108 protein-coding genes and 3 tRNA genes (2 of these 111 cut by a window edge) are annotated in these 113,196 nt (G+C 57.2%); 53 read left to right on the top strand and 58 right to left on the bottom strand.

The window, feature by feature from the left end; all coding sequences use genetic code 11:
- The 4 genes from ACR0ID_RS01690 to ACR0ID_RS01705 form a co-directional block, all read right to left on the bottom strand.
- Positions 1 to 1,265: the 5' portion of a DEAD/DEAH box helicase gene (locus ACR0ID_RS01690; protein WP_480603394.1), read on the bottom strand. It extends 82 nt beyond the left edge of the window; only the first 1,265 of its 1,347 coding nucleotides appear in the window; the start codon lies at positions 1,263 to 1,265; its stop codon lies off the left edge, out of view.
- A gap of 186 nt (positions 1,266 to 1,451) precedes the next feature.
- Positions 1,452 to 2,381 carry a glycosyltransferase family 2 protein gene (locus tag ACR0ID_RS01695; protein WP_480603396.1) on the bottom strand — a complete coding sequence of 310 codons (930 nt, stop codon included), beginning with the start codon at positions 2,379 to 2,381 and terminating at the stop codon, positions 1,452 to 1,454.
- A complete protein-coding gene (locus ACR0ID_RS01700; protein WP_480603398.1) occupies positions 2,378 to 3,121 on the bottom strand; it encodes a hypothetical protein in 744 nt (247 codons plus the stop codon). The genes ACR0ID_RS01695 and ACR0ID_RS01700 overlap by 4 nt, the downstream gene beginning before the upstream one ends.
- 49 nt (positions 3,122 to 3,170) lie before the next feature.
- Positions 3,171 to 4,775, bottom strand: a complete 1,605-nt coding sequence (locus ACR0ID_RS01705) for a peptide chain release factor 3 (RefSeq protein ID WP_480603400.1) — start codon at positions 4,773 to 4,775, stop codon at positions 3,171 to 3,173.
- A gap of 109 nt (positions 4,776 to 4,884) precedes the next feature.
- Here ACR0ID_RS01705 and ACR0ID_RS01710 point away from each other — a divergent pair, with 109 nt between their 5' ends.
- From ACR0ID_RS01710 to ACR0ID_RS01745, 8 genes are all read left to right on the top strand, one after another.
- Positions 4,885 to 5,247, top strand: coding sequence for a nuclear transport factor 2 family protein (locus ACR0ID_RS01710; protein ID WP_480603402.1), 363 nt, complete (start codon positions 4,885 to 4,887; stop codon positions 5,245 to 5,247).
- A gap of 72 nt (positions 5,248 to 5,319) precedes the next feature.
- Positions 5,320 to 6,099 (top strand): SDR family oxidoreductase, encoded by a 780-nt coding sequence (locus ACR0ID_RS01715; RefSeq protein WP_267366518.1) that lies wholly within the window; start codon positions 5,320 to 5,322, stop codon positions 6,097 to 6,099.
- Positions 6,100 to 6,101: 2 nt separating this feature from the next.
- Entirely contained in the window at positions 6,102 to 7,214 is a 1,113-nt protein-coding gene (locus ACR0ID_RS01720) for a hypothetical protein (protein ID WP_480603404.1), read from the top strand.
- A gap of 106 nt (positions 7,215 to 7,320) precedes the next feature.
- A complete protein-coding gene (locus tag ACR0ID_RS01725) occupies positions 7,321 to 8,370 on the top strand; it encodes a methyltransferase domain-containing protein (RefSeq protein WP_480603406.1) in 1,050 nt (349 codons plus the stop codon).
- A gap of 107 nt (positions 8,371 to 8,477) precedes the next feature.
- Complete coding sequence (locus ACR0ID_RS01730) at positions 8,478 to 9,545, top strand: ABC transporter ATP-binding protein (protein ID WP_480476757.1); 1,068 nt, start codon at positions 8,478 to 8,480, stop codon at positions 9,543 to 9,545.
- A 114-nt stretch (positions 9,546 to 9,659) separates the two neighbouring features.
- Positions 9,660 to 10,442: a 5'/3'-nucleotidase SurE gene (gene surE / locus ACR0ID_RS01735; protein ID WP_480473150.1), complete on the top strand. Its 783-nt coding sequence runs from the start codon at positions 9,660 to 9,662 to the stop codon at positions 10,440 to 10,442.
- Complete coding sequence (locus tag ACR0ID_RS01740; protein ID WP_480473148.1) at positions 10,439 to 11,089, top strand: protein-L-isoaspartate(D-aspartate) O-methyltransferase; 651 nt, start codon at positions 10,439 to 10,441, stop codon at positions 11,087 to 11,089. The genes surE and ACR0ID_RS01740 overlap by 4 nt, the downstream gene beginning before the upstream one ends.
- A 62-nt stretch (positions 11,090 to 11,151) precedes the next feature.
- Positions 11,152 to 12,324 (top strand): peptidoglycan DD-metalloendopeptidase family protein, encoded by a 1,173-nt coding sequence (locus ACR0ID_RS01745; RefSeq protein WP_480603408.1) that lies wholly within the window; start codon positions 11,152 to 11,154, stop codon positions 12,322 to 12,324.
- Positions 12,325 to 12,385: 61 nt separating this feature from the next.
- On the opposite strand, the gene ACR0ID_RS01750 is transcribed toward ACR0ID_RS01745, so the two are convergent.
- Positions 12,386 to 13,057: a helix-turn-helix transcriptional regulator gene (locus ACR0ID_RS01750; RefSeq protein WP_480473144.1), complete on the bottom strand. Its 672-nt coding sequence runs from the start codon at positions 13,055 to 13,057 to the stop codon at positions 12,386 to 12,388.
- 21 nt (positions 13,058 to 13,078) lie between these two features.
- On the bottom strand, positions 13,079 to 13,384 hold the full coding sequence (locus ACR0ID_RS01755) for a hypothetical protein (RefSeq protein WP_209503726.1): 306 nt from the start codon (positions 13,382 to 13,384) through the stop codon (positions 13,079 to 13,081).
- A gap of 222 nt (positions 13,385 to 13,606) precedes the next feature.
- Here ACR0ID_RS01755 and ACR0ID_RS01760 point away from each other — a divergent pair, with 222 nt between their 5' ends.
- The 4 genes from ACR0ID_RS01760 (at position 13,607) to ACR0ID_RS01775 (ending at position 16,122) form a co-directional block, all read left to right on the top strand.
- A complete protein-coding gene (locus ACR0ID_RS01760) occupies positions 13,607 to 13,822 on the top strand; it encodes a twin-arginine translocase TatA/TatE family subunit (protein WP_480473142.1) in 216 nt (71 codons plus the stop codon).
- A 6-nt stretch (positions 13,823 to 13,828) separates the two neighbouring features.
- Positions 13,829 to 14,287, top strand: a complete 459-nt coding sequence (tatB, locus tag ACR0ID_RS01765; protein WP_267364187.1) for a Sec-independent protein translocase protein TatB — start codon at positions 13,829 to 13,831, stop codon at positions 14,285 to 14,287.
- Positions 14,284 to 15,162 (top strand): twin-arginine translocase subunit TatC, encoded by an 879-nt coding sequence (tatC, locus tag ACR0ID_RS01770; protein ID WP_480473140.1) that lies wholly within the window; start codon positions 14,284 to 14,286, stop codon positions 15,160 to 15,162. Before tatB ends, tatC begins: the two co-directional genes overlap by 4 nt.
- Positions 15,163 to 15,279: 117 nt before the next feature.
- The gene (locus ACR0ID_RS01775; RefSeq protein WP_480553704.1) at positions 15,280 to 16,122 is read left to right on the top strand and encodes an ATP-binding protein; all 843 of its coding nucleotides are present in this window, start codon (positions 15,280 to 15,282) and stop codon (positions 16,120 to 16,122) included.
- A 60-nt stretch (positions 16,123 to 16,182) separates the two neighbouring features.
- Here ACR0ID_RS01775 and ACR0ID_RS01780 read toward each other — a convergent pair whose 3' ends face one another.
- From ACR0ID_RS01780 to alr, 10 genes are all read right to left on the bottom strand, one after another.
- The gene (locus ACR0ID_RS01780) at positions 16,183 to 16,827 is read right to left on the bottom strand and encodes an SDR family NAD(P)-dependent oxidoreductase (RefSeq protein WP_267364183.1); all 645 of its coding nucleotides are present in this window, start codon (positions 16,825 to 16,827) and stop codon (positions 16,183 to 16,185) included.
- Between the two features lie 42 nt (positions 16,828 to 16,869).
- Positions 16,870 to 17,118: a hypothetical protein gene (locus ACR0ID_RS01785; protein WP_480473134.1), complete on the bottom strand. Its 249-nt coding sequence runs from the start codon at positions 17,116 to 17,118 to the stop codon at positions 16,870 to 16,872.
- A 297-nt stretch (positions 17,119 to 17,415) separates the two neighbouring features.
- On the bottom strand, positions 17,416 to 18,939 hold the full coding sequence (purF, locus tag ACR0ID_RS01790) for an amidophosphoribosyltransferase (protein ID WP_480603412.1): 1,524 nt from the start codon (positions 18,937 to 18,939) through the stop codon (positions 17,416 to 17,418).
- A 650-nt stretch (positions 18,940 to 19,589) separates the two neighbouring features.
- Complete coding sequence (locus ACR0ID_RS01795) at positions 19,590 to 20,183, bottom strand: CvpA family protein (protein WP_267364181.1); 594 nt, start codon at positions 20,181 to 20,183, stop codon at positions 19,590 to 19,592.
- Positions 20,184 to 20,223: 40 nt separating this feature from the next.
- Entirely contained in the window at positions 20,224 to 21,585 is a 1,362-nt protein-coding gene (radA, locus tag ACR0ID_RS01800) for a DNA repair protein RadA (protein ID WP_480473130.1), read from the bottom strand.
- Positions 21,586 to 21,652: 67 nt separating this feature from the next.
- Positions 21,653 to 22,102, bottom strand: a complete 450-nt coding sequence (locus ACR0ID_RS01805) for a paraquat-inducible protein A (RefSeq protein ID WP_480603414.1) — start codon at positions 22,100 to 22,102, stop codon at positions 21,653 to 21,655.
- Positions 22,103 to 22,104: 2 nt separating this feature from the next.
- Positions 22,105 to 22,557, bottom strand: coding sequence for a hypothetical protein (locus tag ACR0ID_RS01810; RefSeq protein ID WP_480603416.1), 453 nt, complete (start codon positions 22,555 to 22,557; stop codon positions 22,105 to 22,107).
- A complete protein-coding gene (locus ACR0ID_RS01815) occupies positions 22,554 to 23,300 on the bottom strand; it encodes an ABC transporter ATP-binding protein (protein WP_480603418.1) in 747 nt (248 codons plus the stop codon). Before ACR0ID_RS01815 ends, ACR0ID_RS01810 begins: the two co-directional genes overlap by 4 nt.
- The gene (locus ACR0ID_RS01820; protein ID WP_480473122.1) at positions 23,297 to 24,079 is read right to left on the bottom strand and encodes an MlaE family ABC transporter permease; all 783 of its coding nucleotides are present in this window, start codon (positions 24,077 to 24,079) and stop codon (positions 23,297 to 23,299) included. Before ACR0ID_RS01820 ends, ACR0ID_RS01815 begins: the two co-directional genes overlap by 4 nt.
- Positions 24,076 to 25,110 carry an alanine racemase gene (alr, locus tag ACR0ID_RS01825; RefSeq protein WP_480603420.1) on the bottom strand — a complete coding sequence of 345 codons (1,035 nt, stop codon included), beginning with the start codon at positions 25,108 to 25,110 and terminating at the stop codon, positions 24,076 to 24,078. Before alr ends, ACR0ID_RS01820 begins: the two co-directional genes overlap by 4 nt.
- A gap of 240 nt (positions 25,111 to 25,350) precedes the next feature.
- Between alr and ACR0ID_RS01830 the strand changes: the two genes are divergently transcribed.
- On the top strand, positions 25,351 to 25,890 hold the full coding sequence (locus tag ACR0ID_RS01830; RefSeq protein ID WP_480603422.1) for a GNAT family N-acetyltransferase: 540 nt from the start codon (positions 25,351 to 25,353) through the stop codon (positions 25,888 to 25,890).
- A 154-nt stretch (positions 25,891 to 26,044) separates the two neighbouring features.
- On the opposite strand, the gene ACR0ID_RS01835 is transcribed toward ACR0ID_RS01830, so the two are convergent.
- The 11 genes from ACR0ID_RS01835 to ACR0ID_RS01885 form a co-directional block, all read right to left on the bottom strand.
- A complete protein-coding gene (locus ACR0ID_RS01835) occupies positions 26,045 to 27,535 on the bottom strand; it encodes a replicative DNA helicase (protein ID WP_480473116.1) in 1,491 nt (496 codons plus the stop codon).
- Between the two features lie 199 nt (positions 27,536 to 27,734).
- Positions 27,735 to 28,412, bottom strand: coding sequence for an orotate phosphoribosyltransferase (locus ACR0ID_RS01840; protein WP_480603424.1), 678 nt, complete (start codon positions 28,410 to 28,412; stop codon positions 27,735 to 27,737).
- A 149-nt stretch (positions 28,413 to 28,561) separates the two neighbouring features.
- Entirely contained in the window at positions 28,562 to 29,554 is a 993-nt protein-coding gene (locus ACR0ID_RS01845; protein ID WP_480603426.1) for a type II secretion system F family protein, read from the bottom strand.
- A gap of 13 nt (positions 29,555 to 29,567) precedes the next feature.
- Entirely contained in the window at positions 29,568 to 30,536 is a 969-nt protein-coding gene (locus tag ACR0ID_RS01850; protein ID WP_480603428.1) for a type II secretion system F family protein, read from the bottom strand.
- Positions 30,533 to 31,921: a TadA family conjugal transfer-associated ATPase gene (locus tag ACR0ID_RS01855; RefSeq protein ID WP_480473108.1), complete on the bottom strand. Its 1,389-nt coding sequence runs from the start codon at positions 31,919 to 31,921 to the stop codon at positions 30,533 to 30,535. Before ACR0ID_RS01855 ends, ACR0ID_RS01850 begins: the two co-directional genes overlap by 4 nt.
- A 12-nt stretch (positions 31,922 to 31,933) precedes the next feature.
- Positions 31,934 to 33,160, bottom strand: a complete 1,227-nt coding sequence (locus ACR0ID_RS01860; protein ID WP_480603430.1) for a CpaE/TadZ family protein — start codon at positions 33,158 to 33,160, stop codon at positions 31,934 to 31,936.
- Positions 33,160 to 33,807 (bottom strand): TadE/TadG family type IV pilus assembly protein, encoded by a 648-nt coding sequence (locus ACR0ID_RS01865; RefSeq protein ID WP_480603432.1) that lies wholly within the window; start codon positions 33,805 to 33,807, stop codon positions 33,160 to 33,162. The genes ACR0ID_RS01860 and ACR0ID_RS01865 overlap by 1 nt, the downstream gene beginning before the upstream one ends.
- Complete coding sequence (locus ACR0ID_RS01870; protein ID WP_480603434.1) at positions 33,804 to 34,301, bottom strand: TadE/TadG family type IV pilus assembly protein; 498 nt, start codon at positions 34,299 to 34,301, stop codon at positions 33,804 to 33,806. The genes ACR0ID_RS01865 and ACR0ID_RS01870 overlap by 4 nt, the downstream gene beginning before the upstream one ends.
- Positions 34,302 to 34,314: 13 nt before the next feature.
- Positions 34,315 to 35,853 carry a pilus assembly protein TadG-related protein gene (locus tag ACR0ID_RS01875; protein WP_480493051.1) on the bottom strand — a complete coding sequence of 513 codons (1,539 nt, stop codon included), beginning with the start codon at positions 35,851 to 35,853 and terminating at the stop codon, positions 34,315 to 34,317.
- An 8-nt stretch (positions 35,854 to 35,861) separates the two neighbouring features.
- Positions 35,862 to 36,821 (bottom strand): Flp pilus assembly protein CpaB, encoded by a 960-nt coding sequence (gene cpaB, locus ACR0ID_RS01880; protein WP_480553697.1) that lies wholly within the window; start codon positions 36,819 to 36,821, stop codon positions 35,862 to 35,864.
- A 135-nt stretch (positions 36,822 to 36,956) separates the two neighbouring features.
- A complete protein-coding gene (locus ACR0ID_RS01885; RefSeq protein WP_480493053.1) occupies positions 36,957 to 37,121 on the bottom strand; it encodes a hypothetical protein in 165 nt (54 codons plus the stop codon).
- A 511-nt stretch (positions 37,122 to 37,632) separates the two neighbouring features.
- Between ACR0ID_RS01885 and ACR0ID_RS01890 the strand changes: the two genes are divergently transcribed.
- Together ACR0ID_RS01890 and ACR0ID_RS01895 are read left to right on the top strand one after the other, a co-directional pair.
- Entirely contained in the window at positions 37,633 to 38,484 is an 852-nt protein-coding gene (locus ACR0ID_RS01890; RefSeq protein WP_480603436.1) for a helix-turn-helix transcriptional regulator, read from the top strand.
- A gap of 476 nt (positions 38,485 to 38,960) precedes the next feature.
- Positions 38,961 to 39,146 (top strand): hypothetical protein, encoded by a 186-nt coding sequence (locus ACR0ID_RS01895; RefSeq protein ID WP_480473092.1) that lies wholly within the window; start codon positions 38,961 to 38,963, stop codon positions 39,144 to 39,146.
- A gap of 236 nt (positions 39,147 to 39,382) precedes the next feature.
- Here the strand turns inward: ACR0ID_RS01895 and ACR0ID_RS01900 are convergent, their stop codons facing one another.
- Positions 39,383 to 40,636: a hypothetical protein gene (locus tag ACR0ID_RS01900; RefSeq protein WP_480603438.1), complete on the bottom strand. Its 1,254-nt coding sequence runs from the start codon at positions 40,634 to 40,636 to the stop codon at positions 39,383 to 39,385.
- Here ACR0ID_RS01900 and ACR0ID_RS01905 point away from each other — a divergent pair.
- Genes ACR0ID_RS01905 through ACR0ID_RS01915 form a run of 3 tightly spaced genes read left to right on the top strand, consistent with a single transcriptional unit; the run spans position 40,617 to position 43,257 of the window.
- A complete protein-coding gene (locus tag ACR0ID_RS01905) occupies positions 40,617 to 41,204 on the top strand; it encodes a PepSY domain-containing protein (protein WP_480473088.1) in 588 nt (195 codons plus the stop codon). The two genes, ACR0ID_RS01900 and ACR0ID_RS01905, sit on opposite strands and share 20 nt — an antisense overlap.
- Positions 41,205 to 41,242: 38 nt before the next feature.
- Positions 41,243 to 41,902 carry a response regulator transcription factor gene (locus ACR0ID_RS01910; RefSeq protein ID WP_480603441.1) on the top strand — a complete coding sequence of 220 codons (660 nt, stop codon included), beginning with the start codon at positions 41,243 to 41,245 and terminating at the stop codon, positions 41,900 to 41,902.
- Positions 41,902 to 43,257 carry an ATP-binding protein gene (locus ACR0ID_RS01915; RefSeq protein WP_480603443.1) on the top strand — a complete coding sequence of 452 codons (1,356 nt, stop codon included), beginning with the start codon at positions 41,902 to 41,904 and terminating at the stop codon, positions 43,255 to 43,257. The genes ACR0ID_RS01910 and ACR0ID_RS01915 overlap by 1 nt, the downstream gene beginning before the upstream one ends.
- 125 nt (positions 43,258 to 43,382) lie before the next feature.
- Here the strand turns inward: ACR0ID_RS01915 and ACR0ID_RS01920 are convergent, their stop codons facing one another.
- The 4 genes from ACR0ID_RS01920 to ACR0ID_RS01935 all read right to left on the bottom strand — a co-directional run bounded on the left by ACR0ID_RS01920 (position 43,383) and on the right by ACR0ID_RS01935 (position 46,863).
- On the bottom strand, positions 43,383 to 44,564 hold the full coding sequence (locus ACR0ID_RS01920; protein ID WP_480603445.1) for an ammonium transporter: 1,182 nt from the start codon (positions 44,562 to 44,564) through the stop codon (positions 43,383 to 43,385).
- Between the two features lie 210 nt (positions 44,565 to 44,774).
- Positions 44,775 to 45,242 (bottom strand): CinA family protein, encoded by a 468-nt coding sequence (locus tag ACR0ID_RS01925; RefSeq protein ID WP_480603446.1) that lies wholly within the window; start codon positions 45,240 to 45,242, stop codon positions 44,775 to 44,777.
- Entirely contained in the window at positions 45,239 to 45,736 is a 498-nt protein-coding gene (locus ACR0ID_RS01930; RefSeq protein WP_480603448.1) for a phosphatidylglycerophosphatase A family protein, read from the bottom strand. Before ACR0ID_RS01930 ends, ACR0ID_RS01925 begins: the two co-directional genes overlap by 4 nt.
- On the bottom strand, positions 45,733 to 46,863 hold the full coding sequence (locus tag ACR0ID_RS01935; RefSeq protein WP_480603450.1) for a bifunctional 2-C-methyl-D-erythritol 4-phosphate cytidylyltransferase/2-C-methyl-D-erythritol 2,4-cyclodiphosphate synthase: 1,131 nt from the start codon (positions 46,861 to 46,863) through the stop codon (positions 45,733 to 45,735). The genes ACR0ID_RS01930 and ACR0ID_RS01935 overlap by 4 nt, the downstream gene beginning before the upstream one ends.
- Before the next feature lie 181 nt (positions 46,864 to 47,044).
- Between ACR0ID_RS01935 and dusB the strand changes: the two genes are divergently transcribed.
- The 7 genes from dusB to ACR0ID_RS01970 all read left to right on the top strand — a co-directional run bounded on the left by dusB (position 47,045) and on the right by ACR0ID_RS01970 (position 56,135).
- Positions 47,045 to 48,028 carry a tRNA dihydrouridine synthase DusB gene (gene dusB / locus ACR0ID_RS01940; protein WP_480603452.1) on the top strand — a complete coding sequence of 328 codons (984 nt, stop codon included), beginning with the start codon at positions 47,045 to 47,047 and terminating at the stop codon, positions 48,026 to 48,028.
- The gene (locus ACR0ID_RS01945) at positions 48,025 to 49,113 is read left to right on the top strand and encodes a two-component system sensor histidine kinase NtrB (RefSeq protein WP_480603454.1); all 1,089 of its coding nucleotides are present in this window, start codon (positions 48,025 to 48,027) and stop codon (positions 49,111 to 49,113) included. Before dusB ends, ACR0ID_RS01945 begins: the two co-directional genes overlap by 4 nt.
- Positions 49,113 to 50,480 carry a response regulator gene (locus tag ACR0ID_RS01950; RefSeq protein WP_480473072.1) on the top strand — a complete coding sequence of 456 codons (1,368 nt, stop codon included), beginning with the start codon at positions 49,113 to 49,115 and terminating at the stop codon, positions 50,478 to 50,480. The genes ACR0ID_RS01945 and ACR0ID_RS01950 overlap by 1 nt, the downstream gene beginning before the upstream one ends.
- Positions 50,481 to 50,603: 123 nt before the next feature.
- Positions 50,604 to 52,868: a sensor histidine kinase NtrY-like gene (locus tag ACR0ID_RS01955; RefSeq protein ID WP_480517237.1), complete on the top strand. Its 2,265-nt coding sequence runs from the start codon at positions 50,604 to 50,606 to the stop codon at positions 52,866 to 52,868.
- Positions 52,865 to 54,274: a nitrogen assimilation response regulator NtrX gene (gene ntrX, locus ACR0ID_RS01960; protein ID WP_480473070.1), complete on the top strand. Its 1,410-nt coding sequence runs from the start codon at positions 52,865 to 52,867 to the stop codon at positions 54,272 to 54,274. Before ACR0ID_RS01955 ends, ntrX begins: the two co-directional genes overlap by 4 nt.
- 54 nt (positions 54,275 to 54,328) lie before the next feature.
- On the top strand, positions 54,329 to 54,910 hold the full coding sequence (locus tag ACR0ID_RS01965; protein WP_480603457.1) for a helix-turn-helix transcriptional regulator: 582 nt from the start codon (positions 54,329 to 54,331) through the stop codon (positions 54,908 to 54,910).
- Between the two features lie 43 nt (positions 54,911 to 54,953).
- Positions 54,954 to 56,135 carry an MFS transporter gene (locus ACR0ID_RS01970; protein ID WP_480603459.1) on the top strand — a complete coding sequence of 394 codons (1,182 nt, stop codon included), beginning with the start codon at positions 54,954 to 54,956 and terminating at the stop codon, positions 56,133 to 56,135.
- 26 nt (positions 56,136 to 56,161) lie between these two features.
- Here ACR0ID_RS01970 and ACR0ID_RS01975 read toward each other — a convergent pair whose 3' ends face one another.
- A complete protein-coding gene (locus ACR0ID_RS01975; RefSeq protein ID WP_480473064.1) occupies positions 56,162 to 56,641 on the bottom strand; it encodes a hypothetical protein in 480 nt (159 codons plus the stop codon).
- A gap of 96 nt (positions 56,642 to 56,737) precedes the next feature.
- Between ACR0ID_RS01975 and trkA the strand changes: the two genes are divergently transcribed.
- The 5 genes from trkA (at position 56,738) to ACR0ID_RS02000 (ending at position 61,624) form a co-directional block, all read left to right on the top strand.
- Positions 56,738 to 58,114: a Trk system potassium transporter TrkA gene (trkA, locus tag ACR0ID_RS01980; RefSeq protein WP_480603461.1), complete on the top strand. Its 1,377-nt coding sequence runs from the start codon at positions 56,738 to 56,740 to the stop codon at positions 58,112 to 58,114.
- A complete protein-coding gene (locus ACR0ID_RS01985; protein ID WP_480473060.1) occupies positions 58,114 to 59,652 on the top strand; it encodes a TrkH family potassium uptake protein in 1,539 nt (512 codons plus the stop codon). The genes trkA and ACR0ID_RS01985 overlap by 1 nt, the downstream gene beginning before the upstream one ends.
- Before the next feature lie 132 nt (positions 59,653 to 59,784).
- Positions 59,785 to 60,024, top strand: a complete 240-nt coding sequence (hfq, locus tag ACR0ID_RS01990; protein ID WP_005982826.1) for an RNA chaperone Hfq — start codon at positions 59,785 to 59,787, stop codon at positions 60,022 to 60,024.
- A complete protein-coding gene (gene hflX, locus ACR0ID_RS01995; protein WP_480473058.1) occupies positions 60,024 to 61,295 on the top strand; it encodes a GTPase HflX in 1,272 nt (423 codons plus the stop codon). Before hfq ends, hflX begins: the two co-directional genes overlap by 1 nt.
- A 20-nt stretch (positions 61,296 to 61,315) precedes the next feature.
- Complete coding sequence (locus ACR0ID_RS02000) at positions 61,316 to 61,624, top strand: putative quinol monooxygenase (protein WP_480603463.1); 309 nt, start codon at positions 61,316 to 61,318, stop codon at positions 61,622 to 61,624.
- A gap of 1 nt (position 61,625) precedes the next feature.
- Here the strand turns inward: ACR0ID_RS02000 and ACR0ID_RS02005 are convergent, their stop codons facing one another.
- The 4 genes from ACR0ID_RS02005 to hemB form a co-directional block, all read right to left on the bottom strand.
- Positions 61,626 to 62,021, bottom strand: a complete 396-nt coding sequence (locus ACR0ID_RS02005) for a nuclear transport factor 2 family protein (protein ID WP_480553673.1) — start codon at positions 62,019 to 62,021, stop codon at positions 61,626 to 61,628.
- A 107-nt stretch (positions 62,022 to 62,128) separates the two neighbouring features.
- On the bottom strand, positions 62,129 to 64,591 hold the full coding sequence (locus tag ACR0ID_RS02010) for a penicillin acylase family protein (RefSeq protein ID WP_480603465.1): 2,463 nt from the start codon (positions 64,589 to 64,591) through the stop codon (positions 62,129 to 62,131).
- Positions 64,592 to 64,756: 165 nt separating this feature from the next.
- A complete protein-coding gene (locus ACR0ID_RS02015) occupies positions 64,757 to 65,329 on the bottom strand; it encodes a lipid-binding SYLF domain-containing protein (protein WP_480603467.1) in 573 nt (190 codons plus the stop codon).
- A 143-nt stretch (positions 65,330 to 65,472) separates the two neighbouring features.
- Positions 65,473 to 66,471, bottom strand: coding sequence for a porphobilinogen synthase (gene hemB, locus ACR0ID_RS02020; protein WP_480603469.1), 999 nt, complete (start codon positions 66,469 to 66,471; stop codon positions 65,473 to 65,475).
- A gap of 119 nt (positions 66,472 to 66,590) precedes the next feature.
- Between hemB and ACR0ID_RS02025 the strand changes: the two genes are divergently transcribed.
- Complete coding sequence (locus ACR0ID_RS02025; RefSeq protein WP_480603867.1) at positions 66,591 to 67,115, top strand: component of SufBCD complex; 525 nt, start codon at positions 66,591 to 66,593, stop codon at positions 67,113 to 67,115.
- 21 nt (positions 67,116 to 67,136) lie between these two features.
- Positions 67,137 to 70,595 carry a transcription-repair coupling factor gene (mfd, locus tag ACR0ID_RS02030; RefSeq protein WP_480603470.1) on the top strand — a complete coding sequence of 1,153 codons (3,459 nt, stop codon included), beginning with the start codon at positions 67,137 to 67,139 and terminating at the stop codon, positions 70,593 to 70,595.
- A 145-nt stretch (positions 70,596 to 70,740) separates the two neighbouring features.
- On the opposite strand, the gene ACR0ID_RS02035 is transcribed toward mfd, so the two are convergent.
- The 4 genes from ACR0ID_RS02035 to ACR0ID_RS02050 form a co-directional block, all read right to left on the bottom strand.
- Positions 70,741 to 72,399, bottom strand: coding sequence for a hypothetical protein (locus ACR0ID_RS02035; protein ID WP_480603472.1), 1,659 nt, complete (start codon positions 72,397 to 72,399; stop codon positions 70,741 to 70,743).
- A 58-nt stretch (positions 72,400 to 72,457) separates the two neighbouring features.
- Positions 72,458 to 73,666: a multidrug effflux MFS transporter gene (locus ACR0ID_RS02040; RefSeq protein ID WP_480517219.1), complete on the bottom strand. Its 1,209-nt coding sequence runs from the start codon at positions 73,664 to 73,666 to the stop codon at positions 72,458 to 72,460.
- 76 nt (positions 73,667 to 73,742) lie between these two features.
- Positions 73,743 to 74,402, bottom strand: coding sequence for a DsbA family oxidoreductase (locus ACR0ID_RS02045; protein WP_480603474.1), 660 nt, complete (start codon positions 74,400 to 74,402; stop codon positions 73,743 to 73,745).
- Positions 74,399 to 75,916, bottom strand: coding sequence for a class I adenylate-forming enzyme family protein (locus ACR0ID_RS02050; protein WP_480603869.1), 1,518 nt, complete (start codon positions 75,914 to 75,916; stop codon positions 74,399 to 74,401). Before ACR0ID_RS02050 ends, ACR0ID_RS02045 begins: the two co-directional genes overlap by 4 nt.
- 65 nt (positions 75,917 to 75,981) lie before the next feature.
- Here ACR0ID_RS02050 and ACR0ID_RS02055 point away from each other — a divergent pair, with 65 nt between their 5' ends.
- Complete coding sequence (locus ACR0ID_RS02055) at positions 75,982 to 76,605, top strand: helix-turn-helix domain-containing protein (protein WP_209503779.1); 624 nt, start codon at positions 75,982 to 75,984, stop codon at positions 76,603 to 76,605.
- On the opposite strand, the gene ACR0ID_RS02060 is transcribed toward ACR0ID_RS02055, so the two are convergent.
- Positions 76,594 to 76,833: a hypothetical protein gene (locus tag ACR0ID_RS02060; RefSeq protein WP_480473034.1), complete on the bottom strand. Its 240-nt coding sequence runs from the start codon at positions 76,831 to 76,833 to the stop codon at positions 76,594 to 76,596. The two genes, ACR0ID_RS02055 and ACR0ID_RS02060, sit on opposite strands and share 12 nt — an antisense overlap.
- Before the next feature lie 554 nt (positions 76,834 to 77,387).
- Positions 77,388 to 79,205 (bottom strand): extracellular solute-binding protein, encoded by a 1,818-nt coding sequence (locus tag ACR0ID_RS02065; RefSeq protein ID WP_480603476.1) that lies wholly within the window; start codon positions 79,203 to 79,205, stop codon positions 77,388 to 77,390.
- Here ACR0ID_RS02065 and ACR0ID_RS02070 point away from each other — a divergent pair.
- The 3 genes from ACR0ID_RS02070 (at position 79,144) to ACR0ID_RS02080 (ending at position 81,369) form a co-directional block, all read left to right on the top strand.
- On the top strand, positions 79,144 to 79,368 hold the full coding sequence (locus ACR0ID_RS02070; protein ID WP_480493162.1) for a hypothetical protein: 225 nt from the start codon (positions 79,144 to 79,146) through the stop codon (positions 79,366 to 79,368). The genes ACR0ID_RS02065 and ACR0ID_RS02070 overlap by 62 nt on opposite strands.
- A gap of 137 nt (positions 79,369 to 79,505) precedes the next feature.
- A complete protein-coding gene (locus tag ACR0ID_RS02075) occupies positions 79,506 to 80,279 on the top strand; it encodes a 3-hydroxybutyrate dehydrogenase (RefSeq protein ID WP_480603478.1) in 774 nt (257 codons plus the stop codon).
- Between the two features lie 64 nt (positions 80,280 to 80,343).
- Complete coding sequence (locus tag ACR0ID_RS02080; protein ID WP_480603479.1) at positions 80,344 to 81,369, top strand: patatin-like phospholipase family protein; 1,026 nt, start codon at positions 80,344 to 80,346, stop codon at positions 81,367 to 81,369.
- Here ACR0ID_RS02080 and ACR0ID_RS02085 read toward each other — a convergent pair whose 3' ends face one another.
- From ACR0ID_RS02085 to ACR0ID_RS02095, 3 genes are all read right to left on the bottom strand, one after another.
- Entirely contained in the window at positions 81,370 to 82,050 is a 681-nt protein-coding gene (locus ACR0ID_RS02085) for a DUF502 domain-containing protein (RefSeq protein ID WP_480553649.1), read from the bottom strand.
- 65 nt (positions 82,051 to 82,115) lie between these two features.
- A complete protein-coding gene (locus tag ACR0ID_RS02090; protein ID WP_480603481.1) occupies positions 82,116 to 83,027 on the bottom strand; it encodes a pseudouridine-5'-phosphate glycosidase in 912 nt (303 codons plus the stop codon).
- Entirely contained in the window at positions 83,024 to 83,917 is an 894-nt protein-coding gene (locus tag ACR0ID_RS02095) for a PfkB family carbohydrate kinase (RefSeq protein WP_480603482.1), read from the bottom strand. The genes ACR0ID_RS02090 and ACR0ID_RS02095 overlap by 4 nt, the downstream gene beginning before the upstream one ends.
- A gap of 170 nt (positions 83,918 to 84,087) precedes the next feature.
- On the opposite strand from ACR0ID_RS02095, the gene ACR0ID_RS02100 reads away from it, so the two are divergent.
- Positions 84,088 to 85,230 carry a hypothetical protein gene (locus ACR0ID_RS02100; RefSeq protein WP_480603484.1) on the top strand — a complete coding sequence of 381 codons (1,143 nt, stop codon included), beginning with the start codon at positions 84,088 to 84,090 and terminating at the stop codon, positions 85,228 to 85,230.
- Here ACR0ID_RS02100 and ACR0ID_RS02105 read toward each other — a convergent pair.
- Positions 85,227 to 85,847 (bottom strand): thiamine phosphate synthase, encoded by a 621-nt coding sequence (locus ACR0ID_RS02105; protein ID WP_480603486.1) that lies wholly within the window; start codon positions 85,845 to 85,847, stop codon positions 85,227 to 85,229. The two genes, ACR0ID_RS02100 and ACR0ID_RS02105, sit on opposite strands and share 4 nt — an antisense overlap.
- Before the next feature lie 154 nt (positions 85,848 to 86,001).
- Here ACR0ID_RS02105 and ACR0ID_RS02110 point away from each other — a divergent pair, with 154 nt between their 5' ends.
- The 4 genes from ACR0ID_RS02110 (at position 86,002) to yghX (ending at position 90,384) form a co-directional block, all read left to right on the top strand.
- Positions 86,002 to 86,745 (top strand): RNA methyltransferase, encoded by a 744-nt coding sequence (locus ACR0ID_RS02110; protein WP_480473016.1) that lies wholly within the window; start codon positions 86,002 to 86,004, stop codon positions 86,743 to 86,745.
- A 59-nt stretch (positions 86,746 to 86,804) separates the two neighbouring features.
- A complete protein-coding gene (ctaA, locus tag ACR0ID_RS02115) occupies positions 86,805 to 87,950 on the top strand; it encodes a heme A synthase (protein WP_480603488.1) in 1,146 nt (381 codons plus the stop codon).
- 4 nt (positions 87,951 to 87,954) lie between these two features.
- Entirely contained in the window at positions 87,955 to 89,424 is a 1,470-nt protein-coding gene (locus ACR0ID_RS02120) for a carboxypeptidase M32 (RefSeq protein WP_480603490.1), read from the top strand.
- A gap of 63 nt (positions 89,425 to 89,487) precedes the next feature.
- Positions 89,488 to 90,384: a YghX family hydrolase gene (gene yghX, locus ACR0ID_RS02125; protein ID WP_480603492.1), complete on the top strand. Its 897-nt coding sequence runs from the start codon at positions 89,488 to 89,490 to the stop codon at positions 90,382 to 90,384.
- 42 nt (positions 90,385 to 90,426) lie between these two features.
- On the opposite strand, the gene gyrA is transcribed toward yghX, so the two are convergent.
- Entirely contained in the window at positions 90,427 to 93,117 is a 2,691-nt protein-coding gene (gene gyrA, locus ACR0ID_RS02130) for a DNA gyrase subunit A (RefSeq protein ID WP_480553885.1), read from the bottom strand.
- A 222-nt stretch (positions 93,118 to 93,339) separates the two neighbouring features.
- On the opposite strand from gyrA, the gene ACR0ID_RS02135 reads away from it, so the two are divergent.
- Positions 93,340 to 93,609: an usg protein gene (locus ACR0ID_RS02135; protein ID WP_267366492.1), complete on the top strand. Its 270-nt coding sequence runs from the start codon at positions 93,340 to 93,342 to the stop codon at positions 93,607 to 93,609.
- A gap of 111 nt (positions 93,610 to 93,720) precedes the next feature.
- Here the strand turns inward: ACR0ID_RS02135 and ACR0ID_RS02140 are convergent, their stop codons facing one another.
- A complete protein-coding gene (locus ACR0ID_RS02140; RefSeq protein ID WP_480603494.1) occupies positions 93,721 to 94,674 on the bottom strand; it encodes a radical SAM protein in 954 nt (317 codons plus the stop codon).
- A gap of 163 nt (positions 94,675 to 94,837) precedes the next feature.
- Here ACR0ID_RS02140 and zwf point away from each other — a divergent pair, with 163 nt between their 5' ends.
- From zwf to ACR0ID_RS02160, 4 genes are all read left to right on the top strand, one after another.
- Positions 94,838 to 96,292 carry a glucose-6-phosphate dehydrogenase gene (zwf, locus tag ACR0ID_RS02145; RefSeq protein WP_480603496.1) on the top strand — a complete coding sequence of 485 codons (1,455 nt, stop codon included), beginning with the start codon at positions 94,838 to 94,840 and terminating at the stop codon, positions 96,290 to 96,292.
- Complete coding sequence (gene pgl / locus ACR0ID_RS02150; RefSeq protein WP_480473002.1) at positions 96,289 to 96,960, top strand: 6-phosphogluconolactonase; 672 nt, start codon at positions 96,289 to 96,291, stop codon at positions 96,958 to 96,960. The genes zwf and pgl overlap by 4 nt, the downstream gene beginning before the upstream one ends.
- 4 nt (positions 96,961 to 96,964) lie before the next feature.
- Positions 96,965 to 98,575, top strand: coding sequence for a glucose-6-phosphate isomerase (gene pgi, locus ACR0ID_RS02155; RefSeq protein ID WP_480603498.1), 1,611 nt, complete (start codon positions 96,965 to 96,967; stop codon positions 98,573 to 98,575).
- A 185-nt stretch (positions 98,576 to 98,760) separates the two neighbouring features.
- A complete protein-coding gene (locus ACR0ID_RS02160; RefSeq protein ID WP_480603500.1) occupies positions 98,761 to 100,380 on the top strand; it encodes a long-chain-fatty-acid--CoA ligase in 1,620 nt (539 codons plus the stop codon).
- Between the two features lie 22 nt (positions 100,381 to 100,402).
- Here the strand turns inward: ACR0ID_RS02160 and ACR0ID_RS02165 are convergent.
- Positions 100,403 to 100,477 (bottom strand) — tRNA-Asn (locus ACR0ID_RS02165).
- Positions 100,478 to 100,812: 335 nt separating this feature from the next.
- On the opposite strand from ACR0ID_RS02165, the gene ACR0ID_RS02170 reads away from it, so the two are divergent.
- Complete coding sequence (locus ACR0ID_RS02170) at positions 100,813 to 101,412, top strand: hypothetical protein (protein WP_480603502.1); 600 nt, start codon at positions 100,813 to 100,815, stop codon at positions 101,410 to 101,412.
- Positions 101,413 to 101,607: 195 nt separating this feature from the next.
- Here ACR0ID_RS02170 and ACR0ID_RS02175 read toward each other — a convergent pair.
- Positions 101,608 to 101,682, bottom strand: a tRNA-Asn gene (locus ACR0ID_RS02175).
- A gap of 76 nt (positions 101,683 to 101,758) precedes the next feature.
- A complete protein-coding gene (locus ACR0ID_RS02180) occupies positions 101,759 to 102,673 on the bottom strand; it encodes an MBL fold metallo-hydrolase (protein WP_480603504.1) in 915 nt (304 codons plus the stop codon).
- 44 nt (positions 102,674 to 102,717) lie between these two features.
- Here ACR0ID_RS02180 and ACR0ID_RS02185 point away from each other — a divergent pair, with 44 nt between their 5' ends.
- Entirely contained in the window at positions 102,718 to 104,037 is a 1,320-nt protein-coding gene (locus ACR0ID_RS02185; RefSeq protein ID WP_480603506.1) for an ATP-binding protein, read from the top strand.
- Positions 104,038 to 104,299: 262 nt separating this feature from the next.
- Here the strand turns inward: ACR0ID_RS02185 and ACR0ID_RS02190 are convergent.
- A tRNA-Ile gene (locus tag ACR0ID_RS02190) sits at positions 104,300 to 104,376 on the bottom strand.
- A gap of 107 nt (positions 104,377 to 104,483) precedes the next feature.
- Between ACR0ID_RS02190 and purM the strand changes: the two genes are divergently transcribed.
- The 3 genes from purM to rnd all read left to right on the top strand — a co-directional run bounded on the left by purM (position 104,484) and on the right by rnd (position 107,395).
- Entirely contained in the window at positions 104,484 to 105,530 is a 1,047-nt protein-coding gene (gene purM, locus ACR0ID_RS02195) for a phosphoribosylformylglycinamidine cyclo-ligase (protein ID WP_480603508.1), read from the top strand.
- On the top strand, positions 105,527 to 106,123 hold the full coding sequence (purN, locus tag ACR0ID_RS02200; protein WP_480553627.1) for a phosphoribosylglycinamide formyltransferase: 597 nt from the start codon (positions 105,527 to 105,529) through the stop codon (positions 106,121 to 106,123). Before purM ends, purN begins: the two co-directional genes overlap by 4 nt.
- A gap of 114 nt (positions 106,124 to 106,237) precedes the next feature.
- Positions 106,238 to 107,395 (top strand): ribonuclease D, encoded by a 1,158-nt coding sequence (gene rnd / locus ACR0ID_RS02205; RefSeq protein ID WP_480603510.1) that lies wholly within the window; start codon positions 106,238 to 106,240, stop codon positions 107,393 to 107,395.
- Positions 107,396 to 107,401: 6 nt separating this feature from the next.
- Here the strand turns inward: rnd and ACR0ID_RS02210 are convergent, their stop codons facing one another.
- Entirely contained in the window at positions 107,402 to 107,932 is a 531-nt protein-coding gene (locus ACR0ID_RS02210) for a hypothetical protein (RefSeq protein ID WP_480517175.1), read from the bottom strand.
- A 138-nt stretch (positions 107,933 to 108,070) separates the two neighbouring features.
- On the opposite strand from ACR0ID_RS02210, the gene ACR0ID_RS02215 reads away from it, so the two are divergent.
- Entirely contained in the window at positions 108,071 to 108,481 is a 411-nt protein-coding gene (locus ACR0ID_RS02215) for a SufE family protein (protein ID WP_480472984.1), read from the top strand.
- A 2-nt stretch (positions 108,482 to 108,483) separates the two neighbouring features.
- On the opposite strand, the gene ACR0ID_RS02220 is transcribed toward ACR0ID_RS02215, so the two are convergent.
- The 3 genes from ACR0ID_RS02220 to ACR0ID_RS02230 form a co-directional block, all read right to left on the bottom strand.
- Positions 108,484 to 109,143, bottom strand: a complete 660-nt coding sequence (locus ACR0ID_RS02220; RefSeq protein WP_480517173.1) for a DUF1638 domain-containing protein — start codon at positions 109,141 to 109,143, stop codon at positions 108,484 to 108,486.
- Positions 109,144 to 109,220: 77 nt separating this feature from the next.
- Entirely contained in the window at positions 109,221 to 110,258 is a 1,038-nt protein-coding gene (locus tag ACR0ID_RS02225; RefSeq protein ID WP_480603512.1) for a Hint domain-containing protein, read from the bottom strand.
- A gap of 146 nt (positions 110,259 to 110,404) precedes the next feature.
- A complete protein-coding gene (locus tag ACR0ID_RS02230; protein ID WP_209503809.1) occupies positions 110,405 to 111,103 on the bottom strand; it encodes a corrinoid protein in 699 nt (232 codons plus the stop codon).
- Between the two features lie 270 nt (positions 111,104 to 111,373).
- Here ACR0ID_RS02230 and ACR0ID_RS02235 point away from each other — a divergent pair, with 270 nt between their 5' ends.
- A complete protein-coding gene (locus ACR0ID_RS02235; protein WP_480603514.1) occupies positions 111,374 to 112,441 on the top strand; it encodes a PA0069 family radical SAM protein in 1,068 nt (355 codons plus the stop codon).
- A 93-nt stretch (positions 112,442 to 112,534) separates the two neighbouring features.
- Here ACR0ID_RS02235 and gltA read toward each other — a convergent pair whose 3' ends face one another.
- A protein-coding gene (gene gltA, locus ACR0ID_RS02240) for a citrate synthase (protein ID WP_480472976.1) crosses the window boundary here: on the bottom strand, positions 112,535 to 113,196 show its 3' portion. Its footprint extends 634 nt past the window's final position; only the last 662 of its 1,296 coding nucleotides appear in the window; its start codon lies beyond the right edge, outside the window — the gene reads right to left on this strand; it ends in the stop codon at positions 112,535 to 112,537.

A 113,196-nucleotide genomic window follows, 5' to 3' on the forward strand; every position in this document is an offset into this window, starting at 1 on the left:
CCTTCCTTGCGCCCACGACTGTGCCCCTTCGGCTCACGCTCTTTCCTGATGTCTTTTTTTACTTCGGTGTCTCGGGCTTTTTTCTCGGGCTTCGGCTTTTCTGGTATGGGGTCTTCGTTGACCGGATTTTCGAGGCGCGGGATTTCTTTCTGGATCAGCTTCTGGATCGCATCCAGCGCCTTTTCATCGCGTCCCGAACAGATTGTGATGGCTTTACCTTCACGGCCGGCGCGGCCGGTGCGGCCAATGCGGTGGACATAGTCCTCGGGGTGGCCGGGGACGTCGAAATTGAACACATGGCTGACGGCTGGCACATCCAGGCCGCGTGCCGCCACGTCTGAGGCGACCAGCAGGCGCAAGGACCCGTCACGGAATCCATCCAATGTTTTCATCCGCTGCGACTGGTCCAGATCGCCATGGATGGCGGCGGCGTCGTAACCGTATTTCTTCAGCGACTTGGCGCAGATATCCACATCTGTCTTGCGGTTGCAGAAGATGATCGCGTTGGTGCATTTGTCACCTTCGGCATCGATCAGCGCGCGCAGAAGGCCGCGCTTGTTGCTGGCCTCGCGGTCACGGCGCCCACCTTTGAACATGACGACGCTCTGTTCGATGGTTTCGGATGCGGTGGCCTGGCGGGCCACTTCGATCCGGGCAGGGGCCGACAGGAACGTATCGGTGATCCGCTCGATCTCGGATGCCATTGTCGCTGAGAAGAACAAGGTCTGCCGGGTGAATGGTGTCAGTGAGAAGATGCGCTCGATATCGGGGATGAACCCCATATCCAGCATCCGGTCCGCCTCATCCACCACCATGATCTGAACACCGGTCAGCAACAGTTTGCCGCGCTCGAAATGATCCAGAAGACGGCCCGGCGTGGCGATCAGAACGTCGACGCCCCGGTCGATCAGGGCATCCTGTTCCTTGAAGCTGACGCCGCCGATCAACAGTGCTTTGGTCAGTTTCAGGTGCTTGGTGTATGTGTCGAAGTTCTCCGCTACCTGCGCTGCCAGCTCACGCGTGGGGCATAAAACCAACGAACGTGGCATACGTGCACGTGCGCGACCGCGGGCCAACAGTGTGATCATCGGCAGAACAAAGCTGGCGGTTTTGCCAGTACCAGTCTGGGCAATGCCCAAAACATCGCGCCCTTCCAATGCGGGTGGAATCGCACCTGCCTGGATCGGAGTTGGGGTTTCGTATCCGGCTTCCTCAATGGCTTTGAGGACCTTCGGGTTCAGGTTCAGTTCGTTAAATTTTGTCATGTAAGTCCGGTTTAATGCGGACACTTGACCTGGCCCGCGCGTATAAGATGTGCCGGGCCCGGATGGCCATGCCCGTGATGCGGCATATCGGCTTGGACGCGGACATAACAAATACGTGGGTCGGGGTCAAATGAAGACCGCAGCATCTTGGTTCGATTGAAACAGGTTCGAGTTTTGCGCAACAATTCAGCAGCTTCCGGGAAAGTGTTTCGCCAGTTTCCCGCCCAGATTCAATGCGCGGTGGCGGATCAGCCCATTCTGCTCCAGCCGGGCGCGGACTTCTGGGTCAGCGCCGCTCATCTCGTTGAAGAACGCGCGCAGCCCATCCTCGCCGTGTTCGCTTTCAATCCAGCTGAGCAATTCATTCTTGTTCAGCCCGCCCATCTCGCGCGGGGCATTCGGAGCCATACCAGCCTGATACGAGCCGCGATCCATGCGGAACGGATAATGTGCGATCCAGTGATCCCAGTCCGGCGCGTGGCGGTGGCATAGATCGACCTGTGCAAGCTCGTAATTGCACGGCCGCAATTTCCCGTTCTGAAACAGGTTGTGGATACGAAAACTCAGACGTTTCAATCCCGTGCGCACAAACAACTTGCCCTGTACATGGCTGAGGAACCCGCCAAGGACGAAAGCCCCATAGTTGGGATAAAGCATCTCAATCAACTCTGTACGGGCCGGGCTTTGTGGCACATGAGCCTTGTACAGGTCTTCACCGCCTGCCAGCGCCTCGATTGGGCGGACACGGGCGGCGTGAACCTTGTCCGGGATATCGCGCAACACATCCGAGATTGGGGTCGGCGACCACAGAAACTCGTCAACATCGATATGGGCCAGCCAATCTAGGTGCGTGTCGCGATAGGTGTATGTTGCGTTGACCGATTGGCGAACCTGGTGCTTTTCCGGTCGCGTGCGGTTTAGCTTTTGCCAATAGGCGTCATCGCAAACCTGTACGCAAACACCGGGATGTGTCTTCAGCGCCTCGAACGTGCGCTGGTTCGGCTCATCCAGATAGATATAGATGGTCTCGGCGCCCAGATCGAGGTGATGGGCCACGAACCGAAGGACATCTTCGGTCGGGCCCCTGACCATCGACACGACACCCCATGTGGTCATGTGCGCTGCGCGCGCACTTCGCGCATGCGTTTCAGGCGCCGAAAGATACCGCCGGGATCTCTGTTGAGCTCGGTCATCAAGTGATCGACCAACGGCGCGATGGTGGTATCGCTTAGGGCCTTGGTCCAGACCGGAGCAATCAGATTGACATCCAGTCCGCCACTTCCAAGGGAAAACCCTTTCATCTGAAAGGGCAGCGGGACACTTCTCAAATTCTGGTGTTGAAACGGTGTTTCCGGGGTCAGCCCCGAAAAGCGCCTTTCGAACTCATATAGCTTCATCATGCCGAACAACATGCGCAAAGCGTGACCAACCTCGCGCTGAGTTGCAGTTTGACCGTGGTCCGCAAAGGTCTGAACCGACGAGACCAGCCATCGCAAATCAAGCGTGGACAGAAGGTGGTCCGACTGTTCGTCCCAAAGGCGACAAAACAGAAGCGGGGCGTGACGCGGGAAGGACCGCTTTCGCAAGTTCGAGATCAGCTGGGCATTCAGGAAGGCAAGTTCCGAGTTTCCGACAAATTCCCGCGCAATCTGAGCACGCTTGCGATCCCAACTTGTACTGGGCTTCGGCGGGGGCACAGTCGCACTTTCGGGCAATGTTCGACCGGCCAGTTCAATAAGGTCAATGTCAAGGTCAGGCAAAGAGGTGGTGCCGAACTGAAACGGGCTGCGCCGGTTCTCATACCTGTCCAGCATGTCTGGAAGACCGCCGGGGAAAGTCAGTTCATCCTTGTTCATGCGCGCAGAATTGCACAGGCTGACTCGGCTGTGCAATCAGTCAGTTGGATCACACCATCATCTCTTTGGTGGCGGTCAGATTCAGGGCGGGATAGTCCCGAACCACCCGGTCGATGTCCCATTGCAGCCGGGTCAGATAGACAATGTCGCCGTCATGGTCGTGCGCGATGTGCTGCTTGTTTGCATTCACAAACTTTTCGACCTCAGCCTTGTCACCGCTGACCCAGCGGGCCGAGGTGAACTGAGACGCCTCGAAACGCACAGGCAAGCCGTATTCCATCTCGATCCGGCTGGCGAGCACCTCGAATTGCAGCGCGCCGACGACACCCACGATAAAGCCTGACCCAATTGAAGGTTTGAACACCTTTGCCGCGCCTTCTTCGGCAAACTGCATTAGGGCCTTTTCCAGATGCTTGGCCTTCATCGGATCACCCGCACGGACGCCTTGCAGCAGTTCCGGCGCGAAAGAGGGGATGCCGGTGACGCGCAGCGCCTCACCTTCGGTCAGCGTGTCACCGATGCGCAGCTGGCCGTGGTTGGGAATGCCGATGATGTCTCCGGCCCAGGCCTCTTCAGCCAGTTCCCGGTCAGATGCCAGAAACAGCACCGGGTTTGAAATCGCCATCGGTTTTTTCGACCGCACATGGGTCAGTTTCATACCGCGTTTGAAATGGCCTGATGCCATGCGGACAAATGCCACCCGGTCGCGATGCTTGGGGTCCATATTGGCCTGAACTTTGAAAACAAAGCCCGCAACCTTCTTTTCATCCGGAGAGATCTGGCGGGGTTCGGCTGATTGCACCTGCGGCTGTGGTCCATATGCGCCGATGCCTTCCATCAGTTCCTTGACGCCGAACGAGTTGATGGCCGAGCCGAACCAGATCGGGGTCATATGCCCTTCAAGCACCGCCTGCGGGTTCAGCGCGGGCAGCAACTCGCGCGCCATCTCAACCTCTTCCAGCAGCTTTTCCAGCAGGTGTGCAGGAACATGTTCCGACAGTTTCGGGTCATCAAGCCCGTTAATTTCGATGCTCTCGGCCACCTTGTTGCGGTCGGCGCGGTCCATCAGCTCCAGCCGGTCACGCAGCATGTCGTAACAGCCGATAAAATCGCGACCCACGCCAATCGGCCACGCGGCGGGGGTGACGTCGATGGCCAGCATCTCTTGAATTTCGTCGATGATCTCGAACGTATCGCGGCTTTCTCGGTCCATCTTGTTGCAAAAGGTCAGAATCGGCAGATCGCGCAGGCGGCAGACCTCGAACAATTTTTGCGTCTGGCTTTCGACACCCTTCGCGCCGTCGATCACCATCACGGCCGCATCCACGGCCGTCAGCGTGCGGTAGGTATCTTCCGAGAAATCGCTGTGGCCGGGCGTGTCAACAAGGTTGAACCGGAAATTGCCATAGTCGAACGACATGGCCGATGCGGAAACCGAGATTCCGCGATCCTTCTCCATCTGCATGAAGTCCGAGCGTGTCCGCCGGGCCTCGCCCTTGGCGCGCACCTGACCAGCCATCTGAATGGCGCCCCCGTAAAGCAGGAACTTTTCAGTCAGCGTCGTCTTGCCGGCATCCGGGTGCGAGATGATGGCGAATGTCCGGCGACGGGCAATCTCGGGCGGCAGGGCAGGTTGGTTCGAGGTATCAAGCATGACCGCGCGTATAGGCGGGGAATCCTGCCGAAGCAAGACAAAGGGGGTGGTTCGAATCACAGGCTTGTGGTTATAAGAACATATAGTGAACAAATTGTGGAGAAGACCAATGGATTTGAAAGAGATTGCCAATGAATTGGTGGCTGGCTGCCGTGAGGACCGCGCCAAGGAAAATCTTGAGAAATTGTATGCGCCGGACGCAGTTTCTGTTGAAGCGGTCGATTACTCAGGCATGGGGCGTGAAGTACAAGGGCGTGACGCGATCCGTGGCAAACATGAATGGTGGGAAGGAGCCCACGAGGTTTCTGGCGCTTCGGTCAGCGACCCGTTTGTGCACGGCGAAGACCGCTTTGCGGTGATTTTCGAAGTGCAGGGTAAGGTAAAGGAAACCGGCGAAGCCTTTGATATGCGTGAAGTGGGTATCTATCACGTCGCAGATGGCAAGATCGTGCGCGAAGAGTTCTTCTACTGATCCCAAGCCATTTCTGGTCTTCCCTGTCTGGCCGATGCTAGACATGCGGCAATGACTGACAGGGAGGATCCGATGGACCTTGGAATAAAAGGAAAGCGCGCGCTGGTCTGTGCCAGCAGCAAAGGGCTGGGTTTGGGCTGTGCCGAGGCTTTGGCTGAGGCCGGCGTAAATCTTGTGATGAATGCGCGTGGTTCGGACGCTTTGGAGAGCGAGGCGGCACGCCTCAGGTCAGAGCATGGCGTCGAGGTACAAACAGTCGCGTGTGACGTGACGACTGCGGAAGGGCAGGCGCGGGTGATCGAAGCGGCGCAGGGCGTTGATATTCTTGTGACAAATGCTGGTGGACCGCCGCCGGGGTTATGGTCGGACTGGGAGCGTGATGATTTCATCAAGGCGCTAGATGCCAATATGTTGACCCCCATTGCGTTCATGAAAGCGCTGCTTCCCGGAATGATGGACAAAGGTTGGGGGCGGGTGGTGAACGTCACCTCACAATCCGTGCGCGCGCCAATTGCGGTGCTGGGGCTTTCGAATGCAGCCCGCACGGGTTTGACCGGATATGTCGCGGGAACTTCACGCCAGGTTGCACCGCATGGCGTGACCATCAACAACCTGCTGCCTGGCATTCACGCAACGGATCGCGCGGATGCGCTGGACAGCGGCGTGGCTTCCCAGCAAGGCATCTCGATCGAAGACGCCCGCGCAAACCGTTCGGCGACCATTCCTGCACGACGCTATGGAACGCGGCAGGAATTCGGGGCTGCCTGCGCGTTCCTGTGCTCTCAACATGCGGGGTTCATCGTTGGTCAGAACATTCTGCTGGATGGCGGCGCAACCAATTTGACGATGTGACCATGGCGCAAGGGTTTTCGTTGAAAGATCAGATGTTCAACGCTGAGAAAGTCAATTATCTCAGTGGTTTGTTTTCCGACTCTCATGCAGAATTTGATGCTCTGGCATTCCGATCTGCGGTCATGTCGCGATTGCTGGAGTTAGAGCTGAAGGATCGGATCATCTGGATCGCCACATGCCTGCAACAGGCGGTACCCGGTGATTTGCCTGCTGTTGCCCCGACGATCCTGCGTGCCTTGCCTGCACCTTTGGACCCAACGAAGACTGATGACGACTTTGGCGATTTCATCTTTGCGCCGGTCGGTGAGTGGGTGGCGACCATAGGACTTGAGCATACCGATTTGGCATTGGACATGATGGAGGAACTGACACAGAGGTTTTCCATGGAATGGGCAATCCGACCGTTCCTAAATCACGACCCGGACCGGGTATTGCGGCGGATGCAGGACTGGTGCTCTCATGACAGTTACCATGTGCGCAGATTGGTCAGCGAAGGCACGCGCCCCCGATTGCCATGGGGGCAGGCGGTTGTATTGGGTTTGCAGGACCCGCTGCCGTTGCTGGACAATTTGCACATAGATGCGACGCGATATGTCACCCGGTCCGTATCCAATCACCTGAATGACATCACCAAGAAAGACCCGGATCTGGTATTGGATCGTCTGAAGGCGTGGCGCAACCAGGGTCATCAGACTCAGGACGAACTGGACTGGATGACGTCACACACCCTGCGCGGGCTTGTGAAAGCGGGGCATCCCGAAGCAATGAAGATGTTAGGCTATGACCCGGACGCGGACATCGAGGTCGCGGTCAACCTTAATTCGGAAGCTCAGATTGGTGACGCTCTGGCCTTTTCCGTCGCTTTGAAAGGGGTCGGAGAGCTGCCAGTTCTGGTTGACTATATCATTCATTTTCAAAGACCTGGCGGGAAAATCTCAGCCAAGGTGCACAAGTTGAAGCAGGCGGCTTTGAAGAACGGGAAACTGACGCTGGAAAAACGCCACAAGTTGAAGAGTGATGCCACAACGTTCAAGTTGGTTCCCGGCGCGCACCGACTGGAGGTTCAGGTAAATGGCAAAATTCGTGCAGGCGTGGACTTCGACCTGCTTGGGTAAAACCGCGCGGGACCGCTCACGCTTTCGTCAAAAACGCCTTCCCCGGATTGCGAACCCCCGGCGGCTGCATTAGCTCGTACATGACCATTTGCGAGGGAAAAGCGCGATGAAACATGAATCGGTGCAGAACTATTATGGTGAAGTCCTGCAAAGCAGTGCTGACTTGCAGACCAATGCGTGCTGCACGCCTGACGACATGCCCGACCATATCAAAAAGATCCTTTCAAAGATTCATGACGACGTTCTGACTCGCTACTATGGCTGCGGTCTGATTGCCCCACTTGACCTTGAAGGCATGTCGATCCTAGATCTGGGGTGTGGGGCCGGGCGGGATGTATATGCCTTGTCCGTCATGGTCGGTAAGACGGGCCGGGTAGTGGGTGTCGACATGACGCCCGAACAACTGGACGTCGCCCGCGCGCATCAGGATTATCACGCCGAGGCATTTGGATATGCCCGCAGCAATGTGGAATTCCATCACGGCTATATAGAAAAACTGGATGAGCTTGATCTGGAACCCGGATCGTTCGATATCATCGTCTCGAACTGTGTCATCAACCTGGCCACGGATAAGAATGCGGTTCTGCGCGGCGCACATAGGTTGTTGAAAGAGGGCGGCGAGATGTATTTCTCGGATGTCTATGCAGACCGCCGTATTCCGCAGGCGATGGCCGAAGACGAAGTTCTTTATGGCGAGTGCCTGTCCGGCGCGCTTTATTGGAATGATTTCCTGTCAATGGCTCGAACGGCCGGTTTCGGCGACCCGCGCCGCGTGACACATCGTCCGCTGACGATCGAAAATCCCGTACTGGAAGAGCGTGTTGCGCCGTTGAAGTTCCTGTCCGCGACATACCGTCTGTTCAAACTACCTGCATTGGAACCGGCTTGTGAAGATTATGGGCAAGCCGTGATCTATAAGGGAACCGTGCCAAACGCACCGCATGAATTTGGTCTGGATGACCACCACGTTATAGAAGCCGGCAAGGTGTTTCCGGTTTGCGGCAATACCTGGATGATGCTGAAAGAAACGCGATTTGCCCGTCATTTTGACTTTATCGGCGATTTTTCGACCCATTATGGTATTTTCGAAGGCTGTGGTGGCGAAAGCCCGTTTGAAGCCATGGGTGCATCTGTCGCTTCTGGCGGGTGTTGCTGATCCCTTGCACCTGAGGGGCGGGGTTGCTATCCCCGCTCAAGCCCGATGGATTTGATCGGGAAAGGTAACGGGGTCCATCGGTGACAGGTAACGCAATTCCACCGCGTCTGGAAATTCGCAACATTATCCGTCGGTTTGAAGGCCGGGTTGTTGTGGATGATGTTTCACTGACCGTTCAGGCAGGCAAGGTGACCTGTCTGCTGGGGCCGTCGGGCTGCGGGAAATCCACTACGTTGCGCATGATCGCCGGGGTCGAAATGCAGGACTCGGGTGAGATTTATGTTGATGGCAAGCTGATCTGCGACACCGTCTTCCGGGTGCCTCCGGAACGGCGCGAGATCGGTCTGATGTTTCAGGACTTTGCGCTGTTCCCGCATCTGAGTGTGGCTAAAAATGTGGCCTTTGGTCTGAAGGGCAGCAAGGACGAAAAACGCGCCCGGGTCGAGGAGTTGTTGCAGAAGGTCGACCTGATGCGATTCATCGATGGTTTTCCGCATCAACTATCGGGTGGCGAGCAACAACGCGTGGCGTTGGCGCGTGCCCTGGCGCCGCGCCCGCGCATCATGCTGATGGACGAGCCCTTTTCGGGCCTCGATAACCGTTTACGTGATGGTATCCGTGACGAAACGCTGGCCATTCTCAAGGAAGAAGATGCCGCTGTACTGCTGGTCACGCACGAGCCGGAAGAAGCGATGCGCATGGCCGACGAGATCGCCCTGATGCGGCGTGGCAAGATCGTGCAACAGGGCGCGCCCTATAACGTCTATACGCGTCCCGCGGATAAGGCGGCGGTGGCATTTTTCAGTGATGTCAACGTTTTGCGGGCGCAAGTGAATGGCGCATTGGCGGATACGCCCTTTGGTCAGTTCCTGGCACCGGGCATTCCGAATGGTACGGATGTCGAGATCGTTTTTCGCCCTCAGCACATCAAGCTGGACTTTGACCGCAACGGCAAGGGGCCATTGCCGACACCAACAGACGGTGTTGCGGCCCGTGGCGTCGTCGAACGCGCGCGATTTCTGGGAAATGAAAGCCTGGTAGAGTTTCGCATGGACTATGATGGCTCGATCCTCAGGGCTACGGTTCCAAACGTGTTTGTGCCCAGTCCGGGCCGGGTGATGTGGCTGACCATCCGCCGCGACAAGTGCTTCGTTTTCCCCGAAACAAGGCGCTGATCCATCGATTTCCACCCGAGTGGTGCGCGAAAACCTCAGATTGCGGGGCCACGTCGCTTGCCGCAACGCAGGCCCGGGTCTATCAAGAGCCAAACGCGGGGGTAAATCGGGCACATGCGAATTCTTCTGACCAATGACGACGGGATCAATGCCCCGGGCTTGATCACGCTTGAGGCGATTGCAGCTGAACTGGCCGGACCGGATGGAGAGGTCTGGGTGGTCGCACCCGCGTTTGAACAGTCCGGGGTCGGACATTGCATCAGCTATACCCACCCGATGATGGTCGCCAAGCTGGGCGAGCGGCGCTTTGCAGCCGAAGGTTCACCTGCGGATTGTGTTTTGGCAGGGCTTCACGACGTTATGTTGGATACCCCTCCCGATCTGGTTCTATCGGGCGTGAACAGGGGCAATAACTCGGCTGAAAACACGTTGTATTCCGGTACGATCGGCGGCGCGATGGAAGCGGCATTGCAGGGCGTCCCAGCGATTGCCCTGTCGCAATATTTTGGCCCCAGAAACTTGGGCCTTGACGACCCGTTTGAGGCAGCCGCCCGGTATGGTGCAGATCTGGTGCGCCGGATTCTGGACGCAACTCCGGCAGAACAAGATGATTACCGGCTGTTCTACAACGTGAATTTCCCACCGGTTCCGGCAGACGATGTTCTGGGCACGCGGATTGCGGCGCAGGGGTTTCGGCGCGACACGCGTTTTTCGGTCGAACCGCACAGTTCACCTTCGGGGCGGCGGTTCCTGTGGATCAAGGGTGGCTATCAGCACAATCCGACCGCACCCGGAACGGATGCGGCCGTCAATCTGGAAGGCTATATCTCGGTCACGCCGATGCGCGCTGACCTGACTGCGCATGACATGCTGGAGGCATTGAAGGCGGTCGAATGAGCGGACTGGACCCTGAAACCGTAATGCAATTCCTGTTTGCCCTGCGCAAACGGGGGGTCACGGATGCGCGCGTGCTGGCTGCGATGGAGCAGGTGGACCGCGGTCGCTTTGTCACCGGCCTGTTCGCAGGGCGCGCTTACGAGGACATGCCGTTGCCGATTTCCTGCGGTCAGACGATCAGTCAACCCTCGGTCGTTGGTCTGATGACGCAGGCCCTGAACGTTGGACCACGGGACACGGTGCTCGAGATTGGGACAGGTTCAGGTTATCAGGCGGCGATCCTGTCCAAACTGGCCCGCCGGGTCTACACAGTGGAACGCCACAGGCGGTTGGTGAGCGAAACAAGCAAGCTGTTTGCCGATCTGGGCCTGATGAATATCACTTCGATGTTGTCTGACGGGTCATTTGGCCTGCCGGAACAAGCCCCTTTTGACCGGATCATTGTCACAGCCGCGGCTGAGGATCCTCCGGGCCCGCTCTTGGCGCAGCTGAAAATCGGGGGTATTATGGTTTTACCCGTGGGCCAGTCGGACGCGGTGCAGCAGTTGATCAAAGTAACGCGCACCGAAAATGGTCTGGACTATGACGAATTAACGTCGGTCCGTTTCGTGCCCCTTCTGGAAGGGCTTGGAAAGGATGAGGCGTAATAGGCTTAAAGAATTGGTCGCCGGAACTCCGGGCAACAGGGGCAGGCGTTGAGGACAGAATTATGAGAGCAGTATCCAAATCAGCAATGCGCCGCTGTGCGACCGGGGTGGCCGCTCTGGCCATTTTGGCCGGGTGCGAGGGACCTCTGGATTATGACCTTCGTGGGCAGATCGGTGGATTTTCGACCACCAATGCAGCGCAATCCGCGACGGCATCCCGCCCGACACCGGACAGCCGGGGCGTCATTACCTATCCGAATTACCAGGTGGTCGTGGCGCGCCGCGGCGATACGGTGCGGGACGTGGCCGCGCGGGTTGGCCTGCCCGAGGGCGAGCTTTCGCGCTTCAACGGCCTTCAGACAACGGACACGCTGAGAGAGGGTGAGGTTCTTGCCCTGCCACGCACTGTCGGTGCTGGAAGCAGCGTGGACATCGCGTCGGTCGCCGGGTCTGCAATTGACCAAGTGCCGGCGTCGGGTTCGGTTCAGACCACAACCCTGGAACCCGCGAAACCGGCATCAACGCCTGCGCCGATTTCAACTGGGCCGGAGCCGGTCAGGCACAAGGTCAAGCGGGGTGAGACGGCCTATACAATCTCGCGCCTCTACCAGGTGCCGGTTGAATCTCTGGCGGAATGGAACGGGTTGGGATCAGGTTTTACCGTGCGTGAGGGTCAATACTTGTTGATTCCGGTCAAGAACCAGCCCGCGCCCCGGCAAAATGCGGCTAGTGCCGCGCCCGTTCCCGCCACGGAGGTGACGGAACCGGGACAGGGATCACCGACGCCGACGCCACCCAGCGCCACGCAGCCCTTGCCGGACGAGAAAGTTGAGCCGTTGGCCGAGGCCCCCGACGTGACCGCCGAAGCGCCAACCAATACGCGCACATCCGCGCTGTCTCTGCCGGTTGGCGGAACTATCATTCGCGGTTATGACAAGGGCAAGAATGAGGGCATCGACATCGCTGCCGCTCCGGGTACGTCGGTCACAGCTGCCGAAGCCGGTACGGTCGCGGCGATCACCGCGGACGCGGATCAGGTGCCGATCATTGTGGTCAAGCACAACAACGATCTTCTGACTGTCTATGCAAATGTCGACAAGATCACTGTCAAGAAAGGCGATAAGGTACGCCGTGGCCAGAAGCTGGCGCAATTGCGGGGCGGCGACGATGCCTATGTGCATTTCGAAGTCCGCAAAGGGTTCGAGTCCGTGGACCCGGAACCCTATCTGAAGTGAGGCAGGATGGCCCGTACCGGGCCTGCCTTCGGCGAGAGTATTTCTGAAAAGGTGAAGCCTGTCAGGCGTACGGGTCATAGTCGCTCAGGCGTTTTCCGGGTTCGTCGGCGAAGATTTCCGGAAGGGGTGAAACTGCTTCGATCAGGTCGATGCGAAAAACACGAAATCCGTTGCGCAACTCGCACCAGGCGGTAAGGGTCCAGACCCGCCCCCAGTATTCCATATGGAGCGGGCGGATGGTGCGTTCGGTCAAAACGCCGTCAATGCGGCGATAGGACAGGTGAAGTTTCTGACGTGATTTGATGGCTGCACGGATCGGGGCCATATGGGCAAGGCCCCTTGCGGCATCGGCAAATGGGTAGACCGCGAATTTCCAGCTGTCCGCCTCGGCCAGGACCTGCGTTGGTAGAACAGCGTCGATCTTGTCGGCAAGCGATTGTGCGGCAGCCTTCAGGTCAGTATCCGCGGCCTCGGCCACGATGGCCATGCCAAGATTCAGCGCCTCAAGCTCGGCTGTGGTCAGGTTCAACGGGGGCAGGGTGATCTGCTCGCGCACCATGTAGCCGACACCGCGCTCGCCCTCGACCGGAACGCCCGAGGCAACAAGCGTATCCATGTCGCGATAGATGGTGCGAACCGACACCTCAAGCCGGTCCGCAATGTCCTGCGCGCGGTGCAGTTTTCCGTCGCGCAGGATCTGGATGATACCGAACAGGCGGTCAGTGCGGCGCATGACACGCCGTTCTGACCGCGTTTAGGCAGTCATGTTCCATAGTACTTTCTCGTGTCGCATCTGGATGCTATCCGGATTGATGACCGCCATCATGCCTGCTGCACATTCCTGTTGAGGAAACTGTGCGGCTGCGTCCTGTGCCGCCTTCAAATCGGTCCAGACAACATAATCGGTCCAGCGACCATCTTCGCCCTGGCTAAGCTGCCGATGGGCAAATCCCGGCGCGCTGCGCACAAAGGCCTCAGAGGCCTGACTGAGTTTCACGAACTCTTCCGGCGTGGTGCCATTGGCCAGGGTGAAGGTGACGATTTCAGCAACGTGGGTCATTTAATTCTCCATTGACCTTGTTTCGATGCCAAATCCCTAACGGATAGCAACTGACATAAACCTGTCAGTTGAGAATTGCGACCCCTTAGATTTCACGCGATTGATACAATTTTCGCCGGCAAATCGGAGCAGATCCCTTTTGAGACCAGCGATCGAGGCGTAAAGACTGAGTCAGATCATGTTCCCGGCGCGCAAACGTGCCGACGAAAAAGGAGAAAAGACATGCTCAACAATATCGGCCTTCCTGGCCTGCTGCTTATCGCCGTTGTGGTTCTGGTTCTGTTTGGACGCGGCAAGATCAGTTCGCTCATGGGTGAAGTCGGCAAAGGTATCACTGCGTTCAAGAAGGGTGTGAAGGACGGTTCGGAAGAGCTGGAAAAGGACGCTTCTGAACTGGCCAAGGACGTCACACCTGAAGCCGAGAAAGACAAGGCGTAAGCGCAGATGTTTGATCTGGGCTGGACCGAGCTTCTGGTAATCGGCATCGTTGCCCTGATCGTTGTGGGGCCAAAGGACCTGCCGGTGCTGTTCCGCAATGTCGGGCGTTTTGTCGGCAAGGCGCGCGGAATGGCGCGCGAGTTCAGCAGCGCCATGAACGAAGCCGCCGATCAGGCAGGGGTGAATGAGATCAAGAAAGGTCTCAACGCTGCCGTGAACCCTGTGGGATCGGCCATGGACGGTGTCAAGCAAGCCGCGCAGGAGATGGCGAAAAGCATCGATCCCACAAAGTTCGATCCTGACAGCGAAACAGGGAAACTGGCGGCCGAGCGGGCCGAGCAGGCCAAAAAAGTTCAGGCGTCAGCCGCCCGTGCGACCGCCGAGCGCAAAGCCAAAGAAGCAGCCGATGCGCTGGCCAAGGCAGAAGAGGCCGAAGCCGCGCTGAACACTGAAAGCAAGACATGAGCAAAACCGACGAGATTGACGATTCTTCGGCCCCGTTGATCGAACATCTGGCCGAACTGCGCACACGGCTGATCCACAGCGTTGTGGCGTTTCTGATCGGTATGATCATCTGTTTTTCAGTGGCGACGCCGATCTTCAATTTCCTGACCAATCCCCTGTGTGACGTTCTGGCCGAGCGCGGGCAGGATTGTGGCCTGATCTTCATCTCGCCACAGGAAGGGTTTTTTGTTGCAATCAAGGTATCCCTCTTGGGCGGGTTCATTCTGGCATTTCCCTATATCGGGATGCAGATGTGGCGCTTTGTGGCACCGGGCCTCTACAAGTCCGAGAAAAACGCGTTCCTGCCATTCATGCTTGCTTCGCCCTTTATGTTCCTCCTGGGCGCAAGCTTTGCCTTCTACGTTGTCACGCCTCTGGCCTATGACTTTTTCCTCGGGTTCCAGCAATTCGGGGCTGAGGGTGAAGCCGTGGCCGATGGGGTCAGCGCGGCACCGCTGAGTGTGGTGTTTCAGGGCTCAGCCCAGGAATATCTGAACCTGACGATCAAGTTCATCGTGGCCTTTGGATTATGTTTCCAACTGCCGGTTCTCCTGACTCTTATGGGGAAGGCAGGACTGGTCAGTGCCGAGGGGCTGGGCGCTGTTCGGAAATATGCGGTGGTCGGCATTCTGGTTCTGGCCGCAGTCGTCACACCACCGGATGTCATTACGCAGATCATTCTGTTTGTGGTGGTGTACGGTCTGTACGAGATTTCGATCTTCCTGGTCGCGCGAGTTGAAAAGAAACGCGAGGATCAGTTACGCGCTGACGGTTACTACGATGATGAAGCGGAAGCGGATGATGACCTGATGCAGGAGTTCGAAGACGACAAGTAAGTCTGCCGACGAAACCAAAAGGGCGCGCCATCCAATGGCGCGCCTTTTTCATTGGAAACTCTTGTTGTGCCAATTGGAACGTGCTTTGAACCCCTCAAGACAAAATCGGAGGCCCACATGGATGACCAAGCCCTGAACCGTATCGCCGAGGCGTTGGAACGCATGGCACCGGCTCCTTTGGTGGCGCCTGATTTTGCCGTTGCTCCAGCATTTGTGTGGCATGTCGAACCGGAACGACTGGAACCTGTTACGCAAGTCAACCGGGTCGATCTGGATCTTCTGGTCGGCATCAATCGCTCTCGCGACACGTTGATGGACAATACGCGCCGGTTTGCAGCAGGGTACAAGGCAAATAATGCGCTGCTCTGGGGGGCGCGGGGGATGGGAAAGTCGAGCCTTGTAAAGGCCGTGCACGGCTCACTGAGCGCTGATTACGCCGATCTAAAGCTGGTCGAATTGCAGCGCGAGGATATGGGAACGGTCGCACGGTTGCTGAACCATCTGCGCGCAGCACCCTACAGGTTCATACTGTTTTGCGATGACCTGTCGTTCAGCCACGATGACCAGCATTATAAATCTCTCAAGGCTGTTCTGGATGGCGGCATTGAAGGCAGGCCGGAAAATGTGGTCTTCTACGCCACTTCGAACCGCCGCCATCTGATGCCGCGGGATATGATCGAAAACGAACGGTCCAGCGCCATCAATCCTTCCGAGGCGGTCGAAGAAAAAGTCTCGCTGTCGGATCGCTTCGGCCTGTGGCTTGGGTTCCATCCCTGCGATCAGGACGAGTATCTGGCGATGATCGACCGCTATTGCGCCGCCTATGGCGTTTCCGTTGATGCACAGACCCTGCGCGCCGAGGCAATTGAGTGGCAAGCCACGCGCGGGTCGCGCTCTGGCCGTGTCGCATGGCAATTCTTCGTCGATCTGGCCGGGCGCAACGGCGTGCATATCGCCTGATCCCGGCTTCACCTGGCTGCAAATATCCCCGCCAGAGGCATGGCCCGCCAGGGCCATTTCCTAAAGCAGTGCCAGAATCCGCGCAGCTTCATCCTTGGTGCTGTTCAGAACGCTCCGGTCTTCCCCGGGATGAAACCGCGCGCGGACGGCCGTGGGCATCGGCGCGGGTTCGACAACCGAAACCCGCGGACCGGTGCGTTCAGTCTCGACGGCCCAGCTGCGGGCCAGAGCCATCTGCGCGGCCTTGGTGGCACCGTAGATGCCATAAAACTTCTCGCCAGCCTTCGGATCGTCAAAAAACACCGCATGGCCACTCTCGCCCAGAAGGGGTGAGACATAGGGAATCAGAACCGAGGTCGCGTTTGCATTTGTGTTGATCGCCTTGGCCCATTCCTTGGGGTCAACAAAATGCACCGGCGTCAGTGCTGATGTGTGGATGGCTGTGTGCATCCACAGGTCGACCTTACCCCAACGGTCATGGATGCCACGACACAGGGTCGCCATGGCGTTTGGATCGGTGATGTCCATGGGGGCCAGAGTGGCTGACCCGCCCTTCGCCTTGATACGGTCGTCCAGCTCTTCCAGCCCGCCGGTGGTCCGGGCGACGGCGACGATATGGTATTCAGGTGCCAACGCTTCGGCCAGCGCAGCGCCCAACCCGCGAGAGGCCCCGGTGATAAGGGCGATTTTTGTCTGATCGGTCATGGCTGCGGTTTGAACCCCTGCGCGAGGGGCGTCAAGTCGCGATTAGCTGCCGGGAATGGCGATCCGCTTGGTCTGGCCGCTTTGTCGCAGCATGATTCCCTGTTCATCAATTGCAACTACCATGCCCGAGGCGACACGGCTTCCGGGTTCAACCTCTTTCACGCGGCCCGATGACAGGCGTACCAAGGCGTGCAGATCGGTTTTGGGCCCGAACACTCCCAGGACAGAAACGGAGTTCTTGTTTAACGCGCCCTGCTGCGTGGCCGCGCTTTTGACATTGGTGTTTGACATGGTCCGTGGCCCGGCGTGAGTTCCGAACCCCTTATTTGTGTGAGTGGTTGCCGCCCGATAACAAAACGATCAGGTAAGCAAAAGACCCTCACAGACACAACGCTTCACGACGTAGCGACCCTTTTGTTAGCCCTTGTGATCGTGCAAGATTCACCGCCGGGTTGTGGCAGATTTCCACTCATCGGCGGAACAGTTTAGATGCGAGCCATACTTAACAGGGCTGTCCTATCTGTATGTCGAACGGTTTGATTCGTTGTTTGAACAGAATCCAGGCGTGCCATAAATGGGTGGGGTCTTTCAGCCTGAGGCGAGTTTGGCCGCATTCCAGGACCCGCCCTGAACCTGCATATCCGCGCGTTTCTGGCTGACACGGCTGCTGTTTTCCAGACTGTCCAGGTAATCCGCGCTGACGCTGCCGGTAATGTAATTGCCGTCAAAGCAGGAGCAATCAAATCCTTGGATGTCCGGGTTGCCTTCCTGGGCGGCCCAGATCAGGTCCTCCAAATGCTGATAGAACAGCGCATCGGCGCCCAGCTCTTCACGGATCTCTTCGATCTCTTTGCCATTTGCGATCAGCTCGGCCTTGGTCGGCATGTCGATGCCATACACATTGGGGTATTTGACAGGCGGCGAGGCGCTGGCCACATAAACCTTCTTTGCCCCAGCGTCGCGGCACATCTGAACGATCTTTTTGATGGTGTTGCCCCGCACGATGGAATCGTCGATCAACAGAACGCTGTGACCTTCGAATTCCAGCGGAACGGCATTCAGCTTGCGGCGCACGGATTTCTGTCGCTCGGCCTGACCCGGCATGATGAAGGTACGCCCGACATAGCGGTTCTTCACCAACCCCTCGCGATAGGGGATGCCGGTGATTTTAGCCGCTTCCAGTGCCACGGGGCGGGCGCTGTCGGGTACGGGAATGATCCGGTCGATTTCCAGGCCCGAGTCCTGAATTTGTTTCGCCAGCGTCTGTCCCATGCGCATCTGGGTTTTATAAACCGAGACTCCGTCCAGCAGTGAATCCGGACGTGCCAGATACACATACTCGAAGATACAGGGCGTCAGCTTGCCTTCGACCGCCTGAAACTCGTGCATGTTGCCTTTCAGGTCGATCAGGATGGCCTCGCCCGGGCGCAGATCGCGCAGCTTCTCAAAACTGTTGATGCCAAAGGCCACGTCTTCCGAAGCAAAGGCATAATCGTCCCCCTGACCGTCGACATTGCGCTTTGCGACCGACAGGGGCCGAATGCCATATGGGTCGCGGAACGCCAGCATGCCAACACCAGCCACCAGACAGATTACCGAGTAGGCACCTTGAACCCGCTCCATCGTCATCTTCACACCGGCAAAGATGTTTCGGATCGGATCCGAATTGCCGTTCACCTTGATGGCGTCAGCCACTTTGTCGGCCAGCACGTTCAGCAGGATTTCCGAATCCGATGTGGTGCGCAGGTGGCGACTATATTTCCCGGTCACTTTCTCGCGCTGTTCCGCTGTGTTGGTGATGTTGCCGTTGTGAACAAGATAGATACCGTAGGGTGCGTTCACGAAGAAAGGTTGCGCTTCGGCCGCGCTGAGTGATCCGGCCGTGGGATAACGAACATGACCCATGCCGATATGACCCAGAAGGGTTTCAGCATCCTGGGCGTTGAACACGTCCTTGACCAACCCATTGGCTTTCTTTTCCCGGAAGAATTCGCCGTTGTAGGTCACGATCCCGGAGGCATCCTGACCCCGGTGCTGCAACATCAGCAACCCGTCATAGATCTCAGCAAAGACATCATGTGTCCGGCTTGCGATTCCTAAAATCCCACACATTCAAGGGGCTCCAACTTCTATGACGATTTCATTCGAGGATTGACCGCAGTTCGGCACCGGACTTTCTGCATCTTCAGCGCGGAAATGTTCGCTACGCAGGAACAAGACGCCGTTAGGGCGACCATCACTGCGATCAGCGCGCATTCATACAGAAAGTACAAGATCGGTGGCTCCGATTCCGTGGCGGGTTGGCCCCCACATAATGCCTATTGGCGTGGCTGTCATCAAAGGATCACAATAGCCAAATGCCGCAGGCCAAGTTTGCGCATGTCGATGTAGAAAAACGAAGATGGTGACATGCGCAAACATATGTGCTGTCATGCATTTGATTGCATACATAACTGCTAAATCTCAGCACCTAGGGGGGACCTGAATGTGGCAACATAAACCTCCTCACAAGAAGCAGGAACGGATCAGGCAGCGGTGCCATCGGTGCAGGGGATTGGGGCGCGCGTCGTGCCAGATCTGTAACGGAGCAGGCGAGGTCGCCAAAAGCAGAGATATTTTTGGAAAACCGGTTTTCAGTCGATGTGACGGATGCTTTGGCTTGAAAACAATCCGCTGCACCGTGTGCGGTGGAGAGGGGTTTGTCTGATCTGCAACAAAAAAGCCCGGCAGCGCCGGGCTTTCATGAATTGGTGAACTGCCTATCAGCCGTTGGAAGGCGCAGTTGTTGCCGGTTCAGCGTTTCCTGCCGTGCAACTGGCGACCAGCTGTTCATACTGAGTCGTAACCCAGCCCAAAGCCGCCTCGGGGTTTTGTTCCTCAATCTGGCCGCTGAACTGTTCAAACACCTTGGCCGACCGGCTTTCATCAACAATTGTGTAAGACTGGCCGGTCATGACGGTGTCGTAAACGAAGAATGCAATCGCAACCAGAAGGATGCCACGAGCGATGCCGAAGAACAGCCCCAAAGCCTGATCCAGGCCGCCAAGGGCCGAACGCTGAACCAGCGATGAAAACAGCGGTGTGAAGATACTGACCACGATCAGCGCCACCGCAAAGACCGCTGCAAACCCGGTGATCACAGACAATTCACAACTGTCACGCAAGAAATCTCCGACGACCGGGATTTCCTTGACCAGAGGTACAGCCTGCGGGGCGAAGATGAACGCCAGAACGGCCGCCGCAACCCAACCCGCGATGGCCAGAACTTCGCGCATGAAACCACGCGAGTAGGCCAGCAAGCCTGACAGCACGATGATCAGGGCAACTACCCCGTCGATTATTGTAAAACCTTCCATGGCCCTCGCCTGTTCTTTTTCTGCCCCTCAAGGCGCGACTTTAACCTGCTCCGAAGGTTTCGCCAACAAACCCCACCAAATCAGAGGGTCGGGTGAGTGTCAGACCTGCCACAGTACCGGTTTTGCCACCTGCCGGAGCTATTGCCGCTGTGAAACCAAGTTTTTGTGCTTCTTTCAACCTGTTTTCTGTCTGCGGAGCCGGTCTAAGTGCCCCTGACAGCGAGATTTCCCCGAAAACGACGGTGTCTGCGGGCAGGGCTGTGTCTTCGCGTGCGCTCAGCAATGCAGCAGCCACGGCCAGATCGGCGGCGGGTTCACTGACTTTCAACCCACCGGCCACGTTCAGATAGACGTCGAGACCCGCAAAAGGAATGCCGCAACGCGCTTCAAGAACGGCAAGGATCATCGCCAACCGCCCGCTGTCCCATCCCACCACTGTCCGGCGCGGCTGTGAATGGGGGGACGGGGCGACAAGGGCCTGCAATTCGACCAGAACGGGCCGTGTGCCCTCAATCCCGGCAAAGACGGCAGAGCCTGGGCTGGGCGTGCCGCGTTCCGACAGGAACAAGGCCGAGGGGTTGGTGACCTGCGCGAGCCCTTTGCCCGTCATCTCGAACACGCCAATTTCGTCGGCGGGACCAAAGCGGTTCTTGACCGCCCGCAAAATACGAAACTGATGGCCGCGCTCGCCCTCGAAATACAGAACCGTATCGACCATGTGTTCGACAACACGGGGGCCCGCAATCTGGCCATCCTTGGTCACGTGTCCGACCATGATGATCGACACGCCGTGCCGTTTCGCAAAGGCGGTCAATTCATGAGCAGCCGCCCGGACTTGCGACACGGACCCCGGCGCGCTGTCGACATTGTCGGCCCACATGGTCTGGATCGAGTCGATGATCGCCAGACCGGGTTTTTCGGCTTCAAGCGTGGTGAGAATGTCGCGTAGGTTGGTTTCGGCTGCAAGTTGCACCGGCGCGTTCTCCAGCCCAAGGCGGCGCGCCCGCATGCGAACCTGAGCACTGGCTTCTTCGCCCGAGATATAGATCGTCTTGACGCCGGCACGGGCAAATCGGGCAGCAGCTTGCAGCAACAGGGTGGATTTACCGATGCCGGGGTCGCCGCCCACCAACAGGGCAGATGCAGGAACAAGCCCGCCACCAAGCACTCGGTCCAGCTCTTCCACTCCGCAGAGCGTGCGGGGCGGCGGGGTTTCCTCGGTCGACAGGTCGGTGAGCGTCATCGACCGCCCGCGTTTCGAGCCCAGCGATTTCTTGGCTGGGCCTGCCGACAGCGGTACGTCCTGTATGATCGAGTTCCACTCGCCGCACCCGTCGCAGCGACCCGACCAGCGGGAATGGGATGCGCCGCAGGCGGAGCAGGAGAAGGTTGGTTTTGCCATGACGCCTTGGTGCCCGAGGACGGGCGGTTCTTCAAGCCCTTGCAGGGCTTTCCTCGTCGTCAGCGCCCTATGTCTGGGCGATGGTTTTGCATTGGCGTTCGGTGAGAATGCCCAAAGCGATGGAGGCAAGGATGCAGGCGGTGAACAGGTAAAGACCCCATGCGGTCTCAACAGTGGCGTAAGAAATGCCTTTGGCCAGCGTGATGTATAGCGCGATCAGGAAGATATCCGCCATCGCCAGCTTGCCAAGGATGTTGAGCGCAGGCTGCACCCGGGCATCCAGCAGGTTCCATTGGATCAGGGCGGTGCCGATGGTTTTGATGTAGGGCGCGAAAAGGGCGAAGATGGTGACGATCAGCGCGAGGAAAACGTCAGATTTCCACAGGGACTGGAGGCCGGTGATGACGCTGATTTCGCTGAGACCAAAGATCGGCAGAAACCCTGCGCGCATCAGCGGGGCGAACCACGCGATGGGGTAGAGGATCAGGAGCGAGAGGGTGGCGAGGCGGAGGGGCAAATCTACATGCCAATTACAAACAGAAGAAGTGTGAACGCGAGGCTGCCGCAGTCATACTCAAGCATACTGCCGGTCCAGCGCTTTTGGAAGTTATGTCTGGTTTTGATAGCCAACACAAAAAACGAGATTCCGACGACTATATTCGCAACGGGATTCTGTAGCTTATTCATCAGATACCACAGCAAGAAAATCGTGGCGGCCAGGAATGCCCAGGTAAGAACACTTATTAGTAGAGAACCGTCCTTTGTCGCCTCGGCATGACGAGCTTCGGCGCCCCAGCCAAACTTCTGTCGTCTGAACGAAGCGACCGCGTCCGAGTACCTCTCGCGTGTGCCGGATGATGACATGAGACCGGGAAGGACACCGGAAGAAGCAAATCCAACTCCAGCACAATAATAGATGCCAAGTTCTTTGACAGGTAAAGACAATTCAGCGATTGAGACGACGCCGGTCACCGCACCGCCTCAATCGGCCCCTCAGCGCTCCCGCTGATAAACTGCTCCACATAGGGATCACCCGAGGCATCCATCTGGCTGACCGGGCCGGTCCACTGAATGACGCCTCCGTGCAGCATCGCCACGTTGTCGGCAATTGCGCGGACGGAACTCATGTCGTGGGTGATGGTCATCGCGGTGGCGCCCATCTCTGTCACGATTTCGCGGATCAGGTCGTTGATGACGCCGGACATAATCGGGTCGAGACCCGTGGTGGGTTCATCAAAAAAGATGATCTCGGGCTCGGCGGCGATGGCGCGGGCAAGGCCCACGCGTTTTTGCATGCCACCTGACAGTTCTGCCGGAAAGCGGTCCGCCACGTCGGATTTCAGGCCCACGCGACGCAGTTTTTCGATGGCGATCTCGCGCGCTTCTTCGGTGGGGCGTTTCAGGGATCCACGCAGCAGGCGGAAGGCGACGTTCTGCCAGACGGTCAGCGAGTCGAACAGCGCACCGCCCTGAAACAGCATGCCAAACCGCGCCAGAAACGCGTCGCGGTCGCCTTTGGACGCGTCTTTGCCGTCGACATAGATCATGCCGTTGTCGGGTTTGATCAGACCCAGGATACATTTCAGGGCAACAGATTTTCCGGTGCCCGAGCCGCCGATGATGACCATCGAGGTTCCTTTGGGAATCTCAAGATTCATTCCACGCAATACGTGGTTGTCACCAAAGGCTTTTTCTACGTTCTCCATCCGGATCATAGTGAGAAAAACACCCCTGTGAGAACAAAGTTTGCGGCGAGGATCAACACGGCTGCGGCCTCGACCGACCCTTTGGTTGCGCGACCGACACCCTGTGCGCCGCGGCCCGAGTTCATGCCGTAATAGCAACCCATGATAGCCGCGATCACGCCAAAGGCCGCGCCTTTGACCAGAGACGATACAATGTCGCGCATCTCAAGGAAATCGACGGTGTTTTTCAGATACGCCGCCGGGTTGAAGCCCAGGTTCTGCGTGGCGACAGTGTACCCGCCCGCAATCCCGATAACGTCACCTACGGCGACCAGCGCAGGCACGGTGATCAGGGCGGCCAGTACACGCGGAGAAGTAAGGTATTTCATCGGATGAGTGGAGAGCGTGACCAGAGCGTCAATCTGTTCGGTCACTTTCATCGTGGCGATCTCGGCCGCGATGGACGAGGTCACGCGCGCGGCGATCATCAGGCCGACCAGCACCGGGCCAAGCTCTCGCACCATGCCGATGGCGACAATCTGGGGCACGACGGCTTCGGCGTTGAACCGCGCACCGCCCGCATAGATTTGCAAGGCCAGCGCGCCGCCGGTGAAAATGGCGGTCAGACCGACCACCGGCAGGGACAACCAGCCGATATTCAGCAGGGCCATCCCGAATTCACGCGGATAGAAAGGCGGGCGCAAGATGTGCGACACTGCATCAAGCGCGAACAGGGCCACCCGGCCAAAGGCCGCAAGCAGGCCCAGCACGGTGCGGCCCAGCCCCCCCAGCGCGCTGATTGGGTTCATTCGACGTAGCCCCGCGAATAGCGATTGCCCATTGATGTCAGGATTTCATAGCCGATCGTACCAGCGGCCTCGGCCAGATCATCAACGGTTTGATGACCGTTGAGAATGCGCAGACGCTCCGGGTCTTTCGGCAGGTCTGTGACGTCCACGGTGATCAGGTCCATCGAGATACGTCCAACAACCGGGCAGGGTTGGTCGCCCGCAAATGTGTCGATGCCGCCGCCAATGGCGCGATGCAGGCCATCTGCATAGCCGGCAGCAACAGTGGCGATCCGGGATGGCCGTCGCGCCACCCAGGTGTTTCCGTAACCCACGGTCTCGCCCACGGCCAACCTACGCACCTGAATGACGGGAAGGTCAACGGTTACGACCGGTTTTGCACCGGCAAAGGGCATGCCACCGTAAAGGCCGATGCCTGGGCGACAGAAATCGAAATGAAACTCAGGCCCCAAAAGCATCCCGCCCGTCGCTGCCAGAGAGCGCGGCGCGGCGACCCCATCAGTCATCTCGCGGAAGGTTTTCAGTTGTTGCTGGTTCATCGGATGGTCCGGCTCGTCCGAGCAGGCCAGATGAGACATGATGAGCGCCGGGTTCAAGGCTTCGGCTTTGGAGCGCAACTCTGCCCAGTCGGCAGGTTCAAGACCAAGCCGGTTCATGCCACTGTCCAGTTGTATACCAAACGGGTGGTTGGGCAGGGCCTCTGTGTGGCGTTGAAACTGTTCCGGCGAGTTGATCAGCGGTATCAGGTCGTTGCCGCGCAGCAGATCGGCATCGCCCTCCATATGTCCAGAAAAAACGAAAATCATCGAGCCGGGGCCAACTGCCTCGCGAACGGTTGTGCCTTCTTCTGCGGCAGCCACGAAAAACTTGCGAACGCCTTCTTCTGCCAACGTGTCGCTGACAGGTCCTGCGCCCAGCCCATAGGCATCCGCCTTGACAACGGCGCCGGTTTCGACCCCGGTTTTCGCGTCGAGTGCCCGCCAGTTTCTGGCGAGTGCCTGAAGATTGATCGTCAAACGTGCAGTACTCATGGGACTGTTCATGACATTGCGCCGTCCAAGGTCAAGAGGGAAAGGGCTTTTTCCGCGACAGATTGCACCCATCAAACGACAGATACGGCGGAAAACACCCAAAAAAGCAGGCATTTTGGCGACTTACTGCTGTGTTAAGCGGTTTTCAGGATTGTCTTCACATAGGTGTTAAAGTGATCTTGTGAACAAGATCGTCCCATCGCGGCAATAAACGGTGCTGCGGCATATGCCGAGGAAATCATGGATTTTTATACCGATCAAACGCCAGACCAGTCCGAAACAGCCCGGTTTTTCGCAGAAGTTTTTTCGGCGTCGGAAAGCCCGGACGAGGGGGCTGTTATCGAAGCTTTCGTGCAAGAGTTGATCGATACCACCCCACCACAGGATCTGATGGTGTGCACCGCGCGACGCGATCAGGTGTTGCTCGGCTGTGCCATCTTTTCCCGAATGCTGTTTCCACAGGATGCGCGCCGGGTTTTTATCCTGTCGCCAATGGCTGTCAGAACAGACAAGCAAAAAGCCGGGATTGGACAGGTTTTGATCGCGTATGGTCTGGATTGCCTGCGGACAACAGGCGTGAACGTGGCGCTCACCTACGGTGATCCCGCTTACTATCGAAAAACAGGTTTTGAACAGATTTCTGAGGCCACTGCACAACCGCCGCTGAAGCTGAGCCATCCGCATGGCTGGTTGGGACAATCGCTGGATGGTCAGGCGCTTGCGCCACTTAGCGGCCCGTCGCACTGCGTGTCTGGGTTGAACAATCCGACGCTTTGGTGAGTGCGGAGTACAATCTGTCAGAAAACAGGCGGGCGGACCCATTCTCGGCTCGCGCACCAGATCCTGAATGGCGCGAAAGGTTCAGAGAACCTTTTTGCTTTGCCAGCAATCAAATGAAGGTCAGGAAAACCCAAGCAAGGCTGTCCTTTCGCGATCAATAACCTTCGATTTCACCACCCTGCTGCCAGGGTTTGACAAGATTGCCGAACCGGGTGAATTGCGCCTCGAATGACAACTCGACCGTGCCGATTGGGCCGTGACGCTGTTTGCCAACGATTATCTCGGCCTTGCCATGAAGCCGTTCCATGGCCTGCTTCCATTCTTCCATCTTCTCAAGCTCGTGATCGCCGGGTTTTTCACGTTCCTTGTAGTATTCTTCGCGGAACACGAACATCACTACATCGGCGTCCTGTTCGATCGAGCCTGATTCACGCAGGTCAGACAGCTGTGGACGTTTGTCGTCGCGGTTTTCGACTTGGCGGGAAAGCTGCGACAGGGCAATCACCGGAATGTTCAGTTCTTTGGCGATTGCTTTCATGCCCATCGAAATCTCGGCAATCTCGTTAACCCGATTGTCGGACATGCCGCGGCACAGTTGCAGATAGTCGATCACCAGCAGGTCCAGCCCATGCGTGCGTTTCAACCGGCGCGCGCGGGCGGCAAGCTGAGAAATCGGAAGGGCGGGCGTGTCGTCGATAAAAAGCGGGCAGGCTTCAAGTTCTTTGGCCGCATCCACGAAACGGCGGAATTCGGCCTCGGTCATGTCGCCCTGACGGATTTTGTGGCTGGAGATTTCGGACGCCTCAGCCAGAACGCGCCCGGCCAGCTGTTCGGCGCTCATCTCAAGTGAGAAAAAGCCGACGACCCCGCCGTCAATCGCGCCTTCGGAACCATCCGGTTTCAGACCGCGTTTGTACGCTTTAGCCACGTTGAAGGCCACGTTGGTCGCCAGCGAGGTTTTCCCCATCGACGGACGACCCGCGAGAATGATCAGGTCCGAGGGGTGAAGACCACCCAGTTGTTTGTCGAGATCGACCAGACCGGTCGAGATTCCAGCCATGCCGCCACCGCGCTGGTAGGCTTCGTTGGTAACATTGACGGCTTCTGTGACCGCCTTGAGGAAGGACTGGAACCCCTGTTCGGTCTGGCCCTGCTCGGAAAGCTGATAAAGCTGTTGCTCGGCCTCGACGATTTGTTCTTTCGGTTCGCTGGCTACATCAACCCGCGCGGCCTTGTCGGAGATGTCGCGGCCCAAGCGGATCAACTCGCGCCGGATGGCGAGGTCATAGATCATCTGGGCGTAATCATGTACCGCAAAGGCACTGATCGACGCGCCGGCCAGTTTGACAAGATAGGCGGGTCCGCCCAGTTCCTTCAGGCCCTCATCCTCGGCCATGAAGGATTTCAACGTCACAGGCGAGGCCAGCGTGTTCTTTGCAATGCGTGCAGCGGCGACCTCATAAATGCGGGCATGAACCGGGTCATAGAAATGCTCGGACCCAATGATCGAAGCGACCCGGTCGTAAAGGTCGTTGTTCGTCAGAATGGCACCCAGAAGCTGCTGTTCAGCCTCAATGGAATGCGGCATGGTTTCGGCGTTCTGAATCTTTGCCGCTGCCTGCTCGATACTGCTGATCTCGTTCATTGCTGTTCTCTTGCCCCTTGGACAGAGGCCATAACGCAGCGCCCTGAGTCGGCGCAAATTGTATGTTTTCTGGGGATAGCCTGTGCATATCTTCCCACCCCATCATATTGCAGGATGGGGCAGGGCCCCGTCAACATGTTGTGGATGGAGCGTTGGGCTTACTCGTAATGTTTCTGAATGAGAAACGGTTTGCGCAACGTCAGTCTTTGTTCGCGTCCTGCCAGCCACGCGGGTCGTTCAAAAACGCCTCGACCCCGTCAAGTGTTTCCTGATCAAAGGCTTTTTGCGCCTTAGCCTCGGCCAGAACATCCCACCACGTGCAAAGGTGATGCAGCTTCACACCATGGTCGCCCAGCGTCTTCTCGGTTTCGGGGAAGATACCGTAGTAAAAGATCACAGCCGTATGCCCACAGGTGGCACCGGTCTCGCGGATTGCATCGACGAAGGACAGTTTCGAACCACCATCGGTGGTCAGGTCCTCGACCAGCAACACGCGTTCGCCTTCGCTCATTGCGCCTTCAATACGCGCGTTGCGCCCATAACCTTTGGGCTTCTTGCGCACATAGGTCATCGGCAGCGCCATACGTTCGGCCACCATCGCGGCAAAGGGGATGCCCGCAGTTTCGCCGCCCGCTATGTTGTCAAAGGCTTCAAAACCCGCGTCCCGCATTACCGTGACGGTCAGAAAATCCATCAGCGTGGAACGAATGCGCGGGTAGGAGATCAGCTTGCGGCAATCGATATAGGTCGGGCTGGGAAGGCCACTTGCCAGCGTGAACGGCTCGCGCGCGTTGAAGTGGACAGCCTTGATCTCCAGCAGCATCCGGGCCGTCAGGCGAGCGATTTCAGTGCTATCGGGAAAAGAACTGGGGATCATGGCAGGACCTCGGCGATGAAATGATGTTTCGGGCTGATAGCCCGACCCTTGGCCCGGAGTCGAGAGCTGTTGGAACAAAAGAAAAGCGGACCCCCCTAAGGTCCGCTGTTTCCCGGGCATTCAGCTATGCGAACACCATTGTTGCTGCGTTACCCTTGCCCGAACATGTTGACCCACCGGATCAGCATTGGCGCCAGACAAATCAGCAATAGGACAGGCATCATGCATATGGCCATCACGGCAGACATCTGCACAGGCAGACGGTTTGCCTTCTCCTGGGCGCGAAGCTCTCGGTCAAGCCGCATGTCAGTGGCGAACCGGCGTAATGACGCGGATATGCTGGTTCCGTACTGGTTGGATTGCAAAAAGGCGTTCGCGAACGAATTCATCTCGTCGATACCGACCCGGTTCGCCATATCCAGAAAGGCGGCCTGACGTTCTTTGCCTGCCTGCAACTCCAGTTGAAGAACCGAAAACTCCTGCGAGATTTCCGGAGCTGCTTTGGCCATTTCATGCGAGACCCGGATCATCGCCGCGTCAAAGCCCAGCCCGGCCTCGATGGCGACTTGCAACAGGTCGAGCGCGTTTGGCAGGCTGTGTTCGATGGCCCGGCGGCGTTTCTTTATTCGACGTCGCAACCACAGTGCCGGGCCATAAAAGCCCAAGACCATCAGTGCCGTCACGACCTGCATTGTGTTAACCCACGTAACACCCTGCAAAAGGTCGGCGATCCCTAACTGAACTTGCGTTTCGATTGGCAAAGCCATGGTTGCTACGAACGCGGCAGGCAACACAAACCCCAGGACGACCCGAAAGGTATAATATGTGCGAATGGCGTGCTTTTGCCGAATTCCGGCTTGTTTCAAAAGCTTGCCGATCTTGGAGCGTTCGCGTTTTGACGACGGGACAAAGGCCTTCAGCAACCCGTGCGGGTCGCTGTTGTCACCCTGGATAAGGTCAAAATCCTGCCCATGCCCTTGTGATACCGTCCCAACGCGCATGCGGCGTGCTGCCGTGTTTTCACTGGCCGTAAATCCGGAAAGGCCCATGACGACAAAAAAAACACTAAGGGCGATTCCGACCAACAGGATCAACTGCGGTGTGACGCGCGGATCGTTTAGTATGTCCTGAAGAATATCCATATCCCAATTCCCTTTAGAATCTGAATTTAACCAGTCGCTTCAGGATGAAACCCTGGGCAACTGTCAGGCCAATGATCACCTGGGCGAAATACGGAAACAGCGGATCGCTGCGTACGTCGCCGTAAAATGTTGGCGAGGAGACCTCGATCGAAAGATAAATGATGACCGGCAAAATCGTGAGGATAAGGCTGCTCAGGCGACCTTCGGCAGAGATTGCCTTGATCTTCTTTTGCATCGTGTGCCGGTCCCGGATGGTCTGGGACAGAATGCTTAGAACGCGAGACAGGTTGCCGCCGGTTCCATGCTGAATGCCGATACTTACGGCAAGGTATTTTGCATCCTCCGTTCCGACCCGTTGCGCAAAGTCGTGAAAGGCGGTCGCGACGTCATCACCATAGTTGATCTGGTCTTTGATGATGCCAAACTCTGACCCGATCGGATCCGGTAGATCAGCGGCAACGTTTCCAACCGTCACCGCGACGGGGTGGCCCACTTTCAGCCCCCGGGCCATCAGGTCTAACGCGTCAGGCAGTTGTTTCGTCAGTTTCTTCGCGCGGGCGTCTTTCACGGCGACCAGCAGGATGATCGGGCTGATGAGGCCGAAAACTGCGCTCAGAATGACCGCCAGTTCCAGGGCAAGGAACCGGGAGGCCCCGAAAAAGATCATCAAAACCAGAAGGGAGACGGCGAGAACCACCCAAATCGGGTTGACCGCCACACCAGCTTGCACAAGCAGACGGCGAAACCGCGTAATCAGCCCGGCTTTTTCACCAGCAGCCAGCATCGCCGGATCGCGGAGCAGCTGCAACACCTGATCCGTCGAAGCCCCGTTCTGGATCAGTTTCATACGGCGGTTTCTGGCCTCGCCATGCGTTTCCTTGCGCGCCAGAAGCTGGTGAACGCCTTCGTAGGCGAGCAGAATTCCCAGAAAAATCGAAATATAGATCAGGATGTTCAGTGTATTGGGCTGAAAGTCAATCATGATGCCGTTGCCCCGTGAATAAACATGTTGGTGTCCACATCAACACCAGCCGCTACCAGCTGGTCGAAGCATTTTGGCCGTATTCCGGTTGGCAGGAATTCTCCCAGAACGTCGCCATTCTCAGACTTGCCACGGCGTTTGAAGACAAAGATGTCCTGCATCGTGATCGTGTCGTCTTCCATGCCCGTGATTTCGGAAATACTGACGACCCTGCGTGTCCCGTCGCTCAGACGGCTGAGTTGCAGGACGATCTGAATGGCCGAGGCGATTTGAGACCGGATGGTTCTGACTGGCAAATCCGCCCCAAGCATCGTCACCATCTGTTCGACCCGGCTGAGTGCATCGCGGGCCGAGTTCGCATGTACGGTCGTCATAGAGCCGTCATGTCCTGTATTCATGGCCTGAAGCATGTCAAAGCATTCGGCACCACGGACTTCGCCGACAATAATGCGGTCAGGCCGCATCCTGAGTGCGTTGCGCACCAGATCCCGCTGCGTAATCACCCCTTGACCTTCCGAGTTGGGGGGACGAGTTTCCAAGCGAACGACATGGCTTTGCTGTAACTGAAGTTCGGCCGCATCTTCGATTGTCACGATACGCTGCTTGCCGTCGATAAAGGATGAAACGGCGTTCAGCATTGTTGTCTTGCCGGAACCGGTACCGCCCGAAATCAGAATGTTCAGCCTGGCTTCGACCAGCGCAGCTAGTAGCTTGGCTGCCTGTTCGTTCATGCTGTCCCGTTGGACCAGCTTGTCGATGGTCAGGGGATTGCGCGAGAATTTGCGGATCGACAACGCCGGTCCATCAACTGAACACGGGCGAATAATCGCGTTGACCCGGCTTCCGTCCTCCAGACGCGCATCGACCCATGGCTGGGATTCATCGATACGACGGCCGACCCGGCTGACGATTTTGTCAATGATCCGAAGCAGATGGCGTTCGTCGCGAAAGCGCACGGACGATTGCTCGAGCAGGCCAAAGCGTTCCACGTAGACCTGATCATAAGAGTTGACGAGAATGTCGTTGATGGTCGGGTCTTCCAGAAGAGGTTCCAGAGGGCCCAGACCCATCACTTCGTGAATGAGTTCATCAACAAGGGCTGTAAATGCCTCGGACCGTAAATGAAGGCGTTCGGCCTCGATCAGCCCGGTAACCAGCGCAGCGATCTGACGTTTCAGTTCGGATCGTTCGACCTTGTCGATCACAGACAGGTTCAGACGGTCGAGAAGCTCGCTGTGCAGGCGACTTTTAAGCTCCAGATGCGCTTGCAGGTCAACGTCCACCGGTTCTGGTGTTGCCTTGGATTTTGGTACCTCGATTGGCCGTTCCAGAACCAACACATTCGACTTGGACGCGGCCCGGCGTGATTTGTACTCGTTAAACACGGCGATCTCCCATTATACAGTTTTTTGTGCGGCTGGCCGGGTGCCTTCGGACATGGACGCAGCCAGTTTCGTCAGGGCCTTGCCAAGGTCCGAATGCGGCTTCATGTCCACAATCGGTCGTCCCAGATCGACCGCGTTTCGCGCAATCTTGGGATTGTCCGGCAGCCAGTGCTTCAGTTTCGTTTCCAGCACCTTTTCAGCCTCGCGAACATGTGCAGGTTTGATCAACGTCTTCCGCTCGCGGTTCACGACAACCTCGACCGGCAGGGCCATGTTCGCCTCGCGATAGAAATCGATCAGGCGCCGGGTCTGGCGAACGCATGGAACCGTGGTGTCAGTTACCAGCGCCAGTTGGTTCGCGCGTTTGAAAATGGGTTCGACCCATTCCACAACGGCACAGGGCAGGTCGATGACAACATAATCGTACCGGCGCTGAAGCAGGTCGAGCATCCCTTCGATCAAGCCCGGTCGTATGGACTGAAGCGGAACCAACGGCGCGGGCGCGCACAACACATCAATACCGAGCGCGTGGTTCTGAAGGATCGACGTCAGGAAATGATCATCCGGCTCTTCCTGATTTTCGATGAGTTGGAGGCATCCCCCGTTATCTTCAAGATCGAGAAACACGTTCGCGTTTCCGAATTGCAGATCAAAATCCAGAAGCGCGACGCGGTTTTTCACCTTTTTCCTCAGGAAGGATCCTTTCCCGCCCACCAGCGAGCAGGCAAGGTTTACCGCGACCGTTGACGCTCCGATCCCACCGCGGGATTTTGCAACCGGAATGACGGTGCCAAGGGCAGAGGGACCATTTTGAATGAATCCCTGCGGAAGTGATCGGGAGGAGATCTTTTCTGCTACCGCAGCTTTCAGCCCATCCTCATCAATGGAAAGGGGTAGAACTTCGTCGATGCCGATTTTCCGCAACTCGCGGGCGACCGAGATCGAAACGTCATTCTGCGTCAGCGCGACAAATAAGGTGTCATCTTGCCGATGGGTCAGGAGGTCTTTGACGGCCAGAACCTCGCCCGCGTCGCAGGGGTCGATTTCGAAAATAACCAGGTCATGCTTGAATGCCAGATTGCGCGCCATACCGTTCAACGCTTTGAAAGAACCCGCATTCTCGGAGATTTCGTTGTTTTGACCGGCGGGAAAGGCATTGGCGACCACCTGAGCGACGGTTTCGCTTTCAGATACAAGCATGACGGAATGTGAATTGAGACTAGAAACGTTCTTAACCATTAACCTGACTCTCCTGATGCTAGGTCTTCGGCAGGCAGCGAAACGCTGAAATTGGAAAACCCGGCTGTTGAAGGAATTGTGCTGCTGGTCGCGCCTGCGGCGTTTGCAAGTGCGGCCAGCGGCGACACGAACTGAAAATCATTCAGGTTCAGCTCAACCGTGACCATGGGTGTGTAAGGGCCACCCAGGAAGCCCAGATTGGAATTGAAATCATAGGAAAACTGCAGGGCGTCAATCGTCGTGCCGGGGGGCAGCAACGGGTTGATGCGCCCCCAGATTTCAGATGCTGTGGTGTTGGCGGCGTCACCCGCACAAGGTGGCGTTACCGGGTCGGCACATACGCCAGCCGACGCACTGCATGGGGTGCCAAAGCGAGGGGACAACGCGGATGTTCCCCGCGTGTGGGTTTGTGGCACACCCGGACACGCCGCAGGGCGCACCACAGCGATGCGCGCCGCCAGCTGTGCGGCTTTTTGCGCGTTCACTCCGCTGTATGACAGCCGACCAAAGTCCAGCAATGCCAGGAACAGGAAGGAAAACAGGGACACCACCACGGCAAATTCAACAAGAACCCCACCATTTTGGTCGCGCAGCAACGTGTCCGCGACCTGGCGCCAGGTGGCGCGATTATTCCGCAACCATGTCATTGGCCAAATATCCGCGATGTGTCAGCGACGTCGGTGGTTATCGATGACGCGCCGCTGCCGAAAAGCTTCAGAATGCCCCCTAGCGGAAACTGAACGGTGATATTGGCGCTTACCTGACCGACAGGCGCCGGGTTCATACGATACGTACCGGACACGCAGGTCAGGCTGGGCGTTACCGAGTTGACGGTTATGCTGGGCGGAAACAGGCTGTTGCCGTGAATGTCACGCTCGACAATCCCTTTCAGAGTTGTGCTGAGCCCCGCGACTGTTCCGCCAGACGAACAGATATCCGAGGGCGTGACGCGCGACATGTATCGGCTGGCATCCCGGACCCCGGCAATGACCGACTGGTACGACCACATAAGGCGTGCGGATTCCAGGGTTACCGCCAACAGCAGCAGCATAATCGGCATGACAAGGCCAAACTCGACAAGGATCGCACCATCTTCGTTTTTGGCGAAGCGTTTGAAAGGGGATTTGAGGCGAATACACATGAACACTCTGCCCCTATCGATACAACTGTACGACGTCGCGAAAGATGCCGCCGAACCCGTTGCCGCCGCTGCCAACACCGGTCACATCGGGGAAACCGACGACCTCTCCGTGGATGTCGAAACTGGGGGGCGAGCCGCCGTCATCACCCACCGGTTCAGTCAGGAACACGGCAACAAATTTTGTGACTGGAACTCCGGTAGTCGAACCGGAAACCGGGTTTTGCGCGCAATCAACACCAGCAGCCGTAACAACGCGCCGCGCCGGGTCTTCGGACATCTGGCTGGAACACATCGGGCGTCCGGTTTCAGCAAGCGAAGGGTCCAGAATGGAGTTTGCGTTCGGCGGCGCGTGAGGGTTTGTATTTCCGTAGGCTATTTCCCTCAAATACATTCCGTACCGCGTCCCGGCGAAAACGGTATCCGACCCGGACAGCGCGGGCAGATGCGAGTCGCTGCCTATGCCGTCGGCAATCCCATCTGCCAGATCGTGGTTTCGATTAAGGTATCCGGTTCGATCCCAGTTGCCGTCGCCGAAACGGTTGTTTCCGCCGCATGTGCCCGCAGTCATGCACAGGTCGCGCCCCAGACCAGTTGTATCAGGGGTCGTCTGTTCATTTCCCTGAATGCAAGCGCCGCCACCGTTGCTTTCAATCCCCTTGATCACATTTGGTGCGGGCGCGAAATCGATGTTGTTTTTCTCACCGTTGAGAACCGAGCGGTAGATGTCAAAGCGGACGTTGAATGCAGCATTGGTAATGCCGTTTTTCTGGCCGGGTTCGGTGTTCAGACCATTGGTCAGAACACATTGGGTGATCTGGCTTTGCGCCGCGATCAGACAGGCCAGTTTATTGCCCCCTTCGTCGGCACACACACCCGAGCTGTCTTGGAAATTCGCCAGATCAATAAAGCCGAAGTTACCCGGTCCCCAGGCCGTTCCGTTGCCGCCGCTGCGCAACAGGATCTGGTCGCCCACAGTCAAAGTGGATTCCCAATTCGGGGGCAGGCAGAACATCAGGGGTGAGATATCGCACGCCGCTTTCGAGTATCCGGCCACTGCCTCGGCTGAAACGCTGGCAGCAGAAAACCCAGCCCCACCAAGCATTTTGTCCAGCGCCGAAGCCAGGCTCATCGTCAGGGATTTGGGTGTCAACACGACTTGCGCGAACCTGGCCTTCCGTGGGTCAGTTGTAATATCTGCGCCAAGCGGGGTCAGATCCGATGCCGGAAGCGCCGAGTGAAACAGGAGGGTATAATCCGACGATCCTGAAAGCGTGGTTGCCCCGTTCGCGAAGGTCTGGCTGTCGCTGACAAGATTTGCTGCTGCATTTGTGGCGCGTGTAATCGCGTCTGGTTGGCCGTCCAACTCTCCCGCTGCGGCCAAAGCCACGTTGTCGGCAAATGACTGCAGCTCTGCATGTGTCGAATTCAACCGGCCAACGTCCAGCGTGATCGCAAAGAACCCGAGGAATGCGACCAAAGCTGTGCCCCACAGGATCGCGACGGTGCCGTTCTCCTCTTGGGCGAATGCGGATATGATTGCATGTGCTCGCATGGCTGAACTTATTGACCAGGTGTCTGACTGACTGTGATTGGGCGAATGCGGGGTTTGACGCGCGGCATCGCGGACGCCGGCGCAAGGTGCGCATCTTTTGGGGTATCAGGTTGCAATTTGGCGGCGGGCGCGGCTTCTGTTTCCTGTTCCGCTTCTTCCTGTTGCCGCTGGATGGTCACAACCTCGGTCTCGGTTCCCCGGCGCAGCTTTACAGTGGGTTGAATATCAACCTTTTCTGCAGGTCCTTCCTCCTGCAGCAGATCGCGCAGGCGAACCATCTCCATGGGCTCATCCTCGACGCTGTCCAGGGTGCGCAGTGTAAGGCTCAGGGTTCCGGCCTTTTGAGCCAGGGCCAGACGTTGACCTTGCTGCGGGGTCACTTCCACTGTGATCGTGCGGGCGACCTCAGGCTGATCGCTTAATTCTTCCGACTGCTGGTCTACGCCAATGACGCGAATATTCTGCAAGATGGTGACCGCGCGCAGGTCATGCTTGGCACCTTGGGTCAAGACGATATCAACGTGATCGCCCGGGGTAACAAAACCGCCCACGGCCGTTACAGCATCGACCTCGATTGCCATGGCGCGTGTGTTTTCCCCCAACTTTTGAACTAGGGTGACTTTTTCACCAAAGTTCGAAACCTTGGAAAGAAGCATTACTTCGCCGGGATAGAACCGGCCCTTGGCGCGCCGCAGCTGACGGCGATTGTTTGGAACAAGTACATCAATATCCGTGAAAACTCCGGCCGGGAGCGCCTCGCGCGGCCAGGGATGAATTGTGACGTCGTGCGCTTCGATCGTTTGACCAAAAGCAATTTCTGATCGGGCCACATAGATCTCAACCAGATCGGCATCTGGCGAGACACCGGCAGTGCTTGTCTTAAACTGAATGTGATCTTTCGCCAGGTAAACGGAACCGGACGCTATCGCAATTCCAAACAGTGTAGAAATGATTGGCCTGATACGCATCACTCTCTCCAACAATTACGTTCTGAAATATGGAACTTCGGTCGTCTTGCTTTCGCGAAATTCCTGGCGGTGAACTCTGCGCCGCAACAGTGGCACGGCGGCGCAGAGTTCAGTATTTTGGTAAGTGTGTCTGGGTCAGCAGGTCGCGCTACCCAGAGCAGCGCATGCACCAGTCACGTTTGTGTTGGTGGTGGTGCCCAGGTACGTGAACGCGCCAACTGCAATCGACGCCACGACCAAAAGAGCCAGGCCATATTCGACAATTGCTGCACCGCTTTCATTCTTAACAAACTTCTTCATGAATTTAGTCATTATTTCCCCCAAATAGGTTAGACGTTTTCAGCGCTCTGTATTTCTGAGCGCAAGCCAGGCGAAAATGCATTAGCTCGGGAATCAGAATAGAATCGCAGGAGATGCGTGACCTCCTTCAAAGGTAATTGAAATACACCTTCTGGTTGAATAAATTGAAAAAAACCACCCTTTTGGACGAATACTTTTAACCCTGCATTAACAACGTATTAACGTATGGCGAATCGCCCTTTTCGGAAACAATGAATTGAGTCGGGTCGCGATTGTGAGCAGGATGGTTGTTGATTTTTACTGAACGGTCAGGCAATCGCGGATTGGTTCCGTGCCGATTGTTGGTGAAATGGCTCATAAAAACAAATTAAAAACAAATAGATAAAGTTATGTAGTAGTATTTGTTTGAAAACTTTCCGCGCAGACAAGCCAGATAATTCCGGTTGCTGTGGCTGCGTAAGGGGCACAAATTTGTTGTTGTAATCCGAACCTGTTTGTTTGGTCGGTCTGTTTGGTTGAATGGTTAATTGTTATGAGTGTGAGTTTTTTAAAGAGCGCTCAGGCGAGGGAGAGTCTGGACTTTGTAGTGGAGTGGACTCAGGCCCTGTGCGGTAATGGCTCCTTGTCTCGATCCGTAAATTGTTTAATGCGCCTGGTAAATGCTGATGCGGTTCTAATTGTCAGAACGCAGAAAAAGGGTTGGAAGGCAAAGCATATTGCGCGCTGTTGTGTCCAGCTGGGAAAAATCTGGCCTTCACAGCCGCAAACGCAGGCCGAGCTGGTTATTGGGCATTGTATATCAACTGCAAGAGCGGGTTCAGTCTGGAAACTATCAGACCTGGTGTTTTCCGACGCATCACCAATGTCCCATTATCGGCCTCAAAAGCCTGAAGGGCTGGTGGAGGTTATCCTGGTTCCGCTGGACGTAGCCGGGGCGCAGGTCGATTACATTGAGCTTCATTACAGTATTCGCCCGCAGACCTTCGAACTTGATCTGATAAGTGCGCTGGCTCCAACACTTTCGTCTGGCTGGAGTAAACGCTTACCCGGAACGGTTGCTGCCAATTCCGAAGTTCTTCGGGGTCACCGGTCCAGATACGACAGCAACAATCGCTTCGTTCCAATCCTTGATCCAAATAACCCAGCCGAACTCAGCAGATGCGAGTTTCGGGTATGTGCGATGATGAAAGAGGGAATGACAGTTAAGACAATCTCGGAGACTTTGTCCATTGGCCCGACGACGGTTCGTTCGCACTTAAGTTCCATATTTTCCAAGACAGGGGCAACGAGCCAGATCGAGCTTTTGCATCTATTGAACCGAAGCGTTGATGCTGACAGGGGTTTTGCTCAGATTGCGGGTTAGCGAACCGAATGGATTGCTACCAGGACGGTCTGAAGACCTTTCCTTGATCTTTTTTTTTTTGGATCTATCCGCCGTCATGGTCTTACCTTTTGTCGTGCCACGCCGGTCGAACAACTGCTGAACTGTGTCGCAATTTCGTCGGTTGTTTTGTAAATTTCTTTTTGTTGGCCGCAATTTTGCCCTCTATTGCGGTGTAGGGAATCTGACTCGTTCGCTTTGACGATCTGCCACTTTCGTGCGGGGAAACAACCCTACGGAGTAGGGGGAGTTCGCCTGATTTTTCTGTTCGTCCCACTTGATCGCAGATGCAATAGAAGGAATTATCCTTTTTTGTTAACGGCTTAGTCTTTGTTCATGATTTCGCGACAACATTAACATAATGTGAACAATGTATTCTCTGAGTGTTCAACTGGTTCGGGGCATACTGATCGCACAGGCCGGGCAAACCACGTCCGGTTGAATGGAAGGGGAACAGCATGATCAAGACTGCTATTGAGGTTGCGCCGTATGCATGTGCGACAATGCAACCCCATAATCCCGTCATGAATGGCGAAGTTTCAAGCAATACAAATTCGAGCAGCAGTCGCTTCCCTCCTATCGAAAATGCACTGACAGAAATCGTAAATAACAAGCGACTTGAAGAGGCGAACCGGGACTTCTGAAAATCAGAACGTCCGATAGATTTCCAGATCAACATGATCAGGGAACGATAAAGCCCGCTCCGAATTGGAGCGGGCTAAATTTTTTCTCAGTAACCTTTGCCAACTTGCGTAGGGCATGCGCGCAATACAACCTGGCAGTCAGGATCTTTACGAGAAAGTCGGGCCAGCCAAACGGCTGGTAATCACTTAGCTGGCCCGGTCTTTTGCCCACTTCATAAGAATGAAGGCAAAAGCTGTTAGCTATCCAGTCCGAGCATTGCCTTTACAGCAGCCTCGACCTCGTCGGTGACGGGTTTGTTCGCAGCGTCTTCCAATGCCGCGCGCTCATCGAGTGACTGCTGCTCAACGGCGTCAGTCAGGTCTTCGACGTCTTGCACGGCTTCCTCATATTCCAAGGCTGCCTGTTTTTCGGCATTCAGGCTGTCAGCGGTATCTTTGGAAGCCTGCAGATCATCGTTTGCGTCCTGAAGAGCGTCCTCGATATCAGGATCGGTGCCTCCCGCGTCTGCCAGCTGCTGTTCGAGATCATCGACGATGTCCTGCTTTTCCTGAACATCGGCCAGCGCTTCCTCAAGGTCGTCATTGATTTCGGCGCTGGAGCGATCCGGCGGGGTCATATCATCCAGAAGGTCTTGTTTTTCGGCAAGCTCAGCTCGGATGCTGTCGCCAGCCAGAACCGTGTCGCGATAGGTTGCAATGCGACCGACGCGCGAATTCGGTGCAGCGTTCTGAAGGGCCTTCTCACTTGCGTTGGCTGCGTTCAGTGCACCCAGTTCTGAAGGGTGGACACCCAGTGCGGCAGCCAGTTTATTCCCCTTCTTATGGGAATCGGTCAGGTCCGTTTCCTCGACCTGAGCCTTGGATTTTGTCGCGTGCGCGGCCGGTGCGGTCTTGGTCTGAGTATTCTTGGACTTCTTACCGGTAAACAGCTCTTTCAAAGAGAACGATTTTCCCTTCGAGGATTTTGACTTCGAACCCTTTGCGCCAGAGGTTGTGCGCCCCGACTTACCGGCGGATTTTGAACCACCACTTTTGGTCGCCCCATTACCACCGCCGTTGCCTTTGCCATTTCCGGCGTTGTCGCTGTTTCCCTTACCGCCGCCGTTTCCTTTACCGCCACCATTGCCTCCACCGTTGCCATTGCCGTCTTTGGCGTAGGCCACATCTGGAAGGGCAACTGCCGCCACGATAGCAGTGGAGCCCAACATTGCGATTGCGAGAGCGGAGGCCTTCAGCACGCCGGTCAAATTGGTTTTCATAGCGATCCTCGTAGGTCGAACGCGAGTTTCATTTGGGCCGGCAGAGTATTTCGCGGTCAGCACACACGAAAAACCGCTAGCCGGAATCAATATCTGACAGGTGCTATCTAAACCGATCATCATTGAACCCACGCCAAACTGGTCGTTCATCGCCAGTTCATGTTGAAATCGGTAGATTGTTAAGGTGGTTGCGCAGTAAAGAGTGCCGAAGATGAAGAAGCTCTTGACCATCTTGTTTCTTGTTGCCGTTCTCCAGCCCGGAGAAGGCGATGCAGCCGTTCGTGAGCTGAAGCAGGCGGAGCTGCGCAAAGCGACAACCACTGGCAACGCTATCCGTCTTCAGGACGTCATCAAAGGCGTCGAGCAGGTCTTTGGCGGAACGCCCATTGATGCGCGTGCTTTTCAGGCCGACAAAGTTTACTACCGCGTGCTGGTCAAAAAACCGAACGGGAAGATTGTTAGTGTTATTGTTAACGCAAAAACCGGCGTCGTCGTTTCCAACAGGTCCACGATCGGCAAACAAATCTCAGAAGCGGCGAAATCTGCGCCCGGAAACTCGGCCAATGCGAAATCTCAAGGCAAGTCTTCTGCCAACGCAAACGGGGGTCAAAGCGGCAACCGTGGGAACAGCGGTGGCGGTCACGGCAATTCTGGCGGCAATGGTGGAGGCAATTCCGGAGGTAACGGTGGTGGCAATTCCGGAGGCAACGGTGGTGGCAATTCCGGAGGCAACGGTGGTGGCAACTCTGGTGGAAATGGCGGCGGCAATTCTGGCGGAAACGGTGGTGGTAAAAAGTAATGGTTAAACTACCATACGCACGCCTATAATTCCTAAGTATGAGAGTCTTACTGGCAGAAGACGAACCGCACCTTTGCGAGCAGATCAAGAAACTGTTGAACGCTGAAGGTCGGGTCGTAGACATTGTGAACAGCGGCCTGGAAGCTTTGCATCTGGGCGCAACAGAACCTTATGACATGATCATCCTCGATATTGGATTGCCGGAACGTGATGGCATTTCAGTTCTACGGGAATGGCGCTGTGCGGGTATCAAGACACCTGTGCTGATCCTCACGGCCCGCGATGGCTGGAGCGAAAGGGTCGACGGGTTGGACGCAGGCGCGGACGACTACATGACCAAGCCGTTCCATATGCCCGAACTGGCAGCGCGGGTCCGTGCCATCCTGCGGCGGCAGAGCGGCCAGTTGAATCCCGTCGTTGAAATGGGAAATGTTGTGCTGGATACCCGCAACGGGCGTGTGACGGCGGATGGCGTGCCCATCGACCTGACCGCCCAGGAGCTGGCTGTTCTCACGTATCTGGCCCATAATATTGGGCGTATGATCTCAAGGACCGAACTGTCAGAGCATATCTACGAATACGATGGAGACAGGGACTCGAACACCATCGCCGTCTTCATAACCCGTCTGCGCAAAAAACTTGGCCCTGATCTGATCACAACGATTAGGGGCCGCGGATATATGATCGACTCTGCCTGATGTTATCCCTGCGTCAACGGGCTCTACTGGGGGGGATCGCGTCGGGTGCCCTTTCAGTGGGTGTCGGTACGCTGGCCGTGTTCTCGTTCATTAATGCTCGCGTTTCAGACAGGTTTGATACCGCACTACTTGATCGTCACACGCAACTGGTCGTTGGGTTGAGCGTTACGACCCATGATCCGGATGCGCTGCGGGATCTGATGTTCGATCCAGCCTATGGCACACCGTATTCCGGCAGATACTGGCAAGTCAGCAACAGCGAAGGCGAGATCTTTACGTCGGCTTCCCTGTTCGACGAAGTCATTGCCGAACCCCCCGGTAACCCTGATGTAACGACGCTTTGGAACACGCCCGGTCCGGAAAGCGAAGCTTTACGAGGAGCCTTTCAGAAAATTACTTATGAGGATGGTACGGTCTGGGGGGTAAGCGTTGCCGAAAGTCAGGCCCAGCTTGTCGCGGAACGTCGCGCTGCACAACAAAACCTGCTTCCGGTTTTTGCGCTGGTCGGTCTGATCGGTGTCGTTGGATCGCTACTTCTGACGTCAATCATCCTGACGCCACTCAAAAAGCTGCGGTCGGATGTGGCGCACCGTTGGGATCGGGACGAAGACCTTAGACCAGGCGATTATCCAGAAGAGGTGTCTCCTCTGGTCGAGGATTTGAACCAGCTCTTGCGCCGAAATCGGGAAATCGTATCAGGATCACGTCGTCAGGCGGCAGATTTGGCTCATGCCCTGAAAACACCTACTGCGATCATGCGCAATGAACTGGTGCTGTTGTCCGAAGCGGGAGGTTCTACGGATATCGCTGTGGAAGCTCTCGACCGCATTGACGCGCAACTGGGCCGGTCTTTGGCCAGAATGCGGGCGCTGAACACTGCAGATTTGACCCATTCTCGTAATGATCTGTCTCATTCGATTGATCGACTGGCGCGGCTGTTCACGACCATGGCCGAGCGCGATGGAAAGTCATTGAAAATTGAGCGCGACCCGGGTCTTTGGGTGCGTATGGACGCGCAGGATATCGAAGAAGTTTTGGGCAACCTGCTGGATAACGCAGTCAAATGGTGCAAACACAAGGTCCGTTTGACGGCTAAGAGGACCCAGAACGGGATCGAAGTTGTGATTGACGATGATGGCCCGGGAATTCCTCAGGACGCTCACCGCGAGGCGCTACGTTCTGGGGGAAGGCTGGATACTTCTGTCTCGGGCAGCGGCCTTGGGCTGGCTATAGCGGTTGATCTGCTGAAGGCTTATGACTGCCGGATTGAACTGGGGGCATCCGGTTTTCTAGGCGGTTTGGAATGCCGGATCGTTATACCAAAAGGAACCAACGCGCATTCTGCGTCAGGCTGATTTTTTGCCCTGAAGGTTCAGGGTGGATTGGGTGTGTCGTAAGTGGACAAGACGCGAAAACAAGAAAAGCGGACCCATGACAGGTCCGCTTTTGCCCTTGCGGGCGACAGGCAGCCAAGGTGGGCTTAGCTGCTCATGTCGTAGGCCCGTTCACCATGTACCGAGAGGTCGAGGCCATTTGTCTCGGTCTCGGCGTTTACGCGAAGTGGTGTGATCTGTGCAACCAGTTTGACCAACACAAACGTGACAACCGCCGTGAAGGCACCCACGATAACCAGCCCACCCAACTGGGCAGTCCATGTGCCAAGGCCAAACAGGGCGATCATGATGGTGCCGAAGATGCCTCCGACGCCATGTACCGCGAACACGTCCAGCGTGTCGTCGATATTCAGCTTGTTGCGCACCAGACTGACGGCTTCCTGACACAGAATGCCCGCAACAGCACCGATGATGAGGGCCTGAACCGGACCTACAAAACCCGAAGCGGGCGTGATCGAGGCCAGACCTGCAATTGTTCCGGTAACAAGACCCACCATCGAGGCTTTGCCAAATCGGATGCGTTCCCAAAGCGCCCATGTCAACGAGGCAGTTGCGGCGGACAGGTGGGTAACGGTCATCGCCATCGCAGCACCTCCGTCCGCGGCCAGTTGCGAGCCGCCATTAAAGCCGAACCAGCCGACCCACAGCATCGCGGCGCCAACCATGACATAGCCGGGATTATGCGGCGGGGTCGTGCGGTTGCGGCGCGGGCCAAGGATGACGGCGATGATCAGGGCTGCCAGACCAGCGGTTTCGTGCACCACGATACCACCTGCGAAATCACGCACGCCAATGTCGCCCAAAATACCACCATCGGCCAGCATTCCACCGCCCCAGATCCAGTGAGCCACCGGCGCATAGCACAGCAGCATCCACAGCGCCGAGAAGGTCAGTACAAAGCCAAAGCCAACCCGTTCGACATATGCGCCCACGATCAGGGCCGGGGTAATGATGGCAAAGGTCATCTGAAAGGCAAAGAAAAGGATTTCAGGTAGAGTGCCAGCAAGGCTGTCCACATCGACACCGTTGAGGAAAGCCTTGCCCAAACCACCCCAAAGCCCGCTTTCACCGGGCCCAAAGGCGATGGAGTACCCGGCAACCAGCCACAGAATGCTCATCAAACAGGCAATGGCAAAGCAATGCATAAAAACGCTGAGCACGTTTCGGGCACGAACGAGCCCGCCGTAGAACAAGGCCAGCCCCGGCAATGTCATGAAAAGGACCAGTGCTGTAGCAACTATGATCCAGGCTGTATCGGCTCCATTCATGGGCCGCTCTCCTTTTCCCTGCATGGTTTCCCGGGCAGGTCATCTGACAACGCCCCGGGGTCGAGTGAGTATATGTGCAGAGCCTTGAAGCGGAGGGCAGGTGAGGAAAAAAGAGGCAACACCCGAATTGGTCGCCTAATTTGTCGCCTTTTGTTCAAGTGATGACAGTTTTGGCGGCTATGGGCAGATAATGCCCAAAAATCGTGCGCGTTATGAAAGGCCAGTCAGAAGCAACGCCAGCGCATGATCCCGCGCGGCGCGGCGCACCGCATCCCGACCTTGCGCGCCAAACTCAATCGTTTCGGTTCGGGTTTCCTGGCCTTCTCTGGCCAGTCCGAAACATACGCGCCCTTCGGGTTTGAATTCAGACCCGCCCGGCCCGGCAATGCCGGTAATCGCGACGGCAAGCTGAGCTTGTGAGTTGCGCAATGCGCCTTCGGCCATTTCGCGAGCGACCTGCTCGGACACAGCACCGAAAGCCTCCAAGGTTTCTGCCAGTACACCCAGCATGTCCTGTTTGGCCCTGTTGGTATAGGTAACAAATCCCCGATCCACGACGGCCGAACTACCGGGTATATCCGTCAGGGCCGCAGCGACCATACCGCCGGTGCAGCTTTCCGCTGTGGCGATCATAACGCCCTGCGCCTTGGCGCGGTTCAGCAGGTCGGGCACGTTCATAGGCCCAGAACCCCGTGTGCGATGCCTGCCAGAACCATCACGCCAACGGCTGCGAAAATACCCGCAATCACGTCGTCCAGCATCACTCCCATGGGATCGCCACGACGATCTGCCCAACCGACGGGGCCGGGTTTGGTGATGTCGAACAGGCGAAACAGGGCGAACCCGGCAACCCAACCGGGCCAGAGGGCGGTAATGTCGATCCCATGCGCCCAGGACGGATATGAGATCGCCCAGAGTGCAATGAACTGGCCCGCAACTTCATCTATGACGATTTCCGACGGGTCGTGATCGTCCTGGCCGTCGGTCATCACGCGCGTGGCCCACAAGCCGCCTGCGAACACCACGAGCGTTGCGATTGCCAGCAATGGGAATCCGCCCAGCGTGTGCAGGACCCAAGCCATCGGCAGCGCGGCCAGCGAACCCCAGGTGCCGGGGGCAGGGCGTATATATCCGACGCCGCCAACGGTGCCAATCAACTGCGCCGCGTTCATGATTTCACCAGACAGGCCGTCGCAAGCGATGCGATGCCTTCACTGCGACCGGTGAAGCCCAGACGCTCGGACGTGGTGGCCTTGACTGAGATCTGATCGACGCACAAGCCCATGATTTTGGACATTTCTTCTCGCATGGCAGCGGCGTGAGGGCCAATCTTCGGATATTCACAGACCAGCGTGCAATCCACGTTCGAGATGCGATATCCCATCTGTCCGGCCAATTCGACCGCGTGACGCAGAAAGATCTTGCTGGCGGCACCTTTCCATTGTGGATCCGAGGGCGGGAAGTGCTGCCCGATATCGCCTTGCGCCAATGCGCCATAAATCGCGTCGGTTACAGCATGCATCCCGACATCTGCATCCGAGTGCCCCTGCAACCCGCGATCATGGGGAACCTTTACACCGCAAAGGACAACATGATCCCCGTCGCCAAATCGGTGCACGTCATAGCCGTTGCCAAGTCTTACATCCATATCCATTCCCATGATACGTTCCGCCCGGGCAAAATCCTCGGGGCGGGTGATCTTCAGGTTGTCCGCATCGCCCGGTACGATGCAGACATCGACCCCCGCACCGCGTGCAACCTCAACATCATCGGCAGCACCGCCTGCATGCGCCGCATGGGCGGCGGTGATGGTGTCATAGTGAAAGCCTTGCGGTGTCTGAGCCGCAAACAAGTTGCTGCGGTCTTGCGTGCCCGTCACGGCCCCGTCTTGTCCTATCCACAAGGCATCGGTTACCGCCAGTCCGGGGGCGGCGGCCTGATGTGCATCCAATGCGTTCAAAACGTCCTGAATGGTGCGAGACGAAACGCAAGGTCTGGCAACGTCATGAATCAAGACGCGCTTCACGTCGAGATGTGTCAACGCCTTTAAACCGTTGCGCACAGAACCCGCGCGATCTGCACCGCCTGTGGCGAGGATAAGGTCGGTATCACGAAACTCCTCCCAGGCCAGAGTGTCTTCGTCGGATAAGACCAGAACGATGTGGGCAACCTGTCCACGGAACCGATCGATTGTCCAGTCTGCCACGCGGCGTCCTGCAAGGCTGCGCCACTGTTTTGGGACATCGCCCCCGGCGCGTAGGCCGCGGCCTGCGGCGACTATGATGGCAGCTGTGGTCATGCCGCGCGCCCTCCATTTTGTTGCGTTTGTTTAGGCGGCGGTGATTGCAGAGGCAATCACCTATGGTCATGTGATTAAAAAATAGGCAGTTGATGGTTCTACAGGCTTGTTGCGCGTCGTTTTGTTGTTCATATGCGTAGAATTCGATATCAGAACTGCAATTGCCCAAGGATTAAGCACGTTGACTTTGCGCTTCGATGACAAACTCGTAACACCGCCGGTTTTGCTGGCCCCGATGGCCGGAATCACCGATCGCCCATTTCGGGATCTGGTTATGCGCTTCGGCGCCGGCATGGTCGTCAGTGAAATGGTCGCCAGTCAGGAAATGGTGCAGGCCAAACCCGGAGTGCGGGAGCGCGCCGAATTGTCTGCCGATGTGGAAAATACAGCTGTGCAACTGGCAGGGCGCGAGGCGCACTGGATGGCCGAGGCGGCGCGTCAGGTTGCTGATCGTGGGGCGCGGGTGGTCGACATCAACATGGGGTGTCCCGCCAAGAAGGTTACAAATGGGTATTCCGGCTCGGCCCTGCTGAAAACACCAGACCATGCGCTGACGCTGATCGAGGCCGTAGTCAGTGCAGTTGACGTTCCGGTGACATTGAAAACCCGTCTGGGGTGGGATGACACCCTGCTGAATGCCCCTGAGGTCGCGCGCCGTGCACAAGACGCAGGCGTTCAGATGGTTACGATCCACGGACGCACGCGATGCCAGTTCTACAAGGGGCGCGCTGACTGGAGCGCGATCCGGGCCGTGAAACAAGCCGTGTCGATTCCGGTCATTGCGAACGGAGATATCACGGATACTGCCGCCGCGCGAACGTCGCTGACTCAGTCTGGTGCAGATGGGGTCATGGTCGGGCGTGGCGCGCAGGGTAAACCGTGGCTTTTGGCGCAGATCAGTCACGACCTCTACGGGGAGGATGCGCCGGATATTCCGGTCGGGAATGTCCTGATCGACATGGTGCGCGCGCATTATCAGGCGATGCTGGGATTTTACGGTGCCGATCTGGGCCTGCGTGTCGCCCGCAAGCATCTGGGATGGTACATGGATCAGGCCGCAACCCCTGCGCCGCTGCGCCGGGCAGTTTTGACGTCGCGAAGCACGGATGAAGTCCTGCGTCTGCTTGGGGACGCACTTGCCGATACGGGCGAGGTGGCGGCATGAATTCCAACGCCAACATCTGGAACTCATTGCCGGTTCCGGCCTTCATAATCGATGAAGAAGATCGCATCGCAGATGTGAATTCGGCGGGCGAGGGGTTTTTGAATGCCTCGCGCCGGTCGGTAATCGGGCATCCGGTATGGGACCAGATCGCCGTTGACGCACCGCTGGAGGAAGCATTCCTGCGCGCCCGTTCTCAAGGCACGCCACTGTTCGTAAATGATGTGGATGCCGGTTCGGGGAACCGTGCGCCGTTGCAATGTGCGTTGCAGATCGCGCCTCTGGTCGGGCATCCGGGTTCGATGATCATGATCATATCACCTCGTGAACTGGCGGGCCGGATGACCTTGGGCAACACGGTCAAGTCAGCGGCGCAGTCGGCGATTGGCATGGCCGAGATGCTGGCGCATGAGATTAAGAACCCACTGGCCGGGATTACCGGTGCAGCGCAACTTCTGAGCATGAATATTTCGTCACAGGATCTTGAACTTACAGACCTTATTGTGGCCGAAAGCAGAAGAATCGTGAAGCTTCTGGAGCAGGTCGAGCAATTCGGCAACTTGCAGAAACCGGACCTCAGGCCGGTCAATATCCACGATGTGCTGGACCGTGCAAGGCGGTCCGCGCTGCTGGGATTTGGCGCGGATATGACAATCATCGAGGATTACGATCCGTCATTGCCGCTGGCCTATGGCGATCCGGACCAGTTTCTTCAGGTGGTTCTGAACTTGCTGAAAAACGCATCCGAGGCCGCAGGGCCTCAGGGCGGAATAATCCGTCTGCGCACGTATTTCGAACATTCCTTCCGGCTGCGCAGAAGTGATGGGTCGGGTCACTCGCTGCCGTTGCAGATCGAGATCATCGATGACGGTCCAGGGCTGCCCGAGGATATCCGCGGTGACATTTTTGACCCGTTTGTGTCGGGCAAGGAAAACGGCACCGGTCTCGGGCTGGCGCTGGTCAGCAAGATCGTTTCCGACCATGACGGCTGGATTTCCGCCGATTCCGTGCCTGGCCGCACCGTCTTCAAACTGTCGCTGCGCCGCGCGCCGCGAGACGCAACAGAACACAAGAAGGAGAGCACCTGATGGATGGCACCGTACTGGTTGCGGATGACGACCGCACAATCCGCACCGTTCTGACTCAGGCGCTGACGCGGGCCGGATGCAAGGTGCACGCAACGTCCTCGCTGACGACCCTGATGCGTTGGGTCGGCGAAGGTAAAGGCGACGTGGTGATTTCGGATGTTGTCATGCCTGATGGCAATGGTCTGGAGATGCTGCCGAAGATCGCAAAGGATCGCCCTGGATTGCCGGTTATCGTGATTTCCGCACAAAACACGATCATGACCGCGATTCAGGCGGCTGAGGCAGACGCATATGACTATCTGCCCAAACCGTTTGACCTGCCGGATTTGATGAAACGCACGGCGCGGGCACTGGATCAGAAGCAGCGCGCACAGCCAGAACCTAAACAGGCAGGCGGTGAGCGTCCGGATGAGCTGCCTCTGGTCGGCCGCACGCCAGTCATGCAGGCCTTGTATCGGTTGGTCGCACGCGTGATGAACACCGACCTGCCGGTAATGATCTCGGGTGAAAGCGGAACGGGTAAATCGCTGATTGCCCGGGCAATTCACGACTTTTCGGATCGGCGTACATTACCCTTTGTCACAGTCACCGCAGCCGACCTAAGCGATTTGGAGGGCCCGGCCCGCGTGATGGCGCGGGTGCGTGGAGGTACGCTGCTGATAGATGAAATCGCAGATATCGGCGATGAAATTCAAGCCCGCGTAGTGCGTATGATGGATACGCCCGGCGATCATGCTCCGCGTTTCATGGCTACCAGCCAGACAAACTTGACCGATGGGATGGAAAACGGCCGTATCCGTCAGGACCTGTATTATCGTTTGTGCGGGGCGACGATCCACGTGCCATCGTTGCGCGAAAGGGTCGACGATATTCCGCTGCTGGCCGAACATTTTCTGGCCCGGGAAGAGAAGGAAAACGGAAACAAGCGGTGGCTCAGCTCTGATGCGGTGGAACTGGTGCGGCGCTATTCATGGCCGGGGAATGTGCGACAACTGGAAAACGCCGTTCGCCGTTTGGGGCTGACCAGCCGGGCAGATGAGATTTCAAAGGCCGAGGTGGAAATGGTGTTGGGCAGCCAGCCCGAAGCCGCACCGGTTCTGAGCGGTGGCGAACGTGAAAAGCTTTCAACTTCGGTCGAGCGTCATCTGCGACGGTATTTCGATCTGCACGGCAACATTTTGCCGCCACCGGGCCTTTATCAGCGGATTTTGCGTGAGGTTGAGGCTCCGCTAATCGAAATCGCACTGGATGCAACTGGTGGGAATCAGGCAAAATGTGCTGATTTACTGGGGATTAACCGAAATACGCTGCGAAAAAAGATTACTGACCTCGATATTCAGGTGACACGGCGTCGCAAACTGATGTAATATCGCCACACAAACCGTGGCATCCTGGCACCTGTCAGGAAAAGATCACGATATATGGCGGTAAGCCGCACAAGCGGCACATCAGGATGAGGGCAGACGGTGGCAACCCGAGCACAGAGCGGGATGATCCTATCGATTGGTCGATGGCGTAAATCACGGAAACTGCGCAATTTCGGCACCTTTGGGCTGGTCCTCTTGGGGCCAGTTCTGGCGCTTGCCACATATCTTGTCATTGGTCCCTTTGATCTTGGTGCGACCGCGCCGACATTGCGGCTGATTCTGCTAGCCGATCTAGTCTATGTTCTGGTCGTTGCGGCTTTGGTGCTCAGTCAGTTGGGTAGCCTGATTGCGGCCAGGCGGGCCAAGTCGGCGGGCTCGCGCCTGCATTTGCGCCTGATCGGGGCGTTTACGCTGCTCGCGCTGGTTCCGACCGTTACGGTCGCCATTTTTGCCGGCCTTACCGTGAATATCGGTCTGGAAGGCTGGTTTTCGGATCGCGTACGGCAGGTTGTCGGGTCCTCCCTGACGGCGGCAGAGGCTTATGAGCAGGAACATCGCAGTGGTCTGACGCAGGACGCAACCGTTCTGGCGCGGTTCCTGAACAACGCACGTTCGGTGGAGTTTTACATTTCTGATGCCGAACTCCGCGAGGTTCTGGCGCAGGGGCAGGCCCGGATTCAGCGCGGGTTGCGCGAGGCCTATGTCATCGACGGCACGGGCGAAATCCGGTCGCGCGGGGATCGGTCCTATCTGTTCAACTATGAGGCGCCAACAGCCGAGCAAATGACGGAAGCGGCAGAAAAGGGGCTGCTGATCATTGCTGACTGGCCAAACAGTGAATTCCGCGCGCTGGTCCCGCTTACCGCCTATCTGGACCGTTACCTGTATGTCAGCCGCGAAGTGGACGGGCAGTTGTTGACGCTGCTGGATGACACCAAGGAAACGGCGCAGTTCTATCAGCAGCTGGAAAGTGAACGGGGCAGGGTGTTGTTCGAATTCGGCCTGCTCTATCTCGGCTTTGCGCTGATCCTGATCCTGGCTGCGATGTCACTGGGGATGTGGTTTGCCGAACGGCTGTCGCGCCCGGTCGGACGATTGACCACGGCAGCACAGCGGGTCGGTGCCGGAGACTTGAGCGTTCAGGTCATCGAAGAGGCCAGCGACGACGAGATCGCGATGTTGGGCCGATATTTCAACCAGATGACCCGACAACTAAAAGGACAGCGGGACACGCTGCTGGAAAACACCCAGCAAATCGAAAGAAGGCGTCGCCTGTTTGATTCCGTGCTCAGTTCGGTCACATCCGGTGTTGTCGGCGTGGACCCGGATGGATGCGTTACCTTCGTCAACCGTTCTGCCGAGCGATTGCTGGACTGGTCACGAGGCGAAGAACACCTGGCTATCGGCATTGCAGTCCCAGAGTTTCTGCCCTTGTTTGAAAGCCTCAAGGACAGCGGGCAGGAGGCTGTTCAGGGTGAGGTTAAGGTCACACGCAAGGGGCGGCTGGAAAACCTGCTGGTTCGCATGGCCATCCGTCGCGGAGAGGATGGCGGGCTGGAAGGCTATGTGGTTGCCTTTGACGATGTAACCGATCTGGTCAGCGCACAGCGAATGGCGGCGTGGGGGGACGTGGCCCGCCGCATTGCACATGAAATCAAGAACCCATTGACGCCGATCCAGCTCAGCGCAGAGCGCATCAAGCGCAAGTTCGCCCGCAAACTGGATGAGGAAGACAGCGGCAGCCTTGAGTCGATGACCGGCGTCATCGTGCGGCAGACTAACGACCTGCGGCGTATCGTGGATGAGTTTTCCAAGTTCGCACGGATGCCCGAACCCGTTCGACGAGAGGAAGACTTGGTTGAACTGGTGCGCGAAGCCGTTCTTTTGCAGCAGGCGGGACAGCCGGACGTACAGATTGACGCCGATCTGCCGCAGCAGCCGATCATGGCGGATGTAGATGCGACCATGCTCAACCAGGCATTGACCAACCTGATTAAGAACGCTGGGGAAGCTATTGTTACCTTGCAAGAAAAGGGCGCCCCGAGCAACCTGGTGCCACAGATCAAGGTGGCGGTATCAAGCGACAGTGCGGGTACGGTCATTACCATTGCAGACAATGGAATCGGTCTGCCGGAGGACCGGGCGCGTTTGTTTGAACCTTATGTTACGACACGCGACGAAGGGACCGGGCTGGGCCTTCCGATCGTCAAGAAAATTATAGAAGAGCATGGCGGCGCGCTGACCCTTGAGGACGCGCCCGTATTTGACGGGCAGGACCATTTTGGCGCAATGGCTGTGATCCGTTTGCCTGGGGCAGGTATGTCCCCAACCGTTGCGCCGCAGAAGCAGGCAATTAGAACCAACAAACTGAAAGCAGGCCAAAGATGAGCGACATTCTGATCGTAGATGACGAGCGCGATATTCGCGAGCTGGTGTCCGACATTCTGGAGGACGAAGGCTATTCAACCCGGCTGGCAGCCAACTCGGACGAGTGCATGGCGTCGATCAATTCCGAACCGCCGGGGCTGTTGATCCTGGATATCTGGCTGAAGGACAGCCGTATGGACGGGATTGATATCCTCAAGTCGGTAAAACGCGATAACCCGGATGTGCCGGTGGTGATTATTTCGGGCCACGGCAACATCGAAATCGCTGTTGCTGCTATCAAACAGGGTGCTTACGACTTTATCGAGAAGCCCTTTAACATTGACCAGTTGATGGTGGTGATCCGCCGCGCGATGGAGACGTCTCGTCTACGGCGCGAGAACGCGTCGCTGAAGCGGAAAGAGGTCAACAACTCCGACATGATCGGCAAATCCGCGTCGTTCCGGGCGATGCAGGGGCAGTTGGACAAGGTTACCAAGTCAAACGGTCGCGTCATGCTGCGCGGGCCTGCGGGTTCTGGAAAGGAAATTGCCGCGCGCTATATCCATGCCCACTCCAACCGCGCAAACGCTCCCTTCGTGACCGTCAACTGTGCCGGGATTGAGCCTGAGCGTGTGGAAGAAGTTCTGTTTGGCCGGGAATCGGCCGAACGTGGTGTGGAATCCGGATTGCTGGAAGAAGCCCACGGCGGCGTGGTCTATTTTGATGAAGTGTCCGACATGCCTTTGGGTACACAGTCCAAAATCCTGCGTGTGCTGGTGGATCAGCAATTCCAGCGCGTGGGTGGCTCGGACAAAGTGCGCGTGGATCTTCGGGTGATCTCATCGACCAACAAAGATCTTGATGATGAAATCGCGGCCGAGCGGTTCCGGGAAGAGCTGTATCACCGTCTGAATGTGGTTCCGATCACCGTTCCATCACTCGAGGACCGGCGCGAGGATATTCCGGTTCTGGCCCAGCATTTCATCGAAATGTGCAACGAAACCCAAGGGTTGCCTATGCGGGAGCTGTCGGACGAGGCGGTCGCTTTGCTTCAGACAATGACGTGGCCGGGTAACGTGCGCCAGCTGAAAAACTTGATCGAACGTGTTTTGATTCTGGGTGACGGCACCGGCCCAATTGAGGCGCGCGAGCTGCCAAGCGAAGAAGACAAGGCCGAAGAGTCGGGCCGCGTTGTCTTGTCGGGGGCGCTGGCCACTTTGCCGCTGCGCGAGGCCCGCGAAGCGTTCGAGCGTGAGTATCTGCTGACCCAGATCAACCGCTTTGGCGGCAATATCAGCCGCACCGCCAGCTTTGTCGGGATGGAACGCAGTGCGCTGCATCGCAAGCTAAAGTCGCTGGGTGTTGTGACCTCAAACAAATCCGGTGCGCGGGTCGCGCAAATCGACGAGCCCGAACCAGCAGAATGAGTCTGGGGTCATAGTTCACGGGCAGATGGATGTGTGGAAGGGATGGCGAGGACGGTGAACTCTGATCTGTCTGGCCGGTTCGTCGAAGGCTACCCGGCTTTTGGCAGGCGGTTAAAGCGGCTTCGACGGTCGATCGGATTGAAACAATCCGCGCTGGCAGAGGTTCTGGAGGTCGATCAGACCACGGTTTCCAGATGGGAGAACGGGATTCAGCTTCCGACACCTGATCTGCAACACTCGGTGTTTGCTGCGCTGGCTCCTTTCAGGGCGGATGACAACGCGTTAAGACGGCTTGTCGTGAACTCGGCCGACTGCATCCATCTGGTTGAGGAGGCCAGCCACATGTGCCTGGCCTATTCCCGCAGGCGGGCGCGGGACTGGAAAACCACCCAACGGGCACTGCTTGGCGTGTCCCTCTGGCAATTTGCGACGGAAGAAATCCGGCAGGCTGAGGCCGAGCTACAGGACGAGGGATGGTGGGATCTGCAAACGCCCAACCCCAAGTCGTTTGTAACCTCCGAAGCGCGGCACGACCGTATCCGGATCAGCGCCGGACAGATCACCTGGGAACGGTTGTACCTGTCGGATGGAACGCCGGTTAGGCTGGTCAGTGGGGCACGGTCGGGACGCGCATAATTTATGCGTATTCCTGTGCGGTCGGGTGCAGTAGAACCGGGCTATGCCCCATCCATTACGCATCTTGTTACAGGTTTTGTTGCTTTGGCTTGCCGGGCTAGGTGCGGCGACCCAATTCGCCAAGATAGCGGTTCCTTTTGTTCAGGTCGCGGCCCTCTATCCTGCGCACGCGGATAAGATTGGCTGGCTTTTGTCAGTCATCAGCCTGATTGGCGCGATTCTTGGTGCATTGTCCGGCGCGATAGCGGGGCGGGTGGGGCCTGTCCGGTTGCTGATGTTTGGCTTGATCCTTGGCGGGGCGGTGTCCCTGTTTCAGGCCAGTATCCCCGGTTTAGGCATGATGCTGGTCAGTCGCGTTGTCGAAGGGGTCTCTCATCTGGCCATCGTTGTCGCCGCGCCGACTCTGATTGCGCAAATCACGATTGGAAAATGGCGCAACGCGGCAATGGTTTTGTGGAGCAGTTTCTTTGGTGTCGCCTTTGCCCTGAACGCTTGGCTTGGGCTTCCATTGATCGCTCAGGTCGGGCTGCCGGTTTATTTTGCTACCCATGGCGCGCTGATGTTTCTGATCGCCGTCCTGATCGTATCTTTCCGTCCCAACAGTGCAACGGCTTTGGTGAACATTCCTTTTTGGAGCGTTCGAACACTGATTGACATACACGTACAGACCTATCGCTCTGCATTTGTGTCGGCTCCGGCGCTCGGATGGTTCTTTTACACGCTGACCTTTGTCTCGCTGCTGGCCATTCTTCCGGGAAGATTGCCGGAAGATGTCAGTGCGATGATCGCAGGTTTGATGCCGTTGGCCGGGATCGTGATTTCCTGGCTTACCGTCCCAGTGTTGCTGAACGTTTGTTCTGGCGTATTCGTTGTTACCCTTGGTTTCGGGCTGTCTATCCTGACGATAGGCGCCCTGTTTCTTGGTGCCCCGTTGCCCGTTGTCTGCGTTGCGCTTTTTGCGGTGCTGGGGCTTGTTCAGGGCGGCAGCTTTGCAGCGGTACCGCAGTTGAACTCGACACCCGAAAACCAGGCGCTTAGCTATGGTGCGATGGCGCAGATGGGGAATGCGGGTAACCTTTTGGGCACACCTGTTTTGCTTGCAATTCTGTGGCGGACCAGTGAAGCAGGCATGTTGATTGCCGTGGTCGGGTTCTATGCTGTTGCCATGGCGCTGCATCTGTGGCTAGCCGCGCGGCGCAAACGCGCTTCGACCGAGCTGGATTGATCAAACATGCGGAACAGTGGTTTTTCTTATCCGGATTGCCCCGGTGTGATGATCTGAAACGACCCGTCATCGAATTTCACAAAGCATGAGGCACTGTTAAGGGGCGGCAATGTCGTTGTTCGCGCCAGTGGCACCCGTGATTTCACGTTTTGCTTGCAGGGCGGTAAGCTGACCGGACGAAATCCCTTTTCGGCCATGCATTGCGCCTCGACCGTGTTTCGCAGTCCCTGGTTGACATCGACGGTATAAACCCTGCCGGGTTGCCACCAGCCTGGGGATTGATAGCAACGACCCATGCCATCACAATACGTACGCCCAGGCCAATAAGTCGGTGGGCTTTGACGGATTTGATTGGCAACCGGCACCTCTTTTACCGCCCTAAGCTGGCACTGGGTGGTCTCTTTTTGCAGACGTGACACGGTTTCACCCTCGCGATAGTAAAGCGAGAGTGGCCCACACGAGGACAGTACCATCAGGGGCACGAGCATAGGAAACAGCGTTTTCATATGCTTATCTTGCCGCAGCTGATCAGCGATGACAATTCAATTGACCGCTTTGGGGGCATCTGTCATTCAATCCTTTCAGGCAGAAGGGCCAGAAACATGAAGGTCATTATTTGCGGCGCGGGTCAGGTCGGCTGGCAGATTGCGCGGCACCTTTCGGGCGAATTGAACGATGTCACCGTTGTCGACAACAATCCCGATCTGGTACGGCGGGCGACCGAAACACTGGATGTGCAGGGGATCGCCGGGTTTGCAAGTTACCCCGATGTGCTTGAAAGGGCAGGCGCGCGCGATGCGGACATGATCATCGCTGCGACCCATTCGGACGAGGTGAACATGGTCACCTGCCAGATGGCGCATTCGGTCTTTTCGATTCAGCGCAAGATCGCGCGACTGCGGTCGAAATCCTATCTTGAAGCGATCCACTCGGACCTTTACCGGCGCGATCATCTGCCGATTGATGTGGTGATCAGCCCCGAACGCGAAGTGGCCGCAGCCGCGATGCGCCGCCTGTCGGCCCCGTCCGCCTTTGACACCGAGGTTTTCATGGACGGCAAGGCGCAGCTTTTGGGAATTCGCGTGGATGAGGACTGCCCGATCGTGAACACACCCTTGCGGCAACTGACCGATTTGTTCTCGACGCTCAGTTCGATCGTAGTGGGGGTGCGTCGCGATGGAACGCTGTTTGCACCAGAATCCGAGGATCAGCTGTTTGTCGGCGACGAATGCTACGTCTTTACCAATGTAAAAGACGTGGATCGCACCATGGAGGTGTTTGGCAAGACCCAAAAGCGTCAGGATCGCGTGGTGATCGTGGGCGGCGGCAATGTCGGGCTTGAAGTGGCGCGAACTCTGGAAGAACAAAAAAGCCGCGTGCGCGCCAAGATCGTCGAGCGGGATCGCCGGTGCGCCGAGATCGCCGCCGAGACGCTGGAACGAACGATTGTGCTGCACGGTGATGGTCTTGATGCCAGTTTGTTGAGCGAGGCCGGTATCGACAGGGCGGATGCAATGCTGGCGGTTACGGATGATGACCGCACGAACATGCTGGCCGCTGTGCGGGCCAAGGCCGAGGGTTGCACGTTGGCGATTGCTTTGATCAATGATCCCAGCATGGTGGCGTTGATGGGACCTTTGGGGATCGACGCGTATATCAATCCGCGGGCAACCACCGTCAGTTCTATCCTGCGCCACATCCGTCATGGCCGGGTGCGACAGGTCTACTCGATCGGAGATGCTGAGGCCGAAGTGATCGAGGCCGAGGTTCTGTCAACCTCTCCCATGGCGGGGCAAAAGCTGCGCGATATCGATTTTCCCGAAGGCGTACTGGTGGGGGCTGTGCGTAAGGGAGATGAGGTGATGCGACCGACGGGCAGCCTCAGGATCGATGAAAAGGATGTCGTCGCGATCTTTGCCATGGCCAAGGACGTGCCTGAGGTCGAACGCCTGATGCAGGTTTCAATCGATTTCTTCTGATGGCGCATGCGGGGATACAACAGATCGGGCTATTGCGGCGGTTGCCGCTGTTTCTTCTGATCTGGGCTATTGCGTCACTGGCAATGTGGGTTCCGGCAGTTTACGCGCTGGCGCTGGATGATCACGACACATCCCGATCGTTTCTGTATTCCGGTATCATAGGGTTGTTTCTGGTCGCCAGTATCGCATTGGCCTCGTCCAATCGCGTGCCACGGCGTGGGACTTTGGGACAATTGGCGGTGATGCTCGCATGTTTCACCATTCTTCCCGTCTTTCTTGCAATTCCATTTCACGACGCGCTGGGAACGACCACATTCCTGAACGCTTACTTTGACATGGTTAGTGCCCTTACGACCACAGGGGCGGATCTGTTTCCGGATCCAGACCGCCTGACGGCCCCGCTGCACCTGTGGCGTGCCTTGGTTGGATGGATGGGCGGTTTGCTGATGTGGATTGCCGCCGCGGCAATCCTTGCGCCTTTGTCGCTAGGTGGGTTCGAGGTCACGGCACGCGGTCAGCCGGGTCGCCCGGTATCGGGTGTTGCGCAAAGCGAACGCGTTGATCCACGTGGCCGGCTGCTCCGTGTGGCAAAGGGACTGACCCCGGTCTATGCCGGGCTGACGGCAGTGATCTGGATCCTTCTTCTGATCGCTGGCGAAAATGGTCTGACGGCCGTTTGCCACGCAATGTCGGTCATGGCGACGTCGGGAATTTCTCCGGTGGGTGGTATGGAAGGCGCGCAAGCGGGATTCACGGGCGAGGCGATCCTGTTTCTGTTCCTGTTCTTCGCCCTTTCGCGCCTGACATTTTCGACCGACACGGCAACATCCGGTTATTCCCGCCTGGATACGGACCCGGAGTTTCGCATTGGCCTGATGATTGTGCTGGCCGTTGCTGCGTTACTGTTCTTTCGCGTTATTGCAGGCGTTACGGAAATCGGCGGGCAAATCGAACCTTTGCAGGTATTGCAGGTCATCTGGGGTATGCTGTTCACTGTTCTGGCCTTTCTGACAACCGCCGGGTTTGAAAGCGCAAACTGGGATGATGCGCAGCAATTGTCTGGTCTGGGAACGCCCGGATTGTTGCTGATGGGGCTGGCGCTGATCGGTGGCGGGGTCGCCACTACGGCTGGCGGTGTCAAACTGCTGCGGGTTTTTGCCCTGTACCTGAATGGTGCGCGCGAGATCGACAGGTTGATCTATCCCTCGTCAGTCAGCGGGGTTGGAGGCGGTAACCGACGCATTCAAAGGGACGGCGCGTTTATCGCCTGGATCTTTCTAATGCTCTTTGCGCTGACATTGGCAGTGTTCAACCTTTTGCTGGCCGCTATGGGGGCCGGGTTCGAACAGGCCATGGTGCTCAGCGTCGCAACGCTCAGCACGACGGGCCCGCTGATTGAGCTGGCCACTGATGTTCCGATCCGGTTGATAGACCTGTCCGCAGGGGCCAAGCTGACGCTGTGCGCGGCGATGGTCATTGGCCGGCTCGAGACACTTGCGATCATCGCCCTGATCACTCCTTCGCTGTGGCGGGATTGAAGCGGTTGGGTCCGGCCGTTTTTTCTGCTTAATTTTTCGTCTGGAATATCTTTACGCGGCGCTCCATACTGAACCGGAGGGAGCGTGTTGGTCCGCAACGCGTGGCAAGAACAATGGCGAGATTATATAAATATGGCTTCGGACAGACAGAATCTTCAGGATGCCTTCCTGAACAATGTACGGAAAGCTAAGGTTCCGGTTACAATTTTCCTGATCAATGGCGTGAAATTGCAGGGTGTGATCACCTGGTTCGACAATTTCTGTGTATTGTTGCGCCGCGACGGACAGTCGCAGCTGGTGTACAAGCACGCGATATCAACCATCATGCCATCACAGCCGATCAACCTGTATGAGGGCGAAGACGCCTCTTGATGGAACATGACCGGACGCGCACCCGGGCCTGGGTGCTGCATCCCGAAATCAAATCAGATGAACAGCGCCGCGTTCCCGAACCGGCGCTGGCCGAGGCGGTTGCGCTGGCCGCCGCTTTGCCCGATCTGGACGTGATCGGGTCTGAAATCGTTCGCCTGCAACGCGCCCAGCCCGGCTATTTGTTTGGCAGTGGCAAGATCGAGGAACTGGGCGAGCGGCTTCGTGAAAACGAGGTTGAACTGGTTCTGATCGATGGGCCGGTGACCCCGGTTCAGCAGCGCAATCTGGAAAAGGCATGGAAGGTCAAGATCCTCGACCGGACCGGGCTGATCCTTGAGATTTTCAGTGACCGTGCGCGTACCCGCGAAGGGGTGTTGCAGGTGGAAATGGCTGCGCTCAGCTATCAGCGGACGCGTCTGGTGCGGGCTTGGACCCACCTTGAACGTCAGCGTGGCGGCTTGGGATTTGTCGGCGGACCTGGCGAGACCCAGATCGAAGCCGACCGTCGCGCCATTGACGAACAACTTGTGCGTCTGCGTCGCCAGTTGCAGAAAGTAGTCAAGACCCGCACGTTGCACCGTGCTGCGCGGGCCAAGGTGCCATATCCGATCGTTGCATTGGTTGGATATACCAATGCCGGGAAATCTACTCTGTTCAATCGGCTGACCGGGGCCGAAGTGTTGGCCAAGGACATGCTGTTTGCCACGCTGGATCCAACTATGCGCCGCGTGCAACTGCCCGATGGCCCGGAAGTGATCCTGTCGGATACGGTGGGTTTTATCTCGAACCTGCCGACCGAGCTTGTGGCGTCTTTTCGGGCCACGCTTGAAGAAGTATTGGGCGCTGATCTGATTGTTCACGTGCGTGATATCAGCCATGAGGAAACCGAAGCGCAGGCGCAGGATGTCGAAGCAATCCTGACCTCGCTTGGTGTCGACGAAGAACGCCCCCGGCTTGAGGTTTGGAACAAGACTGACTTACTGAGCGCCGAAGAAAAAGACGCTGCATTGGCAAGGGCGGATCGCGATCCGGCCATATTTGCCATCTCGGCAGTTACCGGCGAAGGCGTGACCCCTTTGCTTTCCGAGATTGCAGCAATCCTGCAAGGGGCCCGGCACGAGGATGTTCTGAACCTGAGCTTCGCTGAAGGTAACAAGCGGGCGTGGTTGTTCCGGCAGGATGTTGTACAATCCGAAGAGCAGACCGAAAAAGGGTTCCGTATTACTGTCCTTTGGACGGATAAACAGGCTGCTCAATTCGAAACACTATAGAAACGGCGAAGTGGCGGAACTTGTCTGACACATTGGATCAAAGAGTATTTCTGACCGGATTTATTGATGTCCCAGCGGATCGCCTTGAAGATGTGCGCGCCGCTCTGTCCACGCATATCGCCCTCACAAAGGCGGAAGAGGGTTGCCTGTCGTTCGATGTTGTCGAGGATCAGATCACACCCGGACGGTTCACTGTATCAGAGGTTTTTGTGAATCAGCGGGCATTTGATGCGCATCAGCAGCGGACGAAGGCATCCGAGTGGTTTCTGATTACACAGGGAATACCGCGGAGTTATGCGATTGAAACCGCGGGTAAAAAGACGACCTAAGTCATGTGCCGTAAAGTTGCCGCTGTATATCATCGGTGTCGAACCAGCCGACTGACGATTGTACAAGATGGTCAGGTGCAAGTTCCCATTCATCCCATCCGCGCGCGATAACATAGTTGCCGGTCTGGGCATGATGCCCTTCACGTGTCCAGACAAACAGGGCGTGAGAGCCAGCCCATCGCATCATGTCGCACCGCACTTCCAGGTCCGGAAAATCGGCATAGACCTCTCGAGCCATTTCGGCAATCGCGGCACGCCCTTCGACAGGCTCACCCCGGTTGGTTGTTATCCGACCGTCCTGCGTGAAAAAACTGGCAACGGCATCGGCGTCACCTGAACTCCAGGCGATCGCGTAATCTCGGGCAAGGTTGTTCAGAGTATCCCGAATGCTGGCCATAGTTTCCCCCTGGTCCGAAACAGTTCGCCCGGTGATGGTAGGCGAAACTGCCGCGTGGCGTCCACGGTCCGGACAAAAAGGGGCGGGGACTCGCCGAAACCCCGTGCTTAGCGTGGGATCAGTTTGGTCACTCCGACAGCAGCGGCGCGGGCAAGGTCAAGGTCCAGCGACATGGGAATATATTCGCCACGCCGCCACAGCTGCGCCTGATCGTCGTAATAACGCGACAGGAAATGGCCCGATTGGCCGGTAGCCGTGATAAAGACCGAGCTGTTGGGATCGGCAAAGTCATACACACCGCGATACCCGGCTCCGTGCACGTTCTGAAACGGGTCGAGCCCTTCGCCCGAGGTGCGCCCGCGCAGCAAGGTGTTGTCGCCGCCACTGGTCGATTGGCGAATGTTCACAAAATACCGAAGTATTGGCACGTTTCCTAAAACGGGGTGATCGTGGGTTGCCTGATGCGCATCACCCCAGCGTAGGGATTCAAGTGTGCTACCATAGCGTTCGGTGATCCAGATCAGCGCATCATCCAATGCAAGTCGAGCCATTTCGGTACAGGTTTCAATCGGCGCGCTTTGTCGTACATCGCACCAGACACCGGCGCCATCAATGTCACGATAGACCCGCTCGATGAACAAAGGCTCGACATGTTTGAATTCGCTGGCCAGCGGCCCCAGCTCGTCCGAGATCAGGCGGAGCTGAAGGGCCCGCACCCAGGCTGCGTAGATCAGCGGTTCGGGCAGATGCTCGTTCATCTCGCCATTCCAGTCCGCCAGCAGCGACAGCGCAATCTGGCGCTGGCGCTCGGGCGTCCCTTCGGGGGCCGAGGCACCGGTATACCAAAGGTCAGCACCGATCAGTGGCAGTAGAGAGCGCGCGGTGAAACTGACGGTGTCCAGTTGCGCTTCGATGAAACTGTCGCGGGTATGCACCTCACGCGATTGCATCAGGCGTTCCCAGCGATGCACGCGCTGAGTGTCTCCCCATTCGTAGGACACATGATCCGGGAACGGGCGGTTGATGATCTTGTTATTCGTGTTGCCTAGAACGCCGCCAGCAGGGGCCACAAATTCCGGGTTGTTGGTGTAGGGTAGGCGACCTTGCCAGCGGTTTGCTTCGATCCAGCCGGGTGTCGGAATGCGTCCGCGGCTCTGGTTTTGCAGATCACGCCGGGGCATGGCGCCAATCAGTTTCATCCCTATCGTCGTTTTGTCGACCAGTGACAGATTCTGCGAGGGCGCAATGAATTGCCGCGCCACGGTTATGGCGTCCTGCACGTTGTCCGCATTCATCAGGGCCATGGACGCCGTCATCGAAGTGTCTTGCGGGCTGAGCGCAGTCCAGGACAAAGACGCAACATGGCCTGGCGGTGTGATAGTTTCCAGCTTGTAATCCGTACCGGGCAAAACCGGCCCGTTTTCAGTCCAGCGCAACGTCAGTGTAACCGGAGCTTCCCCTTTGATTTCAATTATCGAAGGACGGGTCTTGAATTCCTGATAACCGTCCGGGGTCAGGTATTCTTCGGGGTTGTCCGGGTTCAGCTGCTCAATGTGAATGTCCTGATCGTCAAGATAAGATGACGTCACCCCCCAACCCAACCGGTCACTACGGCCGGTCATGATTGCGGGAATACCAGGGATCGAGGCCCCAATGACGCTTCCCTTTGCCAGACCAAGATGTGCCAGATACCACACACCGGGGGCTGTGAAGCCCAGATGTGGGTCGTTGGCCAGCAACGTCCCACCGCTTGCCGAGCGCGAAGGCGCAGCAGTCCACGCGTTTGATGCGCCCGCCAACCCGCGTTTGGGAAGGGGGGACAGTGGCGTTTCAGGAAAACTCGTACCAGCGGCATAGCGTGGAAGGTTGGGAAACAGCGAAGCATATTCAGGCAGCGCGGCAATGCCGGGGCCGGGAACATCGGGCAGAATATCTGCCAGTCTGTCCGGATTGCTCAGCATCAAAGACGTCCGCGCCCGCAAAACCTCGTCGGTCAGGTGACCGGACAATTGCAGCGCCATGAGCTTGATCACGGCAATACTGTCGCCCGGTTGCCAGGGCGAGACGGGGGCATTGAACAGGAACATCTCTGGCGCGCCACGCCCCAATGCCTCGTCGTTGATCTCGGCTAGGCGTGCGTTGACCCCGGCAGCATAAGCACGAAGGGCAGCCTTGGTATAATCGTCCTGTACCTCGACCGAGCGATGGGCAAGGCCGTACAGATCCAGCCGGCGCAACAGCTTGTCAACGCGCAGGGTGCGCGGGCCAAAGATCTCGGACAAGCGGCCCTGCGCGGTGCGGCGCATGACTGTCATCTGCCACAACCGATCCTGCGCGTGGGCATATCCAAGACCGAAAAACACATCCGGGTCATTTTGGGCCAGAATGTGCGGCACATTGGCGGTGTCGCGCACGATCTCAACCGGAGCGCTCAACCCGTTGACTTCGAGCGTCTGGTCATAATCCGGCAGGGATTGACTGGCCAGAAAATAGACGAGGCCCATTGCGGCGAGGATCAGCATGATCAGACCCGACACGATGCGCACCAGCCAGCGGAAAACAAGACCCATTACTGCCCCAAATTCTAGTACATGAAGGTTGCGCGGAGATTAGTGGATGGCGGGTCCAACCGAAAGAGGAACGCGGCGAGAACCTGCGCGGAAAGGATGAAAACAAACACCCCACCGCAGCATTCCGCTGTGATGGGGTTTGCCAGAAGAAGTGGTAAGCCCGAATTACGGGATAATGCGGGTATATTTCGTGCCTTCCACGGTCGCACCGATCTGAAGCCCAGCCTGTCCGAAGATTGCAGCAAGAACGGGCGATCGCAATGTCGTTGTGTCTGTCGACACGGAATCGCCCTGATCGCTGACCACATAGCCAATATCTGCTCCGGCTGTCCAACCACTGGAACGACGGAAATCGTTCAGGGCGTCTTCGGTCATGAAAAACAGGACATGCGCATATTGCTGCGCGCCGATCTGTAGCCCGGCCGTGCCCTTGACCGCCGAGTAGAAGTCAACTGTTGCACCGCTGATGCGCAGCGCGCCGCGGCCGTAACCGCCACCGAACACGAAACCGGCTTCGGTAATCAGCGGCATGACCAGCATGCCGTTGGCCTTGTTCGCAATTTCAACCGTGTTGGGATAGCGGCTGTACATCTCGGTCAGCGTGGCGTCGACACGGGCATCGATTGTTGCTGCGTTGGAATTGCCGACGCCGTTGCCACAGGCGGCGGTCAAGCTCAGACCTGCCATGCCCAAGGTAAAGCCGCGACGATTCAGCCGGGGGGAATTGGAACTGCTCATGGTTTTATATCTCTGTAACTGTGCCTGAAATGCCGGGTCATCCCGGTCTTGGCGGCGAGGATACGCCGATCAGGGCGATGTGTCACGGGAAAGCTGCCCGATTGGGAAATCTTATCGGCGAAATATCGCGAAACTTGCGGGCTTTATCCCTGCAGGATGCGCGCAACCTGAGGAGAGAAATAGGTCAGAATTCCATCGCATCCGGCGCGTTTGAAGGCCAGAAGGCTTTCCAGCATCACCTTCTCGCCATCGATCCAGCCGTTCTGGGCTGCAGCCTGAATCATCGCGTATTCGCCCGATACCTGATAGGCATATGTCGGCGCACCGAAATTGTCTTTCACGCGGCGGCAGATATCCAGATAAGGCATGCCCGGCTTGATCATCACCATATCGGCGCCTTCAGTCAGATCGCGTTCGATCAGGCGCAGGGCCTCGTCCGAGTTCGCGGGGTCCATCTGGTAGGTCTTTTTGTCGCCCGTCAGGGCCCCCGATGCACCGACCGCGTCGCGGAAGGGTCCGTAAAACGCACTGGCATATTTGGCGGCATAGCTGAGGATCATCACGTTGTGATGGCCCGCACGTTCCAGCGCGCGACGCATTTCCCCGATCCGGCCGTCCATCATGTCCGACGGGCCGATGATATCCGCACCGGCGTCTGCCTGTGCCAGTGCCATCTTTACCAGCGCCTCGACGGTCTGGTCGTTCACGATTTCTCCGTCAACGACATATCCGTCGTGGCCGTTGATGTTATACGGGTCAAGCGCCACATCCGTCATTATGGCGACGTCTGGGGCCGCCGCCTTGATTGCCCGGATGGCCCGGTTTGACAGGTTGTCGGGGTTCCATGCCTCGGCGCAGTCTTCGGTTTTCAGCGCAGGGTCGGTGTAGGGAAAGATGCAAATCGCAGGAATCCCAAGGGTCTGGGCCTCGACCGCCGCTTTGGCAATCAGGTCAACCGATCTGCGAACCACACCAGGCATCGAGGGCACGGGCTCTTCAATACCTTCGCCATCGCGCACGAAAACCGGCCAGATCAGGTCATCCGTTGTCAGAGTGTTCTCACGCACCAGCGCACGAATTGCCTGTGATTGACGGGCTCGGCGAAAGCGGGTCATGGGAAATGGGGCAATGGTCGGTTTCATGGCGCGTTCTCCTTGAACATTCGTGCATTGGGTGGCATGAATTCACAAAGGTCTCAAGGGTATCAATGGACGCGCGCCTAGATGGAACCCCCCTGAGTAGTGCGAATAAAGGGTTGGGTTTGGACTGGTACTCTTCGATCTTTGAACTCATCGACATGCGCAGCTTTTCAAATCTGTGGTTCTGGATCGTACTGGCGGTACTCTGGTCGTCGGCCAGCCACTGGGTGATGGGCATCCCATATGATCTGGTTGTTCGTGCCCGCCGGATCGGAGGTCAGGTCGAAACCGATCTGCTCGACATCGTTCGCATCCATACAAATCGGATTCTGCTGATCGTCGACATGTCTGGCACCATCCTTTTGGCGTTTGGGTGTTTTCTGTTCACCGGGATGGCCACGCTTGGGTTTTATTATGATGTCGAGTTCGCGCAGGCCCTGTTTTTGCTTTTGTTCCCAATGACCTTGGTGCTTTTGGTGAATATCTTGCATGCAAGGCGCCTCCGGCGGCAGGAATTGACACTCGAAACTGTCTCGAAAACGATTTCCCGCTGCCGTCTGTATACCCAGATCATCGGCATGATCTCGATACTGGTCACTTCGTTCTGGGGCATGTATCAGAACCTTTCGATTGGCGTTCTGGGATAGAAGATTCTGAAAGGCGAGGCGATGAAGGCTCCGAACCACGTGACAGTTGGCGGCGCCCCCGAAGGGTTTGACGCGCAGCTGGTGCTGAACGAGATCGCCCGCAGCACGGGGCCGGTGGCCCATGTCGCACGCGATGACAAGCGGATGGAAGCGATGCGCGCTGCACTGGCGTTCTTTGCGCCTCAGATGCCTGTCTTTGTGTTTCCGGGTTGGGATTGCCTTCCTTATGACCGGGTCTCGCCTAATGCGGATATCTCGGCGGCGCGCGTCGCTACTCTGGCGGCGCTGGTCCACCAGATGCCCCAACAGTATGTATTACTGACCACGCTGAACGCCGCGACCCAACGCGTCCCGGCACGGGAGGTTTTGCGAGAGGCGGCGTTTACTGCCCGAGTTGGCCATCGCATAGATGAAACCGCTCTGCGAAACTTTCTGGTGCGTATGGGGTTCACACAAAGTCCAACGGTGATGGAACCCGGCGATTACGCCATCCGTGGCGGCATCATCGACATCTTCCCTCCGGGAGAGGCGGGCCCGGTTCGGCTGGACCTGTTCGGTGACGTCCTGGACGGCGCGCGCCGCTTTGATCCGGCGTCCCAGCGAACAACCGAAAAGCTGGACATCGTTGAACTTGCACCGGTGTCCGAAGTCATCCTGGACGAGGCCGCCATAACCCGGTTCCGTCAGAACTATCGCATCGAGTTTGGTGCCGCCGGTACGGATGACCCTTTGTATGAGGCCGTAAGCGCAGGCCGCAAACATCAGGGGATCGAACACTGGCTGCCGTTCTTCCACGAAAAACTGGAGACACTGTTCGACTACTTGCCGGATGCGGTGATCACTGTCGATGATCAGGTGACGCCCGCGCGTCTGGCGCGTTGGGATACGATTGCCGATCAGTACGAGACCCGACGACTGGCGCTGGAAAACCGATCTCGCATGGACACGGTCTATAAACCCACACCTCCGGGGTTGTTGTATCTTGACGATACCGCCTGGGAGGCGGCTGTCGCGGATCGTCGGGTTTTGCAGTTCAGCCCGCTGCCGCAAGCCTCTGGCCCCGGTGTCATCGACGCGGGTGGACGCATCGGGCGCAACTTTGCGCCGGAACGCCAGCAGGAAAGCATCAGCCTGTTCGGCGCTTTGGCCAGTCACATCACTGCAAAGCTCGACAAAGGACCGGTGCTGATCGCCTCATATTCCGATGGCGCGCGGGAACGCCTGACCGGCCTGATCGAAGACGAAGGGCTGGCCGAGGCGATACATGTGGCCAACGGCACCCGCATTGGAAAACGCGGCTTGCACCTTGCCGTCTGGGCGTTGGAGCACGGGTTCGAAACTCCTGATCTAACGGTGATCGCTGAACAGGATGTGCTGGGCGACCGGCTGATCCGTCAGCCCAAAAAGCGCCGCAAGGCCGAAAACTTTCTGACCGAAACCCAGTCGCTCAGCCCCGGTGATCTGGTTGTTCACGTGGATCACGGTATAGGTCGTTACATGGGAATGGAGGTCGTCACCGCAGCCGGTGCCGCCCATGAATGCCTGTTGCTGGAATATGCCGAGCAGGCAAAGCTGTACCTGCCGGTCGAAAACATAGAATTGCTGTCGAAATACGGCCATGACGAAGGTCTGCTGGACCGTTTGGGTGGCGGTGCATGGCAGGCAAAGAAGGCCAAGCTGAAAGAGCGCATCCGCGAGATGGCGGATAAGCTGATCCGCATCGCAGCTGAACGTGCATTACGCAAAGCCCCGGTCATGGATCCACCGCCCCACGCGTGGGAGGAATTCAGCGCGCGATTCCCATATCAGGAAACCGAAGACCAGTTGCGGGCGATCTCGGATGTGATGGAGGACATCCATTCCGGCGCGCCGATGGATCGTCTGATCTGCGGTGATGTCGGATTTGGAAAGACCGAGGTTGCCATGCGCGCCGCATTTGTCGCCGCCATGTCGGGCGTTCAGGTTGCGGTTGTAGCGCCCACGACCCTGCTGTCCCGCCAGCATGCCGCGAGTTTCAGGGAGCGCTTTCGGGGGTTCCCGCTGGAGGTCCGGCAATTGTCGCGCTTTGTTTCGTCGAAAGAAGCCCAGAAAACCCGTGACGGGCTGGCCCGCGGGACAGTGGACATCGTGATCGGAACGCACGCTCTTTTGGCCAAGAACATACGGTTCAACAATCTGGGGCTTTTGATCATCGACGAGGAACAGCATTTTGGCGTGGGACATAAGGAACGGCTGAAACAGCTGCGCTCAGACATTCACGTGCTGACCCTGACCGCGACACCGATCCCGCGAACGCTGCAACTGTCATTGACCGGCGTGCGCGATCTGTCGATCATCGGCACACCTCCAATCGACCGACTGGCAATCCGCACCTATGTCAGCGAGTTCGATGCCGTTACAATCCGAGAAGCGCTGCTGCGTGAACACTATCGTGGGGGGCAGACTTTCTATGTTGTACCGCGCATCTCGGACCTGCCTGAGATCGAAGAATTTCTGAAAGATCAACTGCCTGAGCTCACTTACGTGGTTGCCCATGGCCAGATGGCAGCGGGTGAGCTCGATGATCGGATGAACGCGTTTTATGACGGGAAATTCGACGTGCTGCTGGCCACAACCATTGTCGAAAGCGGGCTGGACATCCCGACCGCAAACACGATGGTCGTGCACCGTGCGGACATGTTTGGCCTTGCCCAGCTCTATCAGATCCGGGGTCGCGTTGGGCGCTCGAAAACCCGTGCCTATGCTTACCTGACCACCAAACCGCGCCAGAAACTGACCGCTGCCGCCGAAAAACGCCTGCGTGTTCTGGGCTCGCTGGACACGTTGGGGGCCGGGTTCACTCTGGCCTCGCAGGATCTTGACATTCGTGGTGCGGGCAACCTGTTGGGTGAAGAACAATCCGGCCAGATGCGCGATGTGGGCTATGAGCTTTACCAATCCATGCTGGAAGAGGCGATTGCCAAGATCAAAGCCGGCGAGATGGAGGAGTTGTCGGATGCGGACGATCAATGGGCTCCGCAGATCAATCTGGGTGTGCCGGTTCTGATCCCCGAGAACTATGTGCCAGATCTGGATGTGCGCTTGGGGCTCTATCGCCGCCTGTCGTCTCTGTCGACAAAGGTCGAACTGGAGGGCTTTGCTGCAGAATTGATCGACCGTTTTGGCAAATTGCCGAAAGAGGTGAATACCTTGATGCTGGTTGTGCGGATCAAGGCCATGTGTAAACGCGCCGGGATCGCAAAGCTCGACGGTGGGCCGAAAGGTGCGACCATCCAGTTCCACAATGACAAATTCGCCTCGCCGCAGGGACTGGTTGAGTTCATTCAAAATCAACGTGGTATGGCCAAGGTCAAAGACAACAAGATCGTCGTGCGCCGGGACTGGAAAAAAGACAGTGACAAGATCAAAGGGGCTTTTGCAATTGCCCGGGATCTCGCTGAAAAAGTGGTCGCGGCGCAAAAAAAGGTCAAAGCAGGTTGAGATGTGAGAGGGGGCTCTGCCCCCGCTGCGCGTTCCGCGCATTTCCCCCGGGATATTTATGGCCAGATGAAGAAGCGGATCCCTGCTTCATCTGGCTAAAAATATCCCCGCCGGAGGCATCGTGCGTCAGCACGATCAGGACACTTTAGCTACGCATTGCCGCCTGCGCGCAGAAGCAGGACGCAGCCACCATGCGGTCGGCACGGGCCAGCGCCAGGTCAAGCCGTTGTTTGATTTGCAGGACTTCAACCTGTTCGCTGCGTGCCTTGAGGCAATCGTAAAGGCCCTTCAAACTCCAGACGTTGTCAGGATGTATCGAGGCGCGACTTAGCGTGCCGCCCAAGCCCAGATCTTCACGATAGGCGTCTTCAGCTTCGGCCAGCCGTCCTTGTTCGTAAAGAAGCGCCCCAAGCGCGTGGCGGGTGGGCTGCATCCATCCCCAGGGTTCGTCATAGGGCAAGGTATCGTCCAGCTCGACCGAGCGGCGCAGATGGGCAAACGCGATTTCAAAGTTGCCCTTGCGGTACTCGATCTCACCGCGCAGCATTTCCCGCGCAATTTCCAGCAGGTCAATCACACGGTTGTTGTGCAGCCTACGTGTTTCCGGAACGCATTCTTTGGCGGCAAGAAACAGATTTTCTTCGGCCTCGGCATTGGCGATATCACCGGTTGCTGCATGAGCGATGGCGCGCGCGTAGTGTGTCGTGGCCGTCAGGGTGCGGAACAGGTCTGGGTCTGAGGGCAGTTCCAGTGCCTTAGCCTCGTCCCAGCGGCCAAACCGGATCAGGATGTGAGGGCCCATGGACATGTAGCTTTCGAAGTAATCGGCCATCGGGGGGCTTTCGATGCGCAGCAATTCTTCGGGTGTTGTATCCCACAATCCCTGATTGGCACGTAGGGCCGGTTCCATCTGTCCAAGAAAAAGCGCACCGTAGATGGCAAAGTGATAATTGTGCTGGCGATAGCCTGTGTAAATGTTGAACGCGCCTTCGCGTTCGTAATATTTCAGGTCGGCTTCCGAGGCTTTTTCGTTCCAGTGCACAACGTTGTGGTAATGTCCGCAGAGCACATCGATATGTGTCGGCATATGTACCAAGTGGCCTGCATCTGGAACCAATGTGCGAAGGACATCCCCTGCTTTCAGGGCTTTTTCTGGTGTTGGAGACATCTCCATCAGATGAACATAGAGGTGCAGCAGGCCCGGGTGTGACATCGCAGCCGGATCGTTCGCCATGGCCCATTCAAGCGCATCTTGCGCTTCCTTCGTTGCCGCGCCCTGGGCGGGTTGGCCCGTTTTCAGATCCCACATCTTCCATGGCGTCAGGTTCAGCAGCGCTTCGACATAGATGGTACGCAAGTCGAGGTGGTCCGGGTGCGCCGCAAATGCCGCGCGCATCGCTTCGGCAAAACCGTGGTCCCATTGGTGCATGTCCTGAACCGGATCACGTTGCGGGTAACGCGCAAGCAGGGCCTGAATCAGGGCCTGTTCGACGGCAGTGCACCCTGCGAGCAGACCAAGGGCTTTTTGCATCGCTTCGTAAGCCTGTGCCAGCGCTTCTTCCTGACCCTTCTCATCCAGCAGGTCCCACGGGAGGTTGTAATTGGGACCGGCTGCATAGGCGACACCCCAATGGGCCATTGCGCAATTCGGATCATGCTCGGCCGCGCGTTGAAAACAGGCTACCGCCTCTTCGTGATTGTAGCCGTATGTCCAGTTCAGCCCGCGGTCGAACCACAGCTGAGCTTCGGGGCTGGAAGTGGAAACCGGGCAGGAATAGCTGCCCAGATCGTAGTAATCGTTCATCACAGTTCCTCCCCCTAAGTTCGGGGTAGGATAGCGTGTTTCACCCGAGATTCACAGGTCAGGCTGGCAGCCGTTCTTCGATGCGACCCATGTGGATCATCAGGCCAAACGACAGCACGCACATACTCAGAATGCCAATTGTCAACGGCGCGATGGATCCGTTGAACAGAAGCCCGATCGGCGCGGCGATTGCTGCAGCCATTACTGTTGAGATCGACCCGACAACTGAAGCGGCCATGCCTGCGATGTGGCCCATGGGCTCCATGGCAATGGCATTCAGATTGCCGATGGTTACACCAGCCATGAAAAAGACCATCGTCTGCCAGAAGACAAACAGGGCAAATGACATATCGGGCGAAAGGTTCGCCATGTTCAGGATGATGACGACAGACGTGATGGCTATCTGCGCGCCGAAGGCGAATGTGACCATCCGGCGCATCCCGACGCGCACCACCAAAGCTGCGTTCAAAAGGCTGGCCGAACCTGACATCAGGGCGACAAACCCGAACCAGAAGGGAAAGCTGTCGGCCCGATCATGGATCACATCATAGACCGGTTGCACCATAGTCAGCATGGTGAACAAGGTCCCCATGCACAAGGTCTGCACGAAGATAGACAAGCGCACGGTGGGATGGGCAAACATTTCGTTCACGGCCGCAATCATCAGGGGCAGGCGAAAGGGGCGGCGGTTCTCGACGGCCAGGGACTCGGGCAGTCGTGTACTCACCCAAAAAAGGACGACCAGCGCGAACAGGATAAAGGACATGAATATCCCGCGCCAGCCGAAGAGGGCGATAACACCAGCGCCCAGCATCGGGGCCGCTGCTGGTACCAAAGTGAAGATCATCATAGCGATTGAGATGATGCGCGCCATTTCCCGGCCTGAATACAGGTCACGGATGATGGCCATTGCCACCACACGTGGTCCGGCAGCGCCCAGCCCCTGTACAACGCGCGCAATCAGCACCAGTTCCAGCGAAGAACTGGCCCAGGCAACAGCCGAAGCCGCAATGTACAATAGCGCGCCGCAAAAGATCACCGGCTTGCGTCCCAGCGCATCCGATAGCGGGCCGGTAAAGAATGTACCGATACCCATTCCCAGAACGAAGGACGTCAGAATCAGTTGGGCGCGATTGACATCATCGGGGCTGAGCTGCGCGCCGATTTCGGGCAGGGCAGGCAGCATTGAATCGATCGAAAACGCGATAGTGGCGAACATCATTGCGATCAGCGCAATGAATTCCGCCTTCGACATGCGGTTGGCCATGAAGCACTCCTAACCTGTTCGCGCTATCATGGTGAGTCAGGTTAGGCCAGACTGGAAATTCGCACAGACCTCTGTGCTATTCTGCGGAGGAAGCCTCAAGTTGAGACATGATTTCGGCGATCACTTTCTCCCACATTTCAGGTGGTTGAGCACCCGGAACGGCATGTTGATTGGCAACAATATAGGTCGGGACCGAACTGACGCCCATTTCGCGAGAATGAGTATCACGGTTGCGAATATCCTCGCGGTCGGCGTCGGATTTCAACAGCTTCATGACCACCGCAGCGTCCATTCCGGCACTGTCTGCGATGTCGGACAGGACTTCGGGGTCGCCGATGTCTCGGGCCTGAACAAAATAGGCATCGAACAGCGCATCCACAACGGCATTCTGTTTGCCTTCGATCCCCGCCCAATGGATCAGGCGATGTGCATCCAGTGTATTAGGTGTGCGTTTCATGCCTTCAAAGTCAATCTTCAGACCGGCGCTTTCAGCATGTTCAACCACCGGCGCATAAGCACGCAAGGCACCATCTTTGCCGCCAAATTTACGCTCCAGATACTCGCGCCGGTCCATTCCATTTTCCGGCATATCAGGGTTCAGCTGAAAGGGGTGCCATTCGATGACAAAAGGGTGGTCCGGCACATTGGCCAGTGCTTTGTCGAGATGCGTTTTACCGATATAGCACCACGGACAGATCGGATCGGACAGGATGTCGAGCTTGACGGTCTGGGTCATGTGGCTGGTGCCTCGAAATAGGCCGGCAACGCCCGGCGCAGGAGTTTGCCATTGCCGCCGGTTGGTAGCGCAGACAGGTGGATGAAGGCGCGTGGTTGTTTATAACGTGCCAGGTTTGCCTCGACATAGGCGCGCAAGGCCGCATCGTCCAGCTTTTCCGGGCCGGTATAGAAGGCTGCTATCACAAATGTGTCCGGTTTGACCTCGACCGTAGCTGCACCGACCTGCGTGATACCGGGAAAACGGGACAGGGCGGCTTCGACCTCGACCGGGGACACGCGGTAGCCACCGGCATTCATCATGTCGTCGTCCCTGCCCAGATAACTGACCTGGCCGTCCACTGCCATTGCCCCCTGATCTCCGGTCAGGAACCATTCGCCCTGCATCCGGGATTCAACTTCATCGGGTGCGTTGAGGTAGGTCAGCATCAATCCGGGATCAGACCGATGAATGGCGATGGTACCTTCTTGCCCCTGCGGCACCGGGCCGTCCGGGCCCAGAATGGCCACGCGACGACCCGGTTGCGGGTGCCCCAATGCGTCGCCGCGCGCGGGGTGGGCCGGGCTTGAGGATATGAAAGTCGAGCATTCGGACATGCCGTAGGCTTCGAACAGTTCCGTACCGGTGGCGCTTAGCCATTTCTCGTGCAGAGCGCGCGAAAGCTTTTCCCCAGCGCATAAACCGTGGCGCAGGTCAGGTAAGTTGATTTGCTCATACTCTTGCACCAATTTGCGAAAGACCCCTGGTGCCGCCGCAAAGATGGTTGCACGATGCTGGTGGAGCAGAGCAGGCAGGGCGGTGATGTCCGTGCCCGGTTCCGGGATCAAGGCGGTTGCGCCGATGGTCCACGGGTCCATCAGTCCGGTGCCAAGTGTATAGGTCCAGTTGAACGCTCCGGCGTGACACAACCGATCGGACGCGCGCAGACCATACCAGCCATCGACCATCATCTGCCGCGCCCAGATTGCCCGATGCGCGTGGGCCACGGCACGCGGACTGCCCGACGTTCCCGAGGTGTAGACGACATATGCCATACGCTCGGGGTCGCCCAGTTCAAAGCTGGCAGGGGGCAAATGGTGCATAGCCTTCAGTTCATCCAACTCGATCTGTCTGGGATGAGGCGCGCATGAGACAGCGGGATCACGAAGAACCGCGGCTGGGGACAGATCGTCGATCATTCTGGCGGTTTCGGGTTCCGTCAGTTGCGACGATGTGGGCACCGGAATGATACCCACTGAAATCGCCCCCAGATAGGCAATCGGGAAATCCACCGTATTGCCGAGCCGCATCAGAACGATTTCGCCGGGTGTCAGACCTGCTTGCAGCAATCCTGCGCCAGTGCCCAGTACGGCGGATTGCAGGTCGCGATAGGTCCAGTCCAGCGCGCCGTGGGGCATTAATACCGACAAAGCCACTTTATCAGGGACCTGATCCGCGCGGCCAAGGACGTGCGCCGCCAGATTGAAGGGTGCAGGGCAGGGCGCGGGCGCCCCCTGATCGAAGACAGAAAACATGGCCATTGGCTAACGCGGTGTCTGGCGCGTTGCAAGCGCGGCTGGCCAAGCCTATAGAGAATGGCATGAGCACCCAAGATCCCAAATCCCTGATCCGAATTGCCCGCGATTCCGGCGATCACACCGAAGTTGAACCGCTGGACCTTGGCGCGCGCGTGCGCGAATTGCGAAAAGCGCGGAAATGGACGCTGGAGCAGGCCGCCAGTCAGGCCGGTTTGGCCCGTTCGACCCTCAGCAAGATTGAGAACGGGCAGATGTCACCTACCTATGACGCGCTCAAAAAGCTTGCGGTTGGGTTGGAAATCTCGGTTCCTCAGCTTTTCACACCGCCACAGCGGGATCAGGTCATCGGACGGATGGCGATTACCCGGATGGGCGAAGGGGCGGCTCACGCGACAACGACCTACGAGCATGAGTTGCTGGCCGAAACCCTGACCAAGAAGCACATGCTGCCCTACCGCGCGCGGGTTCGGGCGCGGTCCATGGATGAATTCGACGGCTGGGTGCGCCACGATGGCGAAGAGTTCATGTATGTTCTGACCGGTGTTGTCCGGCTCTATACCGAGTTTTATGAGCCGGTCGAAATGCGCAGGGGTGACAGCGCCTATTACGATGGCAGCATGGGCCATAACGTAATCTCCGTCAGTGACGAAGACGCGACAATCCTTTGGGTCACATCACTTGCTTAGCGACGCGCGGCAGAATTCTCTGTTCAGACCTTCGGTGAACAGGAAGTCTTCGACCTCTTCATGAGCTTCGTTCATGGTTAACTGGTGACGCTCGGCCAGATAGGCTTCGAACCCTTTACGATCTTGTGATACGCGCATCATGTCCTGGTCACGCAAATTCGGAAAACGCCGCTTTGCACGTGCGTAGGCCGCATTCCAGTCTTGTGTCAAATCCGTCCAGTTCATCATGTATGAGCTTTCCTTATGTAGCGATTAGGACTGCTCTCCCCCTCCTTAGGGTACGTAATGGGTGCCGTAAGGGAAGACATGACAAAATGTCGCAGCATGTCACTGCATTCCTTTTACAAGATTGTGCCTCTGCAATAGCTGCCGCAACAGGGCGGCGGGCTTGAAATTATTCAAAGTACTTGCGGATCAGGAGACCTGTTTGTTGCGGCACCGGAAAATCCCGGCGAGCAGATTGTAAAGGCGATCTCGATCTTTGGGCTACGTCTAAATATTTCGATTCAATGTAGCTTTTAGTGTTGGCCAAAGCAGGCCGAAGGCCCGTCTCATGGGATCATCCGGCGTCCGATATGGCCTGCATGTGGTGCTGCGATTTGTCGACGCCAAACGTATACCTGAATGTGATGGCAATGTGCTGATTTCCGCCGACAGGCGTGGTTTTCATGGGCCAATCGGGCAGGAAGAGCAAAGGAATCGTGTATTTCAAGGCGTCCGCCAACACTCCGCGGTGAACAGCCGGTGTTGTACAAAACCCGGCTGCCCTGATGTTCATGTGACTACCGGGCGTCGTACCACCACACTTCCGGCATGTATTGCGGTCCATCGCCATAGATTGGCACAGTGTCGGGGAACCTGAGCTCGCGTATGTGGGCAATCCGCCCGACATCAAAACTCCAGATCGGGATGACATAGCGACCGGCCGTCAGAACCCGGTCAAGCGCGCGGGTTGCCGCGGTGAAATCTTCAGGTGTTTCCGAGGCAAGCATGGCGTCAATCATCGCATCAACAGCGGGCGAGGCCACGCCCATCAGGTTGCGTGTGCCGGGTGTGTCCGCGTTCTCGCTTCCCCAATACAAACGCTGTTCATTGCCGGGAGACAGTGAAAGAGCACGCCGGAAAGGCGTAACATCAAAATCCAGTTCCCCAGTGCGCCCGACATACTGCGCGTTGTCGACCTGTTCCGTCGTAACCTGAATGCCAAGCCGTTCCAGAGCGCGGGAATAAATCTCGACCACCGACGCCATCTCGCTGTCACCCTGCTGCAGCAAGACCGTCATTTTGAACGGGTCACCATTCGTGTTGCGCAAGACTCCGTCCTGAACGGTCCAACCCGCTTCGGTCAACAGTTTGGTGGCTTTGCGAATATTTGCGCGGTTGCGGGCTGAACCGTCGCCCTTCGGCAGTTCATACCCTTCCAGCGTGCCGGGGATCAGATCCGAGGCAAAGGGTTCCAGCAGGGCTTTTACCTGCCCTTGGGCCGGTCCTGGCTGCATGGCCAGGTCCGAGCCTGAAAAGTAGGACGTGATCCTTGGCTGCGCCCCACCAGTGATCGTGTCGTTGATGAACTCGAAGTTGAAGGCCAGCGTCATGGCCTCGCGAACGCGCCAGTCGTCGAACGGGGCTTTGCGGGTATTCATCACGAACCCGGTCATGCCTGACGGTTTGCCATGCGGGATCTCGGTCTTGATGACATCGCCGCGCTGAACGGCGGGGAAGCTGTATTGCGTGTCCCATTTGTCGCCGTTGAACTCACGCACCGCTGATAGCTCGCCGGCTTTGAAGGCCTCGAACAGGACGCTGCCGTCGCCGTAGAACTCGATCCGCATTTCATCCAGATTCATGGTGCCGCGGCGGAACGGGATATCCTGCCCCCAATATTCCGGGTTGCGACGTAGGTTCACATAGCGCCCGGCCTCGTAGCTATCGATCACATAGGGGCCGGTGCCGATTGGGACATCGTGCAAGGCGGCGTCGGCAAATTTCTTGTCCTTCCACTGTGCCTTTTGGAGGACCGGACGCATCCCTGCGAGCAGGGCAAGTTCGCGATCCGGCACGTTGAAAGTAATCCGAACCGAACGCGGGCCGGTCTGTTCGATCCTGTCGATTTTGTCCCAAAAACCGCGATAGCGCAGATGCCCCTGAGTGCCGAGCGTCTCGTATGACCAGATCACGTCGTCAATCGTGACCGGGCTGCCGTCGGAAAACCGGGCCTCTTCCCGCAGGGTAAATTCAACCCATGACCGGTCGGGAGCCGCCTCAACTGATTCGGCTAACAGCCCGTAAAGTGTGAAAGGTTCGTCCCAGGATCGCCCCATCAGGCTTTCATGGGTCCAAAATGGCAATTGCCAGGGCGAGGTGCCTTTTTGCAAAAACGGGTTCAGGCTGTTATAGCCGCCAGTATTTCCGAAAACGACTTTGCCGCCTTTGGGCGCATCGGGGTTGGCATAGGGTAGTGACACAAAATCCGGTGGTAGGGCCGGGTCTCCATACATAGCTATGCCATGAGACGATTCTGCATGGGCGGAAGAGATCATGAAAATGCTGGCGATTCCCGCCGCAAGTGGTCGAAACGGTCGGAGAAAATCCGGGCTCATTTTGGAAACAATCCTGCTCTGGCCTTATTTTGTTGGGATTCACCGTAGTGATGATTTTTCATATTATCAAACTTTTAGCTTGGACGAAGGCGTGGAATTGCTTATAAAGGATGCACTGCTCGATAGGTTTCTTGCCTGTATGAAACCTGCCTCAATAACTTAACGCCCGCTTCGTGCGGGCGTTTTTTTTGGCTGCTTGAGAAGTGTCAGGCTGGGATTTCAGACTGGTGTGTTTCCCCGTTTTCTTTGCAGGTGCAGCATGGCATTGTGCACCAAATCATCGCATCAGGGAGAACGGTCATGAGCCTTTCCGGCAAAACAGCAATCATCACTGGGTCTAATTCTGGCATCGGTCTGGGGGTCGCGCGCGAGCTAGCGAAGGCTGGAGCAGATGTCGTCCTTAATTCCTTTACGGACCGTGACGAAGATCACGCGTTGGCTGCTGAGATTGCCAAAGAGACCGGAACCAACGCGCGTTACATCAAGGCGGACATGTCAAGAGGCGATGAGTGCCGCGCGCTGATTGAGCAGGCCGGATCTTGCGACATACTTGTGAACAACGCGGGCATTCAGTTTGTGTCCCCGATCAATCAGTTCCCGGTGGATAAATGGGATGCGATTATTGCGATCAACATGAACTCGGCCTTTCACACGACCGCGGCCGCACTGCCGATAATGCGCAAAGCGGGATGGGGTCGTATCGTGAATATCGCCTCGGCGCATGGTTTGACGGCGTCGCCGTTCAAGGCAGCCTATGTTGCCGCCAAGCACGGGGTGGTGGGGATGACCAAGACCGTTGCCTTGGAAACGGCGCAAGAACCGATCACCTGCAACGCCATTTGCCCAGGCTATGTGCTGACGCCTCTGGTCGAGGCCCAGATCCCGAACACGATGAAAGAATACAATATGAGCCGCGAGGAGGTCGTGAAAAACGTGCTTCTTGAACGGCAACCTTCCAAGGAATTCGCCACCGTTGAGCAACTGGGCGGGACAACCATTTTCCTGTGCTCGGACGCGGCGGCGCAGATCACGGGAACCACGATTTCTGTCGATGGCGGCTGGACCGCCTTGTGATTGGCCTTGGGGGCGCTGCCCCCAAACCCCCGGAGTATTTCTGAAAAGATGAAGGGTGAGGGCGGTGATACGGATCAATCTGGCTTTGCAGGGCGGCGGTGCGCATGGGGCATTCACCTGGGGTGTGCTTGACCGGCTGCTGGATGAGGAAGACATCGAGGTTGCTGCGATCACTGGAACATCCGCCGGTGCGTTGAACGGTGCGGCGTTCAAATCGGGGATGGTTCATTCAGGACGTGAGGGTGCGCGCGCGCAACTGGATGGGCTTTGGAGGCGTATGGGCGCGATTGGTGACATGCGTATCGCCAATTGGTTTCGCGGGTTGGAACCGGCTGTAATCGCGCAGGCGATGGAATATTCGGTGCCGTTTTCCTTCGGTGATGCCTGGTCGCGGATGGTGTCGCCTTATGCTTATGGTCCATTCTACAGCAATCCGCTGGAGCCGGTGGTGGACAGGTTCAATTTTGCGGAAGTTTGCGCCGATGCGGGACCCCGCCTGTTTGTGTGCGCCACCTGTGTGAGAAGCGGCAAGATCCGCGTGTTTACCGGGGAGGAAGTCTCGACAGATGCCATTTTGGCTTCGGCCTGCCTGCCGACCCTGTTCAAGGCTGTCGAGATATTTGATCCAAAGACAGACCGGATCGAGGCCTATTGGGATGGCGGTTATACTGGTAATCCGGCGCTCTATCCGCTGTTCAACAATGATCTGCCGGATGATGTGGTGATCGTGAATATCAACCCGTTGGAGCGCGACGCGGTGCCGGTCACACCGCAGCAGATCCAGAACCGGATAAACGAGATCAGCTTCAATTCATCCCTGTTTCGCGAATTGCGGGCAATCAGCTTTGTTCAACGGCTTCTGAAAGAGGGCAAGCTGAAGGCCGGGGACATGAGCCGCGTTCTGGTGCATATGATTGCCGATAACGAGTTGATGAGCAGCCTGTCTGTTGCCACTAAAACCGTGCCCAACCCGGTTATTTTGCACAAGCTGAAACAGGCGGGGCGGGTAGCGGCGGATCGTTTTCTGGCCAAACATATGAGTGATCTGGGTCAGACCAGTACTGTCGATCTGCCAGCTATGTTCGGTTAATCACTCGGGCGGTTGCGTGGGGTCTTTTTCGTTGGGATAAACGAGCCCGGCCGAAATCACCAGTTTCGCGGCATCCTCTATTGTCATGTCCAGCATAATTACGTCTTCCATCGGGAAAAACAGCAAAAAGCCCGAGGTCGGGTTGGGTGTAGTCGGGACAAAAACGCTGAGCAGCTCTCCTCCAGTTTCCGCGCGTTTGCTGATTTCGCCTTTGGCGGTTGTCGAGACGAATCCAATGGCCCAGATCCCGCGGCGGGGATACTGGATCAGGCATGCCTTTTCAAAAGAGCGTTCGGTTTGGGCAAATACGGTTTCCGAGATCTGTTTGATCCCGGAATAGATCGAGCGGACGACCGGCATCCGATCTACCACGCTTTCAGCGAACAGGATCAGGGACCGGCCCAGAATTCCTTTTGCGATCCACCCTACGATAACGGTAAAGATCAGGAAGATCACGACGCCCACGCCGCGCAGGTTGATACCGACGTAACGTTCCGGTTGGAATTGATGAGGAACCAGTGGCAGGACCGCACTGTCGATCCAACCGACTACCGACCAGATCAGCCAGACCGTCAGCCAGACCGGCGCAATGACAACCAGCCCCGTCAGGAACGACGCGCGCAGCCGTGCCAGCATGCCGGGGCGGCGATGAAGCGGTTCTTCGTCGAACGGTGTATTCATCTTGGATCCGAGTGGTTATCGGGATTTAGGTAGTCAATCGGTAGCCTTGGCACAATAGGCTTGCGTTATCCCTGTTCTACCAGTGCCCGTGCAATCGCCGCCGCGAGGCGCGCATTGTTGCGCACAAGGGCAATGTTGGCAGTCAGCGAACGGCCTTCGGTCTTTTCAAAGATACGTTGCAGCAGATAGGGCGTCACATCTTTTCCGGTAATCCGATGCGCATCAGCATCAGCCTGTGCCTCGGCGATGATGGGGGCCAGTATTTCGGCAGGGATCTGATCCGCGATCGGGATCGGGTTGGCCACCAGCTGCCCGCCAGGCAGGCCCAATGCGCGACGGGTTGCATGGGCCTTGGCGATAGCTTCTGGAGTGTCCATGCGCAGGGGGGCAGCATAGGGTGACTTTGCAGACCAGAAGGCAGGAAACGCATCCTGACCATGGGCGATGACTGGAACCCCCAGCGTTTCCAGAACCTCAAGGGTTTTGGCCAGATCAAGGATAGCCTTGGCTCCGGCTGCGACGACGGTGACCGGTGTATGGCCAAGTTCGTGCAGATCAGCCGAGATGTCGAACGTGGTTTCGGCGCCCTGATGCACGCCACCGATGCCGCCTGTAGCAAACACCTCGATCCCGGCGTAATGCGCGGCGATCATAGTGGCGGCGACGGTTGTGGCTCCGGTGCCGCCGGTCGAGATGCAGGCCGCCATATCCGCGCGCGAGATTTTGGCAACGCCTTGCGCCTGACCCAGCCACTGCAACTGGTCCGGCTCGAGCCCCACATGCAGTTTGCCTTCAATCACCGCCATGGTCGCCGGAACCGCCCCCGCATCGCGGATGTCCTGTTCGACCTGAGCCGCAACTTCGACGTTTTGCGGGTAGGGCATGCCGTGGGTGATGATGGTGCTTTCCAGCGCAACGATGGGATGGCCCGCGTCCTTGGCGGCGCGGACCGCGGCAGAATATTGGATGTCGATCACAGTGGGGTTTCTCCGGAAACGTAGGTTGCTGCGGCATGCAGAGCGCGGGTTAGAGCCTCGTCACTTGATGCGCCGCCGGATTCTGAGGCGATATGAGCCGCCATGAAGGTATCCCCGGCACCGGTCACACGGGTGACCAGAACGGAGGGGGGTGTTTGGGTCAGAATTTCGTCTGAACTACCGACCGTGGCCGAGTTGCCGCCATCTGTGACCAGCACGCGTAGCGCGCCACGATCCAGAAGGCCTTTTGCGGCAGATTCAGAATCGGTGAATTCGCGCTGGCACAATATTCCTGCCTCTTCGAGGTTCACATAAAGCGTGGCGCGGGCATGTTTCAGGAAGGGCAATAGGCGCTCGGCTTTACCGGGCGAGGCCGGGGCAACACGCAGATCGGCACGGGCGAAAGCAGGGCTTTGGGCGATTTCTTCCAGCAGGTTCAGGGTCAGGTTTCCGTCAAGTGCAATGGGGCCCTCAAAGGGCATGTTTTCATGACCAAGCGGGCCGTGCATCAGCGGACGCAGGATCTTTGCTCCAGCGGCTTCCAGCGAATGCGCGTCGGCAATGGCCGCGATCAACCCGTTGGCACCTTCGACGGCCATATACCGGTCGGTTGGCAGGTCCTGCGAGCGATAGATGTAATCCGTGATCATGCCGAGGCGGGAGCAGGCATGAATCAGTTCGTCGCCCTCGGGGTCACGACCGATGGCCGTCAGCAGGGTGGGCGTCATACCAAAACGCACCAGCGTCATGGCTATGTTCATCGCAACACCACCCGGCAGGCGAGTAATCCGGCCGGGCACGTCCGAGCCATGCCGCATGGCACTGGCTGATCGTCCGATCACGTCCCACAGGACCGAGCCGATACACAGGATATTACTGTTCTGAGTCATAAAGGACGTCATGCCGCAGCGGTGATGCCCATGCAAGTCAGAACGTTACCGCAATCAGAGATTTACGATCCACAGGTCCGATATACCCTTTGGGCTTGCGATCTGCGGCCTTCGCGGGAACAATCGAAAGCAATGATTGGTGATTTGATTTTCCTGTTGGAGCTTTTCGTATGAATGGCCCTGCTTTCCGCGCCATCTTTCGAACCCTCAAAACCTGTGCCCTGAGTTTTTTTGTTCTTGCAACTTTATATCCCGGATCGGGCAGGGCGCAATCCGCCCCGCCGACCGTTGTTGATTACTGGATCAAGTCCAACACTCTGTTTCTTGAGTTGAAATGGAATGCCGAGGCCATGTTGACCGGGAACAATCCCGCGCAGCCCGCTGCGTTTTCCAACGATCCAAACTACAAATCCTTGCGGCGAATGGTTTCGTCTGAGCTGGAACCCCAGATCAAAGAGTTCGTTCATCTCTGGAAACAAAATCTTGTCGTGGAGGCACCAGAGCGATTGAGTTTGTCTTATGAAGGCGTGCGTATCCCTGTTGTGGGAGATACGGAGAAAGTGCGGGTTTCCAAACTGTTGCTGACTGCTCCTTTGCCCGATCAGGCGTCAAACCTGCGTCTGACCTGGCCGTCAGAAAGCGGACCAATCGTTCTGCGACAGCAAAATGTCGCGGCGCCATACACCGGGTATTTGGCTGCCGGTGAAGCCAGCCCGCTGATCCCCTTGCAAGGCGGGGCGTCTCTGACAACGCAACAAACATTGCAGACATATTTCACAAAAGGGGTCGATCAGTTTCTTCGAAACCCAATTAAGCCATCCATTCTTGTTTTGGCGCTAGTGTTTCTGTCTTTGAAATTGCGCCCAGTGGTATCTCAACTGATGTTCCTGTCAGCGGGCGCCCTGATCGGGCTTGGGCTGGGATTGTATGGCGTATTGGATGCAGGAAAAGTGAGCGAGGCCCCTGTTCTGGTTGCTTCGACCATCGTTCTGGCGCTGTGGAACCTGGTTGCCCGGCGATTGCAGGTCTGGCGTTTGTTGGCGGTTCTCGCCATTGGCGGTTTTCAAGGTCTGGTAATTGCCTCGAACCTGATCGGGATCGGGGTGCCACCAGATCATTTGCCCCCGGCCATCCTGGGCTTTGGCGCCGGGAGTATTCTGCCGCTTGTTGTTGTGGCCCTTGCTGGGCTTGCTCTGTCGCTTTTGTTTTCTGGCGGCTCGCACCGAACCCGAGGCCGGATATCGGTTCTGGCCTCGATGCTGATTGCAGGTGCCGGTGTCTTTTGGATTGTCGAGCCTTGGGTGCTGGGTTAAAGCAACGCCGCCAGCAGCGTTTTCAGCGCCGCCAGCGGATCGTCACTGCCCCAGATCTCATCGCCAATGCCAAAGAAATCAGTGCAGGGGGCCAGGTCGCGGATCAGTTCGGGTGTCAGCCCACCTTCGGCCACAACCGGAACCTCAATCATCTCGGACCACCATTGGAACAGGTCCTTTTCGGCGCGGGTTCCGTCCCTCAGTTTGGCCGAGCCGACAGGACCGAAGGCCACATAATCCGCTCCGTTTTCGCCAGCAGTCATACCATCATGGCTCGACGCGCCGCAAAAGCTTCCGACGATTGCATCAGCGCCCAGTTCCTTGCGCGCGGTGCGGACCGAGCGTGCAGCATCATCCAAATGCACCCCGTCCAGCCCCAGACGCTGCGCCAGCAATACATGGTTCGAGATTACGATGGCCACGTCGCGCGCGTGGGCGATTTCACGGCAAGCGTCGGCCGCGCGAGCGATGGTATCTTCGTCACTTCCGGCCAACGCGAGGCGGACACAGGCAATCTCGACCCCGTCCAGCACAGTCGCCAGCTTGTTCGTGAACGTGCTCAACTCGATAGTCGGAGGCGTGATCAGGTAAATCTGCGGCTGCTCGGGGGTGTCCATGGGCGCGTCCTTCGGCTTTCAGTCTTTGGCGCGGTTTAGCGGATTGCGGCTGGGAAGCAAACTTTTATGGTCAAGAGCCTGCAAATAACGCCCTTGCGCCTTGCCCTGCAAGAGCCTGCCAATTACAGCAGGCCAAGTTTTCTTAAGGTGAGCCATGCCCAGCGACAAACCCCAGCCTTCCTTCGTTCTTGTGCGCCCGCAGATGGGTGAAAACATCGGCGCTGCTGCGCGGGCGATGTGGAACTTTGGGCTGGACCGGATGCGTATTGTAGCCCCCCGTGACGGCTGGCCGAACCCCAAAGCGGTGGCAATGTCCAGCGGTGCAGGGCGCTTGCTGGATGAGGCGCAGTTGTTTGATGATCTGGCCGGATCGCTGGCCGACAGCACGTTTGTCTTCGCCACAACAGCTCGTCAGCGGGGCTTGACCAAACCTGTCTACAGCCCCGAACACGCAATGAGGATTGCCGCCGAAAAGATCGCTGCGGGCGAGAAGGTTACAGTTCTGTTCGGCCCTGAACGCGCGGGGCTAGAGAATGAAGACATCGCCAAGGCCAACGCGATCATCTCGGTGCCGGTGAACCCGGAATATGCCTCGCTGAACCTTGGTCAATGCGTATTGCTGACCGCCTATGAGTGGATGCGCCAGACCGGGGATGTAGTGCATGAGTCGACCGACCTGGGCAAAGGCGACTGGGCCACGGGGATCGAAGTCGAAAAACTTGTCGAGCACTACGAGGACAGGCTGGAGGAGGCGGGGTTCTTCTACCCTCCCGAAAAGGCCGAAGGGATGAAGGTTAACCTGCGCAACCTGTGGTCGCGGATGCGGATGACACGGGCCGATGTGCAGATGTTGCACGGGATCATGCGGCAGATGGTCCGCTGGAAGGATAAAGGCTGAGGCTGGACCTATCTTCACCCAAGCCCTAGCTTGTGGCGAAATCAGGACATGAGGACAGCATGAGCGGTAAGCGCAGCATCTTCGAAGAGGTCACGGACACCGAAAAACAACAGGCGGTTCAACCCGGTATGATCGACCGGGGGCGCGGCGGCGCGCGCAACGCGATCCGCATCTGGCTGATGATCCTGTTTGCTCTGGTCGTTGTGATGATCGCGGTTGGCGGCCTGACGCGCCTGACTGACAGCGGCCTCTCGATCACCGAATGGCGCCCGATCACCGGAGCTTTGCCGCCGATGACCGAGGCGGACTGGCATGCAGAGTTCGACAAGTACAAGCAGATTGACCAATGGCGCATCCAGAACCAGTGGATGGAGTTGGGTGACTTCAAATCCATCTATTGGTGGGAATGGGGCCATCGTCAGTTGGGTCGCATGATCGGTCTGGTCTGGGCCGTTGGATTTCTGACCTTTCTTCTCTCCCGCAAGATCCCGACAGGGTGGACGGGAAAGTTGATCGTTCCGGGTCTTCTTGGCGGTCTGCAGGGCGCTGTTGGTTGGTGGATGGTGGCCTCGGGCGTCACCCAGGGTGAAGGCATGACAGCCGTCGCAAGTTACCGTCTGGCAACACACTTGGGGCTGGCCTTTGTGATCCTGGGATTTCTGGCCTGGTACATCTTTGAACTTGGCCGGGAAGAGCGTGACCTGATGCAGGCGCGCCGGGCCAAAGAGGTCAGGTTGTTTTCCTTGTCTACAGGGCTGATGCATTTCGCCTTTTTACAAATACTCATTGGCGCGCTTGTCGCCGGGATCGACGCCGGGCGGTCTTACACCGACTGGCCGCTGATGGGGGGGCAGTTGCTGCCCCCGGATGCGACTATGTTGGAACCGATGTGGCGAAATTTCTTTGAAAGCCCCGGTCTGGTACAGTTCATCCATCGCTGTGCGGGGTATCTGCTGTTCATCTTTGCCGTCGTCGTCTGGCGACGTGGTGGCGGCAGCGCGCATCCGCAGACACGTTTTGCCTTTAACACTGCTTTCGCCGCGCTTACGTTACAGGTCGTCGTCGGCATCGTGACCGTGGTTTACGGCGCGCCATGGCAGATCGCTATCTTCCACCAGTTTATGGCCGTTATCGTCTGGACGCTGATCCTGCGCGCGCGGTTCCTCACAGCTTATCCAATCGCAACATCTGTGCGCGGAGTTTAAAACTATGACCGCTTTCAATGAACTGATGACCTTTCAGCGGGAAACTTCGGCTTTGGGCCAGATCGCCGGTCGGCTTGGCTGGGATCAGGAAACCGTCATGCCGCGCGGCGCAGCGCCTCAGCGCGCCGAAGAAATGGCAGCTATCGAATCTGTCCTGCACGCGCGCCGTTCCGATCCTCGTGTTGCCGAATGGCTGGATCAGGCCGCACCTCAGGATGAGGTCGGCAAAGCGCAGATGCGTGAAATCCGGCGCGCATATGATCGCGCGGTGAAGGTGCCTGCTGATCTGGCAACGGCGATTGCCCGTGTGACGTCCGCTGCACAGGGAAAGTGGGCGCAGGCGCGCGCAGACGAAGATGTCTCGGCCTTTCTTCCGGTTCTGGAAGAGGTCGTGTCGCTGAAACGACAGGAAGGCGAGGCGCTGGCGCAAGGGGGCGACGTATACGACGCCATGGTCGGAGATTACGAACCTTACACGACCAGCGCCCAGATCGCGGATATCTTCGACCAGATGCGCCCACGACTGGTAGCCCTGCGTGCCGCCGTGCTGGAGCGGCCCGAGCCCGCTGCCCTGAACCGCAGTTTTGATGAGCAGACCCAGATGCGTCTGACACAAAAACTGGCGGTCGCCTTTGGCTATGACCTGAACAATGGCCGCGTGGACAAGGCGGTTCACCCATTCAGTTCCGGCAGCGGTCTTGACGTCCGCATCACCACGCGAACCAGCGAAACAGACCCGTTCAACTGTTTCTATTCCACCATTCACGAGGTGGGCCACGCCGCCTATGAACAGGGGATCGACGAAAAATACCTCCTGACACCGCTCGGGTCTGGCGTGTCGATGGGCGTGCATGAAAGCCAAAGCCGGATCTACGAAAACCAGTTGGGTCGGTCGCGGGCCTTTACCGGATGGTTGTTCGAACAAATGAAAGAGGCGTTCGGCGATTTCGGCATTGCCGATCCGGACGCGTTTTATGCGACGGTCAACCGCGTCCATAACGGCTATATCCGCACCGAGGCGGATGAGGTCCAATACAATCTGCACATCATGCTGCGGTTTGATCTGGAACGCGCGCTGATGGCCGGAGACTTGCAGGTCGGCGATCTGGAGGCCGCCTGGAATGATCGGTTCAAGGCAGATTTCGGTTATGCGGTCGACAAGCCCTCGAACGGTTGTTTGCAGGATGTGCACTGGTCGGTTGGGCTGTTCGGTTACTTCCCGACCTACTCGCTGGGCAATGTCTATGCTGGGTGCCTCTATCAGGCCTTGCTCGGTTCAGAGCCCGATCTTGATGCGCAACTGGCCCGCGGCTGCACGTCCGGCGCGACCGGCTGGTTGCGTGAGCATGTGCAGCAGCATGGCGGCCTTTATGCACCGCGCGAGGTTATTGCCCGTGCAAGCGGCATCGAACCCGGACCGGACCCATTGCTAAGCTATCTCGAGGCCAAGTTCGGCGCGCTCTACGATTTGTGAGTTTCCGAATTGCGGCTCAGGCGTTAGAATCGGTGCACCGATACCATCGCCTGGGAGGCAACGATGACCGGAAAAGCCCGCAAGAAAGCCAGTGATTTTGATCCGCGTATCCTCGAAATATTCGACGGATATGTGCACGGCACGATGTCCAAGCGAGAGTTCATCTCAAAAGCCGGTAAATACACTGCCGCCGGAATGACAGGCGCAATGATTCTGGACCAGTTGCAACCTAATTACGCCTGGGCGCAACAGGTGGCCCCGGACGATCCCGCGATCCAAACCATGGTGGTCGCATATGACAGCCCGGATGGGCATAGCGAAACCAGCGGCCTGATGGCGATGCCGGCAAATGCCGAAGGTAAACTGCCTGCGGTACTGGTCGTGCACGAGAACCGGGGTCTAAACCCTTATATCGAGGACGTTGTGCGCCGCGCGGCCAAGGCCGGTTTCCTGGCTTTTGGACCTGATGGGTTGTCCCCCCTTGGCGGCTATCCCGGTACTGATGAAGAAGGGCGCGAGATGCAGCGCTCGATGGACCGGGAAAAACTGATGGCGGATTTTTTCGCGGCTTTTGAGTTCTTACGTGATCACGAACTTTCGACAGGAAAGGTTGGTGCTGTCGGCTTCTGCTATGGCGGAGGTGTTTGCAACGCCTTGGCCGTGGCCTATCCGGACCTTGCGGCCTCGGTGCCATTCTACGGTCGGCAACCACCAGCCGAAGATGTTCCGTCCATCGAAGCACCTCTTATGATTCACTATGCCGGTCTGGACGAGCGTATCAACGCTGGATGGCCTGCATATTCAGAGGCGTTGAAAGCCAATCAAAAGAAATTCAGCGTGCACTTCTATCCGGACGTCAATCACGGTTTTCACAACGATACGACGCCTAGGTATGACGAAGCCGCGGCAAATCTGGCATGGAGCCGGACCATCGCTTTTTTCAATGCCTACCTGACATGAACTGAACCCCGGGAATCGTCGAACCGGTGCCCGGGGTTACTGTCATTCTTCCTCGTCGCCCTGATCGGCGATCCACGCGACGCTGACGACTTCTTCGCCCTTGCCGGTATTGAATACCTTCACGCCACCTGCGGAACGTGAGCGGAACGAGATTCCATCGACCGGCACCCGGATAGATTGGCCTTTCGATGTGGCCAGCATGATCTGATCGTCGATCTCGACCGGGAAGGATGCAACCAAATCCCCACCGCGCATCGCTTTGTCCATCGCGGCTACGCCCATGCCGCCACGTCCGCGCACCGGGTAGTCGTGGCTTGAACTCAACTTGCCAGCACCACCGGCGGTGATGGTCAGGATCAGGTTTTCAGCCGCCGACATCTCGGCATATTTTTCCTGGCTAAAATCGCTGCTTGCTGCGGCTTCCTCCTCGTCACCAGCGTCTTCTTCGGTAAGCCCTGCAACTGCACGCCGCATCTTGAGATAGGCCACACGATCTTCGGGGGTCGCCTCGAAATGACGGATCACGGACATCGACACGACACGGTCACCGTTGGTCAGCCTGATCCCCCGGACACCTGTGGATTCGCGTGAGTTAAAGACTCGCACGTCGGTGGTCCGGAAACGGATCGCGCGGCCGGAATTGGTGACCAGCATCACGTCTTCGTCTTCTGAACAGATGCGTGCATTCACCAGTTCGACGCCGTCGGGCAGTTTCATCGCAATCTTGCCGTTGCGCCGGACATTGGTGAAGTCTGACAAGCGGTTACGACGCACGTCACCTGCGCTGGTGGCAAAGACGATCTGGAGGTTTTCCCATTCTTCGTCGGGTACATCCACGGGCATGATTGCGGCGATGGAAACACCGGTTGGGATCGGAAGGATGTTGACGATGGCCTTACCTTTGCCGGTGCGCCCGGATTGGGGCAAGCGCCAGGTCTTGAGCTTGTAGACCATCCCGTCTGTTGTGAAGAACAGCAGTTGTGTATGGGTGTTTGCAACGAAGAGGTTGGTAACAACATCCTCTTCCTTGGTCTGCATCCCCGAAAGGCCCTTGCCACCGCGTTTCTGGGCGCGGAAATCTGCCAGCGGCGTACGTTTGATATAGCCGCCCGAAGTGATGGTCACGACCATGTCTTCGCGCTCGATCAGGTCTTCGTCTTCCATGTCGCCCGACCAGTCGACGATCTCAGTGCGGCGGTCGACCGCGAACTGTTCACGCACGCTGCGCAGCTCATCAGCGATGATGCTCATGATCCGTTCGCGTGAGGACAGAATATCAAGGTATTCCTTGATCTTGGCTGCCAGTTCTTCCAGTTCGTCCGTGACTTCTTTGACGCCCAATTGGGTCAGGCGCTGCAAGCGCAACTCCAGAATGGCGCGGGCCTGCACCTCGGTCAGGTTATAGGTGCCATCGTCATTCATCTTGGACAGAGGATCGTCGATCAGGCGCAGATAACTTTCGATTTCGGAGGCAGGCCAGCGGCGGGTCATCAGCTTTTCACGCGCTTGCGCCGCGTCCGCAGACGACCGGATCGTTGCGACCACTTCATCGACGTTGGACACCGCCACAGCCAGACCACACAGGATGTGGCTGCGTTCGCGCGCCTTGCGCAGGTCGTAGGCGGTGCGGCGGGCAACGACATCTTCACGGAAGTCGATGAACGAGGTCAGGAACCGGCGCAGGGTCAACTGCTCGGGGCGGCCACCATTCAGCGCCAGCATATTGCAGCCAAAGGAGGTCTGCATCGGCGAAAAGCGATAGAGCTGGTTCAGCACCACCTCGGGCGTCGCGTCACGTTTGAGCTCGACCACAACGCGCACACCGTTGCGGTCGGATTCGTCTTGTACATGGGCCACGCCTTCGATCCGCTTCTCGCGAACTGCCTCGGCGATCTTTTCAATCATCGCGGCCTTGTTCACCTGATAGGGAATCTCGTCGACAACGATGGCATAGCGGTCCTTGCGGATTTCTTCTACTCGGGTCTTGGCGCGGATGATGACGCTGCCACGGCCCTCCAGATAGGCCTTGCGCGCACCGGAACGCCCCAGCATCAGGCCACCGGTCGGAAAGTCGGGACCGGGGATGTATTCGATCAGCTGTTCTGATGTAAGGTCGGGATCGTCGATCAGCGCCAGAGTCGCATCGACCACTTCACCAAGGTTGTGCGGCGGAATGTTCGTCGCCATCCCCACGGCGATACCACCGGCGCCATTGACCAGCATGTTCGGGAAACGGGCCGGCAGAACCGTCGGTTCCCGGTCCTTGCCGTCATAGTTGTCCTGAAAATCAACCGTTTCTTTTTCGATATCAGCCAACAGGGAAGCGGCGGGCTTGTCCATCCGCACTTCGGTGTAGCGCATAGCCGCCGGGTTATCGCCGTCCATCGAGCCAAAGTTGCCCTGACCGTCCAGCAGCGGCAGCGACATCGAGAAATCCTGCGCCATCCGCACCAGTGCGTCATAGATCGCGCTGTCACCATGCGGGTGGTACTTACCCATCACGTCGCCCACCGGACGGGCCGATTTGCGGTACGACTTGTCGTGCGTGTTCCCCGTTTCGTGCATCGCATACAGAATGCGGCGGTGCACCGGTTTCAGCCCGTCGCGCAAATCAGGGATCGCGCGGCTAACGATGACCGACATGGCATAGTCCAGATAGGATGTGCGCATTTCGGATTCGATGGAAACCGTCGGGCCGTCGTAGACTGGGCGCTCGGGCGGGGTTTCATCCATGTTTTCAGGAATTTCTGGCGTATCGCTCACGTAAACTGCCCGTGTCTTGTTCTGGGTCTATATCTTGTGGGTGTATCTTATCAGACCCGGCACATAAGGTGCAAGCAAGCAGCGCCTTTACGGGGATTTTCCGAGGTAATACTCAAGTAACATATTGTTATATAAGTATTAGAAGTTTTTCGTGGTATCTTGAATGGACCTTGTATCAAGCAGGAGGTCTGCATGAACCCAAGCGAAACCGAATTGATGCTCAAGGGGTACGGGCTGACAACGGCTGAGTTTTTCTATCATATGCCCGACTATATCCACGTCTTGAACACGTTCATCTGGCAGGATTACGACCTTGCGCCGGATCATCCGAAACTGTTCAAATTCATCGACTTCTGGCAGCGCGAAATCGAAGGCCCGCTGCATTCGGTCAAATTCACCCATCGCAAAATGATCGCACCGGGTGAGTGGCGCAACATGGTGGGCGAGTTTCGTGTGAACTGAGCGAGAGGCAGGTACGAGTTCCGTTGGTGCATGCTCTTCAATCATTGAAGCGAAATGGTCGGCGCGTGTCTGATGATCCGTCCGAAGCGAAATCAGGAATTCCTGAATCGTTCAGCCAGAGCAACTGGCACCGCCCAGCACGCAGAATTTGGCACAATGGGGGTGGTTCAGGTGAACGTCAGCCTCGGATTCGGCCAGAGAATACCCCATCTCGAACTCCGACTCGTAGGGCAGCAGGGTGCAGGCCAACACGGCAGGCCGGTCAGCGCCTTTCCGTTTCACCACCATGCGGGCGCTGGCGCACATCAATGCATCGGGTGACTTGTTCAGTATTCCCCAGCAAGCCGTTGTAATCTCGGGAACTTCGACAGTTTCGTCCATTTCCGGGAACAGGACGGTCCGAGCCGGGTTATGCGGGTCAATGTCAAAGCCGTTCTCTGTAAAGAATGCGGCATAACCCGCGCGACTTTCCGTGTCAGACTCATCCCAAACGGTGCGCCCGGCAACAGCCATGTTAAAGCCGTGATCACGCAGCCACTTCATACCCGTCAGGGTTTTTTCAAAGCTCCCCTTGCCGCGTTCAAGGTCGTGCAGTTCTGCGCGGTAATGATCGACGGAAACACGCAGGGTCAGCTTGTCATTGAAAGTCTTTTGCAATGCCAGTAGCCCGTCGCGCATCTTGCGACGCATCATCGGGGCCATCGCGTTGGTCAGGATCAGAACTTCGTATCCACGCTCCACCGCGGCGCGGGTCATATCGATCATCTCGGGGTTCATAAAGGGCTCGCCGCCCGTAAAACCGATTTCACGCACAGGCCAATTGCGGGCTTCGATCTGATCCAGGTAGTCACGAACCTCGTCTGCAGTGATATAAACCAGTGCGTCATTGGTCGGGCTGCTGGCGATATAGCAGCTTACGCATTCAATATTGCACAGCGTGCCGGTGTTGAACCACAGGGTCTGAGGGTTGGTCAGGGAAACCTTTGCGCGGGTCTGGCCATCGGCCGTTACCAGTTTACGCTGAAACTTGCCGATATTGGCAAGCTGAGGGGCGTTGTCTTTCATTCCCGCATCCGGTTCGTTGAAGTCATCAAACTGATCTAGCCCTTTGTCGCGGATTTGGTAAGTCTGGTGCAGGGGTTCTGACAGAGTTTTGATCAACAAGATTTATTGAGCTTTGGTTGCGCTAACATTGGACATGCCGGAAGGGTAAGGGTAAGGACAACTCATGGTTTCACGTGTCATCCCTGTTGATCCATTTGATCTGATCATTTTCGGCGGCACCGGTGATCTGGCGCAGCGTAAGATCCTGCCTGCGCTTTTCCGTCGGTATTGTGCGGGTCAGTGGCACGAGGATGCCCGGATTATCGCAGCGGCGCGCGCCGGTCACACGGCGGACGCCTTTCGTAAGATGGTTGCTGAGTCGCTGCAACGGCACGCTTCGGAACGCGCCCGGGATTCGCAAGCCCTGACCGGGTTCCTGCAACGGGTCGACTATGTATCGCTGGATGCCTTGACGACGGAAGGTTGGGATGTACTGGGTGAAAAGCTCTCGCCCGACCGGGTTCGCGCTTTCTATTTCTCAGTCGGTCCCAGCCTGTTTGGGCCATTGGCCGAGCGGGTTAGGGCGTATGATCTGGTGACAGAAGAAACCCGCATCGTGGTCGAAAAGCCGTTTGGACATGATTTGGCAAGCGCGCGGGACTTGAATGCCACGCTGGCCGCGCATTTTAATGAAAATCAGATCTACCGGATCGACCATTATCTAGGCAAAGAAACCGTCCAGAATCTGATGGCGGTCCGCTTTGGCAATATGCTGTTCGAACCGCTGTGGAACAGCCAGTATGTCGACCATATCCAGATAACGGTTGCGGAAACTGTCGGTATCGCAGGGCGCGAAGATTATTATGAGCGCGCGGGTGCGATGCGGGATATGGTGCAGAACCACCTGATGCAGCTGCTCTGCCTGATTGCGATGGAACCTCCGGCCAAGTTCGATCCTGACGCAGTTCGGGATGAAAAGCTCAAGGTGATCCGGGCGCTTAATCCGGTTGAACCGCATCACATCGTGCGGGGGCAGTTTGCGGCCGGATCGGACGGGCCGGGATACCGGGACTGCGTTGGCAACCTGCGATCAACCACCGAAAGCTATGTGGCGTTAAAGGCCCATATCAGCAATTGGCGTTGGGCAGGTACACCGTTCTACCTGCGCACCGGCAAGCGTCTGGTGGCGCGCTCGTCGGTGATCAACGTGATGTTCAAGGACGCGCCGCACTCGATTTTCGGGGAAGAAGCGGGGCGTCACGCCAACACGTTGTCGATCCGGTTGCAGCCGAATGAGGGGATCACGCTGAAGGTGACGATCAAGGAACCGGGGCAGGGCGGGATGCGTCTGATCGATGTTCCCTTGGACATGAGCTTTGCCGAAGCCCTCGGCCCCGAAAATCAGGACCCGCCAGATGCGTATGAACGCCTGGTGATGGACGTGATCCGTGGAAACCAGACCCTGTTCATGCGCGGGGATGAGGTTGAGGCCGCCTGGGCCTGGACCGATCCGATCATCGCTGGATGGTTGGCGCGCGGGGACGTGCCGAAGCCTTATGACAGCGGCAGCACGGGGCCGGGCGACGCTGAACTGCTAATGAAACGTGATGGACGCCACTGGCAAGGGATAAAGCCATGAAAATTCAGGAATATGCTGATCGCGAAATGCTTGCCATCGACGTGGCCAACGTGTTGGCGGGCGATCTTGAGGCCGCATTGCTGCACCATGATACCGTTGCAATGGCCGTCCCCGGGGGAACAACTCCGGGCCCGGTATTTGACAGCCTGTGTGCCGCCGATCTTGAGTGGGATCGTGTGCGTGTGTTGCCAACGGATGAACGCTGTGTGCCAGCGGATCATGACCGCTCTAACGAGCGTTTGATCCGCGAGAGATTGCTGACCAGCAGGGCCTCTGTGGCGCAATATATTCCGCTTTATGTCCCTGGTGCAGAACCTGAGGCAGCGTTGCCCGAAATCGAGTCGCTGATTGCGCCGGTATTGCCATTGTCGGTGCTGGTACTGGGAATGGGTGAAGACATGCACACGGCCTCTCTTTTTCCGGGGATGGAAGGGCTGGAGGAAGCTTTGCGCAGTGATGCACCTACGTTGATCGTTGCCCGGACCGAAGTGCAGCCAGAGGCACGAATTTCCCTGACCGCTCCGGTCCTGGACGGGGCGCTGTCGAAACATCTGATCATCTATGGTCAGGCAAAGCGCACCGTTCTTGAAAAAGCTATGTCGCTACCGCCGGAAGAGGCACCGATCGCCGCAGTTCTTGGTGGCATGACCGTACACTGGGCGGAGTAAGGCAATGCATCTGGATGCTTTGAAAACACTGGCTCTGTCGAAAAGTGACCGTCGTATCCTTGACCTGTTTGCGGCAGATGCAAACCGGGCTGGAGCTTTTTCAACCTCATCCTGGGATATGGTCTTCGACTATTCAAAAACACAGATCGATGATGCGGTGCGATCCGCGCTCATTCAATTGTGTGCAGAGGCTGATCTGGCGTCTCGGCGTGATGCGATGTTTGCGGGCGAGAAGATCAACGAGACCGAAGGGCGCGCGGTGTTGCACACGGCCCTGCGCAACCTTGATGGCGGGCCGGTTGAGGTGGACGGTCAGGACGTTATGCCCGAGGTTCTGGACACGCTGCATCGGATGCGCGTGTTCGCTGAAGAGGTGCGTGGCGGCGCCATCGCTGGGGCGGGGGGCAACTTTACCGATGTGGTCAATATCGGCATCGGCGGGTCAGACCTTGGCCCGGTCATGGCCACGTTGGCGCTGGCACCTTATCACGATGGGCCGCGGGTGCATTACGTCTCGAACGTCGATGGGGCGCATATCGCGGACACGTTGCGGCGGCTCGACCCGACGCGCACGCTGGTCGTTGTCGCCTCAAAAACCTTTACCACAATCGAAACGATGACCAATGCACGCACCGCCCGTGCGTGGATGTCCGAAGGCGGGGGCGATCCGACGCGTCAGTTTGCCGCCGTTTCCAGCGCTTTGGACAAGACGCAGGCCTTCGGTATTCCCGAGGCGCATGTTTTTGGTTTCGCTGATTGGGTCGGTGGGCGTTATTCGGTTTGGGGGCCGGTCGGCTTGCCGGTCATGATTTCGGTTGGTTCAAAAGCTTTTGACGCGTTTTTGCGTGGCGGGCAGGCGATGGATCTGCACTTCCGCTCGGCTGACTGGGATGAAAACATGCCCGTGATGCTGGCATTGGTTGGCATCTGGCATCGACAGGTTCTGGGATATACCAGCCGTGCGGTGCTGCCTTATGACCAGCGGTTGTTGCGTCTGCCCGCTTATTTCCAGCAGTTGGAGATGGAATCGAATGGCAAATCCGTGGCGATGGACGGGTCGTCCTTAACCATGCCTTCAGGACCTGTCGTCTGGGGTGAGCCGGGCACCAATGGACAACACGCGTTTTACCAGCTGATCCATCAGGGCACGGATGTCATTCCCTGCGAATTCATGGTTGCGGCCGAGGGGCACGAACCCGAACTGACCCATCACCACCGTCTGCTTTTGGCCAATTGTCTGGCGCAGTCCGAGGCCCTGATGCGTGGCCGTTCGTTCGAAGAAGCGCGACAACGCATGGCGCAGCAGGGGTATCTGGGTGATGAACTGGACCGGCAGGCCCGGCACCGGGTCTTCCCCGGTAATCGTCCTTCGACAACGTTGATTTACCCCAAACTCACACCGTTTGTGTTGGGTCAGATTATTGCGCTTTACGAACACCGGGTGTTTGTCGAAGGCGTGTTGCTGGGCATCAACTCTTTCGACCAATGGGGGGTTGAGCTGGGCAAGGAACTGGCCAATTCGCTCGGCCCCATTGTGGACGGTGAAGAAAGCGCCGAGGGCAAGGATGGGTCGACCGCGGCCTTGGTCGCCTACGCACTGAAACACCGGGATTAGGCGGCGGGAATGTAGTCCGCTATCGGTGTGGGTTGCATTCTCTTATTGTCAGACAATTAAATGATTGGCAGGGTTCCGTCTTAGGAAACGGCTGGACTGACGTGACAGGGAACACCTCTGCCTGTCAGTGCCAGACGGAACAGGCCGGGGCCAGGCAAGGTCCCGCCCATGACGGGAGGATGTCCATGCTGGGACAGATGATGACGCAGCCTTTGCTGATTTCGTCGTTGATTGATCACGCGCAGCGCTACCACGGCCAGACCGAGATCATCTCGGTCGAAACGGATGGAACAGTGACCGAAACCAACTGGTCCGAGATAGCCGTGAACGCCCGGCGTTTGGCGTCGGCCCTGACGCGGCTGGGTCTGGAGCCGCAGGACAGGGTCGCGACGCTGGCCTGGAACAATCGTCGCCATCTGGAGATCTATTATGCCACCTCGGGTGCGGGATATGTCTGTCACACGGTCAATCCGAGGCTTTTTCCTGAACAACTGACTTATATCATCAACCATGCTCAGGATCGGGTGTTGTTCTTTGATGCAACCTTCGTCCCGCTGGTTGCCGCCTTGCACGGTGCGCTGAGGGATGTTCGCCATTTTGTTCTGATGGGCCCCCGCAATGATGACGCCGCCGCACAGATACCCGACGTGAAATTCTATGATGAGCTGATCGAAACCGGTGACGCGGCCTTTGATTGGCCTGAACTGGATGAAAATACCGCCTCGGGGCTCTGTTACACGTCGGGCACAACTGGCCATCCCAAGGGGGTTCTTTATTCCCACAGATCGACGGTCCTGCACAGTTTCGCGTCGAATACGCGCGACGTGATCGGCTTTTCGGCGATGGATGTCGTGATGCCCGTCGTTCCTATGTTCCACGTTAATGCATGGGGGTCGCCTTATGCCTGTGCTATGTCAGGATCGCGTCTGGTTTTGCCCGGCCCGGATCTGCATGGCGAGGCGCTGGTCAATCTGATCGACACCTATGGCGTGACGCTGGCCATGGGGGTGCCAACCATCTGGCAGGGACTGTTGGCACATGCCGCCAAATGCGGGACGAGCTTGAAAAGCCTCGAACGGACCGTGATCGGAGGAGCTGCTTGCCCGCCCTCGATGATGGAAACCTTCCGGAATAAATATGGCGTCGATACGGTCCATGCGTGGGGCATGAGCGAGATGAGCCCGCTTGGTACGGCCAACTGCCCATTGGCCAAACATCTGGTGCTGCCGCTTGAAGAACAACACCTTATCCGTCTGAGTCAGGGCCGGCCTCCTTTCGGGGTTGAACTGAAAATTGTGGATGATGACGGAAAAGATCTGCCACATGACGGTGAAACGCAGGGCGATCTGATGGTGCGGGGGCATTGGGTGCTGGACAGCTATTTCCTGATGCAGGATCAGGATCTGTTGCAAGACGGTTGGTTCGCCACAGGCGATGTCGCAACGCTGGACGCCGATGGATACATGACCATTCGTGACCGATCCAAGGACATCATCAAGTCCGGAGGGGAGTGGATCAGCTCGGTCGAACTTGAAAACATCGCTGTTGCGCACCCGAAACTGGCAACCGCAGCCGTAGTCGGTGTTCCGCACCCGAAATGGGACGAACGGCCGTTGCTTGTCGCTGTAAGGGCCGAGGGTGAGAATCCAAGCGAAGGGGAGCTTCTGGACTTCTTCGAAGGGAAAATCGCCAAATGGCAGATTCCGGACAAAGTCGTCTTTGTTGACGCGCTGCCGCTGAACGCAACCGGAAAGGTGTTGAAACGCAACCTGCGTGCGGATTTCAAGGATGCCCTTTGGGGGTGAGACGCGATCTGGCGGGGTGAATTGGCTCCGGCGGTAGGGATCGAACCTACGACCAATTGATTAACAGTCAACTGCTCTACCGCTGAGCTACGCCGGAACGGTCCGCGCCGTATAGCAACCGGAGTATCTGGCGTCCAGAGGGAGAGCAGCATTCTTGAGGAAAATCTTCCCAGCCCGAAATCTGAGCGTCAAGCTGTTCCTTGGGTCATTGCTGTTTGCTTGATGCTTGTACGGTAAGCTGTCAATCCCGGCTCAACTGTAACTTATATGTCGGGGTGCCGTTGTGGAGGAATCTTTGCCTGGGGAATCAAGTCGTCGCTATTGATTTCGCTGTCATGTGATGAGAATTCTGTAGGGGTAGATTGTGCCGGTTCAGAAACCACGGTGAATTGCAACGTCAAGCATCAAAAGCGAAAAGACCCGGAGATCAAATTGAATACGGCAAGCCTTGAAAGACCTGTTTTAACCATGCCGGAAAATGCGCAGCGTGTCCTGCGAAAGCACTATGATGCGGCCTCTGTAATTCTGGAATATGGCTCGGGCGGTTCGACTGTGGTCGCTGGGGAGATGGAAGCAAAAACTGTTTTCAGTGTCGAAAGTGATCGAGGCTGGGCTCGCATGATGCGGCGTTGGTTTCGTGAGAATCCTCCTAGTAGAGGGACTGAGGTCAATATTTCATGGGTCGATGTCGGTGAAACCAAGAAGTGGGGTTTTCCGGTAAATCAGGACAAATCGGCGCGCTATCCCAGATATCCGCTGTCAATCTGGCAGAGCAACGGATTTAAGCACCCGGATGTGGTTCGTGTTGACGGTCGGTTTCGCGTGGGTTGTGCTTTGGCGACGGCCTTCAATATTACCCGACCAGTGACATTGTTGATCGACGACTACGGTGATCGCCCACGGTTACAAGCGGCGGAAGAGTTTCTGCCTAAGCCTGAGCTTGTTGGTCGAATGGCGATATTCGAGGTAGAGCCAATGCAGATTCCCGTCGATCGCTTGATTCGTGTCATTCGATTGTTAACGCTCCCTTAGGGACGTGTTAAATTCGGTTTGTTCCTTAAAGGGTCCGAGAAGCAAGCGCCGAACCAGCTTAACGCTTGGTTGAGATGTGCATGAAACTGGAATTGAACCTTAGCCATGTGAGTGATTGGCACGTTATTTCCAGCAAACCGGAAAATTCAAGATCGCGATCTGGGAAAAGCCAAATATCTGGTTTTCAGATATGTTTGGCTCCGGCGGTAGGGATCGAACCTACGACCAATTGATTAACAGTCAACTGCTCTACCGCTGAGCTACGCCGGAACTGAGGGGCGTATAGCAATCCGGATTCCCGGCGTCCAGAGGTTAAGCACGCGAACTTTAAAAAATTTTCGTGGCTTCAAGGATCTCTGCGAAAAATTGCGGTGGCAGATAGTTCGCCGTGTGGTGACACCTGTTTTTTACCAGTAAGATCAACGAGGTGGGCAAAAACGTTCCGCTCCGCGGCTGGCAGCAGGGTTACGGGTGTGTCGGTGTAGATACGCTTGGCCAATTGCTGCGCCGTTCCGTCTGCATCCTCCAAGGCAGTTAGAATCTGAGCTTCGCGGTTTTGCCTGTGTCGGATCAGCCAGTCCAATCGCGCGGCAGGGTCTGAAATTGGCGCACCGTGGCCCGCGTGAAAAACCGACCAGTCGCGCGCGCGCAGGCGGTGGCAGGCTGTCATGAAATCAGTCAGGTCTCCGTCCGGTGGTGACACCAACGAACTGGCCCATCCCATCACATGGTCGGCGGTGAAACAGGTATCCTGCCATGCCAGGGCAATGTGGTTTCCCAGATGCCCCGGAGTGTGAATAACCTCAAGCTGCCAGTTATCGCCCAAGATGACCTCACCATCCGCAACCTCTACATCCGGGCGAAACGCGGTGTCGATGCCTTCGCCACCTCCAGCCAACCCACGTGCTGCAAGGGTCGTCATAACTGCGCTGCGACCGGCTTCGGGGCCGCCAAACGCGTAGATCGCAGCCCCCGTTCGGGCGGCTAGGGGTGCCGCCAAGGGTGAGTGATCCAGATGGGCGTGCGTGACGACTATGTGGCTGATTCTCTGACCAGGTTGCAGTTCATTCAGGATCGCGTTCAAATGCTCTTCGCTTGCGGGGCCGGGATCAATGACGGCAATGTCGCGATCGCCTAGCAGATAGGTGTTGGTGCCGCGATAGGTCATCGGTGACGGGTTGGGGGCCAGAATGCGCCGCAGACCCGGTTGCAATTCTGTCGCAACACCAGCGGGTGGATTGAAATCGTCAGGTGCCTGCATTCTGTGCTCTTTCTCTTGTCCGGGCAGCCCGCTAGGTTTAGCGCATGTCGACGCACTGGCTCAAACCTTATATGCCACGCAGCCTATACGCCCGGGCAGCGCTGATTCTGGTTCTTCCTGTGATCGCGTTGCTGCTGGTTGTAGGAGTTTCCTTTCTTCAAAAGCATCTGGAAGATGTCACTGACCAGATGACGCGCGCAGCCTCAAGGGAAGTGATGCTGATCACCACCATGATGGACGGGGCCGAGACGCAGCACCTGGCATTGGCCGAAGTGCGCCCGGATCTTCTGGCGCTGGAAATGCAGGCCCGATTTCTGCCTCCCAACGAAACTCCCAAAACTGACCGTCCACGGTGGTACGACTTCATAGCACCTCAGGTCGAGGCAGAACTTCGTGCAAGGCTGCCGGAGCTGAGTGCTGTTGCGTTGCCAAGCAGCCGCGAGGCGCGTTTGTATCTGGATACGCATCTGGGGGTGCTGGAACTGACCTTCGACCGGCGCAGATTGTCGCCAGCGGCGCCGCATCAGTTGATCGTGACGATGCTGTTTTTCGCGATCATCATGACCTCGATTTCATTTCTGTACATGCGAAACCAGTTGCGCCCCATCACACGGCTGGCCGATGCGGCGCAGGCGTTTGGACGAGGGCGGAGCGTACCGTACTCCCCGGGCGGTGCCATCGAGGTACGCGCGGCGGGGAATGCGTTTCTGGATATGCGATCACGGATCGAACGTCAGATCGAACAACGGACGCTGATGTTGTCCGGCGTCAGCCATGATCTGCGCACACCTCTGACCCGCCTGAAGCTTGGACTGGCCATGCTGCCCGAGGACGAGGCACGACCTTTGTTACAGGACGTGGCGGAAATGCAGTCCTTGGTTGATGCATTCCTCGAATTCTCGCGCGGGGCGTCCGAAGGATCGCCTGAGGAAATCAATCCGGCTGAGTTTGTTCGACAGATTGTAGATGACGCGACACGAGCCGGGCATCCGGCCGAACTGGTCGCTGTCGAGGGGCAGGGAACGGCAATGCTGCGCCCAATGGCCGTTCGGCGGGCCGTCGAAAACCTGATCGGAAATGCCGTGCGCTACGGCAGCCGGGCTGAGGTCAGCCTGTCGCTGAATTCCAAGTCGCTGCGCATCCGTGTCGAAGATGATGGCCCCGGAATTCCCGCAGAGCAGCGCACAGAGGCCGTCAAACCCTTTACGCGGCTCGACCCTGCGCGCAACCAGAATCAAGGCAGTGGCGTGGGTTTGGGTTTGGCAATCGTGGCGGATGTTGCACGGGCCCATGGTGGCACCCTGAGACTGGCCAAAAGTGAACGCTTGGGCGGTTTGTGCGCGGATATCATTATTGGCCGGTAAACTGACACCTCTACCGGTTCAAACTCGCGCCAATATGACAATTTGTGCGTCTGGATTCCCGCGACAAGATTTTGGAGCATTTCAGCAAGACCTGTCACCCAAGGACGCTTTGATCGAAACTGGAAATCTGCGAACTGGACCAATGCCTTTAAATTCGAACCGCGTTTGGACAGGTTGCACGGGACAGGATGAATGCTTGTTGTCAAAAACGCAAACAAAACCAGTGAGATGTGCGGGGTGTTCAAGGCAAGTGGCGGTGATTTGGTAGGCCCGGAGGGACTCGAACCCCCAACCAAAGCGTTATGAGCGCTCTGCTCTAACCAATTGAGCTACAGGCCCGCCTAGGCGCATTGCGTATCACGGTGAACAGCCGCGTCAAGCCTGACCGTTGCAACAAACGCCACAATCGAATAACCCGCCCGCAAAGCATTCAAAAGGAACTGGCCATGACAGCGGGCAAGAACGGAATCACCTATGCCGATGCAGGCGTGGATATTGACGCGGGCAATGCTCTGGTTGACCGGATCAAACCCGCAGCAAAGCGAACCAACCGCCCCGGCGTGATGAGCGGTCTGGGCGGTTTCGGCGCACTGTTCGACCTGAAAGCTGCCGGGTACCAGGATCCCATTCTGGTTGGTGCCACGGATGGGGTTGGTACAAAACTGCGAATTGCGATCGACACCGGCGTCGTGGACGGGGTTGGCATCGATCTGGTGGCCATGTGTGTCAATGACCTGATCTGTCAGGGGGCCGAGCCCTTGTTCTTTCTCGACTATTTCGCGACAGGCAAGTTGGACACAGACACGGCCGCGCGGATCATTGAAGGAATTGCCGAAGGGTGTGCGCAATCCGGCTGTGCTCTGATTGGTGGCGAAACTGCCGAGATGCCCGGCATGTACCCTGATGGCGATTTCGATCTGGCCGGGTTCTCGGTCGGGGCAATGGAACGCGGCGCTGACCTGCCTACTGGGGTTCAGGCGGGGGATGTGCTGCTTGGTCTGGCGTCGAACGGAGTGCATTCCAACGGGTATTCACTGGTACGTAAACTCGTCGAACTGTCTGGTCTGGGCTGGGATGCACCGTGCCCCTTTGGTGAAGGTTCATTGGGCGAGGTGCTGCTTACGCCGACGCGCCTTTATGTCAAACCGGCCCTGTCCGCGATCCGCGAAGGTGGCGTTCACGCGCTGGCCCATATCACCGGTGGCGGTCTGACCGAGAACCTGCCGCGCGTATTGCCGGATGGGTTGGGGGCCCAGATTGATCTGGGCAGTTGGCAATTGCCGTCTGTTTTCAGCTGGATGGCGCAGACTGGTGGTGTCGCGGAAGCTGAGATGCTCAAGACCTTCAACTGTGGCATCGGTCTGATCATGGTGTGCGACCCGGATAAGGCCGATCAGCTTTCGACCTTGCTGGCCGAGGCTGGCGAGACGGTGGCGCAGATTGGTACTGTCACCGAAACGCCCGGAGTTGCCTATTCGGGCAAACTGCTGTGAGCCACAAGCGCGTCGCGATCCTGATTTCGGGCGGCGGGTCCAACATGGTGTCGCTTGTCGACAGCATGACCGGTGATCATCCGGCGCGGCCCTGTTTGGTCCTGTCCAACGATGCGCAGGCGGGCGGGCTGAAAAAAGCTGCGGACCGTGGCATTCCGACCGCAGTGGTCGATCACCGGCCATTCAAGGGCAATCGCACAGCCTTTGAGGCTGAGTTGCTGAAGCCCTTGGAAGACGCGCGGCCGGATATTGTCTGCCTGGCCGGGTTCATGCGGGTCCTGACCGCGGATTTCGTAACGCGCTTTCAGGGGCGAATGTTGAACATCCACCCTTCATTGCTGCCCAAATACAAGGGGTTACACACCCACGCCCGCGCAATTGAAACGGGCGATACGGAACATGGCTGCTCGGTCCATGAGGTGACAGCGGCGCTGGATGATGGCCCGATTCTGGGTCAGGCGCGTGTGGGTATCGAACCAGCGGATACCCCGGAAACTCTGGCTTCAAAAGTTCTGATCCGGGAACATGAACTTTATCCAGCGGTGCTGCGCCGCTTTGCCGAAGGCAACAGGTCACCCGTTCTCATGCCGTGAGGTTCCGAGGGTGATTTACACTCGCCTGAAAATCGTCCTATGGTCGTCGGTATCGCTTGGGGGCGAGGGAATTTACGGGCACTCACAAGAGCAAGAGCAAAACTAGTACGGCGCATGAAAACTCTGACGACGACGCAAGAACTGGCCGATTTCTGCAAGGCGGCCGCAAGCTATCCATATATCACAGTCGATACCGAGTTTCTGCGCGAGCGGACCTATTATTCGAAACTGTGCCTCGTGCAACTGGCGCTTCCCTCTGATGATGAAGACAGCGCGGTTCTGGTTGATCCGCTGGTTGATGGCCTGTCTCTCGAACCGCTGTATGAGCTTTTCCGAAACGAGAACGTGGTCAAGGTGTTCCACGCCGCGCGTCAGGATCTTGAGATATTCTGGGTCGAGGCCGGTGTGTTCCCCAACCCGTTGTTTGACACACAGGTCGCCGCGATGGTCTGCGGGTTTGGTGAGCAGGTCGGCTATGAGACGCTGGTGCGGAAGATCTGCAAACAGGGCGTCGACAAGACTTCGCGGTTCACCGATTGGTCCCGCCGCCCTTTGACAGAGGCGCAGAAAACATATGCACTGGCGGATGTGACGCATCTTCGCAGGATCTACGAATATCTTTCTGCGGAACTCAAGAAGACGATGCGCAGCCACTGGGTGGCTGAAGAGCTGCGTACGCTGACGCAGCCTGCCACGTATGACATTCGTCCCGAAGAGGCCTGGAAGCGGGTCAAGACGCGAACGAATTCGGCCAAGTTCCTGGCTGTTGTACGCGAGCTGGCGCAGTTCCGCGAAAGGTATGCGCAGGAACATAACGTGCCGCGCAACCGGGTGTTCAAGGATGATGCTTTGATCGAACTGGCGTCGACCAAGCCCAAGACAGTCGCCGATCTCGGTGGATCACGCCTTTTGCTGCGCGAGGCGCGCAAAGGCCCGATTGCTGAAGGTATTCTTGCCGCGGTGACGAAGGGCACAAATTGTCCGCAGGAAAATCTGCCGAAGATCGACAATTCCCGGGATAACCTGAAGGTCAACCCGGCTTTGGCCGACTTGCTTCGGGTTCTGCTGAAATCCAAAACTGAAAGCTCAGGCGTTGCGGCCAAGCTGATCGCAACAAGTTCCGAATTGGACCAGATTGCCGCTGGCGAACGAGAACTGCCCGCGATGTCGGGATGGCGTTACGAGGTCTTTGGGGAAGACGCACTAAAGCTGTGCGAGGGGAAAATCGCGCTGGCGGCCAAAGGGCAGGCGGTCAAGGTCGTCTCGCTTTAGCGGCGATTACCGCCGCCGCGATTCCAAAGTATTCTGTTGCCCGACAACACGGATCAGACGAATGCCTTCAAGATCCTGGGTCGAGACATTAATGGCATCCGACACCATTCTTGTTCGTTCAGATCCTTGCGGGGTCTCTGTGCTGGGGTAATTCACGCGGAATACAAACTCCAGAATTCCCTTTTCTTTGTTTTCTTCTGAATTAACCGAAACCAAGCGTGCGTTATAGGCACCCTGCCGAAGCGCGGTGCCAGAGGAATAGATGATCGCGCCCGACGGAATTGGCTCGATCCGCAGCTCATCGATTTTGGCGATTGGAATGCTGGTATCTTCGGCGTCTGGGCGCGAAAACAGGCCTCTTCCCTCTCTTGTCTTGGGAACCAAAGCATCGGCGGCATTTGGGTCCGACGGCGTTTCAGACTTCACAGACCGGCTGGAGCCAAACCAGTTTGACGGATTCACCCGCGAGTCGCGCCAGCTGCCGCAGGCAGTCAGGGTCAGCATGGCGATGATAAGAACGGACAGAGACTTTTGCATGGACCCACTGCTTTTCACACGAATTCAGACAATGGGTTAGCGTAATTTCTTCGCGTTGAAAAGCCACAGCTGGGGCTGGACAGCAGGTGGTCGTCGGCATAGGTCACATTGTGATTTCAACGAAAGGATCACTGCGCCATGGCCACGCCTGCCTTTGAAGACATTGTCGAGGATTTCGAGTTTCTCGAAGACTGGGAAGACCGGTATCGCCATGTCATCGAACAGGGCAAGGCGATGGAGCCTTTGGATGACGCGTTGAAAGTTCCGGCGACAAAGGTTCACGGCTGTGCCAGTCAGGTCTGGCTGCATCCGATGATCGAAGCAGGTGTGTTCAAATTTGATGGCGACAGTGATGCGCTGATCGTTCGCGGGCTGATCGCCGTGCTTCGGTCCCTATACAACGGACTGCCGGTGACCGAGGTGCCGCAGGTCGATGCGGCGGCAGAACTGGCCCGACTGGGCTTGAACGATCATCTGTCAGCGCAGCGGTCCAATGGATTGCGGGCCATGATCGAACGCATCCGCCAGGTCGCGCAGGAAAACGCCTGAGGTCACTCGGGGCGGTTTGCCCAGTCTGACAAAGTGGTTTCCAGATCGCCGTAGCCGGTGAAACGACGTTCGAACGCCAATCCCATGCGGTCCGCGCATTTCCGTGCGCGTTCGGTCAGTTTCGGATCGTCGATCTGGGCCTGATAAATCAGTTTGGTGTAATTGCCGAAATACATGTCCCGCAGTTCCGGGTGGCGATCCAGGCCCAGTGGTTTCCAGACAAATGCGTCGAACTGGCGGGCCAGAAAGTCAGTCAGGTAGAAGGCAGTTGTTTCGTCCTCGCCGCGTTCTTGAAAGGCCTGATTGCCTTCGAAGAACGAATAGCAATGAGGGCCTTTTACCATCTCGACGCCCAGTTTTTCGCAGGCGGATTGCAGCAGACCTCCGGTTCCGCAATCAGCGTAAACCACATAGATTTTTTCGAACCTGTCGCGGTGTTTGGCCACGGTGTCTTCAACTGCCTGCGTGATCCGTTCCGGATGAACATGCAGGATTGCAGGCAGGCAGGTCAGAGCCATGTGATCCCAGCCGTTGCGCGTTTTGATATCCAGAATTTCGCGCGCAAGTGCCCCGCAGGCGATCAGCAGGATGCCTGCGTTTTCCACGCCGTCATAGCCTTTGGTTGTCAGGCTTGCATCATCCGGTAGCGTATCGCTTGGCATAGGTCGGCTTCCTTATGGGCTCATGGCACAAGAGAATGAAAACAACTTGCAGGCAAGCCTTCTTCCGACATCTCGTGTCAGGCTGCCGACGTTCGTGTTTCGAATGCCGATAACAGAGGCCGCGCGGGCGGGCCGTAGGCGGCGATACCTTGCTTCGATAACTCGGGAAACAACGATAGGATCTCCTGTCGGGCCGACCGATCAAGTGCGTTCCAGCTTTGGGCGCCGGGATGAAAGCTCTCGCTCAGGCAACCTTCCGACCAGAGCAACTCATGCTGATCAAACAGCAGATGAATATAGGTTACGACCCCGCCGGGTTTGAGGATGATGTCATGTCCATTGACTAAGTGTTTGGCGGGGGCCAGCGCTTCGGAATAGCCGGTATGCAGTTCCAAGCGCCAGTTCCAGAGCAGCATCCTGTGTTGCTGCGACACCAGAAGGTCGCGTGCGTTTCCAAATGCGCCTGCCTTGAACAGAACCGGCGCGAACGTGCCTGCAGCCTGAACCCGCCGTTGCCCGGCCCAACGCACCGTTTGAAACCCGTGGTCAAGGGTTTCAACCCGGTCGCCGGGACGCAGCGTTTCTACCGGGCGTTCTCCCTTCCTTGTTCTGATCAACGTTCCGGGCGTAAAGCACGGGACCAGATCCCAGTCCTCGCGGCTTGACACCAGTCCCGAATACCGATTACCGGCAAGACTGTTGAAGGTGATCGAGTGTATAGGCCCCGCTTCCAGAGCGGCCTGATCTGCGTTGTCCGAGAACTCTGGCACCAGATATGTGTTGCCATCCACATCCTGCGCGACAACGGCAGTAATGTTTGCACTTGTGCCGTCGAAATAAGTGACAGTGGCGTGGTAAACTGATGTGCCATCAAAGGTTTGCGGCGCGCCGCCGTCGATCGAAAACCGATCATTGGCAGACATGTTGTTCATGTCATAGGCAGAGCCGGGGTTTCCTACGGCGCTCCATGTCACGCTGTTGTGCGATAACGGCGCGTCCGTGTGACCGAAGGTTTGCCCAACAAGCGCGGAGGCGTTTTCAGCGACGTAATTGCCCTCAACATGATCGATATCGGCGAGTTTGCCCAACGAAATGGCTGTGAATGACTGCGGCACGGAACCCCCGAAACTTGGACGTTTCGGTTTTTAACCGCACTTTCGTTTACAATCGGATAATCAAGACGCCTAAGGACGGAGGCGGTGTAATAAAACGAAAAAGACCGCCCAAAATGGACGGCCTTTCAAGAAAAACCTGAGTGGTCTTAACCAGCCAGTTGGTTATGTTTGCGGCCCACGAAATCCTTGGCGGTTTCCACTGCAACAGCAGCGTCACGGCAGTAGGCGTCTGCACCGATGGCTTTGCCGAACTCTTCGTTCAGCGGCGCGCCACCGACCAGAACAATGTAGTCATCGCGCACGCCCTGTTCGACCAAGGTGTCGATAACGACTTTCATGTAGGGCATCGTGGTTGTCAGCAGGGCGGACATGCCCAGAATGTCGGGCTGTTCCGTTTCCAGTGCTTCCAGATAATTCTCGACAGGGTTGTTGATTCCCAGATCGACAACTTCGAAGCCTGCGCCTTCCATCATCATCGACACAAGGTTCTTGCCGATATCGTGGATGTCGCCTTTCACGGTGCCGATAACCATTTTGCCAACACGCGGAGCACCGGTTTCAGCCAGCAGCGGCTTGAGGATCGACATGCCGCCTTTCATCGCGTTGGCCGCCAGCAGAACCTCAGGTACAAACAGAATGCCGTCGCGGAAGTCATGGCCCACAATGGTCATGCCGCCAACCAGAGCTTTGGTCAGGATGTCATACGGCGTCCATCCGCGTTCCAGCAGGATATTGGTGCCTTCTTCGATCTCTTCTTTCAATCCGTCATAGAGATCGTCGAACATCTGATCGACCAGTTCGTCATCATTCAGTTCGGACAGGACGATATCTTCTTCGTCGGACATGGGGTATTCCCTGTGCTGGGCGGGCCATCGGCCCGTGGTGGCATTTTTTCCGTTTTGGCCAAAACGTCGCATTCTGACTGTGACGATTGCGACGTTGGTCGTTTCGGGACCGACCTATATGCCAAAAATGGCACCGGCTCGATTGAAAAGTCTGCAATATTATCCTGTTTATTTTTCATCTGTGCGTTCCTGTTTCTTCGAAGGGTTGGCTTGCACAGGTTTTGTTTCAGGCTTATCGTACAAGAAGAACAAATAGGGAACAAATATATCGTGAGCATCGGGTATGTCGTCAAGGCAAGGGGGGTGGCGTCCAATACTGCTGGGCGGTTTGAACGGTTTGCAACGCAGGCTGTTGATGACGGGTGGGACATCGATGAAGACTTGCCGCCCCTGCGAACCGAGACGCGGGATGAGGTGGCGCGCAGTGCCATCACCTATAACCGTTCACCCGATTTGCCTTTTGAGCGTTCGATCAATCCGTATCGGGGGTGCGAGCATGGCTGTGTCTATTGTTTTGCCAGACCCAGCCACGCCTTTCTGGGCTTGTCCGCAGGATTGGATTTCGAAACTCGCCTTGTTGCGCGCCCCAACATGAGCATTGTTCTGCGCAAGGAACTGTCGGCAAAGTCCTACAAGGTCGCCACGATCGCAATCGGGACAAACACTGACCCATACCAGCCCATTGAAAAAAACAGACTGATTACAAGGTCTTGCCTTGAGGTCTTGCAAGAGTTCAACCACCCGGTCGCAATCGTGACCAAAGGAACATTGATCGAGCGTGATCTGGATATTTTGGCTGACATGGCCAGCCGGGGATTGGTGCGGGTTGGTGTTTCGCTTACCACGCTGGATGCGGGTCTGTCCCGGCGGATGGAGCCCCGCGCACCGTCTCCGGCCCGTCGGTTGCAGACGATCAGAGCGTTGACCGATGCGGGCGTTTCGGTTCGCGTAATGACCTCGCCTATTGTGCCTGGGCTGTCAGATCATGAGTTGGAGAACCTGTTGGGCGCCGGAAAAGAGGCGGGCGCAGATGCGGCAAGCTGGATCATGTTGCGATTGCCCCGCGAAGTCTCGCAGCTTTGGCAGGACTGGCTGGCAGAGCACGAACCCGCCCGTGCAGAAAAGGTCATGTCCAAGCTGCGCGAAATGCATGGTGGGCGGGATTATGACCCGCGCTGGGGGCACAGGATGCGGGGTGAAGGGGAATATGCCGAGCTCATCGCCCTGAGGTTCGCTAAAACCTGCAAAAGACTGGGGCTTTCTATAAAATCCGCTCCGTTACGATGCGACCGGTTTGCAGTTCCGCCGCAACCCGGGGATCAAATGAGCTTGTTCTGAAACCAAATACCCAACCGTCCGCTGCTTCAGTATCGAAAGCAAAAGACCCCGGTTTAACCGGGGCCTTCTGGATTTATTGCGTGCTTTGATGGATCAGCGGTTTTCGATGTCCACGTAATCGCGCAGCGTCTCACCCAGGTACAACTGACGCGGGCGGCCGATCTTGTTCTGTGGATCTTCAATCATTTCTTTCCACTGGCTGACCCAGCCAACAGTCCGCGAAAGTGCAAAGATTGGTGTGAACATTGAGGTCGGGAAACCCATCGCCTCGAGGATGATACCCGAATAGAAGTCAACGTTCGGGAACAGTTTTTTGTCGGCGAAATACGGGTCTTCCAGCGCTTCGCGTTCCAGCTCTTTAGCAACCTGCAGTTTAGGGTTGTCTTCAATGCCCAGCAGATCCAGAACCTCGTCGGCCGACTGCTTCATCACCTTTGCGCGTGGGTCAAAGTTTTTGTACACGCGGTGGCCAAAGCCCATCAGGCGGAACGGGTCGTTCTTGTCTTTGGCACGGGCGATGAATTCGGGAATGCGATCTACGGTGCCGATCTCTTCCAACATTTCCAGACATGCCTGGTTGGCGCCACCATGGGACGGCCCCCACAAGCAGGCAATACCAGCGGCGATGCATGCAAACGGATTTGCGCCCGATGACGACGCCAGACGCACGGTGGACGTTGACGCATTCTGCTCGTGGTCTGCGTGAAGCGTTAAGATACGGTCCATCGCGCGGCTGAGGATCGGGTTGACCTCAT

This window comes from Ruegeria sp. AL2 (assembly GCF_056540845.1).

Excerpts from the sequence above, each read along its gene's own strand:
- ACR0ID_RS01695 (WP_480603396.1), bottom strand. The coding sequence starts at position 2,381 with ATGACCACATGGGGTGTCGTGTCGATGGTCAGGGGCCCGACCGAAGAT.
- ACR0ID_RS01700 (WP_480603398.1), bottom strand. The coding sequence starts at position 3,121 with ATGAACAAGGATGAACTGACTTTCCCCGGCGGTCTTCCAGACATGCTG.
- ACR0ID_RS01705 (WP_480603400.1), bottom strand. The coding sequence starts at position 4,775 with ATGCTTGATACCTCGAACCAACCTGCCCTGCCGCCCGAGATTGCCCGT.
- ACR0ID_RS01710 (WP_480603402.1), top strand. The coding sequence starts at position 4,885 with ATGGATTTGAAAGAGATTGCCAATGAATTGGTGGCTGGCTGCCGTGAG.
- ACR0ID_RS01715 (WP_267366518.1), top strand. The coding sequence starts at position 5,320 with ATGGACCTTGGAATAAAAGGAAAGCGCGCGCTGGTCTGTGCCAGCAGC.
- ACR0ID_RS01720 (WP_480603404.1), top strand. The coding sequence starts at position 6,102 with ATGGCGCAAGGGTTTTCGTTGAAAGATCAGATGTTCAACGCTGAGAAA.
- ACR0ID_RS01725 (WP_480603406.1), top strand. The coding sequence starts at position 7,321 with ATGAAACATGAATCGGTGCAGAACTATTATGGTGAAGTCCTGCAAAGC.
- surE (WP_480473150.1), top strand. The coding sequence starts at position 9,660 with ATGCGAATTCTTCTGACCAATGACGACGGGATCAATGCCCCGGGCTTG.
- ACR0ID_RS01740 (WP_480473148.1), top strand. The coding sequence starts at position 10,439 with ATGAGCGGACTGGACCCTGAAACCGTAATGCAATTCCTGTTTGCCCTG.
- ACR0ID_RS01745 (WP_480603408.1), top strand. The coding sequence starts at position 11,152 with ATGAGAGCAGTATCCAAATCAGCAATGCGCCGCTGTGCGACCGGGGTG.
- ACR0ID_RS01750 (WP_480473144.1), bottom strand. The coding sequence starts at position 13,057 with ATGCGCCGCACTGACCGCCTGTTCGGTATCATCCAGATCCTGCGCGAC.
- ACR0ID_RS01755 (WP_209503726.1), bottom strand. The coding sequence starts at position 13,384 with ATGACCCACGTTGCTGAAATCGTCACCTTCACCCTGGCCAATGGCACC.
- ACR0ID_RS01760 (WP_480473142.1), top strand. The coding sequence starts at position 13,607 with ATGCTCAACAATATCGGCCTTCCTGGCCTGCTGCTTATCGCCGTTGTG.
- tatB (WP_267364187.1), top strand. The coding sequence starts at position 13,829 with ATGTTTGATCTGGGCTGGACCGAGCTTCTGGTAATCGGCATCGTTGCC.
- tatC (WP_480473140.1), top strand. The coding sequence starts at position 14,284 with ATGAGCAAAACCGACGAGATTGACGATTCTTCGGCCCCGTTGATCGAA.
- ACR0ID_RS01775 (WP_480553704.1), top strand. The coding sequence starts at position 15,280 with ATGGATGACCAAGCCCTGAACCGTATCGCCGAGGCGTTGGAACGCATG.
- ACR0ID_RS01780 (WP_267364183.1), bottom strand. The coding sequence starts at position 16,827 with ATGACCGATCAGACAAAAATCGCCCTTATCACCGGGGCCTCTCGCGGG.
- ACR0ID_RS01785 (WP_480473134.1), bottom strand. The coding sequence starts at position 17,118 with ATGTCAAACACCAATGTCAAAAGCGCGGCCACGCAGCAGGGCGCGTTA.
- purF (WP_480603412.1), bottom strand. The coding sequence starts at position 18,939 with ATGTGTGGGATTTTAGGAATCGCAAGCCGGACACATGATGTCTTTGCT.
- ACR0ID_RS01795 (WP_267364181.1), bottom strand. The coding sequence starts at position 20,183 with ATGGAAGGTTTTACAATAATCGACGGGGTAGTTGCCCTGATCATCGTG.
- radA (WP_480473130.1), bottom strand. The coding sequence starts at position 21,585 with ATGGCAAAACCAACCTTCTCCTGCTCCGCCTGCGGCGCATCCCATTCC.
- ACR0ID_RS01815 (WP_480603418.1), bottom strand. The coding sequence starts at position 23,300 with ATGATCCGGATGGAGAACGTAGAAAAAGCCTTTGGTGACAACCACGTA.
- ACR0ID_RS01820 (WP_480473122.1), bottom strand. The coding sequence starts at position 24,079 with ATGAACCCAATCAGCGCGCTGGGGGGGCTGGGCCGCACCGTGCTGGGC.
- alr (WP_480603420.1), bottom strand. The coding sequence starts at position 25,110 with ATGAGTACTGCACGTTTGACGATCAATCTTCAGGCACTCGCCAGAAAC.
- ACR0ID_RS01830 (WP_480603422.1), top strand. The coding sequence starts at position 25,351 with ATGGATTTTTATACCGATCAAACGCCAGACCAGTCCGAAACAGCCCGG.
- ACR0ID_RS01835 (WP_480473116.1), bottom strand. The coding sequence starts at position 27,535 with ATGAACGAGATCAGCAGTATCGAGCAGGCAGCGGCAAAGATTCAGAAC.
- ACR0ID_RS01840 (WP_480603424.1), bottom strand. The coding sequence starts at position 28,412 with ATGATCCCCAGTTCTTTTCCCGATAGCACTGAAATCGCTCGCCTGACG.
- ACR0ID_RS01845 (WP_480603426.1), bottom strand. The coding sequence starts at position 29,554 with ATGGATATTCTTCAGGACATACTAAACGATCCGCGCGTCACACCGCAG.
- ACR0ID_RS01850 (WP_480603428.1), bottom strand. The coding sequence starts at position 30,536 with ATGATTGACTTTCAGCCCAATACACTGAACATCCTGATCTATATTTCG.
- ACR0ID_RS01860 (WP_480603430.1), bottom strand. The coding sequence starts at position 33,160 with ATGGTTAAGAACGTTTCTAGTCTCAATTCACATTCCGTCATGCTTGTA.
- ACR0ID_RS01865 (WP_480603432.1), bottom strand. The coding sequence starts at position 33,807 with ATGACATGGTTGCGGAATAATCGCGCCACCTGGCGCCAGGTCGCGGAC.
- ACR0ID_RS01870 (WP_480603434.1), bottom strand. The coding sequence starts at position 34,301 with ATGTGTATTCGCCTCAAATCCCCTTTCAAACGCTTCGCCAAAAACGAA.
- ACR0ID_RS01875 (WP_480493051.1), bottom strand. The coding sequence starts at position 35,853 with ATGCGAGCACATGCAATCATATCCGCATTCGCCCAAGAGGAGAACGGC.
- cpaB (WP_480553697.1), bottom strand. The coding sequence starts at position 36,821 with ATGCGTATCAGGCCAATCATTTCTACACTGTTTGGAATTGCGATAGCG.
- ACR0ID_RS01885 (WP_480493053.1), bottom strand. The coding sequence starts at position 37,121 with ATGAAGAAGTTTGTTAAGAATGAAAGCGGTGCAGCAATTGTCGAATAT.
- ACR0ID_RS01895 (WP_480473092.1), top strand. The coding sequence starts at position 38,961 with ATGATCAAGACTGCTATTGAGGTTGCGCCGTATGCATGTGCGACAATG.
- ACR0ID_RS01905 (WP_480473088.1), top strand. The coding sequence starts at position 40,617 with ATGAAGAAGCTCTTGACCATCTTGTTTCTTGTTGCCGTTCTCCAGCCC.
- ACR0ID_RS01900 (WP_480603438.1), bottom strand. The coding sequence starts at position 40,636 with ATGGTCAAGAGCTTCTTCATCTTCGGCACTCTTTACTGCGCAACCACC.
- ACR0ID_RS01910 (WP_480603441.1), top strand. The coding sequence starts at position 41,243 with ATGAGAGTCTTACTGGCAGAAGACGAACCGCACCTTTGCGAGCAGATC.
- ACR0ID_RS01915 (WP_480603443.1), top strand. The coding sequence starts at position 41,902 with ATGTTATCCCTGCGTCAACGGGCTCTACTGGGGGGGATCGCGTCGGGT.
- ACR0ID_RS01920 (WP_480603445.1), bottom strand. The coding sequence starts at position 44,564 with ATGAATGGAGCCGATACAGCCTGGATCATAGTTGCTACAGCACTGGTC.
- ACR0ID_RS01925 (WP_480603446.1), bottom strand. The coding sequence starts at position 45,242 with ATGAACGTGCCCGACCTGCTGAACCGCGCCAAGGCGCAGGGCGTTATG.
- ACR0ID_RS01930 (WP_480603448.1), bottom strand. The coding sequence starts at position 45,736 with ATGAACGCGGCGCAGTTGATTGGCACCGTTGGCGGCGTCGGATATATA.
- ACR0ID_RS01935 (WP_480603450.1), bottom strand. The coding sequence starts at position 46,863 with ATGACCACAGCTGCCATCATAGTCGCCGCAGGCCGCGGCCTACGCGCC.
- ACR0ID_RS01945 (WP_480603454.1), top strand. The coding sequence starts at position 48,025 with ATGAATTCCAACGCCAACATCTGGAACTCATTGCCGGTTCCGGCCTTC.
- ACR0ID_RS01950 (WP_480473072.1), top strand. The coding sequence starts at position 49,113 with ATGGATGGCACCGTACTGGTTGCGGATGACGACCGCACAATCCGCACC.
- ACR0ID_RS01955 (WP_480517237.1), top strand. The coding sequence starts at position 50,604 with ATGATCCTATCGATTGGTCGATGGCGTAAATCACGGAAACTGCGCAAT.
- ntrX (WP_480473070.1), top strand. The coding sequence starts at position 52,865 with ATGAGCGACATTCTGATCGTAGATGACGAGCGCGATATTCGCGAGCTG.
- ACR0ID_RS01970 (WP_480603459.1), top strand. The coding sequence starts at position 54,954 with ATGCCCCATCCATTACGCATCTTGTTACAGGTTTTGTTGCTTTGGCTT.
- ACR0ID_RS01975 (WP_480473064.1), bottom strand. The coding sequence starts at position 56,641 with ATGAAAACGCTGTTTCCTATGCTCGTGCCCCTGATGGTACTGTCCTCG.
- trkA (WP_480603461.1), top strand. The coding sequence starts at position 56,738 with ATGAAGGTCATTATTTGCGGCGCGGGTCAGGTCGGCTGGCAGATTGCG.
- ACR0ID_RS01985 (WP_480473060.1), top strand. The coding sequence starts at position 58,114 with ATGGCGCATGCGGGGATACAACAGATCGGGCTATTGCGGCGGTTGCCG.
- hfq (WP_005982826.1), top strand. The coding sequence starts at position 59,785 with ATGGCTTCGGACAGACAGAATCTTCAGGATGCCTTCCTGAACAATGTA.
- hflX (WP_480473058.1), top strand. The coding sequence starts at position 60,024 with ATGGAACATGACCGGACGCGCACCCGGGCCTGGGTGCTGCATCCCGAA.
- ACR0ID_RS02005 (WP_480553673.1), bottom strand. The coding sequence starts at position 62,021 with ATGGCCAGCATTCGGGATACTCTGAACAACCTTGCCCGAGATTACGCG.
- ACR0ID_RS02010 (WP_480603465.1), bottom strand. The coding sequence starts at position 64,591 with ATGGGTCTTGTTTTCCGCTGGCTGGTGCGCATCGTGTCGGGTCTGATC.
- ACR0ID_RS02015 (WP_480603467.1), bottom strand. The coding sequence starts at position 65,329 with ATGAGCAGTTCCAATTCCCCCCGGCTGAATCGTCGCGGCTTTACCTTG.
- hemB (WP_480603469.1), bottom strand. The coding sequence starts at position 66,471 with ATGAAACCGACCATTGCCCCATTTCCCATGACCCGCTTTCGCCGAGCC.
- mfd (WP_480603470.1), top strand. The coding sequence starts at position 67,137 with ATGAAGGCTCCGAACCACGTGACAGTTGGCGGCGCCCCCGAAGGGTTT.
- ACR0ID_RS02035 (WP_480603472.1), bottom strand. The coding sequence starts at position 72,399 with ATGAACGATTACTACGATCTGGGCAGCTATTCCTGCCCGGTTTCCACT.
- ACR0ID_RS02040 (WP_480517219.1), bottom strand. The coding sequence starts at position 73,666 with ATGGCCAACCGCATGTCGAAGGCGGAATTCATTGCGCTGATCGCAATG.
- ACR0ID_RS02045 (WP_480603474.1), bottom strand. The coding sequence starts at position 74,402 with ATGACCCAGACCGTCAAGCTCGACATCCTGTCCGATCCGATCTGTCCG.
- ACR0ID_RS02050 (WP_480603869.1), bottom strand. The coding sequence starts at position 75,916 with ATGTTTTCTGTCTTCGATCAGGGGGCGCCCGCGCCCTGCCCTGCACCC.
- ACR0ID_RS02055 (WP_209503779.1), top strand. The coding sequence starts at position 75,982 with ATGAGCACCCAAGATCCCAAATCCCTGATCCGAATTGCCCGCGATTCC.
- ACR0ID_RS02060 (WP_480473034.1), bottom strand. The coding sequence starts at position 76,833 with ATGATGAACTGGACGGATTTGACACAAGACTGGAATGCGGCCTACGCA.
- ACR0ID_RS02070 (WP_480493162.1), top strand. The coding sequence starts at position 79,144 with ATGAAAATGCTGGCGATTCCCGCCGCAAGTGGTCGAAACGGTCGGAGA.
- ACR0ID_RS02065 (WP_480603476.1), bottom strand. The coding sequence starts at position 79,205 with ATGAGCCCGGATTTTCTCCGACCGTTTCGACCACTTGCGGCGGGAATC.
- ACR0ID_RS02075 (WP_480603478.1), top strand. The coding sequence starts at position 79,506 with ATGAGCCTTTCCGGCAAAACAGCAATCATCACTGGGTCTAATTCTGGC.
- ACR0ID_RS02085 (WP_480553649.1), bottom strand. The coding sequence starts at position 82,050 with ATGAATACACCGTTCGACGAAGAACCGCTTCATCGCCGCCCCGGCATG.
- ACR0ID_RS02095 (WP_480603482.1), bottom strand. The coding sequence starts at position 83,917 with ATGACTCAGAACAGTAATATCCTGTGTATCGGCTCGGTCCTGTGGGAC.
- ACR0ID_RS02100 (WP_480603484.1), top strand. The coding sequence starts at position 84,088 with ATGAATGGCCCTGCTTTCCGCGCCATCTTTCGAACCCTCAAAACCTGT.
- ACR0ID_RS02105 (WP_480603486.1), bottom strand. The coding sequence starts at position 85,847 with ATGGACACCCCCGAGCAGCCGCAGATTTACCTGATCACGCCTCCGACT.
- ACR0ID_RS02110 (WP_480473016.1), top strand. The coding sequence starts at position 86,002 with ATGCCCAGCGACAAACCCCAGCCTTCCTTCGTTCTTGTGCGCCCGCAG.
- ctaA (WP_480603488.1), top strand. The coding sequence starts at position 86,805 with ATGAGCGGTAAGCGCAGCATCTTCGAAGAGGTCACGGACACCGAAAAA.
- ACR0ID_RS02120 (WP_480603490.1), top strand. The coding sequence starts at position 87,955 with ATGACCGCTTTCAATGAACTGATGACCTTTCAGCGGGAAACTTCGGCT.
- yghX (WP_480603492.1), top strand. The coding sequence starts at position 89,488 with ATGACCGGAAAAGCCCGCAAGAAAGCCAGTGATTTTGATCCGCGTATC.
- gyrA (WP_480553885.1), bottom strand. The coding sequence starts at position 93,117 with ATGGATGAAACCCCGCCCGAGCGCCCAGTCTACGACGGCCCGACGGTT.
- ACR0ID_RS02135 (WP_267366492.1), top strand. The coding sequence starts at position 93,340 with ATGAACCCAAGCGAAACCGAATTGATGCTCAAGGGGTACGGGCTGACA.
- ACR0ID_RS02140 (WP_480603494.1), bottom strand. The coding sequence starts at position 94,674 with ATGAAAGACAACGCCCCTCAGCTTGCCAATATCGGCAAGTTTCAGCGT.
- zwf (WP_480603496.1), top strand. The coding sequence starts at position 94,838 with ATGGTTTCACGTGTCATCCCTGTTGATCCATTTGATCTGATCATTTTC.
- pgl (WP_480473002.1), top strand. The coding sequence starts at position 96,289 with ATGAAAATTCAGGAATATGCTGATCGCGAAATGCTTGCCATCGACGTG.
- pgi (WP_480603498.1), top strand. The coding sequence starts at position 96,965 with ATGCATCTGGATGCTTTGAAAACACTGGCTCTGTCGAAAAGTGACCGT.
- ACR0ID_RS02160 (WP_480603500.1), top strand. The coding sequence starts at position 98,761 with ATGCTGGGACAGATGATGACGCAGCCTTTGCTGATTTCGTCGTTGATT.
- ACR0ID_RS02180 (WP_480603504.1), bottom strand. The coding sequence starts at position 102,673 with ATGCAGGCACCTGACGATTTCAATCCACCCGCTGGTGTTGCGACAGAA.
- ACR0ID_RS02185 (WP_480603506.1), top strand. The coding sequence starts at position 102,718 with ATGTCGACGCACTGGCTCAAACCTTATATGCCACGCAGCCTATACGCC.
- purM (WP_480603508.1), top strand. The coding sequence starts at position 104,484 with ATGACAGCGGGCAAGAACGGAATCACCTATGCCGATGCAGGCGTGGAT.
- rnd (WP_480603510.1), top strand. The coding sequence starts at position 106,238 with ATGAAAACTCTGACGACGACGCAAGAACTGGCCGATTTCTGCAAGGCG.
- ACR0ID_RS02210 (WP_480517175.1), bottom strand. The coding sequence starts at position 107,932 with ATGCAAAAGTCTCTGTCCGTTCTTATCATCGCCATGCTGACCCTGACT.
- ACR0ID_RS02215 (WP_480472984.1), top strand. The coding sequence starts at position 108,071 with ATGGCCACGCCTGCCTTTGAAGACATTGTCGAGGATTTCGAGTTTCTC.
- ACR0ID_RS02220 (WP_480517173.1), bottom strand. The coding sequence starts at position 109,143 with ATGCCAAGCGATACGCTACCGGATGATGCAAGCCTGACAACCAAAGGC.
- ACR0ID_RS02230 (WP_209503809.1), bottom strand. The coding sequence starts at position 111,103 with ATGTCCGACGAAGAAGATATCGTCCTGTCCGAACTGAATGATGACGAA.